Raw genomic sequence first — 112,486 nt, 5'->3', positions numbered from 1 at the left:
CTCCGGTCGCCGGCGCCACGGGGATGATCGCGGCGAACACGACGAGCCCGATGACGAGCCCCGCGAAGCCGGGTGCGGCCTTGCGATGGATCACGCCGAAGACGGTGAACACCAGCAGGAACGTGCCGAGGAACTCGGCCGTGAACGCCTGCCAGATCGGGATGTCGCCGTAGGCGGCGACGCCGAGGCCGAGTTCGCTCGCCTGCGGGCCGAGCGCGCCGACGATGGCGAACGCGCCGACGGTCGCGCCCAGCACCTGCGCGAGCACGTACCCGGGGACGTCGCGCCAGGCGAACTTGCCGGTCGCGGCGAGCGCGAGGGTCACGGCCGGGTTGATGTGGTTGCCGGAGATGTAGCCGAACACGTACACCGTCGCCACGACGATGGTGCCGAAGGCGAGCGAGATGAAGCCGAGGTCGGCGGGGGCGAAGGGCGCGTCGCCCCTCACGAGTGCGAACGCCGGCACTGAGCCGACGCCGACGAAGACGAGGAAGGCGGTACCGAGGAACTCGGCGGCGAGCCGCTGCCAAGTCCGGTTGTCATCCATGATCTGCGTTCTCCCTTGAACGAGGTTGGCCAGACATTCGATATTGTCGAATGGCTTTCGGTAATACTGAATGTTGGCCTGCTCGACCCGTCCTGTCAAGAACCAGCCAGAATGGGGATGCGCGATGGGCGCGACGAGGGAGGGGGAGTCGGTGATCCAGTCGATCGACCGGGCGGCGAAGATCCTCACCCTGTTGCAGGGCTCGAGGCGCATGGGCATCACGGAGCTCGCGGCCGCACTCGACCTGCCCCCGTCGACCGTGCACGGCATCGTGAAGTCGCTCCAGGCGCACGGACTCGTCGCCCAGCAGCCGAGCGGGAACCGCTACGTGCTCGGACCGGCGCTGCTGAAGCTGTCGAGCGTCTACCTCGACACGCTCGACGTGCGGGCGCGCTCGATGCGCTGGATGCACGAGCTCTCCAGCCGCACCGGCCTCGCGACCCGGCTCGGGGCGGAACTGTTCGGCGAGGTCATCGTCATCCACCACGACCGGCGCCCCGACGGCACCGAGCAGATGCCGGAGACCGGCCTGACGATCCCCAGCCACGCCTCCGCACTCGGGAAGGTGCTCCTCGCGTACGACGCCGCGCACGCGGCGGACGCGCTGTCCCGTCCGCTGGCCGCGCTGACCGCGGACACGGTGACCGACCCGGACCGCGTGCGGGAGGGGCTCGAGCAGGTGCGGCGTGACGCGCTCGGCTTCGAGAACGAGGAGGCCGTCATCGGCGAGTCATCCGTCGCCGCGCCGGTCTGCTCGGAGGACGGCGACGTGATCGCCGCGGTCGCGGTCGTCATGCCAGCGAGCGAGTGGCCGCCCTCGGACGCCGTCCTGGCGGAACTCCGTGACGCCGCGCGCAGCATCTCGCGGGACCTCGGCGCACCGGCGTGGCCGCCGCGCCCGCCCGCCACGGCGGGATGACGCGGCGCCCCGGGGTCAGTCGTGCTGCGGGAAGCCCAGGTTCAGGCCACCGTGGCTCGGGTCGAGCCAGCGCGACGTGATCGCCTTCTCCTGCGTGAAGAAGTCGAAGCCGCGCGGGCCGTACGCCTTGGCGTCGCCGAACAGCGAGTCCTTCCAGCCGCCGAACGAGTGGTAGGCCACGGGCACGGGGATCGGCACGTTGATGCCGACCATGCCGACCGTCACCTCGCGCTGGAAGCGCCGCGCGGCGCCGCCGTCGTTCGTGAAGATCGCCGTCCCGTTGCCGTAGCGCGACGCGTTGATGAGGTCGAGCCCCTCCTCGTAGCCGTCGACGCGCACGACCGAGAGCACCGGGCCGAAGATCTCGTCGCGGTACACGGCCGACGAGGTCGGCACCTTGTCGATGAGGGTCGGCCCCATCCAGAACCCGTCGGGCGCGCCGTCCACCTCGGGGTCGCGGCCGTCCACGACGACGGATGCCCCGTCCTCGCCGGCCACGTCGAGGTACCCCGCGACCTTGTCGCGGTGCTCGCGCGTGATGAGCGGCCCCATGTCGCACCCTCGGGTGCCGTCGCCGGTCGTGAGCCGGCCCATCCGCTCGCTGATCTTCTCGACGAGCTCGTCGGCGATCGCGTCGACCGCGACCACGGCGGAGATCGCCATGCAGCGCTCGCCCGCCGAGCCGAATCCCGCGTTCACGGCCGCATCGGCGGCGAGGTCGAGGTCGGCGTCGGGCAGCACCAGCATGTGGTTCTTCGCCCCGCCGAGGGCCTGCACGCGCTTGCCGTTCGCCGTGGCCGTCGCGTAGATGTACCGCGCGATCGGCGTCGAGCCGACGAACGAGATCGAGCGCACGGTGGGGTGCTCGAGCAGCGCGTCCACCGCGACCTTGTCGCCGTGGACCACGTTGAGCACGCCGTCGGGCAGCCCGGCCTCCTGGAAGAGGCGCGCGAGCCACACCGCCGCCGACGGGTCCTTCTCCGACGGCTTCAGCACGACCGTGTTGCCCGTCGCGATCGCGAGCGGGAAGAACCACAGCGGCACCATCGCCGGGAAGTTGAACGGGCTGATGATGCCCACGACGCCGAGCGGCTGGCGCAGCGAGTACACGTCGATGCCGGTCGAGACGTTCTCGGAGTACTCGCCCTTCGTGTATGCGGGCATGGCGCAGGCGAGCTCGACGACCTCGAGGCCGCGGGCGATCTCGCCGAGCGCGTCGGCCGTGACCTTGCCGTGCTCGGCGGTGAGGATCGCGGCGAGCTCGTCGGTCCGCGACGCGAGCAGCTCGCGGAAGCGGAACATGACCTGCTGGCGCTTGGCGATCGAGGCGTCGCGCCAGGCCGGGAAGGCGCGGGCCGCGGCCTCCACCGCGACGTCGACGTCCTCGGTCGAGGCGAAGCGCACCCGGCGCTGCACGACGCCGAGGGCGGGGTTGTAGACGGGCCCGGTGCGGTCGGAGTCGCCCGAGGCGGGCGCGCCGTCGATCCAGTGCTCGACGAGCTCGGCGGTCTCGGTGCCCTCGGCGCTGGGGGCGGTCTGGGTGTCGGTCATGGTCTCGTTCCTCTCGAATCGAGGTGTCCGGGTCGTTCGGGATGGGAGGCCGCGGCGCCCCGGACGGATGCCGCGGACTCGGTTCACACGGCGACGGTGCCGAGCACCTCGTCGTAGATCTCGGTCGCCTGCTCGACCTCCTCGGCGGTGACCACGCACGGCGGCACCACGTGGATGCGGTTCTCGGCGACGAACGGGAGCAGGCCGCGCTCGACGAGCGCGCCCTTGATGCGGCCGACCTCGGCGGCGGGCAGCGGCTCGCGCGTCTCGGGGTCGGCGACCAGGTCGAGCGCCCAGAAGACGCCCTCGCCCCGCACCTCGCCGATCACGGCGTGCTTCTCGGCGAGCTCGGTCAGCGCGGGGGCGATGGACTCGGCGCCCACACGGCGTGCGCGGTCGACGATGCCCTCGGACTCCATCGCGTCGAGCGCGCCGACGATCGACGCCATCGCGAGCGGGTGGCCGGAGTAGGTCAGCCCGCCCGGGAAGACGCGCTCGTCGAAGTCGGCGGCGATCTCGTCGGAGATCACGACGCCGCCGACGGGCACGTAGCCCGAGTTCACGCCCTTGGCGAAGCTGATGAGGTCGGGCTTCACGTCGTAGCCGTCGAACGCGAACCAGCGGCCGGTGCGGCCGAAGCCGCACATGACCTCGTCGAGGATGAGCACGATGCCGTGCCGATCGCACAGCTCGCGCACGCCGGCCAGGTACCCGGGCGGCGGCACGAGCACGCCGGCGGTGCCGGGCACCGTCTCGAGCAGCACCGCCGCGATGGAGGTCGGGCCCTCGGCCTCGATCACGCGCCGCAGGTGGCGCAGGGCCCGCTCCGACTCCTCCTCGGGCGTCGTCGCCCAGAACTCGGAGCGGTACAGGAAGGGGCCGAAGAAGTGGACGTGTCCGCGCGCGAACTCGTTCGGGATGCGGCGCCAGTCCCCCGTCGACACGATCGCCGCACCGGTGTTGCCGTGGTACGAGCGGTAGGTCGAGAGCACTTTGTCGCGGCCCGTGTGCAGGCGCGCCATCCGGATCGCGTTCTCGTTCGCGTCCGCGCCGCCGTTGGTGAAGAACACCTTCGACATGCCCTCGGGCGCCCGCGCCGTGATCCGCTTCGCGGCCTCGCCGCGCGCGAGGTTCACGGTCGGCGGGCCGATGGTGGCCAGCAGCTCCGCCTGCTCGCGGATCGCCGAGACGACCGCGGGGTGCTGGTGGCCGATGTTCACGTTGACGAGCTGGCTCGAGAAGTCGAGGTACTCGCGGCCCGCGTGGTCCCAGACCTTCGTGCCGCGCCCGCTCGCGACGACCAGCTGCGGCGGACTGCCCTGCGCCGACCAGGAGTGGAAGACGTGTTCGGCGTCGAGCTCGCGCGCGAGCGCGTCGAGGTCGGCGGTGAGGTTCTCGGTCATCAGCGTCGTCGCCTTTCGTGGGGTGGATGCCGCGGGGCCCGCCGTGCGGGGCCGGCCCCGCGGCATCCGTCTGCTAGTTGCCGCCCTCGTTGAGGGTGACCTCGATGGGTTCGTACGAGTCGCCGCTCAGGTCGACGCCGTCGGCCTCGAGGTTCGCGATGGCCTCGTCGACGTACTCGTTCGTGTAGGCCGTGTCCGGCGGGTCGGTCGTGATGACCTGCGCGCCGTCCTGGTTCTTCGTGGCGAGGGCCATCTCGACGGTCGCGTCCCACTGGTCCTCGTTGATGTGGCCGATGCCGCTCGTGGAGGGCCAGATGAGCTTGTTGATCTCGTTCGCCATCCAGAGCTGGTGGCTCGTGCCGAGCGTCGATCCGGCCTCGGTGACCGCGTCGGCCGCGGCCTGGGGGTCGTCGCGCTGGTCGATCCAGCCGAGGATGGCGCCCTGGATCAGCTTCACGGCCGTGTCGGCGTACTCCGGGTCGCTCTCGAGGCGCTCGGTGTTCGCCCAGATCGCGTCCTGCAGCATGGCCGTGCCGACCTCGTTCCAGTCGATGACCGAGAAGTCCTCGGGCTGGTAGAGCTCGCCCGTGTCGGGGTTCGTCGCCTCGAGCAGCTGCGCGTACTCGTTGTAGGTCATCGCCTGGGCGGCGTCGATCTCCTTGTTCAGCAGCGCGTTCATGTCGAAGTTCTGCTGCACGATCGTGTAGTCCGACGCGCCGGCCTCGGTGAGGCCCGCGAAGAGCTCCCACTCGTTGCCGAAGCCCCAGCTGCCGATCTGCTTGCCCGAGAGGTCCTCGGGGCCCTCGATGCCGCTGTCGGCCCACGAGACCTGCAGGGTCGCGGACCGCTCGAAGATCTGGGCGATGTCGGTGATGCCCGCGCCGGCCTCGATCGACGCGAGTGCCTTCGGCACCCAGGCGATCGCGAAGTCGACGTCGCCGGCGGCGAGCACGTCCTGCGGGACGATGTCGACCGCACCGGGGATGATCTCGACGTCGAGGCCGAGGTCCTCCCAGTAGCCGTTCGCCTTCGCCAGGTAGTACCCGCCGAACTGGGCCTGCGTCAGCCACTGCAGCTGCAGGGTGACCGGCGTGAGCTCGCCGTCGGCGCTGTCGCCGCCGTCGCCGGAGTCGCTGCTCCCACTGGAACAGCCGGCGAGCACGAGCGCGGTCGCGGCTGCTGCGGCCGCGCCCGCGAGGATCCTGTTGCGCTTCATGTGCATTCCTCTCTTGGTGGTGGTGCTCGTGGTGCGGGATCCGACCGGCGGTGCCGGTGGCGTGGGCCGGGCGTCGTCGGCCGGCGGGTCAGGTGGTCATCGGTGTCGCGAGGCGATCCTCTCGATCAGCGTGGTGAGTGCGAAGAAGACGAGGCCCAGCACGATGGCGCCGATCACGAACGCCCAGGCGCGGGCGTACGCGCTCGACGCGGCCGCGGTCGTGATCGCCGAGCCGAGGCCGGCGCGGGGCCCGCCGAAGTACTCGGCGACGAGCGCGGAGATCACCGCGAGCGACGAGGCGATCCGCAGGCCGGTGAAGAAGTGCGGCAGCGCCGACGGGATCGTGACGAACCGGGTCTGCTGGCCCGAGCTCGCAGCGTACGCGCGCATGAGGTCGCGGTGCACCGGTCGCACCTGCCGGAGGCCGCGGAGCGTGTTGAGGAAGATCGGCACGAACGCGGCGATCGAAGCGATGATGATGCGCGCGACCTCGGAGGTCGAGCCGAACATCGTGTAGAGCACGGGCGCGAGGGCGACGATGGGCACGACCGCCACGGCCGCCACGATCGGCGCGAGCATGCCGTCCACGGAGCGGAGCGACGAGGCGGCGATCGCCAGGAGCACGCCGATGACGGCGCCGATGACGAGGCCGATGAGCGCGTTCAGCCCGGTCGCGAGCGTCGCGGCGAGCACCTGCGGCGCGTACTGCACGAGCTGGTCGAGGATGGCGGACGGACTCGCGAGCACGAACGGCGGGATGCCGGCCGAGACGACGATGAGCTCGACGAGCAGGACGAGCACGACGAAGAGCGCGATGGGCGGGAGGACGAGCGCGGCGAACCGCGCGAGCGGGCCGCCGCCGGTGCGGCGGCGGCGGCGGGCCGCGGTCCCGCCACGGTCGTCCGGCGCCGGCGTGCCCGTTCCTCCGGAGACGGCGGCGGCGCCGTCGGCGCGCGGCGGCGTGGGCTGGGTGGCCACCGCCGAGTCGGGCAGGCCGCTCATCGCACGTCCACCCCCCTCGCCGAGCCCGTGGCGGGAGCGGCCTCGTGGCCGTGCAGCGCCTCGCGCACCGCGGTCACGCCGGCGAAGAACGCGGCGTCCTCGCGGAGGTCCTCGCCGCGGTCGGCCGCATCGCCGAGCCGGACGTCGACCTCGTCCGTGATGCGTCCGGGGCGTGGCGACATGACCACCACGCGGTCGGACAGGTAGACCGCCTCGGGGATCGAGTGCGTGACGAACACGACGGCGGCGCCGGTCTCGGCGCGGATCCGCAGGAGCTCGGTCTGCATGCGCTCGCGCGTCATCTCGTCGAGCGCGCCGAACGGCTCGTCCATGAGGAGCAGCCGGGGCTGCTCGGCGAGCGAGCGCGCGATCGCGACGCGCTGCTGCATGCCGCCGGAGAGCTGGTCGGGGTAGTGGCCCGCGAAGTCGGACAGGCCGACGAGCTCGAGCAGCTCGGCCACGCGGGTGCGACGCTGGGCCGAGCCGATGCCGTGCAGCTGCAGCGGAAGCTCGACGTTCGCCGCGACCGAGCGCCACGGCAGCAGGCCGGCCTGCTGGAACGCGATGCCGTACGCCTGGTCGATGCGGGCCTGCCGCGCCGTCTTGCCGAAGACGCGGATCACGCCCGCGGTGGGCTCGTCGAGGTCGGCGATGAGGCGGAGCAGCGTGGACTTGCCGCAGCCCGAGGGACCGATCAGCGAGACGAACTCGCCGGCGCGGACCGTGAGCTCGATGCCCGTGAGCGCGGTGACCTCGGCGCCCTTCGCCCCGGCGAAGATGCGCTCGACGCCGCGCGCGACGACGGCCTCGGTCGCGTCGGCGGTCGCGGACGGGGTCGCGGTCGCCGGCGAGGCCGCGGTGCCCGCGGCGGACGTCGACTCGGGGGCGGGCGTGCTCGGGGACGTGCTCATGCGACGGTCTCCTGTCGGCGGAACGGACTGAGGAAGGCGGCGAGGAGGGCGACGAAGCCGGCGGCGACGAGTCCGAGCAGGACCGCGCCGAGGATCGGCGCCCAGGGCTTGGCCGGGTCGCTCGACGCCGCGACGGCGGTCTCGAGGATGAGCCGGCCGATGCCGCCGGTGAAGCCGACCGAGATCTCGGCGACGACCGTGCCGACGACCGCGTTCGCGGCTGCGAGGCGCAGCGCGGGAACGAGGAACGGCACGCTCGCGGGCAGCCGGAGCCGGAGCAGCGTGGTCCACCAGCCGGCGGCGTAGCTGCGCATGAGGTCGAGGTGCGCGGCATCCGGGCTCTGGAGCCCCCGCAGCGCGCCGACGGCGACCGGGAAGAACGCGAGGTAGCTCGCGATGATCACGACCGACATCCAGCTCTCCCACGAGAACGCGCCGAACTCGAGGCGGGAGCCCCAGTTGCGGATGAGCGGGGCCAGCGCGATCAGCGGGACCGTCTGGCTGAGGATCACGAACGGGAGGACGGCGCGCTCGGCGATGCGGAAGCCCAGCATCAGCAGGGCGAGCACGAACCCGACGACGACGCCGACGAGCCAGCCGAGCGCGGCGACGCCGAGGCTCGTGAGGGCCGCGAGCAGCACCACCACGCCGAGCGGCAGCGCGCCGGAGGCGCGGGTCACGGGCTCCACGATGCGCGCGAGCATCTCCCAGACGTGCGGCATGGCCTGGTCGCTCGTGCGCGGGAGCAGCCTGATGCCGCTTCCGGTGACGCCCTCCTGCGCGCCGACGAGCCATCCGTCGGCCGGGCCGACCAGCTTGTACAGCTCCCACAGCGCGGCGAGCGCGACGATCCCGAGCACGCCCCACAGCACCGCCTGACGGCGTCGCGCGCTGCGCGCTGCGCCGGCCGCGCGTCCGGCGTCGCCGCCGCGTGCGCCGCGGCCGACCGTCGGGGTCGTCGTCGCCGTCATGCCTTCGCCGTCAGGTGCTCGGTCATGGCGGGGATCACGGTCTCGCCGTACACCCGCATCGTCTCCTCCTTGTTGTCGTGCTGGAGGTAGCCGGCGAACTGGTCCACGCCGAGCTCGGCGAGCCGCTTCAGCTTCTCGATGTGCTCCTCCGCGGTGCCGAGCACGCAGAACCGCTCGACGATCTCGTCGGGCACGAAGTCGACGTGGTCGTTGTCGGCCTTGCCGTGCGTGTTGTAGTCGTAGCCCTCGCGGCCCCGGATGTACTCGGTGAGCGCGTCGGGCACGCTGCCGTGCTCGCCGTACTTGGCCACGATGTCGGCGACGTGGTTGCCCACCATGCCGCCGAACCAGCGGGACTGCTCGAGCATGTGCGCGCGGTCCTCGCCGATGTAGAACGGCGCGGCCACGCAGAACTTGATCGACATCGGGTCGCGGCCGGCGGCCTCCGCGGCGTCCCGCACGGTCTTGATCATCCAGGCGGCGATGTCGACGTCGGCGAGCTGCAGGATGAAGCCGTCGCCGACCTCGCCCGTGAGCTTCAGGGCCATCGGGCCGTACGCGGCGACCCAGACCTCGAGCTCCGAGCCCACGGACCACGGGAAGCGCAGGGTCGAGCCCTTGTACTCCACCGAGCGCGAGTTCGCGAGTTCGCGGATGACGTGGATCGACTCGCGCAGCTCCTTCATCGTGACCGGCTTGCCGTTGGTGACGCGCACGGCCGAGTCGCCGCGGCCGATGCCGCAGACGGTGCGGTTGCCGTACATCTCGTTCAGCGTCGCGAAGGTCGACGCCGTGACGGTCCAGTCGCGGGTGGCGGGGTTGGTCACGAACGGACCGACCGTCACCCGACGGGTCTGCGCGAGGATCTGCGAGTGGATGACGTACGGCTCCTCCCACAGCAGGTGCGAGTCGAAGGTCCAGACGTGGCTGAACCCGAACTGCTCCGCGAGGGTGGCGAGGTGGACCGCACGCGAGGCGGGCGGATTGGTCTGGAGGACGACTCCGAAGTCCATGGCGGGGATCCTCTCGCTCAGATGAGGTACTGGCTCAGGCCGCGCTTGAGGTAGCGCCCGTCGCCCTTGGCGCCGACGTAGGCGTCGTCCTCGACGACGACCCTGCCTCGGCTCATGACCGTGTCGACCTTCCCGTCGATCTCGTAGCCCTCCCACGCGGAGTAGTCCATGTTCATGTGGTGGACCTTGTCGAGGCCGATCGAGGTGTGGCCGTTCGGGTCGTAGACGACGATGTCGGCGTCGGCGCCCGGCTGGATGACGCCCTTGGTGCCGTACAGGCCGAACATGCGGGCGGGCGTCGTGCTCGTGAGCTCGACCCAGCGCTCGAGCGTGATCTCGCCCGTCACGACCCCCTGGTACATGAGGTCCATGCGGTGCTCGATCGAGCCGATGCCGTTCGGGATCTTCCGGAAGTCGCCGAGGCCGAGCTCCTTCTGGTCCTTCATGCAGAACGGGCAGTGGTCGGTCGAGACCATCTGCAGGTCGTTCGTGCGCAGCGCCTGCCACATCGAGTCCTGGTGGCCCTCGGCGCGGGAGCGGAGCGGCGTGGAGCACACCCACTTCGCGCCCTCGAACGCGCCCCACTCGTCGCTCCGAGCGCCGAGCTGGTCCTCGAGCGAGAGGTAGAGGTACTGCGGGCAGGTCTCGCCGTAGACGTTCTGCCCCTTGTCGCGCGCCCAGGCGAGCTGCTCGACGGCCTGCTTGGCGGAGACGTGCACGACGTAGAGCGGCGCGCCGGTGAGCTTGGCGAGCATGATCGCGCGGTGCGTCGCCTCCTCCTCCATCTCCCACGCACGGGCGATGCCGTGGTAGTACGGATCGGTCTTGCCCTGGTCGACCAGCTGCTGGGCGAGCACGTCGATCGCGGGACCGTTCTCGGCGTGCATCATCGTGAGCATGCCGGTGTCGCGCGAGACCTGCATGGCCTTCAGGATCTGCGCGTCGTCGGAGTAGAAGACGCCCGGGTAGGCCATGAACAGCTTGAAGCTCGAGACGCCCTCGTCAGGCAGCTTCTTCATGGCCTCGATCGAGGCCTCGTTGACGTCGCCGACGATCTGGTGGAAGCCGTAGTCGATCGCGCAGTTCCCACCCGCCTTCTCGTGCCAGGCGGCCAGGCCGTCCTCGATGCGCTGGCCGTACGTCTGCACGGCGAAGTCGATGATCGAGGTGGTTCCGCCGTGGGCGGCGGCGATGGTGCCCGACTCGAACGTGTCGGACGCCTCGGTGCCGCCGAACGGCAGCTGCATGTGGGTGTGGGCGTCGATGCCGCCCGGGATCACGTACTTGCCGGTGGCGTCGACGACGCGGTCGACGGATGCCGCGACATCCGTGCCGAGCAGTTCGCTGCCGGGCTGCAGGACGGCGACGATCTTCTCGCCGTCGACGAGCACGTCGGCCGCGGACCGGCCGGTGGCGCTGACGACGGTGCCGCCGGAGATGAGGGTGGTGGCCATGCGCTTCGCTCCTTCGCGCTCGTCGGGTTACGGCTTCGGGATGGACGTGTACGACTCCGGCCGGCGGTCGCGGTAGAACTGCCAGGCGTTGCGGACGTTGCGGATCATGTCCATGTCGAGGTCGCGGACGACGACCTCCTCGTCGGTCTCCGAGCCGTAGTCGCCGACGATGTTGCCCTGCGGGTCGACGAACTGGCTCTTGCCGTAGAAGTTCACGGCGAGGTCGCCGTACTCGTTGTCCTCGAGGCCGACGCGGTTCGCGGCGCCGATGAAGTAGCCGTTCGCGGCGGCCGCAGCGGGCTGCTCGATCTCCCAGAGGCGGTTGGAGAGGCCCGGCTTGGTCGCGTTGGGGTTGAACACGATCTGGGCCCCGTTCAGGCCGAGCTCGCGCCATCCCTCCGGGAAGTGCCGGTCGTAGCAGATGTAGACGCCGATGGGGCCGACCGCGGTCTGGAAGACCGGGTACCCGAGGTTGCCGGGGCGGAAGTAGAACTTCTCCCAGAACTTGTCGAGGTTCGGGATGTGGTGCTTGCGGTACGAGCCGAGGATCGTGCCGTCGGCGTCGACGACGACCGCGGTGTTGTAGTAGACGCCGGGCTGCTCCTCCTCGTAGATGGGGAGCACCATGACCATCTCGAGCTCCTTGGCGAGCGCCGCGAAGCGCTGCACGATCGGGCCGTCGGCGGGCTCGGCGAAGTCGTAGTACTTCACGTCCTCGGTGATGCCGAAGTAGGGGCCGTAGAACAGCTCCTGGAAGCAGATCACCTGGGCGCCCTGCTCCTTCGCCTGGCGCGCGAACTGCTCGTGCTTGTCGAGCATCGACTCCTTGTCACCCGTCCACGTGGTCTGGGTGATGGCCGCTCGAACGATCGTCATGGTGCCTCCTGGGTCGGTCGGCGTCGTTGCCGTCCGCAGGCTGGCCTGGGCGCGTGCTGCGTGGTGCGCTAGTGCCTGCCGTGCGCGCGGGGACGCCGAGCAGTGGTGCCGAATGCCGCCGCGGGCCGGGGACCTGCGGAGGGTGCCGAACGGGGCTTGCGACCCGTTCTGTTATTCTTCGGCGTGAACATTTCCCTTTTGTTTCAGTCTGTGACGTGGTGGTTAAACATCCTGTCCCTTGCTTCGTGAGGAGGCAATGGTGCGATCAGGTATTCGAGTGGATGTCTCCGAGCTGACGACGCTCACCCCGTTCGCCGACACGACCCCCCGCGGCATCGCCGCGGACCTCGCACGCCTCGTGAACAGCGGCGAGCTCGAGGCCGGAGCGCGCCTGCCGACGGTGCGCGAACTCGCCGCCTCGCTCGGCGTCAGCCCCGCCACGATCAGCCAGGCCTGGCAGGCGCTCGCCAAGGCCGGCCTCATCGAATCCCGCGGCCGCGCGGGCAGCTTCGTCCGCCGCGACGCGGCGAGCGGCCCCGCGGTGCGGATGCGGGGGATGGCGCCGCCCGACGACCCCGTGCGACTCGACCTCTCGCGCGGCACCCCCGACCCGCTGCTGCTCCCGCCGCTCGGTCCCGCGCTCTCGCGGGTGTCGGCGCGCGCCGACGTCGGCAGCTACCAGGCCGAGCCCGTGATCCCGGCACTCGCCACCGTGCTGCGCGGCTCGTGGCCGAGCGAGGCCGAATCGATCGTCGTGGTCGACGGCGCCCTCGACGCGATCTCGCGCACGCTCGACCAGGTGGTTCGCTTCGGCGACCGCGTCGTCGTCGAGCACCCCGGCTTCCCGCCCTTCCTCGACCTGCTCGACCTGCTCGGCGCGGAGGCCGTGCCGGTCGCGATCGACGAGCACGGCCTCGTGCCCGACGGGCTCGCCGCCGCGCTGCGGCGCCGGCCGAGCGCCATCCTGCTGCAGCCGCGCGCCCAGAACCCGACCGGCGCATCGATGACGCCCGCCCGGGCGGCCGCGCTCGCCGAGGTGATCCGCAGCGCCTCCGACGAGCACGGGCTCGACCTCGTCGTCATCGAGGACGACCACTCGGGGCTGATCTCGACGGAGGGCGACGTCACGCTCGGCACGCACCTGCCCGACCGCGTCGTGCACGTGCGCAGCTTCTCGAAGTCGCACGGCCCCGACCTGCGGATCGCCGCCGTCGGCGGCCCGCGCGACCTCGTCGGCCGGATCATGGCCCGCCGGATGCTCGGGCCCGGCTGGACGTCGCGGATGCTGCAGTCGATCCTGCTCGACCTGCTCACCGACGGCGCCGCGATCGACGCGGTCGCCGAGGCCCGTCGGGCGTACTACACGCGCCAGCGCGCCCTCGGCGACGCACTGCGCGCGCGGGGGATCCCGGTCATGCACGCCGACGGGATCAACCTGTGGATGCCGGTGCTCTCGGAGCGGTCGACGCTCGTGCAGCTCGCGGCGGCCGGCGTCCGCGTGGCGGGCGGCACGCCGTTCCTGGCGGCGGCGCCGAACGGCACGCCCGTCGCGGGCGCACCCGGGGGGCGCGGGAACGGGCACGAGTTCGTGCGGGTGACGGTGGGCGCGGTGCGCGAGGACGCCGCGGCCGTGGCGGATGCCCTGGCGGTCGCGGGGCAGCACCTTGCGGCGGGCGGGTACTGAGCGGCGCATCAGCCACGCAGCCGGCCGGCCACCCGGCCACCCGGCCACCCGGCCACCCGGCCACCCGGCCACCCGGCCACCCGGCCACCCGGCGGATGGTCTCACTCGTCCTCCACAGGCACGATAGCCACCGAGCCATGCACAGGTGAAATGCCTGTTCACGAGCGATTTCATCACCCTTCCGATGTCGGTGGGTGCATGCAGGATCGAAGCATGGACGGACCCCTGGCAACGCTCGAGCGCGAGCTCGCCGAGCTGCGCGACGCCTGGCGCGGGTCGCTGCCGGCGTTGGGGTCGATCCATGGCGACGCACAGGCCGAACTCGAGCAGATGAGCGACGCGGGGGTCGTGCGAGTGGCCGACGCCCTCGCGACGGTGCGGCGCGGCGTCGATGCCCTGCTCGCTCGGGCGGCCGCCGAGGTCGCCCGGCGTTCCGGTCCGGAGTCCGGCGAGCTCGGCCTCGCGAAGGCGCAGGGGTTCCACAGCCCGGCACGGCTCGTCGCGGCGTCCACCGGTGGCTCCCGGGCGGAGGCCGCGCGGCTCATCGCAGTCGGTGCAGCGACCTCGGCACGTTCCGCCTTCTCCGGTGAGCGGGTGCCGGCGCGACGGCCGCACGTCGCCTCCGCGCTGGCAGGGGGCGCGATCAGCCTCGACGCGGCGTCCGCGATCACGACCATGCTCGATCGGGTGGCGGTGAGCGCCGATCCCGACCTCATCGCGGTCGCGGAGGCGGCGCTCACCGAACTCGGTGCGCGCGCTCCACTCGAGGTGCTCATCCGGGTCGTTCGCGAGGCCGAGGCGCGCCTCGATGCCGACGGCGTCGAGCCGCGCGAGGAGCACCTGCGCGAGCAGCGCTCGCTGACCATGCACGAGGACCGCCACGGCGTCGTCCACCTGCGCGCGCGACTCGACCCCGAGACGGCGGCACCGGTGAAGGCGGCGGTCGAGGCGCTCGTGGGCGACGCGCTCCGGCGACGTGACCCGCGAACCGGCGAGACGCGGCCGGTGGTCGACGACCGTCGGTCGATCCCGCAGTTGCAGGCCGACGCGCTCGCCGCGATCGCCCGTCACTCACTCGGCTGCGAGCACACCCTGACGCCGCTGGCGAAGACCACCGTCGTGGTGCGCGTCGAACTCGACACGCTCGTGACCGGCCTCGGCGATGCCCGCATCGACGGGCTGAACCAGCCGATCACCGCGGTCACCGCCCGACGCCTCGCGGCCGACGCGGAACTCATCCCCGCGGTGCTCGGCGGCCCCGGCCTTCCGCTCGACCTCGGTCGCTCCGCCCGCCTGTTCACGAAGGCGCAGCGCATCGCGCTCGGCGAGCGCGACGGCGGCTGCGCCGCGTGCGGGCAGAACGTCGGCTACGTCGAGGCGCACCACATCCGCTGGTGGGAACACGACGCCGGGCCGACCGATCTCTCCAACGGCGTGCTGCTCTGCAGCTTCTGCCACCACCTGATCCACCGCGAGGGGTGGGAGATCCGAACCGGGCCGCGCGAGGTCTGGTTCGTGCCGCCACCCCACGTCGATCCCGATCGCGTACCGAGGCTCGGCGGGAGAGCCCGGTTCGAGGCGCGGCTGGCCGAAGATGCGGCGTGAGCGCGCGGCAGGGCCCGGACACTGCGTTCTGCGCGAGCCCAGGCGAGTGCCCGGACGACAGGATGAGCGAACACGCGGGCGCTCGCCGCGACCCCGCTCAGGCGCGGGCCGTGCTCGGCGCCTTCGCGTAGTGGTCGGGCGTGATCGTGAGCTCCGCCTGGCCGGCGGTGATCGAACGCAGGTCGAGCACGTAGCGGGCGAGCTCCGACTCGGGCACATGGGCCACGACGCGGGCGCGGCCGTCGCTCGCGGCCTCGGTCGCGCTGACGCGGCCGCGGCGGCCGGAGAGGTCGGTGAGGACCGCGCCCTGCAGGTCGTTCGGCACCGTCACGGTCACGCTCGACACGGGCTCGAGCAGCACCGTTCCGGCCTCGGCGAGCGCGGCCTTCACTCCGATCGAAGCCGCGGTGCGGAAGGCCATGTCCGACGAGTCGACGGAGTGCGTCTTGCCGTCGGTGAGCTCCACGCGCACGTCGACGACCGGGTGCCCCTGCGGCCCGCCCGACGCCAGCGCATCGCGTGCGCCCTTCTCGACCGCGGTGATGTACTGGCGCGGCACCGCGCCGCCCGTGACCGAGTCCACGAACTCGAACCCGTCGCCCGGCGTCAGCGGCGAGACGATGAGCTGCACGACGGCGAACTGGCCGTGCCCGCCCGACTGCTTCTTGAGCTTGCCCTCGACCGACGCGGTGCCCGCGATGGTCTCCCGGTACGCGACCGGCGCCGGCCCGGTGTCGACGTGCACGCCGAACACCCGCGCGAGGCGCTCCACCGCGACGGCGACGTGCGTGTCGCCGAGCCCGCGCAGCACCGTCTGCTCGCCCGCGCGTTCGACCACGAGCGTCGGGTCCTCGGCCGTGAGCCGCGCGAGCGCGGCCGGCAGCTTCTCGTCGTCGGACTGCGACGCCGGCTCGAGTGCGACCGCGTAGACGGGCGCGCGCTCGGGCGTGGCGACGGGGCGCGCCGTGCCGGTCGCGCGAGACCAGAGCAGCGAGCCCGACGGGGAGCCGGTGAGCTTCGCGACCGCGCCGACCTCGCCCGCGGCGAGGGTGCCCGCGGTGAGGTGCTCGGACCCGCGCAGCCGGAAGAGGCCGTGGATGCGCTCGTCCGTGCCCGTCGTCGCGTTGCGCAGCTTGTCGCCGGTGCGGAGCGTGCCCGAGAGCACCTTCAGCATCGACACCTGCCCGACGAACGGGTCGGCGACCGTGCGGAACACGTGGACGAGCGTGTCGCCGCCCTCGTTCGGCGCGACCTCCAGCTCGCTGCCGCCCGTGCCCTCGCCGACGCGGATGCGTCCGTCGCGCTCGGTCGCGCACGGCGTCAGTTCGCACACGAGGTCGAGCACGCGGTCGACGCCCGCCTCGGTGAGTCCCGAGCACACGAGGACGGGCACGGCCTCACCCTCCGCCACCTCGCGCCGGAACGTCCGCTCGAGTTCCTCGGCCGACGGCTCGTCGCCCTCGAGGTACGCCTCGAGCTGCGCGTCGTCGTGCGAGACGATGTCCTCGGTCACCTCGACGTGCATCGCGTGTTCCTCGGCCTCCGCCTCGGGCGGCAGCGGCTCGTCATGGTGCCGGCCCTCGTCGTCGTAGACGTGCGCCTCCTCGCTGAGCACGTCGGCGATCGCCCGGAACGACGCCTCTTCGCCGAGGGGCAGCTCGAGCGCCCACAGGTGCTCCCCGAACGCCGCCCGCAACTGCGCGAGCACGCCGCGGAAGTCGGCGCGCGCCTTGTCCTCCTGGGTCACGACGACCACGCGCGGCACGCCGGCGGCGCCGGCCGCCTCCCACGCGGAGACCGTCCCCGCGACGACGCCGTCGACCGCGCTCACCGTGAGCAGGGCGACATCCGCCACGGCGAGCGCCGCGTCGACCGATCCGACGAAGTCCGGATGCCCCGGGGTGTCGGCGAGCGTCACCGTGTACGCGGTGCCGTCCGGCCCGGTCCACTCGAGGTGGGCGAGCGAGAGCCCGAGGCTCGTGTGGCGCGCGATCTCCTCGGGCTCGTGGTCGCAGACGGTGTTCCCCTGCTCGACCGAACCGGCTCTCGGGATGGCACCTGCGCGATGCAGCACCGCCTCCGCGAGCGTGGTCTTTCCCGATCCCGAAGCGCCCACGAGGGCGACGGTCCGGTGGGTCTGGGGCGATGCCGAGTTCATGGGGGCCTCCCGCGCCGGTGCGGTTCCGTCCGTCCATCGTCCCCCGCCGAGGCCCGGAGGTCCAGAGGACGGAGGTCCCGATCCGTCTCAGGCCGTCGGCACGCCCGCCGCGCTGCGACGTTCCGCGACGAGGGCGCGCGTCTCGGGTGCGATGCGCGCCCCGAGCTCCGCGATCAGCGCCTCGTCGTCGCCGGTCACGATGAACGTGTCGACGCCGTGCCGCGTCGCGAGGTCGGCGAGCACCTCCGGGTCCGCCTCGCGCGGCCCGACGTTGAGCAGGCGACGGATGTCGCGGGGTTCGCGTCCGGCGACGCGCGCCGCCTCGTCGATCACGGCGTGGCCGGCGTCGAGCGACGCCGGCCCGTGTTCCAGGCGCCCGAGCGACGGCAGCCAGCCGTCGGCGGCCCGCCCGACGAGCCGCAGCCCCTTCGGCTTCGTGACCCCGAGCCAGATCGGCATCGGCCGCTGCACGGGGGCCGGCCCGCGCTTCGCGCCGCGAATGGGGTAGTACGCGTGGTGCAGGAACACCCCGCCCTGGGCGTCGACGTCCTGCAGCTCGCGGATCACGACGATGGCCTCGCCGAGCGCACCCGCCTGCTCGGCCGGCGTGCGGTTCGGTGCACCCATCGCGACCGCGGCCGGCGCGAACCCGCCTGCGCCCAGCGCGAGCACCGCGCGACCGCCCGTGAGCAGGTCGAGGGATGCCGCGGCGCGGGCGAGCACGGCCGGCGGGCGCAGCAGCAGGTTGTGCACGTTCGCCGAGATCCGGATGCGGTTCGTGCGCGCGCCGACCCAGGTCATGAGGGTCCACGTGTCGAGGAACCGCGGCTGGTAGGGGTGGTCCTGGAACGTCGCGAATTCCAGCCCGGCCGCCTCGCTCGCGAGCGCGAGCGCGACCGGGCGCTGCGGGTCGAGCGCCGAGGGCGTGATGAAGGTACCGAACTCGATCGGGCGGCCGTAGTCGGGCATGCGGCCACGCTACGCCTCCGTCGGCGCCACGGCGCCCCTGCACGGCCGGCGGACGGCACCGATCGCCGGGTCGCGGTCGGGCCGACCCGGCGTGCCGGGCGTTGCACTGCGGTGGCGCAAAGGTTACTGTCTCGTCAGTAACCCGATGTCCGACACCTGTGGCACCGGGCGATCCGGCCGATGGAGCCGGGGGTGCAGCGCCACCCACACCGCCTCGAAGGAGAGGAAGCACGGATGAGCACCAACGCCCCACCCACGCCCCGCACCCGCATGAGGACCGCCGCCGCGGTCATCGGAGCGATCCTCGTCGCCGGGGCCGTCGCCGCCGGTCCCGCGCAGGCGGCACCGCCGCAGGAGGTCGACGCCCTGCACCCGGACTTCGGCCCGAACGTGACGATCTTCGACCCGTCGATGCCCCTCGCGGACATCGACGCCGAACTCGACGCCCTGGCCGACCAGCAGCGCGACGCCGAGATGAGCGAGGTGCGCCGCGCCGTGTACTTCATGCCCGGCGCCTACGGCGACGGCGAGCACCCCCTGCAGTTCGAGGTCGGCTACTACACCGAGGTCGCGGGCCTCGGCGCGTCGCCCTCCGACGTGACCGTCGAGGGGGCCATCGAGGTCTACAACCGGTGCCTCGGCAGCGGCGACGACCCGAACTGCATCGCGCTCGTGAACTTCTGGCGCACCCTGTCGAACCTCTCGCTCCACGTGAACGGCGCGAGCCAGGACGGATGCCGCGCGAGCGCGAACTTCTGGGCGGTCTCGCAGGCCGTCTCGATGCGCCGGCTCGACATCTCGGGCGCGAACCTCTCGCTCATGGACTACTGCACCGACGGGCCGCAGTACGCCAGCGGCGGCTTCATCGCCGACTCGCGACTGCCGTTCACGATCAACGGCTCCCAGCAGCAGTGGCTCACCCGCAACAGCGACGTCTCCGCGGGCTGGAGCAACGCGGTCTGGAACCAGGTGTTCGCCGGCACCGTCGGCGCACCCGACGACGCCGCGTTCCCGGACCCGCCCTACACGACGCTCGACACGACCCCCGTGAGCCGCGAGAAGCCGTACCTCTTCGTCGACGACGAGGGCGCGTTCAACGTGCGCGTGCCGTCGGCGGCGACCGACACCCGCGGCGTCTCGTGGGCCGAGGGCATGACGCCCGGGCGCACGGTGCCGATCGGCGACTTCTACCTCGCGAAGCCCGGCGATTCGGTGCAGCGGATCAACCAGGCGCTCGCGTCGGGCAAGAACCTGCTCCTGACGCCCGGCATCTACGACATCGACGCGACGATCAAGGTCAAGCGTGCCGACACGGTCGTGCTCGGCATGGGCCACGCCACGCTCACCGCCACCGGCGGCGCCGTGCCGATGGAGGTCGCCGACGTCCCGGGCGTCGTCGTCGCAGGCGTCACCTTCGACGCCGGCACCGAGCTCTCGCCGGCACTCCTGCGGGTCGGCAAGCCGAACGGCGACCACGGCGCGAACGCGCGCGCCGCGGCATCCGACCCGATCACGCTGAACGACGTCTACGTCCGCGTCGGCGGGCCCCACGTCGGCAGGGTCGACACGGCGATCGAGGTCAACGCCGACCACGTGCTCATCGACCACGCGTGGGTCTGGCGCGGCGACCACGGCGTCGAGGGCTTCACCGAGGGCGTGAACGGCGACACCGACCGCTGGAACACCAACACGGGTCGCAACGGCATCGTCGTGAACGGCGACCACGTGACCGCCACGGGCCTGTTCGTCGAGCACTTCCAGCGGTTCAACACGCTCTGGAACGGCGACGACGGCACGGTCGTGCTCTACCAGAACGAACTGCCGTACGACCCGCCCACGCAGGCCGACTGGACCCAGCCCGACGGCACGCTCGGCTACCCGGGCTACGTCGTCGCCGACGACGTGGACACGCACGCGCTGCACGGTGCCGGCGTGTACGTGTTCAACCAGAACGCGCCGTCGATCGTGACCGAGAACGGCTTCTCCGTTCCCGAGCGCGAGGGCGTGCGCCTCCACCACGTCATGACCGTGAACCTCAGCGCGGGCACGATCCTGCACGTGGTGAACGGCACGGGCGAGGCGGCCGACATGGACCACATCGGGGCGCCCCGGTTCATCGTCGACTACCCCGCCCCGTAGTCCGGCAGCGGACCGCCGCAGACCCCCGAGCGCCCGGCTCTCCCTTGCCGGGCGCTCGGGCATTCCCGGCGTCACGTCCGCACGGCACGGCACGCCACGGGCGACCGGCGGCCCGGCCCGACTCGAGACTCAGCCTTCAGCCGAACCCGGGTCGGTTCCGGCCCGCGGGGCCCCGCGGTCGCCGGTCCGGTCGCGCGCGTGCTCGAGCAGCGCGACGACCTCCTCGTCGCTCGTCTGCCGGAAGTCGGCGTAGGCCTGTCCGACGGCCATGAACCAGTCGGGCACCTCGACCGCGACGACCTCGTCCGCGGACGGCACACGGGCAGCGGCATCCTTCGGCGCGACCGGCACCGCGAGCACGACGCGCGCAGCGCCCCGCGCCCGGGCGACCCGGCACGCCGCCTCCGCGGTCGCGCCCGTCGCCAGCCCGTCGTCGACCACGAGCGCGGTGCGGCCGGCGAGCGGGACGGGTGGGCGTCCGCCGCGCAGCTGCACGACCCGACGGTCGAGCGTGGCCTGCTCGTGCCGCTCGACCTCGGCGAAGCGCGCGTCCGACACGCGGGCGCGCCGCACGAGGTCGTCGTCGACGACGCGCACGCCGCCCTCGCCGATCGCCCCCATCGCCACCTCGGTCTGCGTCGGCAGGCCGAGCTTCCGGACGACGATCACGTCGAGCGGCGCGTCCAACCCCTCGGCGACCGCCGCCGCGACCGGCACGCCACCGCGCGGCAGGCCGAGGACCACGACGTCGCGGTCGCGGAACCGCTCGAGGCGGCCGAGCAGCTCGGCCGCCGCGTCGACGCGGTTCCGGAACACGTCTCCAGCCTGATCGGCCCGCCGGCCGCCCGTGAGGCCCATGGTCCCGCCGACACCGGCTCGTCCGGTGTCGCACCGCACCCGCCGATCGCGCCCGGCCGGATGACCTTCGGCCCGATCGCAGCGGGAGGCGCGGCGCAGGCTGGCGGCAGCGGCGCTCCGGCGGAGACGGTCCGGCGGAGCGATCAGGGGAGGCGCACGATGCAGGCCTGGACGACGCGGGGCGACGGCGAGCTCGTCGACCGTCGGCTCACCGACCCCGAACCGGTCGGCGACGACCTCGTCGTCGAGGTCCTCGCGTGCGGCGTGTGCCGGACCGACCTGCACGTCATCGACGGCGAACTCGAGCCGCACCGCAGTCCCGTGGTGCCCGGCCACCAGGTCGTCGGTCGCGTGGCCGCGACGGGACCGGCCGTGCGCCGCACCGCGGTGGGCGACCTCGTCGGGATCGCCTGGCTGCGCTCGACCTGCGGTGCCTGCAGGTGGTGCCGCAGCGGCCGGGAGAACCTCTGCCCCGACGCCCGGTTCACCGGCTGGGACGCCGACGGCGGCTACGCGGACCTCGCGACCGTGTCCGAGGCGTTCGCGTACGCGCTGCCGCCCGACGCCGACCCGGTCGCCGTCGCACCCCTGCTCTGCGCCGGCATCATCGGCTACCGCGCGCTGCGCCGCGCGAACCTGCCGCCGGGCGGTCGCCTCGGCCTCTACGGCTTCGGCTCGTCGGCCCACCTGACGGCGCGACTCGCCATGGCGGCGGGCGCGACCGTCGACGCCATGACCCGCGGCGAGGCGAACCGGCGGCTCGCACGCGAGCTCGGGCTCGCGTCCGTCGGCGACGAGCGCGCGGCACCCCCGGAGCCGCTCGACGCGGCGATCGTCTTCGCGCCCGCAGGCGACCTCGTCCCCATCGCGCTGGAGGCGACCGTCCGCGGCGGCACGGTCGTGCTCGCCGGCATCCACATGACCGACGTGCCCGCGATGACGTACGCCGACCACCTGTTCCTCGAGCGCGACCTGCGGACGGTGACGGCGAACACCCGGGCCGACGGCGACGAGTTCCTCCGGCTCGCGCTGCGACTCGGCATCGCGCCGTCCGCGACGCCGTACGCGTTCGAGCGAGCACCGCAGGCGGTCGACGACCTGCGCGCCGGGCGCGCGTCCGGGTCGCTCGTGCTCGTGCGCGACGCCTGACGCCGGACCCCGCCGCCCGGGGACGCGGGACCCCGGCGCCGACTACCGTGGAACGGTGCAGATCACGGTGCTCGCAGGCGGGGTCGGGGGCGCGCGCTTCGCGCGCGGCGTGCGCGAGGAGGCCGCTCGGCGCTGGCCGGCCGATGCCGACGCGCCACCGGCGGCCGACGGCACCCCGGCGACCCGCGCCGACGTGACCGTCGTCGTCAACACCGGCGACGACCTCTGGCTGTCGGGCGTGCGGCTCATGCCCGACTTCGACTCGCTGCTGTACGCCCTCGCGGGCGTGAACGACGCCGAGCGCGGGTGGGGCCGGGCCGGCGAGTCGGAGCGCGTCGCGGCCGAGTTGCGCGAATGGGGCGTCGGCTGGCCGTGGTTCACGCTCGGCGACCTCGACCTGGGCACGCACCTCGCGCGCACGTCGTGGCTGCGCGAGGGCCTGGCGCCGTCGGACGTGGCCGAACGGCTCCAGCGCCGCTGGCGGCTCGGGGTCCGGCTGCTGCCCGCGACCGATGCCGAGGTCGACACGCACGTGCGGATCGACCCCGCGCATCCCGATGCCGGCGGTCGCGACGAGCTGCACTTCCAGGAGTGGTGGACGCGCTACCGCGCGTCGATCCCGGCGCTCGGGTTCGCCCAGCGGAACCTCGCCGAGGCCCGGCCGGCTCCCGGCGTCGGGGCGGCGATCGCCGACGCGGACGTCGTGCTCCTCGCCCCCTCGAACCCGGTCGTGTCGATCGGCACGATCCTCGGCGTGCCCGGCGTCCGCGAGGCCCTCGCGGAGACCGCGGCGCCGGTCGTCGGCGTCTCCCCCGTCATCGGCGGGCGCGTGGTGCGCGGCATGGCCGACGCGTGCCTCTCGGCGATCGGCGTCGAGACGGATGCCGCGGCCGTCGCGCGCCACTACGGCGCCCGCACCACGGGCGGCGTGCTCGACGGCTGGCTCGTCGACGAGGCCGATGCGAGCGCCGTGCCCGGCCTCGTCGCCGACGGGTTCGCCGCGGCATCCGTCCCGCTCTGGATGCGCGACCGCGAGACCTCCGCCGCACTGGCGGGCGCGGCGCTCGACCTCGCGGTCGGCGCCGCGCCCGCGGGGCGCGACTGACTCAGCGCTCGTTCTGCGGCACCGGGATCACCGGGCACTCGAAGTAGCGCGTGATGTCGCCGACGACGAGGTCGCCCGCGTCGGCGGCGGCCCAGAGCTCCGTTGCGGAGTCGAGCACGCCGTCGCCGTCGAGGTCGCCCGAGGCCAGTGCCGCGGCGTAGCCGTCGGGCAGGTGCACCTCGGTGATCGCCCAGCGTCCGCCGCGGAAGCCGGGGTCGCCGGGTGCGGCCGGGGTGACGTTCGCCTGGGTGCCCTCCGGGAAGGCGTAGAGCGGCTGGAACGAGTCGGCCGGCGCGCCCGTGCCCGAGAAGTCGGTCGGCGTGCCGACGGTGCGGTACAGCTCGCCGTCGGCCCAGAACGCGGGTCCGCTGACGCCCGCGGCGTTCGCCGCCGGTGCGCCGATCAGCACCCCGCCGGCGGCGAGGGCGAAGGTGGCGGCCGCGCCGAGCAGCGGGCGGATCCGGGTGGTGTGCATGAGGTTCCCCTTCCGTTCGACCGCCGGTCCGGCGGCCTTCCAGCAGTCAATGCCGGAGCGGTCGCGGCGGCGACGGGGCAGCGGTGACGGAGCGCTTACCGTTCCCTTACACGGGGCTTACGGCGGCGGCGCGGGGCGTCCGGCGCCGTCAGGGGATGTAGTCGACGAGTCCCTGCGGAGCGACGGCCGCACGGTAGCGCTCGACCAGCTCGCGCCATCCGAAGCCCTCGGTGTACTCGTGCTCGTAGACGGCCTCGGTGAAATGCCAGAGCAGGTAGGGATGGGCCCCGAGCGCGTACAGCGCGCCGAAGTCGCGCTCCGCGAATGCAGCCTGTTCGGCGTCGGTGAGGACCCGGTCGTCGGCCGGAGCTGCGGGCGTCCCACCGCCCGCGAGCCAGCGCTCGACGAACGCGGGCGGGTCGGCGACGTACTCGGCGACGGTCGCATCGCCGAGCTCGACCGCCCGGATGAACTTGTCGACCATGTACGCGCTCATCAGCGGGTGCTCCAGAGGAAGAACGGACTCGTTGAGAAGCGCGATTCCGGCACGTCGACGAAGTCGGCGGCGCGGCCGCCCATCGCCGCGAGCGCCGCGACCGCGTTCAGGTACTGGGAGGTCATGCTGCCGGCCGCCGTCAGCCGGTCGACGTCGCTGCACACGCGGATCGCGCCGTCGAGGTCGCCGTCGCGCATCCACGCCGTCGCCGCCGCGTCGAACCCGGGGTCCGGGGAGCCCGCGAAGGTGCGCGGCCCGCCGACGTCGTTGGCCATGTGGCCGGAGGTGAGGAGTCCGACCCGCGCGTCGACGTCCCACTCCTCGATCGCGCGGCGCACGTGCTCGCCCAGGGCGACGAACCGCCGCACCGACGGCACCGGCGGCATCGACGCGTTCGCGTGGATCGGCACGATCGGGAGATCCAGCTCGGGCCGGACGTACTGCAGCGGGATGACGAACGCGTGGTCGAGGCGCCACTCGAGGCTGACGGAGAAGTCGATCGCGTCGGGCTGCACGCTCCGCCCCGCGATCCGGTCGGCGAGCGCGCGGTGGCCCGTCACCTCGGCGTACTCCATGCCGAACGTGCGCACCTCGTTCTCCCACGTGCCGTGGTACGCCTCGGCCTTGCCGATCGCGAACGCCGGCGAGTTGTCGTAGAAGAACTGCCGCAGGTGGTCGGTGCCGATGACGACGAGCGCGTCGAGCTCGTGCGCCGCGACCGCCTCGCGGATGCGCGCGAAGTCCGCGGCGATCGGCCGGAGGTCGTCGGGTACGGGGTCGGTCATCGCCCGCCAGAGCAGCGGGTTGTGCGGCGTGACCGCGGCGAGTGCGAGCTCGGCCATCTGGGTCCTTTCCGGGCGGGTCGGTCCTGGTGCTCGGGAGTCCGTCAGATCCCGAACAGCCCGCGGGCGTTGTCGAGCAGGATCTTCCGTCGCGACTCCTCCTTGAAGGGGAGCTCGGCGAACTCGTCCATCCATCGGTCGGCGGTCATCACCGGCCAGTCCGAGCCGAAGAGGACGCGATCGGTGATCAGCGAGTCGGCGTACCGCACGACCTCGGGCGGCAGGTACTTCGGCGCCCATCCGGAGAGGTCGAGGTACACGTTCGACTTGTGCCAGACCATCGCGAGGTTCTCGAGGTGCCACGGCCAGGCCGGGTGCGCGCTGATGATCTTCAGCTCGGGGAACTCGGCGGCGACGTCGTCGAGGTACGGGATCGGCCGGGCGTTCTCGAGGCGGTAGCCGCCGCCGCCGGGCGTGCCGGCGCCGGCGCCGGGGAAGCCCGCGTGGAACATCACGACCAGCCCGAGCTCGGCGCAGGCCTCCCAGATCGGGAAGAAGCGTCGGTCGTTGGGCAGGAACCGCTGCCGCGACGGGTTGAGCTCGCCGACGCCCTTGATGCCGTACTCGGCGTGCATGCGCCGGATCTCCGCGATCGCGGCCTCGCCCTTCCACGGGTCGATCCCCGCGAAGGCCAGGAAGACGTCGGGATGGTCGGCCTGGGCCCGGCCGAGCAGGTCGTTCGGCGCGCCCTTGATCCCCGAGGTCGTCTCGGAGTCCGAGTTCACGATGACCGCCATCATCCGCCGGTCGCGGTAGCGGTCGGCCTGCTCGGCGAACGACACCACGGGCCGCTCGCGCCCGAAGTGCTTCGCCATCTGCTGGTGGCGGGCGCCCATCGCGGCGAGGAACTCCTCGGTCTGCGGGTGCGTGTGCACGTCGATGGCGACGAGGTCGTCGGGGCTGGTCATGCGCGGGTCCCTTCGGCGGCAGCGGATGCCGCGGTGACGGCGGGTGCCGTCGTGGCGGAGGTCGTGGGCGCGGCGCCCGCGGCGCCGACCAGGTCGGCGTTCGCCTCGCCGAGCTGCGGTGCGGCGCGCAGCCGCGGCCGGCCGCTCCGGCGGAAGCGGGTGCTCGGAACCGGGACGCGCAGCGGTGTGCCGTCGTGCCCGTCGATCTCCTCGACGAGGCCCATCGACGCGACCTGCGGATCGTCGAACAGGTCGGCGACGGTGTTGAGGGGACCGTGCGGGATGTCGCGCTCGACCAGTCGGTCGAGCCAGTGCTGTCGCGGCATCCGCGCCGTGGCGGCCTTCAGCTCGGCGTCCAGCGCGTCGTAGTTCGCCACACGGGCCTCGCGCGTCGCGAACCGCGGGTCCGCGGCGAGTTCGGGGCGCTCGAGCGCGTCGAGCAGGCCGGTCCAGAACTTCTCGGGCACCGACATGTGCACGACGAAGGCCCTGCCGTCGGCGCCGACGCAGGCGTAGGCCTGGGCACGCCGCGGCCGGGAGTCGGGGCCGGCCACCTGGCCGGTCTCGAGGTACGTCGAGGCGGCCTCGGTGAGGAAGTCGATGAGCGATCCGACCATCGAGACCTCGACGTGCTCGCCGCGGCCGTCGACGTCGCGTGCGTGGAGGGCGGCGAGCACGGCCTGTGCCGCCGACATCCCCGAGAGCAGGTCGGAGAAGGCCGGCCCGAGCGGGCGCAGCGTCTCGGCCGGCACGACCTGGCTGTACATCGCACCGACCGCCGAGATCACGGTGTCGTACGCGGGGCGGCGCGCGTACGGGCCGGCGGCGCCGAAGCCCGTGACGGAGCAGCTGATCAGCCGCGGGTTGAGCTCGCGCAGCACGTCCGGCCCGAACCCGAGCCGCTCGGCCACGCCGGGGCGGAAGTTCTCGATGAGCACGTCGGCGGTGCGCGCGAGGTCGAGCAGCGCCGACAGCCCCTCGTCGGTCTTGAGGTCGAGCACGACGGCGCGCTTGCCGCGGTTGTAGGCCGCGAACTGGGGGCTCATCGTGCCGTGCCCCTCCCAGCGGCGCATCGGGTCGCCCTCCGGCGACTCGACCTTCACCACCTCGGCGCCGAGGTCCGCCAGGACCTTGGCCGCGTAGGGCCCTGAGATGTACTGGCCGAGCTCGACGACGCGGATGCCGGCGAGGGGGCCGCCGGCCGGCGTCTCGTGGTCGCGGGTCATCGGGTCTGCTCCTCTCGGTGCTCGTCCCTGAGGTCGTCCGGCCGTGTGTCGAGCACGGTCCAGCCTCGCTGCACGAGCACGAGGTGGAGCGGCACGGCACGGCCGACCAGGGCGGTCACGGGGCATCGGCGGGCGGCCTCGCGCAGGAGCGTGACCGCGTCCTGCGGCGCCGCGTCGTCGTCGATGCGGACCTCGACGACGAACCAGAGCGGGTGGGCGGGAGCGCCCTCGACGAGGTGCTCGCCGCGCAGGTCGAGGCAGGTCCGCACCTGGGCCTCGAGCGAGCGGACCTCGACGTCGGCCGCCGACCAGGTCTTCGCGACCCAGCCGAGCATGCAGAAGGCGATCGAGCTCAGCAGGTATCGCATGGGGCTCGGCGCGGAGCCGTGCCCGCCGCGCTCGGCGGATTCGTCGGATCGGAACTCGTACCGCGAGCCGTACTGCTCGAACTCGGAGACGGCGGTCACGTCGCCCTCGAGCCGGGCCGCGACCCACGGCCGCATCCGGGCGGATGCCGCGTCGGCGCGCGTGCGCTGCGAGATGCGCTGCAGCGAGGCGCGCAGCCGCGGTCGGTCGATGAGGTCAGCGGACATCGATGATCACCTTTCCGGGCGTGGTCGTCGGGAACTCCCGATAGGCGCGTCGCACGTCGTCGAGCGGGTAGCGTGCGCCGATCCGCGGGTGCACCGCGCCGCTGCGGACGAGGTCGAGCGCCCGCCGGACGTGCGCGAGGTCGGCGCTCGCGACGCCGGCCAGCGACCGACGGCCGAGGTAGAACGCCCGGGCGTCGATCTCGAGTCGGGCGTCGACGGATGCCGCGCAGAACGCCGCGCGGCCGCCCCAGTCCAGCGCGGCGACGGCCTGCCCGAGCAGCCGGGCGCTGCCGCTGACGTCGACGACGGCGTCGAACCGCTCGTCCGCGGCGAGCCGGCCCGTGAGGTCGGCCTCGTCGCCGATGGTGAGCGCGCGCACGCCGCCGGGTGCGTCGGCGAGCGGATGCCGCGACGCGGCGGTCACGTCGGCGCCGAGGTGCGCGCCGTACTCCACCGCGGCGCGCCCCAGCGTGCCGCCGGCGCCCGTGACGAGGAGGCGGTCGCCCGGCCGGACGTCGGCGGCGTCGAAGACGTTGAGGACGATCGGGAGGCTGTGCACCGTGGCGGTCGCGGTCGCGGCGTCGAGCCCGTCCCGGTCGAACGCGACGGCGTCGGGCACGACGACGGTCTCGCCGGCGCCGCCGTCGCGATGGACGCCGACGACGGACTGGGCGGGGCACCGCGCCTCCCGCCCGCTGCGGCAGTCGGCGCAGCGGCCGCAGGGGATGTTGGGCTTCACGACCACGCGGCGCCCGATCCGGTCGGCATCGACGCCCGGACCGACGGCGACGATCGTGCCGGCGGGGTCGATCCCGAGCACGCGCGGGAGCTTCGCCGCCGCGCCGGGGCCGCGACCCGCGATGACGTTGAGGTCGAGCTGGTTGACGCCCACGGTCTCGACCCGGATCCGGACCTCGCCGGCCCCCGGCGCGGGCTCGTCGACCTGCGCGACGGTGAGACCGTCGAGGCCGTGGGCCTGGAGGAGAGCTGCGCGCACGGGATCCGCCTCGTCTTCCGTTCGGTCGCGGCATCCGTGCCGCTTTGGATACCGTATCCAAAATCAGCCGCAGGGTCCAGACCGCGTGCCTTTCATGGTCTCCCGAAGACGTCCGTCAGGAAACCATGGACAGGTGTGCACGTTTTGGATACGGTATCCACCAATTCGCGAGCGGCTCCGCTCCCCGGCGCGGCCGACCGCGAGTCCAACCCGCCAAGAATGGAGTGTCATGCGCAGATCCATCCCTCGTTCCGGCCTTGCCGCGGCGGCCGGCCTGGCAGTGTTCGCACTGCTGACCGGTTGCGCCGCCAGCGACCCCGGAGCGGAAGCAGAACCCGTCGACCTCGCCGACGGCGAGCCCGGCGAGGCCGAGGACACGGCCATCACGGTCGCGATCCCGTTCCCCGACGTGACCATGTACTCGATGTACGTGCTCGGCACCGACCTCGGCTACTACGAGGAGGAGGGGCTCACCGTCGAGGTGATCACCGCCGACAACGTGACGGCCGCCGTCGCCTCGGGGAGTGCCGACATCGGCGTCGAGTCGACCGGCACCGTGATCGAGGCGATCCGCGGCGGCGTCGACGTCGACCTGGTCTCCGGCCACTACTGCCGGCAGAACTTCGACTTCGCCGTGCAGCCCGACATCGACTCCGTCGAGGACCTCGACGGCACGTCGATCGTCCTCGCCGGCACGCCCGGCGACCCCGCCGAGTTCCAGCGCGCCCTCGTGCTCTCCGAGCAGGGCTGGGACCTCGACGGCGTGAACGTCGAGATCGTCTACCCTGGCCCCGGCTCGGAGTCGTGGACCGAGTTCTTCGTGAACGACCGGATCACCCTGCAGCCGTTCTACGGCGACGACCGGCCGGCGCTCGAGGAGCACGACGCGAAGTTCCCGGTGGAGGCGCTGCGGAACTGGGCGAACGACGTCATGGTCGCGGGCAGCGGCTACGTGCAGGAGAACCCGAACACGCTCGTGCGGTTCCTGCGGGCGACGCTGAAGGCGGTCGACTACATGACCGCCCCGGCGCCGGGCGAGTTCCCGGACAACGTCGGCGAGGTGCTCGACATCTACGAGGCGAACGACTTCGACGTCGACGCGCTCCGCGGATCCGACAGCCCCTGGGTGCTCGACGGCCACCTCGCGTGCCAGAACCTCTACTTCGACACCGAGGCCTGGGACACGACGGTCGAGACGCAGAGTCTCGAGCCGATCGAGTTCGACTCGTCGCAGCTCGTGTACCTCGAGAAGGCGCAGGCACTGCTCGGCCTCGACAACGCCGGCCCGGAGGAGCTCCCCTACCCCTGACCGGATCCCGCACCATCGACGGGCCCTCGCCGCAGCGCATGACGGCGGGGGCCCGTCGCGTGCCCGACGCACCCCGCCCGGGCGGACGTTTCGCTGAGGTCGCACGAACCGACGTGTCCCCCCGCGCCCGGCCGTCGATTCTGGCGACATCACGGGCGGTGTCGCGCGCGTGGTGCGCGGACGGAGCGGCCGGCCCCCGTCATCGCGCATGAAACGGGGGCCGGCGGTCTGTGGGGCGGGCGGATGCCGCGTCAGCCGCCCGGCGCGCGGGATGGCGCACCGGCCGGCCCCGAGGCATCCGCCCGTGACGGCACCGCCGCGATCGCCTCGATCTCGAACCGGTACTCGGGGCCGGCGAAGCCGGCGACCTGCACGAGCGTCGACACGGGGAAGTCGTGCGTGAAGTACCGCGCGCGGATCTCGCGCACGTCGTCGCGCACGAGCCGGAAGTCGTCTCGGACGAACACGTTCACCTTGACGACGTCGGCAGGGGTCGCGCCGGCGGCATCGAGCACCGCGGCGAGGTTGGCGAAGGCGAGCTCGACCTGCTCGCGGGTGTCGGCCGGCATGGTGCCGTCCGCCCGCATGCCGATGATGCCGCTGACGAACACGAGGTCGCCGCCGGAGACGCGGATGGCCTGGCTGAAGTCCGCCGTCGGCGGGTACACCCCGACGGGTTCGACGATCTGCTTGCGCATCGCGGCCCCTACGACGCCCCGACGATCCTGCGGTCGTCGTACCAGGGCGCGAGGCGCCGCCGCAGGGCGGAGATGAGCCAGAGCGTGAGGTTGGCGATGATCACCATGACGATGACCATGGCGATCGCCTCCGCCATCATGAACTGGTACGCCGCGAACTCGAGCAGGTGCCCGAGCCCGCCCGTGCCGCCGAGGAACTCGCCGAGCACCTCGCCCGTGAAGCCCAGCGCGGCACCGCGCTGGATGCCCGACAGGCTGTACGGCAGCGTCGCCGGGAAGATCACCTTCCAGCCGAGGTACACGCCGTTCACCCCGAAGACGCGACCCGCGTTCACGAGCGACGGGCTCACGGTGACGGCGCCCTCCATCGTGTTGAGGATGATCGGGAACACCGCGAGCAGGAACACGAGCGCGATCTTCGATTCGTTGCCGAGCCCCAGGATCAGGATGAAGAGCGGCGCGAGCGCCACCTTGGGTGTCGAGTACAGCAGCCACAGGAAGGGCGCCACGGTGAAGCGCAGCACGGGCGACCAGCCCACCGCGAGGCCGACGACCACGCCGACGACGATCGCGAGCGCGAGGCCGATCAGCAGGTTCCCCATGCTGTACGCGAACGCCTGCCAGAACTCCGGCTCGCCGAGGAGTCGAACGAACGCGGCGAGGATCTCGGTGGGCGGCGGCAGGAACACCGCGGGCACGAGCTGCAGCCAGCTCACCGCGGCCTCCCAGGCCAGCAGGACGGCGGCGACGACGCCGACGAGCAGCCACGCCCACCGGCCCTCGCCGGAGCGGACGACGCGGCGCGGACGGACGATGCGGTTCGTCCCGGTCGCAGAGGTGACGGTCATCGGCGTGCCTTCCTCGTCCACGGCGCGACCCAGCGCTCCACGAGGGTCACCACCTGCGTCATGCCGACGCTCCACACCACGACGAGCGCGATCGCCGCGAACGCCTGGTCGGTCTGGTACGTGTTGGCGGCGCGGATGATGACCGCGCCCATGCCCTGCGCCGAACCCGTGAGCTCGGCGACGACCATGCCGATCGTCGCGAGCACGACCGCCTGCCGGAGCCCCGCGAACAGGAACGGCACGGTCGACGGCAGGTACACCGAGCGGTAGAGCTGGAACCGCCCGGCGCCGAACACCGTGCCGGCCCGGATGATCGACGGGTTGGTCGTCCGCATGCCCGCCGCCACGTTCAGCAGGATCGGGAAGACCGCGCTGATCGCGACGAGGAAGATCACCGGACCGATGCCGAACCCGAACCACGCCTTCGCGAGCGGCTGGTACGCGATCGTCGGCGTCGCGTAGATCGTCCATGCGATCGGCCCGACCACCCGGTCGACGGGCAGCGACGTGCCCATCAGCAGGCCCAGCGGGATCCCGATCCCGACCGCGATCGCGAAGCCCGTGAGCCACGCCTGCAGCGACACGAGCGCGTTCGTCGCGAGGACGCCGCTCGACCACAGCTCGAGGAAGCCCTGCCAGATCGCCGACGGCGGCGGGAAGAAGACCGGGTTGATCCAGCCCAGCACGCCGACGACGAGCTGCCAGAGCGCGAGCATCACGACGACCTCGCCGGCGAGCACGAGCACCTTGCCGCGCGGACTCAGCCCGGCGAGCCAGGCGCCGACGCCCCCGCGGCCGAGGTTCGGCCCCGAGGCGAGGAAGGCGCTCACTTCGACACCGCCGCGGCGGTCGCCTCACCCTGCAGCGCGTCCCACAGGTGGTCGCGGAGCTCGAGGAAGCGGGGATCGCTCTGGATGCTGCGCTCCGAGCGCGGACGCTCCAGGCCGGTCTCGATGACCTCCTTGACCGCACCCGGGTGGCTCTTGAACACGACGATGCGATCGCCCAGCAGGATCGCCTCCTCGATCGAGTGCGTGATGAAGAGCACCGTCTTGCCGGTGGCGGCGATGAGCTTCTCGATCTCGGCGCGCATGACCTCGCGCGTGAGGGCGTCGACCGCGCCGAGCGGCTCGTCCATGAGCAGGATCCTCGGCTCGGCGACGATCGCGCGGGCGAGGCCCACGCGCTGCTGCATGCCGCCCGAGAGCTCGCGCGGATAGGCGTGCTCGAAGCCGCTGAGGCCGACGAGCTCGACCGCCTCCTGCACGCGGTCGCGCCATCCGCTGCCCTTGAGCCCCTTCTGCATCTCGAGCCCGAACCTCACGTTGTCGAACACCGTTCGCCACGGCAGCAGCGCGTAGTCCTGGAACACGACCGCCCGGTCGGGGCCGGGGCCCGTGACCGGTTCCCCGGCCACGAGCACCTTCCCCGCACTGGGCTTCACGAGCCCCGCGATCACGTTCATGAAGGTCGTCTTGCCGCAGCCCGATGGGCCGAGCACGGTCACGAACTCGCCCTCGCGGACGTCGAGGTCGACGCCCTCGATCGCCACGAGCTTCTCGCCGGTCCGGGCCACGTCGTAGCTGACGCCCAGGCCGCGCACCGAGATCAGGGACGGAGCGGATGCCTCATCCTCCGTCGGCTCGATGGTCGTCGTCATCGCAATACCCTCCTCCACGCTCACGGGGCACGCTCGCTCAGGTCAGCGCCGGCTCGGCGGCGCGCTCGCGCATCTTCGGCAGCACCTCGGTGCCGAGCAGCTCGATCTGCTCGAAGAAGCGGTCGAACTTGAACCGGAAGTCGAACACGAGGTGCTCGGTGCCGATGGCCTCGAACTTCCGGAGCTCCTCGACCGCCTCGTCGGGGTCGCCGACGATGAGCTGGCCCTCCAGGTCCTCGACCGTCTCGAACGTACCCGAGGGCGGCTTGACGGCGAACTTCGCCTTGTTCGCCCAGGCGAGCAGGCCCGGCACGTTGACGTGCTTCAGCGCCTCCTCGCGCGTCTCCTCGATGGAGGTCGGCGGGATCACCGACACCGTCGGCATCGGGCGGCCCGAGGCATCCGTGAGCTCGCGCATGTTGGCGATGCGCTTCTCCATGGTCGCCAGCGAGATGCGCCCCGGCATCCAGCCGTCGGCGTACTCGGCGGCCAGGCGCGCCGAGCGGGGCGTCGCGCCGCAGTACCAGAACGGCACGCGGCCGCCGACGGGCTTCGGCTCGATCGTGACGTTGTCGAACGAGAAGATCCCGTCGTCGTAGGTGACGTCGTTCTCGGTGAACACGCGCTTGAGGATCTCCGCGTTGGAGCGGACCGCCTCGACGCGGTCGAGGTCGCCCCAGCCGATCGCCTCGAACTCGTGGTCGAAGGTGCCGGCGCCGAAGCCGAGGATGAGCCGGGGCCCGACGAGCTGGGTGATCGTGCCGGCCATGAGCGCCGTGATGAGCGGGTGGCGGAACGGGATGAGCGACCCGGTGCCGAGCTCGAGCTTCTCGGTGACCGCGCCGATCGCGGTGAGCGTCGTGAGCGCGTCGTAGAAGGTGCGGTTCGGCTTCTCCATCTCGCCGTGGGGCTCGAAGACGAGGTGGTCGCGAACCCACACCGAGTCGAAGCCCATCCTCTCGGCGAGCTGCGAGCCCTCGAGCAGCTTCTCGCGGCTCGCCTCCTCGCCGAAGTGCGGCAGCAGCAGTCCGAATTTCATCGCCATGTCAGTTCCCTTCCGTTCCGGCCGCCTCGGCCGCGAGTTCGGCCGGCGCGGCCGCGAGCTTCCCGTATCCGGGCTCGCCGACGACGGCGCCGTCGGCGTAGACGTCCCGGCCGCGCACGATGGTGCGCTCGATCCGGGTGCTGATGGTGCGGCCGTCGTACGGCGTCCATCCGGTCTTCGAGAGCACGTCGTCGTTCGTGATCGTCCACTCGTGCTGCATGTCGGCGATCACGACGTCGGCGTCGGCGCCGACCTCGAGCGTGCCCTTGGTGCCGGCCAGGCCGAACTTCTCGGCGGGGATCCGGGCGACCATGTCGACCGCGCGCTCGAGCGTGAGCTCGCCGCGGTTGACGGCGTCGAGCATGAGCTCGTAGTAGTACTGGATCCCCGGCGTGCCGGTGTGGGCGCTCCACATCTCGGTCCAGCCGATCTCCTTCTCCTCGCGGGTGTGCGGGGCGTGGTCCGAGCTCGCGATGTCGATCGTGCCGTCGCGCATGCCCTCCCACACGGCCGCGCGGTTGTCGTCGGGCACCCAGTACGACAGGGCGTACGGCCCCAGCGTCTCGACGTCCTTCCACGTGGAGAGGAACGGCGCCCAGTGGTTGACCTCGCAGGTCACGTCGACGCCGGCCGCCTTGGCGCGGCGGACGGCCTCGATCGAGCGGCGCGTCTGGATGTGGGCGATGTGCACGGGGCATCCGGATGCCTCGGCGAGGCGCAGCACGACGTCGATCGCCGTGTCCCAGATGACGCCCTCGCGCTCGGCGTACGCCGACGCGTAGCCCTGCGGCGTGTTCTCGCCGCGCGCGAGGTAGCGACCCTCGATGTAGTCCATCAGCGCCTGGTCGTGCGGGTGCACGATGAAGCGCACGCCGGTGCCCGCGATCCGGTCCATGATCTCGAGCAGGTGCCCGTGGTCGTGGATGCCGGTCCCCGCCGGGTGGGGGTAGGTGCGGCCGGTGTCGACGACCATGTAGATCTTGAAGGCCCGGATGCCCATCTCGGCCATCGGCACGATCTCGTCGAACTTCGTCGGCGCCGGGTTGTGGTTCCAGTCGACGAGGGACGTCGACCCGTAGCGCTCGAAGACGTCGGTCAGCGTCTCGACGTCGACGGTCGGCGGGTTGAGGTTCGGCATCCCGAAGATCGTCGTGACGCCGCCGGCGGCGGCCTGGCGGGTCGTGGTGAGGATGTCGTCCTTGTGCTCGTACCCGGGCTCGCGGGTGTGCACGTGGACGTCGACCATGCCGGGCAGCACGAGCCGCCCGGTGGCATCGATCGTGCGGTCGGAGTCGACGGCGACGTCGGGGGCGACGAGGCCGGCGATCCGGCCGTCGTGCACGAGCAGGTCGGCGGTGGTGGGGCCGGACGGCGTCACGACGACGCCGCCGGCGATCCTGAGGTCGATGGTCACTGCGGTGCCTCCATGCGCTCGATGGCCTCGCCCTGGCCGGGCGAGCGGGTGGTGCGGACGTCGACGTCGCTCGGACGCACGTGGCGGTCGAGCCAGTCGACGATCAGCGGGGTGGTCTGCTCCCAGTAGCGGTCGTAGGCGGCGTAGTGGGTGGTGTGCCGCTGCATGACGAGCTGCTTGGGACCGCGCGCGGCCGCGTACAGCCGCTCCGCGTGGTCGGTGGGGGTGGTCGCGTCGCCCTCGACGCCGATGACGAGGAGGGGCGTGGTGAGCCGCGACGCCGCGTCGATCGGCCGGTAGGCGAGGATCTCGTCCGCGCACGAGAGCGGGATGGCGGAGGGGATGCGGTCGTCGACGTCGGCCTTGATCGTGGTCGCCCGACGCTCCGGCGTGGGCACCATGATCTCCTCGCGCGGGTGCACGAGCCGCCCCTCGCCGGTCGCGACGCGGACGCGGCGGTCCTCCTCGAGCCCGGCGAGGAAGGCGAGCCACTCGTGCTCCTGGCGCATGCGGTGCAGCCAGTCGGTGCCGTCGGCGACCGGGACCTGGCTCACGGCGGCGCGGATGCGCGGGTCGGCGTCGGCGAGGAGCACGGCGTTGCCGCCTCCGGTGCCGCCGGTGCCGAAGACGCCGATGGCGTCGGCCACGACGTCGTCGCGCGTCGTCAGGTACGTCACGGCGTTCACGAGGTCCTGGAGCTGGCGCGCGGGCGAGAGGATGCCGCGGTCGCCGCCGGAGTCGCCGAAGCCGCGGTAGTCGAACACGAGCACGCCGAAGCCGGCGGCGGTGAGCGCCTCGTGGTAGCGCACGTAGAGCCTGGCGTCCTTGAGCCCGAGCCACCCCGGGCCCTGCACGACGGCCCGGAACGGCCCGGGGCCGTCGGGGGTGCGCCAGAGCCCCGCGAGGCGGTCTCCCTCGCTGTAGAACTCGACCGGTGTCGTCTGCATGGATGCGACGTCCTTCCGTTGAACGCTGCGACGCGTTGTCGGGCGTATGCCTGCGCCCGTCCTAGGATCATGCCGGATCTTGGATCCAGAATCCAGTATTGATTTCACTCGACGCCGGTGGGAGGATGGCGACGACCGCCGGTTCGGATTGACCGGTCGGGCCGGCCCGGGATTGGGCCGCGAGTCGCCGACGCTCGTCGGATCACGCACACGCACACGTCCCGGAGGCCCCATGCCCACATTCCCCCGCAGCCCACGACGCACCCACGCGGCCGCACTCGTCGCCGCCGCGGCATCCGTCGCCCTCCTCGCCGGCTGCGCCGGCACCGCCACGGCCGACGGCGATGCCGACGCCGGCACCGACGCCGTCGGCACCGGGTTCCCGGTCACCGTCGACAACTGCGGCACCGAGGTCACCTTCGACGAGGCGCCCCAGCGCGTCGTGACCATCAAGTCGTCGACGCTCGAGCTGCTGCTCGCCCTGGGCCTCGGCGACCGCGTCGTCGGCGCCGCCTTCACCGACGGCCCCGCACCCGACCGCTACGCCGACGCCGCGGCCGGCGTCGAGGTGCTCTCCGACAAGGTGCCGTCGCAGGAGGCCGTGCTCGAGGCCGAGCCCGACCTCGTCTTCGCCGGCTGGGAGTCGAACCTCTCGGCCGAGGGCGCCGGCGAGCGCGACGGGCTCGAGCAACTCGGCGTGCACACCTACGTCGCCCCCGCCGCGTGCAAGGAGGAGGGCTACATGCCCGACCCGCTCACCTTCGACGGCGTCTTCGCCGACTTCGAGGAGGCCGGCGCGATCTTCGGCGTCCCGGACGCCGCGGCCGACCTCGTCGCCGAGCAGCGCGCCGCACTCGACGCGATCCAGCCGGACGACGAGGGCCTCACCGCGCTCTGGTACTCCTCGGGCGACGACCAGCCGTTCGTCGGCGCCGGCATCGGCGCACCCCAGATGATCATGGACGCCGCCGGCCTCACGAACGTCGCCGCGGACGTGCACGACACGTGGACCTCGCTCTCGTGGGAGGCCGTCGTCGACGCCGACCCCGACGTCATCGTGCTCGTCGACGCCGCATGGAACACCGCCGACTCGAAGATCGAGAAGCTCGAGGCGAACCCCGCCACGGCGGCGATGCCCGCCGTGCAGCAGCATCGCTACGTCATCGTCGACTTCCCGTCCACCGAGGCCGGCGTCCGCAACGTCGACGCGGTCGCCTCGATCGTGGAGCAGCTCGGAGCGCGCTGATGGCGACGCAGGCGGGCAGGGCGACGGATGCCGCGGTGCGGCCGTCCGTCGCCACTGCGCGCCCGTCGGACCCCGCCGGCGGGTCGCGCGCGCCGCGCCGCTCGGGCACCGTCACCACGGTCGGCGCGGCCGCCGCGCTCGTCGCGCTGCTCGCGGCATCCGTCGTGCTCGCCGTGACCATCGGGCCGGCCGGGCTCGCGCCCGGAGACGTGCTCGCCTCGGTGGCGGCGCACCTCGGGCTCGGCGAGCCGACCCTCGCGCCGCTCCGCGACGCGATCGTGTGGGAGCTGCGCATGCCGCGCGTGCTCACCGCCGGCGCCGTCGGCGCGGGCCTCGCGATCTGCGGCGTCGTGATGCAGGCGCTCACGCGCAACCCGCTCGCCGACCCGTACCTGCTCGGACTGTCGTCGGGCGCCTCGGTCGGCGCGGTCGTGGTGCTCGTGCTGGGGCTCGCCCTGGCCCTCCCGGTCGCGGCGTTCGCCGGCGCGCTGGCGGCCCTCGCGGCGACCCTGGGACTCGCCCGCGCCGCGGGCGGCCTCAGCCCGACCACGACCGTCCTCGCCGGGCTCGCGGTCTCGGCCGTGTTCGGCGCCGTCACGAGCCTCGTCATCTTCTGGAGCGCCACGACCGACAGCTACCGCGAGATCCTGAACTGGCTGCTCGGCTCGCTCTCGGGCGCCGACTGGCCCGCGGTCGCGCTCGCGGGCACCGCGCTCGCCCTCGTCGGCCTGCCGCTGCTCGCCACGGGGCGCACGCTCGACGCGTTCGCGTTCGGCGACACCGCGGCCGCGGCCCTCGGCGTGCACGTGCCGCGCACCCGCGCCCTGCTGCTCGTCGCGACGGCGCTGCTCACGGGCGCGCTCGTCGCGGTCAGCGGCGCCATCGGGTTCGTCGGGCTCATCCTGCCGCACGCCGTTCGGCTGGTCGTCGGTTCGCGCCACCGCGCGCTGCTGCCGCTGTCGGCGCTCGCGGGCGCCGTGTTCCTCATCTGGGTCGACACGGGCGCGCGCACGCTCTTCGACCCGCGCGAGCTGCCCGTCGGCATCCTCACCGCGCTCGTCGGCGGCCCCGTGTTCGCCGCGCTGCTCCTGCGCACGAGGAGGACGACGTGAACGGACCGGCGAAGCCCGGCGCGGGCCTGGAGGCGTCGCGCGTCTCGTTCGCGCGCGGCGACCGGCTGGTGGTCGACGGCGTCGACGTGACGGTGCCGCGCGGCGCCGTCGCGGCGCTCCTCGGCCCGAACGGCGCCGGCAAGTCGACCTTCCTGCACCTGGTCGCGGGCGTGGTGCCGCCGGAGGTGGCCGCGCTCACCCTCGACGGCGACGACCTCGTCGGCCTCCGCCGCCGCGAGCGCGCGCGTCGCATCGCGCTCGTCGAGCAGGACGCGCAGGTGCCCGACGCGCTCCGCGTCGACCACGTCGTCGGGCTCGGCCGCATCCCCCACCAGTCCGCCTGGGGCGGCGACTCCGCACGCGACCGCGACGTCGTCGCCCGCGCGCTGGCCGCCGCCGAGGCCGACCGCTTCGCGGCGCGCCGCTACGACGAGCTCTCCGGCGGCGAGCGCCAGCGGGTGAACCTCGCCCGCGCGCTCGCCCAGGAGCCCGAGCTGCTGCTCCTCGACGAGCCGACGAACCACCTCGACATCCGCGCGCAGCTCGCGACGCTCGGACTCCTGCGGCGCCTCGCGGCCGACGGGCTCAGCGTGCTGGCGGCCCTGCACGACCTCTCGCTCGCGGCGGCGTACGCCGACCACGTCGTGGTGCTCGCCGACGGCCGCGTGGCGGCGGCGGGCGACCCGGTCGACGTGCTCACGCCGCCGCTGATCCGCGCGGTCTGGGGCGTCGAGGCCACGGTGCTGCGGCATCCGTCGACGGGTCGCCCGCTCATCGCGTTCGCGCCGGCCGGCCCCGCGCCGGACGCGCCGACGGATGCCGCGGCCGACCCGGGCCGCCCGGTCGGCTCGGCGCCCGCGCCCGCCTGAGCGCGCCGACCGGCCGGCTCGGTGCCCGCCTCCTGTTCCGCTCCGCACGTCCCTGCCCCCGCCCCCCGCCCTCACCCCCGCGCCCTCACCCCCGCGCCGCCGACCCCCGCGCGACCGATCACTCGGGAGGAACTTCCGCCCCACCCTCGGCGTGTCGCGGACGGGCGCGCCGGGAATCGGCGGCATGCTCCTCCCGAACGCAGCGGGTCCGAGCCGAGCGCAGGGCCGACGGATGCCGCGCGGCGACGGGGTCCGAACCCGTCGACGCGGCAGGGAGCCCGGCGTAGCCTTGCCCGCATGACCGACGCGACCGGAGTGCGACGCGACCTGCTCGAGTCCATCGCCGACGAGTTCCTGCACAACGCCCGCAGCGGGCGGCGCCTGCTGGCCGTCGAGGGTGCGGACGATGCGCTCGCGACGCGGTTCGCCGCCGACCTCGCGGACGTGATCCGCGATCGTGGCCGCCACGTGCTCCACCGCCCTGTCGGCGACGTCTCCGAGCAGGAGCTCCGTGCCGGCACGGTCGAGCCGTTCCGTTCGGGCGACCTCCCCGGCGCCGAGGACCCCGACACGATCCTCGTCGTCGACGGTCGGCGGCTGCTGAACGAGGCCGTGATCGGGATCTGGCACTTCTCGGTCTGGACGCTCGTCGGCGACGAGCTGCCCCACTCGGGCGCGAACGTCATCGTGGACGCGACCGACGAGTCGGCGCCCACCCGGTTCTTCTACGACTACTGCCGCATCCCGCCGAGCATCGGCGAGCGCCGCGCCGCGGGCTGACCGACGGGTGCAGGATGGGGGCCATGAGCGATCGCGGCATCCCGGTGACCAGTGCGGCCGAACTCGAGGAGCTCCTCGGCGTCCCGACGGCGGCGGCCGTCGACAAGACGCGCGATCGGCTCGGAGAGATCGACCGGGAGTGGCTCGCCGCGGCATCCCTCGCCTTCGTCGCGACGGGCGACGAGCACGGCGAGCTCGACGTCTCGCCGAAGGGCGACCCGGCCGGGTTCGTGCACGTGCTCGACGACACCACGATCGCGATCCCCGAGCGGCCGGGCAACCGTCGCGCCGACGGCTTCCACAACGTGCTCCGCAACCCGCACGTCGGGCTCATCCTCGTCGTGCCGGGCCGCGGCGACACGCTCCGCATCAACGGGCGGGCGACGATCGTGCGCGATGCGCCGTTCCTCGGCGACATGGTCGTCAAGGGCCACCGGCCCGCGCTCGCGCTCGTCGTCGACATCGACGAGGTCTTCTTCCACTGCTCGAAGGCGTTCCTCCGGTCGCAGGCGTGGGCGCCCGACACCTGGCGCCCCGAGGCCGTGCGCCGGCGCGCGCTCATCGCCAAGGCGGTCGAGCGGCGCGACGAGGACCTCGAGGCGCTCGACGCGTACTACGGCCCGAGCTACGCCGACCGGATCTACGGCTGACGCGCGGATGGCGTCGCCGGCCCGACGACCCCGGCGATCGCGCCGCTACGAGAGGATGTCGCGCGTGGCCAGCCGCCAGCCGGCCAGTCCGCCGAACACGGCGATCCATCCCGCCTGCAGCAGCGCGTTGTCGCGGAACGAGTCCCAGGACGGCGGCGAGCGCAGGAGGTCGGCGAAGTCGAACCAGCGGTCCGTGAACAGCCACGGATGGATCCACTCGAGCTGCGGGATGGCGCCGACGATCTGCGCCACGACGGCGAGGATCGCGGTGGCGGCCATCGCGCCGACCGGCACGACCGTGAGCGTCGACGCGAACAGGCCGATCGCGGACAGGCCCAGCATCGACACGGCGACGTAGCCGCCGATCGCGAGCAGGCGCAGCAGGCCCTCGCCGACCGACACCTCGCCGCCCGAGAGCAGCGTGATCGGGCCGACCGGGAACAGCGCCCAGCCGACGACCGACCCGACGACGATCACGGTGAGCGCGGCCGCGAGGCAGAACGCGGCGGCGACGGCGTACTTCACGAGCAGCAGGCGGAGGCGCCCGGCCGGCGCGATCAGCAGGTACCGGAGCGTGCCGAGGCTCGCCTCGCCGGCGATCGTGTCGCCCGCGACCACCGAGACCGTGAGCGGCAGGAACAGCGGCGTCGCGACGACGAGCGCCGTGACCCCGACGAAGAGCCCGTTGCCGGCGACCTGGTCGAGGAACGCGGGGCCGCGCCCCGGGCCCGCCGGCCCGGCCAGGCGGATGGCGATCGCGATCAGGATCGGGATGAGCGCGAGCGCCGCCACCATCGCCCACGTGCGCCGGCGCCGGAACAGCGTCGCGAGCTCCGAGGCGAGCAGCGCGCGCAGTCCGCCCCCGCGCAGCGCCCGGCTGCCCCGGGCGGCGGGCGCGCCATCCGCTCGGGCCGTCGCCGCCCCTCCGGAGATCGCGGTCGACTCAGGCGACGACATCGAAGCCCTCCCCGGTGAGCTCGACGAACCGCTGCTCGAGGCTCGTACGACGCACCTCGAACCCGCGCACCCGCACGCCGTCGGCGACGAGCGCGGCGACGAGGGCCTCGGGTGCGGGCGGGTCGTCCCCGAGCGGCGCGGTCACGATCGCATCGTCGCCGCCCGCGGCGTGCTCCGCCGGGCGATCGGCGCCCGGCGTGGGGTCGGCGCCGGCATCGTCGGGCACGAGGCCGAGCCCCGCGAGCACCGCCCCGGCACGGTCGGGGTCGGGCGTGAGGACCTCGATGCTCGAGCGACCCGACCGCCGGAGGTCGTCGAGCGTGCCCTGCGCCACGAGCCGGCCGGCGCTCATCACGCCCACGTGCGTGCAGAGCTGCTCGACCTCGGCGAGGAGGTGGCTCGAGACGAACACGGTCGTGCCGTCGGCGGCGAACGAGCGAATGAGGCTGCGCACCTCGCGCGTCCCCTGCGGGTCGAGGCCGTTGGTCGGCTCGTCGAGCACGAGCAGGTCGCGCGGCATGAGCAGGGCGTTGGCGAGGCCGAGTCGCTGCTTCATGCCGAGCGAGTACGCGCCGGCCTTCTTCCGTGCCGCGTGCGAGAGGCCCACCCGGTCGAGCGCGGCCGCGACGCGTGCGCGTCGCGTCGCGGGCGCGGCGTGCCGGTCGGCGGCATCGAAGCGCGCGAGGTTGGCGGCCCCGGAGAGGAACGGGGCGAACGCCGGCCCCTCGACGAGCGCCCCCACGCGCGGCAGCACTCGGTCAAGACCGCGCGGCATGTCGGTGCCGAGCACCTGCGCCGAGCCGGCCGTGGCGCCGACCAGTCCGAGCAGCATGCGGATCGTGGTCGTCTTGCCCGACCCGTTCGGTCCGAGGAACCCGAAGACCGATCCGCTCGGCACGGCCAGGTCGATGCCGTCCACCGCCGTCTGCGCACGGAAGCGCTTGGTGAGGCCGTCCGTCCGGATCGCGAGGTCGGTCACCGGCGGCCCGTCAGCGACCCGAACCGGCGTACGCGAGCAGGGTGTCGACGGGCACCGAGCCGGCGAGCACGCGGCCGTCGTCGGTGAACAGCACGGAGAGCAGGGACGTCGCGAGCGCGCGTCCGCCGTCGACGGGCGTCGTCACCGCGTCGAGCGCGCCGACCTCGTCCTCGCTGAACGGCGGCTCGGTCGCGGGCGCCACGCCCGCCTCGTCGCCGGTCGCGCCCCGTCGCTCGGCCATCGACTGCGCGAGCGCGTCGGCGTCGAATTCGACGACCGTGGCCCAGCCCTCGCCGTGCACGACCGGGTGCGGCGCGTCGCCCGCGGCATCCGCTCCCTCGTCGGCGCGCGCCTGCGCGTCGGCGACCCACGCGTCGAGCTCCGCGACCGTCGGCAGCGGCAGCTCCTCCTCGGCGACCGTGAACGCGTCGCCCGGCTCGAACGCGAACACCGAGGCACCCGGTGCCGCGAACGACACGTCGGTGAACGCCGTCGAGAACGCCGGCTCGCCGGCGCCCCGGGCGGTGACGGATGCCGCGAGCGCGGCCCCGTTCTCGCCGTCGATCGCGATGCGGATCTCGCCGACGAGCGTCTCGTCGGTGTCGGGGCGGAGCACGAGCTCGTAGGCCTCGCGTCCCGCGACGCGCCCGTCGGTCCCGACCGAGACCTCGGTGGTCTCGTCGAGCCGATCGAGCGCGCGGTCGAGCAGCTGCTGGGGGGTGGGCAGCTGCTCGCCGTCGGGACGTCCGGCCTCCGCCTCGGCCGCCGCGTCGTCGGCGAGGCGCTCGAGCTCCTCCCGGAGGGCGGCGAGATCGGCCTCGTCGGGGGCGGCGAGCCGGGTCGCCGTGCGCGTCTCGGAGTCGACGAACCACGCCTCGCCCGGGTTCACGTACACGTTCCGCTCGGCGAGGGTGTCGAGCACCTGCAGCCGGGCGTGCTCGCCGTCGACGTACACCTTCGCGTCGAAGCTGCCGGTCGCGAGGTCGATGAGGTCGTCGACGCTCGCCGGAGTGCCGTCGGCGTCTGCGGCGTCGCCGCCGTCGCCGCCGGAGCCGGGTGCGCCCCCGGTGAGTCCGCCGAGGTCGGGGAGCCCGAGCTCGGACCGCTGCGCGATGGTGCCGGACAGCGCGTCGACCTCGCTCGCCTTCGCGAACGCGACGAGCTCGTCGGGCGTCTTGTCGGGCAGGTCGACCGCCGCGTTCGCCTGCATGGGCACGAGGATCGCGACCGCGATCGCGACCGGCACCCCGATGGCGGGGACGACGGTGCGGGCCCGTGCTCGGCTGGGCCCGTCGGCGCGTGGGCTCATGCCCTCAGGCTACGCCCGTCCGGGCCGCCCGGCCCCGGTCCGGAGCGAACTGACAGGCCGGCCGGCGGGGCCGGCGCGGCATCCGCCCCCTTCGCCTGCCACCCGCCCCTCTCGCCTGGGCCGCGCCGTCGGGAGGAAGTTCGTCCGCCCTCCCGGCGTGTCGGTCGCCGACGCGCCGCGCCACGGGCGGAAGTTCCTCCCGAGCGGGGCGGGAGCGCGGCGGAGCGGATGCCGCGGGGGCCGCCGGGCCGCCCGCGCTCAGGCGCCGGGCAGGGCCCGCAGCCGCGGCGCGAGGTCGCGCTCGAAGAGCTGCAGGAACCGGCGCTGGTCGTGGCCCGGCGCGTGGAACACGAGGTGGTCGAAGCCCCAGTCGACGTACTGGCCGATCTGCGCGACGACCTGGTCGGGGTCCGTGCCGACGATCCAGCGCTTCGCGATCTGCTCGATCGGCAGCGCGTCGGCGGCCCGCTCCATCTCGACGGGGTCGGTGATGTCGTGCTTCTGCTCCTTCGAGAGCGACAGCGGCGACCAGAACCGCGTGTTGTCGAGCGCGGCCTCCTCGGTCTCCTCGTACGAGAGCTTGATCTCGATCATGCGGTCGTACGCGTCGAACGAGCGGTCGTCGGAGCGCGCCGCGAGCCCGTCCTTCACGGCCGGCATGAGCTGGTCGACGTAGAGCTCGGCCCCCTTGCCCGACGTGCAGATGAACCCGTCGCCGGCGCGGCCGGCGTACTTCGCGACCGTCGGGCCGCCGGCGGCGATGTAGACCGGCACCGGGGAGTCGGGACGGTCGTAGATCGACGCGTCGTGCGTCGAGTAGTAGTCGCCCTCGAAGCTCACCTGGCCGTCCTGCGTCCACAGCGCCCGCATGAGGCGCACCGCCTCGCGGAGCCGGGCGAACCGCTCGCGGAACTCGGGCCAGTCCTGCTCGCCGGCACCGCGGAAGCCGGTCGCGATCTCGTTCAGCGCCTCGCCGGTGCCGAAGCCGGCGATGATGCGGCCCGGGTGCATGACGCCGAGCGAGGCGAACGCCTGCGCGAGCACGGCCGGGTTGTACCGGAACGTCGGGGTCATGACGCTCGTGCCGATGCGCACGTTCGACGTGCGCTCGCCGACCGCGGCCATCCAGGTGAGCGAGAACGGCGCGTGGCCGCCGGTGTGCCGCCAGGGCTGGAAGTGGTCGCTCGTCCACACCGACTCCATGCCGTGCGCCTCCGCGGCGACGGCGATCTCGACGAGCTCGCGCGGGTCGAACTGCTCGGCGCTGGCCTTGTATCCGAGGGTCAGGGTCACGATGCTGCCTTCCTGTCTGCGCCGTGCGGCGCGGTTGCGGCGCCCGTGGGCGCGGTCGATGGCTCGAGCGGATGCCACGGCGCGCGATCCTCGCGCCGACCGTCGGGGCCTCGGAGGCCGCGGACCACCGCGGCGGTGCGGTCGCCGACGCCGAGGGCGACGGCCTCGGCGAGCTCGCGGGCGGTGTCGACGTCGCGGCGGAGCGCCGGGGAGACGGTGCCGGGGTGCCCGGCGACGAGGTCGGCGAACCCGGCCGCGCGGTGCCGCGCGGCGGAGTCCGCGCCGAAGTGCGGCGCGAACGGCACGCCCGGGGACGCCGTCGCGAGCGTCGTGCCGGTGCCCTCGGCGTCCGGGACGAAGGCCATCGGATGCCGCGACGCGACCTCGAGCGCGGCGTCGAGTTGCTCCGGCCGCAGTCCCGGCACGTCGCCGAGCAGCACCGCGACCGCCTGGTGTCCCTCGCCCCGACCGCGGTCTGCCGTGCGGGCACTCGGAGCGGGTCGCGAGGCCGCCGCACCCGCATCTGCCGTCGTGACGGGCGCCGAACCGGTCGCATCGGAGCGGGCGACGGCGATGCCGTGCGCGATGGCGGCGGTCAGGCCCCGCGGGCCGAACTCCGGCACGACGTCGACGTCGGGAACCCCGCGCAGCGCCCGCTCGATCGCGGGCTCGTCCGACACGACCACGACTCGCCGGACCGAACGCGCGGTGCGCGCCGCGTCGATCGTGTCGAGTGCGAAGGCCCGCGCGAGCTCGGCGCGCTCGGCGGGCGAGAGCTCCGGGGCGAGCCGGGTCTTGGCGCCCGTGAGCGACTTCACGGGGACGACGACGGTCCAGGCGGTCATGTGCGCTGCCGATCGCGTCCGGAGCTGGTCAGCGCGGCGGCGAAGCCCTCGGAGAAGCCGATGGAGCGTCCGGCGGAGTAGCCCGCCGTGCGGCCGGCGGCCATGCCGTGGGCGATCGCCTCGTCGGTGCCCATGCGGAACAGGTCGCGCTCGGCGGGCCGGACGATCGCGGCGGCGCCGGGCAGGTCGAGGTCGCCGACGAGGCGGCCGAGGCCCGAGACGACGGCGACCGGGCAGCCCGAGGCCTTGCCCTTGACCAGGTCGCCGGCGGCGGCGAGCTCGTCGGCCGGGCAGGGCATCGTCACGGCGAGCGGCGCGCCCGCGGCATCCGTCGTCCCGCGGAGGTCGTCGATGACGCGGACGCCCGCCGCGCCGATCGCGACGTCGGTCTGGCCCTCCCGCCAGGGCCGGCCGTGCGTGTCGCTGAGCACGACGCCGATGCGCCGGCCGGTCGCGCGCCGTACGCCGTCGGCGATCCGTCGCGCCGAGGCGTCGGGGTCGACGGGGAGGAGCAGGACGGTACCCGGTTCGGTGTTGCTCGCGTCGACGCCCGCTGCGGCCGCGACCATCCCGTGGTGGTTCTCGACGATCCTCGTCACGCCGTGCTCGTGCACCCGGGTGGCGACGATGCGGGCGGTCTCCTGGGTGATCGCGCGCTCCCGGTCGATGGCGCGCACCACGCGCCCCTCGGACTTCGAGACCACCTTCGACGTCACGACCAGGATGTCGCCGTCGCGCAGGGTGCCCCGCGCCGCGGCCACGATCGCCTCGACGAGGTCGTCTCCGGGGGCGATCTCGCCGATGCCGGCGAGGGCGCGGACGCCGAACTCCAGCGCCTCGGTCATGCCCGGAGCCCCGGCAGGACGTCGCGGCCGAACACCTCGAGGAACTCCTCCTGGTTCCGGCCGACGTTGTGGAGGTAGATCCGATCGAACCCCAGGTCGAGGTGGCGCTGGATGTGCGCGCGGTGGTGGTCTGGGTCGGCGGAGACGAGCATGCGACCCTCGAAGTCCTCGGGCCGGACCGTGCGGGCGAGCTGCTCGAACTCGAACGGCGAACGCAGGTCGCTGCGGGAGAAGCGCATGCCTCCGATCGGCCACTCGGTGAGCGCGTTGCGCATCGCCTCCTCGTCGGTCGCCGCCCACGAGAGGTGCAGCTGCAGCACCCGCGGCATCCGCTCGGCGTCGCGTCCCGCCTCGCGGGCCCCCTCGCCGAAGCGGGCGAGCAGTGCGGCGAGCCGATCGACGGGGGCGCCGGTGGTGATGAGCCCGTCGGCGACCTTGCCCGCGCGACGCGCGGTCACGGGCCCGGCGGTGGCGACCAGCACCGGGGGCGCCTCGGGCGGCATCGTCCAGAGCCGCGTCGTCTCCATGCGGAAGTGCGGTCCGTGGTGGCGGACCTCGCGCCCGGCGATCGAGGCGGTGAAGAGCTTGCGGATGAGCTCGACCGCCTCGAACATCCGCGCGATCCGCTCGTGGGCCTCGGGCCAGTACTCGCCGACGACGTGCTCGTTCAGCGCCTCGCCGGACCCTATGCCGAGCCAGTGGCGGCCGGGGTACATCGAGGCGAGCGTGGCGCTCGCCTGGGCCACGACGGCCGGGTGCGTCCGGAAGGTCGGGGTCGTGACGCCGGGCCCGAGGTCGCCGCTGGTCCGCGCGCCGAGCGCGCCGAGCACGCTCCAGACGTGGCTCGCCTGGCCGAGGCTCGGCAGCCAGGGCTGGAAGTGGTCGGTCGCCATGACCCCTCGGAACCCGTGGCGTTCGGCGAGTTCCGCGTACGAGACCGCGTCGGATGGAGGGAACTGCTCCAGCATCGCGGCATAGCCGATGTGCACTGACACCCCTCCATCCTGACGCGTCGTCGCAGCAGTGTCATTCGGGCCGATCGGCCGCGAACGGCGGGTCCACCTCCCGCAGGACCATCATTTCGGATACTGGATCCAGAATGCAAGTCCAGATCCGCACCGCTCCGCCGGCGGCGTACCGGCTAGCTGCGTGCGCGGCGACGGCGGGTCGCGGCTGCTCCGCCCTCCGACGCCTCCGCCTCGAGCATTTCGAGGACGCCGTCCCGCACGACCTCGAGGTGGTGCCGCAGCAGCGCGACGGCCGGCTCGACCTCGCCCGCCGCGACGGCATCGGTCAGTTCGTCGTGGGAGTGCTGGTGCGTCCCGTCACCCACCAGTCGCCAGCCGAGCATGTACCGGCCCACCTTGAGGCGCAGCTCCTCGATGAGCTCCCACTGGATCGGTCGCCGCGCGGCGTCGTAGAGCTCGGCGTAGAACTCCGTCCGCGCGTCGACGAAGCCCGCGCCCTCCTGCTCCTCGTCGGCCGTTCGGCCGAGTCGGCGGAGCCTCGCCAGCCGCTCGTCGCCCATGTCGGACATCGACTGCCGCAGCGCCTCGGTCTCGAGGAGGATGCGGAGCTGGTAGACCTCGCGCGCCTGGTCGACCGAGAGCGACTTGACGACCGCGCCGCGCCGGTCGTGGAACTCGACGAGGCCGTCGGACTCGAGCTGGATGAGCGCCGACCGCACGGGCAGGCGCGACACGCCGATCAGCTCGGCGAGCGTCTCCTGGCGGAGCTTGTGTCCCGGTGGCAGCGTGCCGTCGAGGATCGCCTCCCGGATGATGTCGTACGCCATGACACCGACCGAGCGGTACCCCGCCGCGTGCCGCCCGGCGAGCCTGGCCAATGCCGACTCGGGATCCGCCGTCGTCCCCGGTGCGGCGACGTCGCCCCCGCTGCGCTCCTGTGCAGTCATGGATCCCGAATGTATCGGAACCGTCGCGCGAATCTGCATCTTGGATCCAGAAACCGCGAAATTCGTCGACCGGATCCGTCACTCCGTGCGCAGCGGCCCCTCGGCCTGCGCCTCGTCGAACCCCGCGCGGTAGCCGTCCTCGTACGCCTCCTCCGCGCCCTGCCGGAACATGTCCCGATCCGGCGGCCGGACGATCGACCGCGCGCCCGGCAGGTCGAGGTCCCCGACGAGCTGCCCGAGGCCGCGCACGACGGCGACCGGCACGCCCGCGGCCTTGCCCTTGACCAGCTCGGCCGCGCCCGCGAGCTCGTCGGCGACGCACGGCATCGTGACGGCGAGGGCCTTGCCCGAGGCATCCGCCCGCCCTCGCAGGTCCTCGAAGACGTGCACGCCCGCGGCGCCGATGGCGATGTCGGTCTGGCCCTCGCGCCACGGCCGGCCGAGCGTGTCCGAGACGATCACGCCCACCCGGGCGCCCGTCAGCGAGCGGATGCCGGTGGCCAGCGCCCTCGCGGAGGCGTCCGGGTCGACGGGCAGGAGCAGGACCGTGCCGTCGGGCGCGTTCGACGCGTCGACGCCCGCGGCCGCGCCGATGATCCCGAGCCGGTTCTCGACGATCCGCGTGACCGCGTCGCCCGTCTGACGCGTGGCGACGACCCGCACGGTCTCGTCGGTGATCGCCTGCTCGCGGTCCTCGGCCCGGACGACACGACCCTCGGCCTTGGAGATGATCTTCGAGGTGACGACGAGGATGTCGCCGTCGGCGAGCGGCTCGACGACCGCGCCCGCGACGAGCGCCGCGAGGTCGACCCCCTCGCCGATCTCCGGCAGGCCCTCGACGCCTTCGATGCTGTACCTCACGTCCACCCTCCGCTCGGCTCTCCTGCCATCTTGGCAGTCGCGCGGGGCGGTGTCGCGTCGGCGACGCCGTTCCCGTGCGCCGCGCGAGGCACTAGCATCCGGGCATGGCATCGCAGGGGGAGCCCGCCGCACGCCGCGCCGCGGAGCGCGACGAGACCGAGGCCGAACGGCAGGACCGCAAGTTCAACGACATCCTCCAGGAACTGCGGGTCGTGATGACCGGCACCCAGCTCATCTCGGGCTTCCTGCTCGCGGTCGCCTTCCAGCCGACGTTCCGCGATCTCCAGCCGCAGGAGGTCACGCTGTACCTCGTGCTCGTCGTGCTCGCCACCACGGCCACGATGCTCGGCCTCGCACCGGTGATCCTGCACCGCCAGCTGAGCGGCAGGAAGCAGAAGGACCGGGTCGTGCGGATCGCGAACTCCCTGCTCCTCGTGCTGCTCGTCGTCGTCTCCCTCGTCGCGGTCGGCGTCGCGATGCTCATCTTCGACGTCACCGTGTCGCAGCAGGCGGGCTGGGTCGCCGGCGGCCTCTCGCTCGTGCTCCTGCTCGCCTTCTGGACGGTCGTGCCGCGCATCGGGCGGCACGAACGGCGTCGCTCCGGACCTGATGGGGACGCCTGACGGGCGCCCGGCCGCGCGCCCGCCCGGGCGATCGCGATAACGATCCGGACACCGATCTCCGGCGGACCGCCGCCGCGCCAATATCATGTGGGCGCGTCCGACGCCGGACGCGCCCGCCGACCCGAACGGACCCTCCATGGACCCTCGCCCCATGGCCGGGCTGCGACGCACCGCCGTGCTCGCGACCACCCTGGCCCTCCTCACCGCCGGGATCAGCCCGGCGATCGCATCCGACGAGCCGACGCCACCCGACCTGCGGCCCGCGCCCGCGGTCGCCGACGCGCTGGTCGACGACGTCCCCGAGCAGCTGCGCGCCGGCGACGACAGCGCGGTCGCGTTCGCACAGCGCTCCCTCGAGGTGGGCGGGGCGCCCTCCGCCTCCGCCGAGGCGCTCGCGGTCGACGGCACCGCGTCGATCGGCGGCCGCATCACCTACTGGAGCGCCGGCAGCGGCGGCCGCAGCCTCGCCGGCGCGGCCGTCGAGGCATGGGCCGAGGCCGCCGACGGCACCGGGGCGTGGAACCTCGTCGCCGACGCCGTCACCGATGCGTCCGGCGCCTACGCCATCACGGGGCTGCCCGCCGGCTCCTACCTCGTGAACGTCTACGACCCGCGCGCCGGGACGCCCCTCATCCCCGAGTTCTACGAGGACGCGCAGTACACCGACCTCGCCACGCTCGTGACGGTCGCCGACGGGCAGGCCGCAACCGGCGTCGACGAGGAGCTCGAGCCGCTCATGAAGGGCCGGATCGCCGGGCAGGACCGCTTCGAGACCGCCGTCGCCGCCTCGCGCGCCGGCTTCGAGCCCGGCGTGCCGTGCGTCTGGATCGCCAACGGGCTCGCCTTCCCCGACGCGCTCAGCGCCGGCCCCGCCGCCGCACGCTGCGGCGGGCCCCTGCTGCTCGTGCCCGGCACCCGCGTCCCGTCCTCGGTGATCGCCGAGCTCAAGCGGCTGAAGCCCGCGAAGATCGTCGTCGCCGGCGGCACCGGCGCCGTGTCGTCGTCCGTGGAGACGACCCTGCGCTCCCTCGCCCCGAGCTTCACGCGCTATGCCGGCACCGACCGGTACGACACCTCGCGCAAGATCGTCGCCGGCGCGTTCGGCACGTCGCCCGCCGTGTGGGTCGCGTCGGGCGCGAACTTCCCCGACGCGCTCTCCGCGAGCGGCGCCGCCGCCGCGATCGGCATCCCGGTCCTCATCGTGCCGGGCACGCGGAGCGGCCTCGACAGCGCCGCCACGCGCGCGCTCACGTCGCTCGACGCGGACGTCGTCGCCATCGCCGGCGGCACCGGGGCGATCTCGTCGGGCATCCAGCGCGCCATCCAGGCGCTGCCCACCGGCCCGGAGGTCCACCGCTTCGGCGGAGCGGACCGGTACGCCACCGCGTACCTGATCGTCGACGCGGTCTGGGGCGGCGGCTGGTCGCCGTACGCCTTCTTCGCGAGCGGCCGGAACTTCCCGGACGCCCTCGCCGCGGCGCCGCTCGCCGGTTGGATCGGCGCCCCGCTGTACATCACGCCCGACTCGTGCACGAGCTCCGCCGTGCAGCAGCACGTCGCGTCGGTCGGGGTCGCCGAGGGGTACGTCATGGGCTACTACCAGCCCGTGTGGTACTCGGGCTGGACGCCGTTCCGCACCTGCTGACCCCGGCACCGGACCGACACGGGCGCGCCTCGGAACCGGGGCGCGCCCGCCGTCTCCACCGCGGGCCAACGACCGTCCGGCCGGGTCGGCGGGCGACCCTAGGCTGGACCGCATGCGCATCGCCACCTGGAACGTCAACTCCATCCGCACCCGGTACGGCCGCGTCGTCGACTGGATGGTGCGCGAGGACGTCGACGTGCTGGCGATGCAGGAGATCAAGTGCACGCCCGAGCAGTTCCCGCACGACGCGTTCGAGCAGGCGGGCTACGAGCTCGCGATCCACGGGCTCAACCAGTGGAACGGCGTGGCGATCGCGAGCCGGCTGCCCATCGCCGACGTCGCGACCGAGTTCCCCGGCATGCCCGGGTTCCTCAAGGGGCACGAGGGCCCCGACCTGCCGAAGGAGGCACGGGCGATCGGCGCGACCGTCGACGGGGTGCGGCTCTGGAGCCTGTACGTGCCGAACGGCCGGTCGCTCGGCGACCCGCACTACACCTACAAGCTCGACTGGCTCGCGGCCCTCACGGACCTCGCCCGCGACGAGACGACCGGCACGCCGGATCGCCCCTTCGCGCTCATGGGCGACTTCAACATCGCCCCCCTCGACGAGGACAACGGCGACCCGACCGTCATCGAGGGCGTGACGACGCACGTGTCGCCCGAGGAGCGTTCCGCGTTCCGGGCGCTCGAGGCGGCGGGCGTGCGCGACGTCGTCCGCCCGATCGTGCCGACCGGGTACACGTACTGGGACTACAAGCAGCTCCGGTTCCCGCGCAACGAGGGTCTCCGCATCGACTTCGTCCTCGGCTCCTCCGCGTTCGCCGACCTGGTGACGGATGCCTCGATCCACCGCAACGAGCGCAAGGGCGATGCCCCGAGCGACCACGTGCCGGTGCTCGTCGAGCTCGACCGCGGCGGTGACGCCGACGACGACCTGCCGATGATCTTCGGCTGACCCCGCGCTGCATGGCGCACGCAGCGGTCGGTGTGCAACCCCTCCCCGTCCATCCAGACACAGGGGCTACCCTTCGTGAGATGGACTCCCCCACGGAACAGGTCCCGCAGCAGGCGGCGACCGATCCGGTCCTCGGTTCGACCCTCGACGAGCGCTACCGGATCGAGGGCCTCATCGGGCGCGGCGGCATGGCCGCGGTCTACCGCGCCGACGACCTCGCACTCGGGCGTCGCGTGGCGGTCAAGGTCTTCACCCCCTCGACCGAGGGCATCGACGACGCCGACCGCCGACGCTCCGAGACGGCGCTCCTCGCGAGCCTGACCCACCCGTCGCTCGTCACCCTCTACGACGCCGCCAAGGATCCCGTGACGAAGCGCGAGTTCCTCGTCATGGAGCTCGTCGACGGCCGCGACCTGCGCGCGATGCTCGAGGAGGGGCCGATCCCCCGGCGGGACGCGGCCCGCATGCTCGCCGACCTCGCGGAGGGCCTCCACGTCATCCACGCTCGCGGCATCGTGCACCGCGACGTGAAGCCCGCGAACGTGCTGCTCGCGCCGGCGCACCTGCCGACCCGACGCTGGAACGCGAAGCTGGCCGACTTCGGCATCGCCCGGCTCCTCGACGAGTCGCGCCTCACCGCGACGGGCCGCATCATCGGCACGCCCGGGTACCTCAGCCCCGAGCAGGTTCGCGGCGAGGCGGTCGGCAGCAGCGCCGACATCTACTCCCTGGGACTCCTGGTGCTCGAGTCCCTCACGGGGCGACAGCCGTACCCGGGCCCCGCGCTCGAGTCGGCGAGCGCACGGCTCGTGCGCGACCCCGAGATCCCCGCCGACCTGCCGGACGAGTGGCGCGAGCTGCTCGCCACCATGACCGCACGCGATCCCGCCGAGCGTCCGACCGCCCTCGACGTCGCGCTCGCCACGGAGACGCTCGTCGCCGACCCGGACCCGACCGCAGCCGGGACGACGGGCACGACGACCGTCCTCACGCACCCGCCTGCCGCGGAGGGCGACACCCGGATCCTCCCCGCGACGCGCGTCGCGACGCCGCCGGCGTCCGACGACGATGCGACGGCCGCCACGCGCATCCTCACCGGGGTGACCGCAGCGACGCCCGGCGGCGAGGACGGATCGGGCCGGGACGCCGGCGCGCACACCGCGCCCGGCGGCGGGCGCCGCCTTCCTCGGGCGGTCGTGTTCGCCATCGGCGCGGTCCTCGCGCTCGTCGGCGCGGCCATCGTGGTCCCGATCAGCCTCGGCGCCCTCGCCGGCGGCGGCTCCGCGCCCGCGACGCCGACGCAGGCGCCCATGCCGAGCATCGAGGGCGACCTCGGCACCCACCTCGACCAGCTGGAGGAGGCGGTGTCGCCATGACCGCACGCCTGCGTCGCGGGCTCGCCGCGGCATCCGTCGCCGTCGCGCTCGCGGTCGGACTCGCCTCGTGCGCGACCGATCCCGGCATCTCCGACGAGCGCGCCACGGGCTACCGCACGCAGGTGGTCTCGATCGCCGAGTCCTCCGCCGCCGGCGACTACGCCGAGGCGCTCGGCCGGCTCGACGCGCTCGCCGACCAGGTCGACGCGGCGGTCGCGGACGGCACGCTCGACGCCGATCGGGCCGCCGAGATCACGGACGCGATCGCGCTGGTGCGGGCCGACCTGGAGGCGGCCATGGCCGCCGCCACGCCGGCGCCCGAGCCGGAACCCACCGAGGATGCCGGCGACGACGGGGACGCCCCGGGGAACAGCGGCGACAGCGGTAGCAACGGCAACAGCGGCTCGGGCAACGGCGACGACAAGCCGGGCAAGGGCAAGGGCCGCGACAAGGGCGACGACTGAGCCGGACCGGCAGCGACCCGGCGACCGCGCCGCGGTCGGCTCAGCCCCGACCGCGGAAGCGATCCATCGATCGGTAGATCCCGAAGCCGTCGCCGATGACGCGGTCGAACACGCGCGTCGGCAGCACCGCCCGCAGGATCCGCGAGAGCCGCACGCTCGCGGGCAGCTCGACGAGCGGACGTCCGTCGAGCATCGCGCGCCACACGCGCTCGACGACGAGCTCCGGCGCGAGCACGGGGGCGAGCAGCGGTCCGCGCGCACCCGCGAACATCCCGGTCGAGATGTACGACGGCGTCACGGTCGTGACGCGCACGTGCTCGTGGCCGGCCTGCTCGAGCTCGAGCCGCAGCGAATCGCTCCAGCCGTTGAGCGCGGCCTTCGAGGCGGCGTAGGCGGCCATCCTCGGGTTCGCGAGGGTGCCGGCCGCGCTGCCGACGTTCACGATCCGCGCCGGCCGGCCGGCGGCGATCATCGCGGGGAGGAACTCGCGGGTGACGTACATCGGGGCGAGCGCGTTGACGAGCATGGTCGGCCGCACGTCGTCGCCGCTGTCGGTCTCCCAGAAGTACGCGTTGCCGCGCACGATGCCCGCGTTGTTGACGAGCACGTCGGGGGCGCCGACGTCGCGGCGCACCTTGTGGGCGGCCTTGGCGATCGCGCCGAGCTCGGCGACGTCGACGACGTACGAGCGCACGACCGTGCGCCCGCCGGCCGCGCGACCGAGCTCGTCCGCAGTGCGCGCCAGGGCGCCCGCGTCGCGGTCCCACAGCACGACGGCCGCCGCACCCTCCACGACGGCGCGCTCCGCGTACATTCGGCCCATCCCCCCGGCCGCTCCGGTGATCAGGACGTTCGCGCCGTGCACGGTTCTGCTCATGCGCCTCATTCTGGCAACCCCGGCCGCGCCGCGCGCACCCGCCCCGGCCGCCGGCGTCACCGCATGGCGCGGTAGCGGGCCCGTTCCTCGGCCGGGAGGTGCTCGGTGGCGTACGAGAGCATGGTCCGCGGCATCCGGGCCGCGTTCGCCTCGAGGAAGGCCTCCAGCTCGCCCCGGTCGACCCGCGCCCCGAGCTCTCGGAGCATCCAGCCGGTCGCCGTGTGGACGAGGTCGTGCGGGTCCGACAGCAGGCGGGGCGCGAGGCGCAGCGTCGGTGCGCCGTCGCCCGCCTTGAGGAACGCGAACGTCGCCATGATGCCGACACGCCGCTGCCAGAGGTCGGGACTCGCGACGAGCTCGTCGAGGTCGTGCATCGCGGGCGCGCCGGGCGCGGCGACCGGATCGAGGAGCCAGGCCCCGAGGATCCGGTCGGCCGAGGCGTCGACGAGGTCCCAGTTGTCGACGCGCCCGCGCCGGACGGCGTCGAGGTAGAAGCTCGCGAGGCGAGCGCGTTCGGCGTCGTCCCGCGCGCGCCGGCGGCTCGCGCGGTCGAAGCGGCCGACCAGGATCACGAGCGCGCACAGCCGCACCTCGTGCACGGCGCTGGAGAGCAGTCGCCGGACGCCGTCGAGCGGGAGGCCGGCGAACCGCTTCGCCACCGACCGCACCTGCGGCACGGTGACGCCGAGGAAGGCGTCGCCCTCGCCGTACTCGCCGGGACCGGTCTTGAAGAAGCGGGCGGATGCCGCGGCGCGCGCCGGGTCGGCGAGCTCGGCGAGCGCCGCTCGCACCTGCTCGGGCGTGGCATCGGTGGTCGAGACCATGCCCGCATGATGGCATCCCCGGACGACGTCCGGCAGAATCCGGTCATGGCCGACACCGACGTGCGACTGGACCCGATGACCGACGACGAAGTGGCGGCGTGGCTCCCCGAGGCGATGGACCACTACGAGCAGTCCCGCCGCGAGGCGGGCGACACCGCCGAGCAGGCCGCGGCCGCGCGCCGCGCCTCCGAGGAGCGGTTCTTCCCCGACGGGCGGATCGTCGACGGCCAGCTGCTCCATGCGATCCGGGTCGGCGACGACGACGCCGGGTGGCTCTGGCTCGGACCGTGGGACGACCTCGGCGAGACGTGGTGGATCTGGGACCTCGGGGTGCGGCCCGAGTTCCGCCGTCGCGGGATCGCGCGCCGCGCGATGCGGATGGGCGAGGAGATCGCCCGGGAGCACGGCGCCACCCGGCTCATGCTCAACGTGTTCGGCTTCAACGACGGGGCGATCGCGCTCTACGAGTCCCTCGGGTACGACGTGGCGTCCCTGCACATGGCGAAGCCGCTCTGAGCGCGGGCGGCAGCGTCGTGTGACGCCGCGCGTCGAGCGGTGTTACCCCGTGCGTCGCGGCCGCGCGCACCGGAGGATCCGTTCCGGTTACCGTCGAGCATCCGCCCGACCTCGACCCGGAGCACGCCATGACCACCGCCACCACCGCCGCGATCGCGGGCGCCCCGCCGGCCGCCGTCGGCGACGCCGCACCCGCGGCGCCCGTCGCCCTCCGCGGCGTCGGTCGCGCGTTCGCGGCGCCCGACGGCGGCACGCGGGACGTCCTCCGCGGCGTCGACCTCGACATCGCCGCCGGCGAGATCGTCGCGATCCTCGGTCCGAGCGGATGCGGCAAGTCGACGCTGCTGCGGATCGTCGCGGGGCTCGACCACCCCACCTCCGGGGAGGCCGACATCGACGGGGAGCCCGTGCAGTCGTACGACGTGCGGTGCGCCGTCGGGTTCCAGGAGCCGCGACTGCTGCCCTGGCGCAGCCTCGAGCGGAACGTCGCCCTCGGGCTGCCGCGCGGCACGGCCCGGCGCGCGGGGCGCGCGCACGTGGCGCGGCTGCTCGAACTCGTCGGACTCGCCGAGTTCGCCGGCCACCGGCCGCACGAGGTCTCCGGCGGCATGGCGCAGCGCGCGTCGCTCGCGCGGGCCCTCGCCCGCAACCCGGAGGTCCTGCTCCTCGACGAGCCGTTCGGCGCCCTCGATGCGCTCACCCGGCTCCGGATGCAGGACCTGCTGCTCGACGTCCACGCCGCCGAGCCGACGACCGTGCTCCTCGTCACGCACGACGTCGACGAGGCGCTGCAGCTCGCCGACCGCATCGTGCTGCTCGGCAGCGACGGCGCGGCCCCCGGCGCCGACGTCCGCCAGACGGTGGTGGTCCCGGGCCACCGCCCGCGCGACCGTGGTTCGGCCGAGCTCGCCGAGCTGCGCGGCCGCCTCCTGGACGGCCTCGGCATCGATCGGCACGGCGCCGCCCGCGGCATCCAGGCCACCACGACCATCCCCCACTTCCCCTACTGACCGTCCGATCTGCGGCGGCGACGGCCCACAGCACCGGCGACCCCGCACGCACCGCATCACCACCGAGAAGGAGCCACCGTGTCCCGCACCACCCCCGTCCTCCGCACCGCGCTCGTCGCGGGCGCCGCCGCCGCGGCGCTCCTGCTGTCGGGCTGCGTCGCCGGCGAGAACCAGGCAGAAGCCGCGTCCTCGGGCGACTCGCTCGAGGGCCAGGTCCTGAACATCGACTTCGCGACCTACAACCCGCTCAGCCTCATCATCAAGGACCAGGGCTGGCTCGAGGCCGAGGGCCTCGAGGTCAACTGGGTGCAGTCGGCCGGCTCGAACAAGGCGAACGAGGCGCTCCGCGCCGGCGCGATCGACGTCGGCTCGACGGCCGGCTCGGCGGCGCTCCTCGCCCGCGCCAACGGCTCGCCGATCAAGACCATCGACATCTACTCGCAGCCCGAGTGGTCGGCGATCGTGGCCGGACCCGAAAGCGAGATCGACGAGGTGTCCGACCTCAAGGGCAAGACGGTCGCTGCGACGAAGGGCACCGACCCGTACTTCTTCCTCCTGCAGACGCTCGAGGCCGAGGGCCTCTCGCCCGACGACATCACGGTCGAGAACCTGCAGCACGCCGACGGCTGGGCCGCGCTGCAGAACGGCGCGGTCGACGCGTGGGCGGGCCTCGACCCGATCATGGCGGGCGCGGAGGAGGCCGGCGCCTCGCTGATCTACCGCAACGTGGGCTTCAACAGCTACGGCTTCCTCAACGCGACCGAGTCGTTCCTCGAGGAGCAGCCCGCGCTCGCGCAGCTCGTCGTGGACGCGTACGAGCACGCCCGCGCCTGGGCCGCCGAGCACCCCGACGAGACCGCGGCGATCCTCGCCGACGTCGCCGGCCTCGACGAGTCGATCGCGTCGAAGGTGATCCTCGAGCGCTCGAACCTCGACGTCGACCCGGCACCCGGCGACGCGCAGGTCGCGCTGCTCGGCAAGATCGGGCCCGTGTTCGTCGAGCTCGGCGACGTGGTGAGCCAGAAGCAGGTCGACGACGCGCTCGCGACCCTGATCGACGACGGCCTCGTCGCGCAGGCCGACCCCTCGCGCTTCGCGAAGTAGTCCGGAGGATCCCACCATGACGACGGATGCCGCGCCCCGCACGATCGCACGCCGGGGATCCGCGCGCGCCGCGGCATCCGTCGTCCGGCGGGTCCCGCGCCGCGACCGGCGCCCGGCGACCTCGCGCCGCTGGGTCCGGATCGCCGGCGGCGCGCTGATCCCGCTCGCCCTGCTCGCGGCCTGGCAGGTCGCCTCGACGTCGGGGGCCGTGCCGGTGTCGCAGCTGCCGAGCCCCGAGATGGTGTGGCTGGCGGCGATCGACCTCGCCGAGCGAGGGCTGCTCGGGCTGTACGTGGCCATCTCGACGCAGCGCGTGTTCCTCGGCTTCGCCTTCGGCGCGCTGTTCGGGCTGCTCGGCGGCGCCGTCGTCGGGCTCTCGCGACTCGGCGACGTGCTCCTCTCGCCGACGCTCGGCGCCGTGCGCGCCGTGCCGTCGCTCGCCTGGGTCCCGCTGCTGATCCTCTGGTTCGGGATCGGCGAGGACTCGAAGGTCATCCTCATCGCGATCGGCGCGTTCTTCCCCGTCTACACGATCGTGGCGGCCTCGCTCCGGCACGTCGACCGGCGGCTGCTCGAGGCCGGCCGCGCGTTCGGCCTGCGCGGTCCGGCCCTGTTCGCGACGGTCCAGCTGCCCGCCGTCGTGCCGTCGGTGATCGCGGCGCTGCGGCTCGCGCTCGCGCAGGCGTGGCTGTTCCTCGTCGCGGCCGAGCTCATCGCCTCGTCGATGGGACTCGGGTTCCTCCTCAGCGACTCGGGCAACACCGGACGCATCGACCGCATCTTCCTGGCCATCATCCTGCTCGCCGTCCTCGGCAAGCTGAGCGATGCCCTCGTCGGGCTGCTCGAGCGCTGGGCCGTGCGCCGCTGGGCGTGACCCGACGGCGGATGCCGCGGCGTCCGCTCCCGATCACTCGGCGAGCGGCACCACCTCGACCCGGTCGCCCGGACCGGCCAGCACGAGCACGCGCCGGCCGCTGACGCCCTGCAGGGCGCCGACGACCCGGTCGACGTCGGGCGGCGTCTCGCCCTCGGCGGGAACCCGCGGCCAGGCCGTCACCGGTGCCCCGGTCGCCTCGGAGACGGCGCGGACGAACGGCGAAGGATCACCGGGCGCGACGAGCACGACCCGGCCGATCGCGCGCCCCGTCGCGATGCCGGCCTCGGCGATGGCGACCCGGTCGCGTCGCCAGACGGCAAAGTGGTACGCGAAGACGAGCGCGGTCGCGACGAGGAGGCCGAGCGGGGCTCGGATCCGGTCGACGAGCGCCGCCCCCGTGACCGGGTCGAGCACGAACTCGAACAGCCGGTATCCCACGACCAGCAGTGCGACGATCGCGACGACCGCGCTCGCCCCGAACACGGCGACGAGGTACACGCGCCGGCCGACGTCGGCGGCCTCCGCGGGGTCGACCCGACGGGTCGGCCGCCATGCGAGCCACCAGGTCGGACCGCCGACCACGAGCGTGCTGATGCCGCCGAGCAGGAGCGTGCGGGTCCCGGTCGACGCGAGCGGGTCGGCGACGGCGGCGAGGACCGCGTTGACGACGACGCCGATGCCCGAGGCGGCGCCCGCCAGGCCGAGCCCGGCGACGACGAGGCGGCTCGCACGTCGCGTCGCCTCGGAGTGCGCGTCGGCGATGCGCGCGTGCAGCCGCCACACGAAGGCGCCGACGGCGGCCGCCGCGAGCGCCGTCCCGAGCGGCTCGAGGATGGCGGCCGTGCCGTCGGCGGGATCGAACGCGAGCCGCAGCCCGACGTCGAGCGCGGTCCCCGCTCCGGCGAGCGCGGCGGCGGCGCCGCCGAGGACGCCGACCACCACGAGGGCGACGGCGGCGAACGCGGTCGGGATGCGGCGCACCCCGTCGTGCACCCAGTGCCACCACCAGATCGCCCCGCCGATCACCGCCCACGTGAGTCCGTCGAGCGCGGCGTACCACCAGGGGTCGGGGACGAGGATGGCGAGGGTCGGCGTGCCGAACGCAGCGTCGAGCACCGCCCCGACGGCGACGACGACGCCGCCGGCGCCGACGACCAGCCCGTAGGCCGCACCGAGCACGAGGGGGACCGTGGCCAGGCGCGTGGGTCCCTTCGCGGGGTGCCGCAGCATCCATCGGTGCCACACCCAGACGAGGGCCCAGACGATCGCGACGGCGAGCGCCTCGGGCTCCCATCGCCCGTCGACGAGGCTCGTGACGGTGCCCGCGAGGGCGGACGTCGCGACGACCAGGGAGACCGTGCCCATCGCCGCGAGGTAGAGCCCCCACGCGACGGACCCGCGCTCGGCGGGATCGGCCATGCGGCGCCACGACGCCCACCAGAGCAGCGCTGCGAGCGGGCCGCCGATGAGCGTGAACGCGAGCTGGAGGGCGAGGTCGGCGGTGCCGGCCACCGCGAGGTCCCGGGCGGCCCCCAGGAGGCGCTCGACCAGGCCGGCGATCCCGATGGCGGCGATCGTGACGAGCACGAACAGGAGCACGAAGACGATCAGCCGCCGCACGGTCCCCTGGGCGCTGCCGGGCCCGGCGCCGCCCGGCGCGGCCGCCGTGCCGGTCGCCGCGCTCATCGGCCGACCGCCGTCGGGTCGCAGATCGTGAGCTGCCACGGCGCCGACTCGATGCGCCAGTCCCCGTCGACGAGGACCAGGTCGAAGACGCCGCGCTCGTCATACTCCGAGGCGCCGAACGGGCCGTCGCCGTACGTCGTGGTCACCAGCACGTCGACGTCGGCCGTGTCGTCGCGGAGCGTCGTGTCCACGAGCGTCACCCGCACCCCCTCGGCGCTCGAGGCCGGCAGGCGCACGCACGAGTCGACGACCTCCGGGTCGAGCAGGTCCATCGCCGCGGACTCGTCGCCGTCGATGACGGCGGCCGCGTAGCGCTGCACCACGCCCTCCGGCGTCGCCGCGTCGAGCGGTTCGGGCTCGCCGCGCGTGAAGACCACCACGAGGGCGACCACCACGAGGAGCCCGAGCACGGCGAGGATGACGATGAGCGTTCGGTCGGGTCTCGAGCGGGCGGCGTCGTCCATGCACGCATCATCCCGCTCCGGCGCCACCGGGGCGCGGACCAAGGTCACCCGGCGCGTCGCCCGCCCGCGCCTACCCGGGGCCGTGGCTCACCAGCGCTCCCGCGCCGGGCAGCGCACCCCTGAACTGGCCGGAGACGGTGGCGAGGGCGAACCCCCGCCCGCGCAGGCCCGCGATGACCGAGGGGACGGCCTCGATCGTGTCCGAGTGCGTGTCGTGCATGAGGATGATGCTGCCCGGCACCGCCTGCCCGACCGCCCGCTCGACGACGGCGTCGACCCCCGGGTCCTGCCAGTCGCGCGTGTCGACGTCCCATACGACGAACGGGAGGCGGATGAGGTCGCGGACGTGGCGGTTCGACGCGCCGTAGGGGGGTCGGATGCTCGTCGGCCGGACGCCCGTGGCCGACTCGATGGCGTCCTGCGTGCGCACCACCTCGTCGACGACCTCGTCGTCCTTCAGCTTCGTGAGGTCGGGATGACCCCAGGTGTGGTTCGCGACCTCGTGCCCGGCCGCGACCGCGCGCGCGGCGACGCCGGGGTTGCGCTGGACCGAGGCGCCCTGGAGGAAGAACGTCGCCGCCGCTCGGGTGCCGTCCAGCGTGTCGAGGAGGGTCGGAGTGAGCGAGGTCGGTCCGTCGTCGAACGTGATCGAGGCGCAGGGCAGGAGCGAGCAGTCCACCGGATCGCCGGCGGCGCCGACGTCCGGCGGCGCGTAGGGCTCACCCGACGAAGCCGCCGCGAGGACGGCGCGCCCCACGTCCGACAGGACGGGCTCGAGCAGTCGAGCGGGCACGTGCACCGACACCGGTCGCGCGCCCGGCGCCCCGGGCACGGCGAGGGTGACCACGACGCCCGCACCCGCACCGGTGACGACCGAGTCCGCGAGCAGCGCACGGGACGACTCGTGGTCGAGGCCGGCGAACGGGTCCTCGGTCGGGTCGATGCGGCCGGCGGCGCGCAGGCCCTCCGAGACGAGCGCGAGGACCCGGCGCGGTGCGCCGTCGGCGTAGAGGGCGGTCCCGTCGTGCACGCCGCCGGACGCGTCCGCGTACCAGACCTCCCGACGCACGTCCGCGGCGCCGCCCGGTCCGACGGCGGCGACGACCAGTCGCTCGCCGACGACGGGCCCGGACGCGACGACCACCGTGCAGCCGACGGTCAGCCGCACGGGCGAGGGCGCGAAGAGCGATCCGCCCCCGCACGGGGTCGCGACGCCCCCGGCGACGAGGTCGACGCCCGGCGACCAGGTCGTGCCGTGCTCCTCCGCGAAGGCGCGCAGCGCGTCGGCGACCCGGCCGGTCAGGGTGTCGCCCAGCGCGCTCGACCCCGGCGGCACGGCCCAGCGGGCGGCCGCCGCGAACCCGTCGGTGCGCATCGCCGCGAGCCGCGGCACGAGTCCCGTGGTCGTCCCCGCGGGCAGCGCGGGCGGTCCGGGCACGACGCGAGGACCTGGCAGGGCCTCCGCGGGCTCCGGCGATGCGGACGCGTCGGCGTCGGCAGGCGCCGGCGCGGACGACGAGGCGGGCGCACTCGCCCCGGGCGGCAGCGGGCCGCCGAGGGCCCGGTCGCAGCCCGTGAGCGCGAGGAGCACCAGCGCCACCACCCCCATGGTGGACGCCGCCCGCCCGCGCGGGCGCCGAGTGGCCGCCGCCCCCATGCGATCAGCGTACGCGCGCTCCCGGTCGCCGGGCGGGGCCGCGACGGCGGGCCGCGCGGCGCGGTCACGACGGGGCGAACGGGCGACCGGGAGGATCCCCGACCGCCCGCTCGTCGACGGGCACGGCCCGAGGGGCCGTGTGTTCCGGGCCGCTCAGCGCCCGTCCGCCGACACGGCTCCCGCGTCGGCCATCGATCGCGCCAGTGCCGACAGGCGCTGACCCTGCACGTCGGCCGCGGTGACGACGTCCGCGTCGGCACCTGCGCGTGCCTCCGCGACCGCCGACAGCCGAGCGCCCTGCGCCTCTGCGGCGCCGGTCCCCGAGATCGCCCGGGCGTACGCGGCGAGGCGATCCCCCTGCGCCTCCGCCGCGTCGACCGCGGTGCTCCCCCGGTCCGCGCGGAGCTCGGCCGATGCGGCCCGCGCCGAGTCGTCGACCGACCGACTGCCCTGCGATGCGCACGCCCCGAGCGATGCGGCCACGCAGACCGCCGACGCGACGACGATGACGTTCCTCCGGATTCCCATGACGGCCCCCTCCATCCGTTGCGAACGCCCGCGACGGTACGCTCGGCCGGCGGCGGCGGCATCCGGAGCGCATCCTCAGATTCCGCGGCGACCCCCTCAGATCGCGCGGCTCCACGTGCGTTCGCCCGATCGCAGGATGCGCGCGCGGTTCCCGCGATCGACGCAACATTCCCGCGCGGGACCGCAAGCAATCGCGCAGGCTGCGAACGTAGCCTTGGACTGCGCGCCATTCCGCGCGCCCACCCGCCGCGCCGATGCGGCCCGACCGATGGGAACGGAGGTTCCGATGTCACAGACCACCATGGAGACGATCGTTGGCGAACCCGAGGTTCTCGAGGACGAGGCCGGCATCGAGATCACGCCCGAGCTCATCGCGCTCGCCGACGGCGTCGAGGCCGACCCTGCCTGGCTGCGGCTGAAGGAGTCCGCGACCGCCCTGCAGTCGCTGCAGGTCAAGGACGGCTCCGTCCCGGAGGAGGCCGACCTCGAGCCGGCGGGCGAACTCGTCGACGCGATCGTGTCGTCGATCGCGGAGCTCGCGCCCCGGTTCCCGCACGAGGCCGCCTACCTCGACGCGCTGCAGGCCGACTTCCTCCGCTGGAAGGCCGAGGGCCTCGGCGTGCCCGACTTCCTCGACTCGCTCGTGGAGTTCCAGCCGCAGCTGCACCGCGTCGACGGGATCCGCCACCTCGTGGTCTTCCCCATGTACACGCAGAACGGCTCGTCCGAACGCCACGTCGAGGCGCTCGTCGTCGAGACGATCTGGCCGGAGTTCATCGCCCACCTCGAGGCCGGCGACTACGGCAACAAGCTCTTCGTGAGCCTGCGCCTGGTCGACTTCACCCCCGGCTACGACACCAACTCGGCGGTGCTGTTCCCCGAGACGGTCGCGATGCGCGAGATCCCCGCGTTCACGTGGGGCGCGATCTTCCAGGACCGGGAGGCCGCCCGGTACCGCCGGGTCGTGCGCGCGGCGTCGGAGATCACGAAGCTCGAGCTGCCGGACGACGCGGCGAGCCTGCTCGAGGACCAGGAGCTGGCCGAGCGCACGTTCGTGATGTGGGACATCATCCACGACCGCACGCACATGCGCGGCGATCTGCCGTTCGACCCGTTCATGATCAAGCAGCGGATGCCGTTCTTCCTGTATTCGCTCGAGGAGCTGCGCTGCGACCTGACCGCGTTCCGCGAGTCGGTGAAGATCGAGCGCGGGCTGCGCGCGCGGGCCGCGCAGGGCGAGGAGCTCGACGGGATCGACGCGCAGTTGCTCGAGCAGGCCAAGCTCGTGCAGTACGCCGTCATCTTCGACCGGATCTTCCGGTTCGCGATCACGGGTTCGCGCGTGCGCAACTACGACGGGCTCGGGGGCCAGCTGCTCTTCGCGTGGCTGCACCAGAAGCACGTGCTCGACTGGACGGACGTCAAGCTGACGTTCGACTGGGACGCCGTTCCGGACGCGGTGGTCGAGCTCGGCGACGCGATCGACGAGCTGTACTGGAAGTCGATCGACCGGCCGAAGACGTCGCACTGGCTCGCCGCGTACGAACTGGTCCGCGGCGTGCTCACCCCGAACCCGGCGTCCGTCTGGGCCGGGGGCCTGCCGCGCGAGGTGCTCGCCGGCCCGCCCAAGGGCTACACCGACCTGGTGATGGACGACGAGTTCCCGCTGTCGATGTTCTACGAGGCGCTCGACAAGAAGATGAAGCCGGTCATCGAGTCGACGGTGGGCATCACCGCCGCCGACGCCTGACACCGGCCCGCACCACCCGCGAGCCACCCCGAACGGCCGACCCGAGGCATCCGCCCGGTCCGTCGGGGTGGCTCGCGGCATGAGAGGATTCCCTACCGTGACCAACCTGCAGGACAAGGTCGTCGTCATCGCCGGCGCCACCAGTGCATCCGGCCGCGCCGTCGCGCGCGCCCTCGTCGACGCCGGCGCGAAGGTCGTCGTCGTCGGCACGCACCAGGGCCGGCTCGACGAGCTCGAGGTGGAACTGCCCGGCGTGGTCGGCGAGCGGGCCGACCTCACCGACGGCGACGACGTGCTCGAGCTCGCGATGCGCGTGCACGCGAGGCTCGGCGACGTCGACGGCATCGTGCACCTCGTCGGCGGCTGGCGCGGCGGCGGCGGCATCCCCGGCCAGACCGAGGAGGACTACCGCGTCCTCGAGCGCTCGTTCACCGCCCTGCGCTACGTCAGCCGCGTGTTCTGGGACGACCTGCTGGAGTCCGACTCGGGCCGCATCGCGATCGTCTCGTCGACGACGGTCGAGCGCCCGACCGCGGGGGGCGCCAACTACACGTCGATCAAGGCCGCGAGCGAGTCGTGGATGCGCTCGCTCGCCGACGGCTTCGCGAAGGCGGAGGCGCCCGCCGCCGCGGTGACGTTCCGCGTGAAGGCGCTCGCCGGCCTCGAGTCGCGCCTCGCGGACGAGGTCGTCGCGCTCTGGGCGACGGATGCCTCCGGCCCGGAGCTCAACGGCCGCGTGACGACGCTCGAGGGCTGATCCGGGCGGTCCCGGCTAGGGCCGCACGGAGGTGACCGCGTCGCCGGTCGGCTCGGCCGGCTGCCGCGACCCGTCGCGGTCGTCGCGGTCGTCGTCAGCGGGGTCGTCCGCGGCGCGCTCGGCGGCGTGCGCCTCGTCGGAGGCGTGCTCGTCGTACGCCTCGTCGTCGGCGTCGTGGTCGTGGTCGTGGTCGTCGACCACCGTCCCGACCGTCTCCACGCCGAGGCGCGGCGCGAACGCGCGGATGCTGCCCGTGACGGCGATGGTCGCGAGCGAGACCACCACGGCGACGATCCCGGCGACGAGCACGGCCGCCGCGACCACGATGCGCGACTGCCCGCCGTACACGTCCGCGGCCGTGGCATCCGGGCTGTTCAGGCTCGACACCAGCGCGTCGTTCTCGGCGATCGTCATCGCGATCCCGAGCACGAGCACCGCGACGGAGGCGACGAGCACGAGCGGCGGGATCACCAGCGCGGCGAGGGAGATGGAACGACGGGGTGCGGGCATGGGGACCTCGGATTCTCTCGGCGACGCGGGGCGTCGGTTCGGACCGGTCCGACGCTAGGCACCGATCCCATGCACCGGCTGTGGATCGGCGATGAGGCGGCCGAGTGCGCCCGAGCCACCGTCGCGCTCATCACCTGCGGCCATCGCGGCCCCGACCACGTCGTCTGCCCCATCGGTCCGGCCACGGCACCACGAGTTCTCCCACGTACACGACCTCGTGGCGGACCCGCTCGCCTGACCCGGGGGCCTGCGGGCCGGGTGACCCCGTCGTCAGCTCGCCGGCGGGGGCGTGGGATCCGTCGCGGGCGACCCGCCGGACTCCACCGCAGGCGTGACCTCGCGTGCGGTGTCCGCCGGGTCGTGCTCCGCCCGGCTGAGCAGCACGAACGGCGTCGCGAGGACCTGCACGCCCGCGGTCCACAGGAGCGAGACCCCGTAGCCGCCGAGGTCCGCGGCACGGCCGAGACCCGGCTGGATGGCGGCGCCGCCCGCGCTGCCGAGGAGCGAGTCGAACGACAGCACGGTCGCGCGCTGCTTCGACGGGATCATGTCGTTGAGGTACGAGCGGTGCACGGGATCGTCGATGGAGGAGGAGACGCCCCAGACGGCGATGAGCACGACGGCCACCCAGAACTCGGTGGTCAGCCCGAGGGCGACGAGCACCCCGGTGCTCGTGAGCGTGGCGAGCAGGATGACCGACGTCCGCTTGCGGAAGAGGCGTCGCACGAGCGGGGCGCACAGGCCGCCGACGATGCCCGCCCCGGACAGCAGCGCCGCCGCGAGGCCGGCGATCGAGTAGGCGCCCTCGTCGCCCCACAACTCGAGCAGGTACGGCTGCAGTGCGTAGAACGCGTAGAAGCCGACGGCCGTCGTGAACGGCGTCGCGAGCATGAGCCAGCGCACCGGCCGTCGGCCCAGCCCGTACTTCAGCGACGCGCGCAGCACCTCGCCGGTGGCCTTCACCGGCCCCACGCCGCGCTCGGGCTCGAACCCGAGGTCGCGCATGAGCGCGGCCGCGACGGCGAACATCACGACGAGGATGCCCGCCCGGATGAGGAAGGGCACGCCGAGGTCGGTCACCTGGGCGATGACGCCGCCGAGGATGGAGCCGCCGAGCATCGCGGCGCTGCCGACCACCATGGCCCGACCGAAGACGGTCTCGAGCGACCCCCCGTAGCCCGTGGCCTTCAGCGCGTCGACGAGCCAGGCGTCGACGGCGCCGGAGAAGAAGGTGAAGCCGAGGCCGAGCAGCACCGAGACGACCGCCCACGCCCAGAACGGCGACTCCCAGAGCCAGAGGAGCCAGTAGAGCACCGTCGTGACCGCGAGCGTGACCGTGCCGAGCAGGTACGACGCTCGCCGCCCGACGGTGTCGGCGACGACGCCGGTCGGGATCTCGAACAGGAACATGCCGAGGCTGAAGAACGCGTTGGCCGCGAAGGCCTCGAGGTTCGACAACCCGGCGTCGAGCAGGAAGAGCGTGTTGATGCCCCAGATGAAGCTGGCGGCGAGCGTGTTGCCGAGCGTCAGCGTGTAGAACGTGCCCTGGACGCGTCGGGCGGCACGGCCGTCGTCACCGCGGTCGGCGCCGGCCTCGGCGCCGGTCACGATGCGGAGCCCCCCAGTCCGGACACGGGGTCCATCATGCCCCCGCGCGGGCGTGTTCGCCAGCATTCGGCGTCATCCGCCGCGCACCCCCCGTTCGTGGCGCTTTTGCCGTCAGAAGTGAAAAGCCGCGCGTCAAGCAATTTCTTTTGCTTGACGGCCGCGAGACAAATGCCGTAGCCTCCGAAAAAGTTCGTGGAAGCCGACTCACGAGCAACGGTGCGAAGAGTGGCTCAGGTGACCTTCGCACCGGGTGCGGTCCATCCGCGCCGCGGGCCTCAGGCCCGACCCCCACAACGGTTCAGTGCAAGGGAGCATCATGGATGAACTGACGGAACAGGCCGAGCACGACGCCCGGATCCTCGGGACGCGACTCGGGCTCACGCGCCGGCAGCTGCTGGCCGCGACGACCGGCATGGCCGCCGCTGCGGCGGTGGGCCTCGCCGGCAGCCACACGCACGCCCACGCGGCCCCCGCGGCCACGGGCGGCAACGGGGTGCTCGTCCCGCCCGGCAAGCGGGGCATCATCCTGTACACGGTCCGCGACGCGGTCGGGCGCAACCCGCTCACGACCGACCTCCCGTCCGGCTTCAAGGAGGTCTTCGAGGAGCTGGCCCGCCAGGGCTACAAGCAGATCGAGTTCGCCGGCTACAACCAGAACTCGAACGCCGAGGGCGGCAACGTGAACAACGTCGCCGGTGCACAGCTGCTGCGCACCTGGCTCGACGACAACGGGCTCGAGGCCGAGGGCAACCACGGCTCCATTCCGAGCGTCGTGACCGATGCGACGCTGGCGCAGTTCGACGCGCAGTGCGAGATCGCGAACATCCTGGGCTTCGGCCACATCGGCACGGGCAACGACCCGACCCGGAGTTCGTACCTCTCCGACTGGGAGACGGCCGCCGAAGTCTGGAACACGTTCGGCGAGCGCGCCGCCTCGCACGGGCTGAAGCTGTACACCCACAACCACGACCAGGCGTACAGCTTCCTGCTCGACAGCGGCCCGCTCGACGCCGCCGGCAACCCGACCCGCTCGAGCGGCCTGCGCCGTCTCGAGTGGTTCCTGCAGAACACCGACCCGAACTACGTCTACCTGGAGATGGACATCTACTGGGCCCACGTCGCGCAGCACCGCTACCAGAGCTACACGGCTCCGGACGGCAGCGTCGTCGAGGACTGGTTCGACCCGGCCGGGCTCGTGTCGGAGCAGACCACGCGGTTCCCGCTCTTCCACGCGAAGGACGGCGCGCGCAACGACAGCGCGGCCGGCTGGTCGATCGTGCCGTTCGGCGCGGGCGACATCGACTTCACCACGTTCTTCCAGCGGATCGGGGCGAAGGGCTACCACAACGCGATGTACGAGCAGGACAACGCGTCGTCGGTGAACTCCGACGGCGTCAGCGCGCCCTCGCCGTCGCTGTCGCTCGAGAACTCGGCGTACTCGTACGGAAACCTGGCCGCGCTCCGCGGCTGACGCACCATCCGGCCGTTCCGCGGCCGGCGCACCATCCGGCCGCTCCGCGGCCGGCGCCGACCCCGGGCCGCGCGGGTGACCTAACCCCCCGCGCGGCCCGGCACCACATGGATCCCGCCGAACCTCCTTCCATTCGTTGACTGGAGCACATCCATGCATCTCACACGTTCACGCCTCGCGGCGCTCGTGGTCGGAGCCGCCGTCGCGGCATCCGTCATCGTCGCGGGGCCAGCGGTCGCCCACGACGGCGAAGACCACGGCGACGAGGTCTCCGCCACCACCTGGGCCAACTACGAGCGCGTCACGCTCTCGCGGGACGTCGGCGAGCCGATCGACCTCGCCGTCCTTCCCGACCTCCGCGTCCTGCACACGACCCGCAACGGGCAGGTCCGCCTCACGGACCCGGCGCAGGGCACGACCACCGTCGTCAACCAGCTCGACGTCTACTCCAACTCGGAGGACGGGCTGCAGACGATCACCCTCGACCCGGACTTCGAGGAGAACGGCTGGGTGTACCTCTACTACGCGCCGCGCGTCATGGAGGCGCCCTACCCCGAGACGACCCCGGTCGGCTCGGCGCCGCGCGAGCTCCCGGCAGGCGAAGACGCCTCGTACTGGGACATCTGGAAGGGCTACAACCAGCTCAGCCGGTTCCAGTGGGACGCCGAGTCGAACTCGCTCGACCTCGCGTCGGAGCAGGTCATCATCACGGTCGAGGTCCAGCGCGGGCAGTGCTGCCATGTCGCCGGCGACGTCGCCTTCGACAACGACGGCAACGTGCTGCTCTCGACGGGTGACAACACCCCGGCGAGCACGCCCGGCGCCAACGGCTACGCCCCGAACAACGACCGTCCCGGATGGAACCCCGGGTTCGACTCGCGTCGCGGCGCCGGCAACACCAACGACCTCCGCGGCGCGATCCTCCGGATCTCGGTCCAGGAGGACGGCAGCTACACGATCCCCGAGGGCAACCTGTTCGCGCCGGGCACGGCCGACACGCGTCCCGAGATCTTCGTGATGGGCCTGCGGAACCCGTTCCGCATGGACTACGACCCCGAGACCGGCGCGGTCACGTGGGGCGACTACGGCCCCGACGCCGGAACGGCGAACGAGCTGCGCGGGCCGATGGGCTACGTCGAGTGGCAGTCGACCACCGTGCCGATGAACGGCGGGTGGCCGTACTGCCACGGCCCGAACGCGAACTACAACGACTGGGACTTCGAGACCGCGACCCAGGGCGACTGGTTCGACTGCGAGGGGACGCTCCTCAACACGAGCGCCTACAACACGGGCCTCGACCAGCTGCCGACGGCCACCGCGCCGCAGATCTGGTACGGCGACCGCCCCGAGCACCAGCCCTGGCCGGAGTTCGGCTCGGGCGGCCAGGCGCCCATGGGCGGACCGACCTACCGCTACGACCACGACAACGAGTCGACCACGAAGTTCCCGTCCCACTGGGACGGCAAGACGTTCCTGGCCGAGTTCTCGCGCGACCGCATCTTCGCGTTCTCGCAGGACGACCCCGACGGTCCGGTGACCCGGATCGAGGACTTCCTCCCGAACGCGTCGCTGAACGCCGCGGGCATGCCGCCGTGGGACAACGTGATCGACTTCGAGTTCGGTCCGGACGGCTCGCTCTACGTGCTCGACTACGGCGACGGCTTCTTCCGACCGAACCCCGACTCGGGCCTGTACCGCGTGGACTACGTCGAGGGCACCAAGGGCCCGCGCGTCATCCTCGACGCCTCGCCCACCTCGGGCGACGGACCGCTCGAGGTCGACTTCGACGCCTCCGGCTCGACGCACCCCGACGGGCTCGGCCTGAGCTACGCGTGGGACTTCGAGGGCTCGGGCACGTTCGAGGAGGGTGACGCGACCGCATCGCACGCCTTCACCGAGGACGGCCAGTACCAGGCCCGCGTGCGGGTCACCGACGAGGGCGGTCGCGTGAGCCTCGCCTCGGTCACGATCACGGTGGGCAACACGGCGCCCGTGGTCGAGATCGTCACCCCGGCGAACGGCTCGTTCGCCGACTGGGGCGACGAGATCGAGTTCGAGGTCCGGGTGACCGACCCCGACGAGGAGATCGACTGCGAGCGCGTGCTGTGGAGCTACGGCCTCGGCCACGACAACACGCACACGCACCCGCTGTTCACCGGCAACGGCTGCACCGCGACGGTCGAGATGGCGCTCGAGGCCGGTCACGGCGAGACCGAGAACATCTACGCGCAGATCGGCGCCTCGTACACCGACCTGGGCACCGACACGGCGCCCGCGCTGACGGGCGACGCCGTCGTGCTGCTCAACCCGCGCGCGCTGCAGGCCGAGCACAACGACGCCCGCAGCGGTGAGCTGTCGATCGTCGACGACGAGTCGGCCGAGGGCTTCCGCCACCTGGCCGGCCTGGACGCCGGCGAGTGGATCGCCTACGACCCGGTGGAGTTCGGCGGCATCACGGGCGTGACCGTCCGCGCCGCCGGCGAGGGCGAGCTGTCCCTGCACTGGGGCGACGCCGAGGCCGAGTCGTTCGCGACCTTCGCGGTCGACTCCGACGGCTGGGCGGATGTCTCGGTGCCGCTCGTGACCGTGCCGGAGGGAACCGGTCGCGTGGTCGTGACCTCGACGGGCGGGGTCGTCCTCGACCAGTTCGTGTTCACGACGTCGACCGACGACATCCGGTCCCTGCTCGGTGCGCTCGTGGACGACGACCGGGTCACCCGCGGTGTCGAGGCCAGCTTCGGCGACGTGCTCGCCGAAGTGGACGCGGCCCTCGAGGCCGGTGACACGGCCGCGGCGATCGCCGGGCTGCAGTTCATCGCGGAGAAGACGCCGCAGCGGGTGCGCGCCGACGCGGACGCGGCGGCGCTCATCATCCGCGCGGTCGAGGCGGTGATCGCCGAGCTCGGGTAGCGGATCCGCGGTGGCGGGGCCCCGGCCCCGCCACCGCCCACCGACCGGTGCGGTCGGGACACGACCTTGGCGGGATCCGCCGATCGCACCGCGAACGGATCGGGCCGTGCACCTCGTGGGCACGGCCCGATCTCATGCCCGCCAGGTGCCGCGCGGTACGGCGTCGGTGCGGTTCGGTCGCCGGGCCGTTCGGCTCTGCCGCCGCCGGTTCCGGCGGCGCTAGCCTTCGCGCATGATCCGCTTCCTGATCAACATCGCGATCTCGCTCATCACGGCGGCCGTCGGCCTGCTCGTCACCTCCTGGATCCTGCCGGACTTCCACCTCGACGCGAGCGGCTTCATCGTGGCCGTGCTGGTGTTCACCATCGCGCAGGCGATCCTGGCGCCGTTCATCTTCAACGTGGCCCGGCAGTACGCCTCGGCGATCCTCGGCGGGATCGGCCTCGTGTCGACGTTCGTCGCGCTGCTCATCGCCTCGCTGTTCCCGAACGGCATCCGCGTCGACGGGATCGTGACGTGGATCCTCGCCACGCTCATCATGTGGATCATCACGGCCCTCGGCACCTGGCTGCTCGGGCTCTGGTGGCTGAAGGGCCGCGTGGAGGACCGGCGCGCCAAGGCCTGAGCGCCGTCCGGCACGCCGCCCGTCAGTGCATGTCGTCCCTGCCGGTCGCGTGCGTGGCGGAGCCGCTGCATCCGGCGTCCTGCCAGCGGTAGGCCGCGCCGGGGAGGGCGTCGCCGTCCAGCTGCGCGTCCCACGCCGCACGCTGCTCGGCATCGAGCGTCGAGGGCCGCTCCGGGCGGTACTGCGCCGGACCGTCGGGGTAGGTCCTCGCGCCCGGCGCCAGGTCCCACGGCATGAGGTACTCGAACCCCGCCTCCTCCATGCAGCGCTCGATCGCCTGCTGGAAGACGAACTGCGCCTGGCGGGGCGTCGGCGCGAGCGGATCCGGTTCGGGCACGTCGGCGGTGAGCACGGTCCCTGCCGCGGCCGCCTCCTCGAGTTCGTGCTCCGTCTCGCCCACGCAGCCGCGCTCGGTCCACGGGAGCGACCAGTCGTACCCGGTCGCGGACGCCTCGCCGTACAGCGCGGCCGTGAACGCGATCGACTCGTCGAATCCGAGCCCGCGGGGCTGCGAGTCCTGGTTCAGCCACCAGGCGGCCGGGTAGTAGGTGATGCCGCGCCCGGCCATGCACCGAGCGAGCGCCTGCTCGCGGATCATGTGCTCTTCGCGTTGCTCGAACGGGATGAAGGCCGGGTCCGCCGGGTCCAGCTCGGGGATCACCGTGAGCCACTCGAGGTGCGCGAGCGGCACGCCCGTCGGATCGATGCCGCCACGGAGGAGGGACGGATCGACCGGGCCGGAGGCGAGCTCCTCCGCGGGCGCGGCATCGCTCCCGGGCTCGACCGGGTCTGCGGCCTCGGCGTCGACGGCGTCCGGCTCGACCGGGTCGGCGACCGGCTGCGCCGTCGTCGGCGCGGCGACCGGCGGACGCGGGACGCCGGGCAGCTCGACGCCCGACGCTCCGGCGGCGAATGCGAGGACCGCTGCGGTGCCGATGACCGCGGCCACCCCCATGATCGGGACGGCCAGGCGTTGCGGGTTCATCGGGCGACCTCCGCCCGGTGACGTCGATCGAGCGGCGCCCACCAGAGGGCGAGCCCCGCGAAGCCGAGGACGCCCGCGACGGTGAGCGCGTCGACCACGGCTCCCGCCTGCACCGGCTGCGACCCGACGAACGAGCCGACCGTCGTGCTCGCGGTCGCGATGGCGACGGAGCCGTGCTGGAGCAGGAGGTAGGCCGCCACGGCGAGCACGAGGCTCCCGAGCCATCGTCGCCCCGGGGCGAGCGAGAGCACGGCCCCGGCCACGGCGAGCGCGAGCCCGACCGCCGTCGCCGCGACGAGGTCCCACGCCCCGAACCACGAGCCGCCCACGATGAGGGGCGCGGTCCGCCCGACGACCAGGACGCCCCACCCCACGAGCAGCGCGGCGGCGGCGTTCGCCGAGGCGGGCACCATGCGCGGGAACGTCCCGCGCGGGGCGGCGATCGCCACGCCGCGCAGCCGCGCCGCCCGCCACGCGAGGTCGGACGGCATGCCGCGCAGCCACCGGAGCAGGATCGATCGCGACGCTGCGGTCCCCGACGAGGCACGCTCCTCGTGGAGGTCGGAGCCGAGTTCGGCGACGCGGTCGACCGCCGCCTCCCGGGGCAGGTCGCGCGTGTACCAGCGCGCCCAGCCGAGCACGAGGCCGTCCAGCCGGTCGGCGGGCGTCCGGAACGTCGAGCCGTCGGCGTCGAGTCCCTCGATGCCCTCGAGCCCGGCCGCGGCCGGCGCGGTCAGGTCCCGGCTCATGCGAGGGCCGCCTTGGGCGCGGCGGCCTGCTCGGCACGGCGCGCCGCGAGCTCGGCACGGAGCGCGACCTCGCCGGCGCCCGTCACGCGGTACAGCCGTCGCCGCGGCCGCCCGTCCTCCTCGGCGATCGAGGCGTCCTCCCACCGCGACTCGAGCAGCCCGGCGTCGCTCAGCCGGCCGAGCGCCTTGTAGAGCGTGCCGTGCGCCGTGAGCGCCGCGGCATCCGCCCGCTCGGCGATGCGCTTGGCGAGTGCGAACCCGTAGACGTCGTCGCCCTCCGCCTGCAGTTCGATGCCCGCACCGAGGATGTCGACCTCGAGCGGGACCAGCCGTCCTTCACGTCTGCGTGCCATGCCGCAAGAATAGGAAGACATGTTCCTGTAGCGCAAGGGGGCCCTCCGTCGCGGCAGGACGCGATCGCGTCGGGCCGCTCCTGCGGTCGCCCTACGCGGTCGCCGCCGACTCCGGCGCGTACGCCAGCACCGGACCGGTGATCGACACCCGCACCTCCGACCCGCGGGGCACCAGCCCGGACGCGGTGACCCGCGCCTGCAGGCGCTGCCCGTCGGCGAGCGCGACGGCGAGCATCGCGTCGTGCCCCGTGTACTCGACGTCGGTGACGACCCCGTCCAGTTCGTCCGCGTCCGGGGCCGGCGCAGCGGATGGCGCATCCACGCGCCGCACGCGCACCTCCTCGGGGCGCACGAGCACGGTCACGGCGGCGCCGTCCTCCGGCACGAGGCCGGCGGCATCCGCCACCGGCGTCGCACGCAAGCGCCCGATCCCGGTCGCGACCTCGTCGCCGTGCAGCACGCCGGACAGGAAGACCGCGTCGCCGACGAAGCCGGCGACCCACGGCGTCGCCGGGGTGCGGTACACCTCCTCGGGCGTGCCGAGCTGCAGGACCTCGCCGCCGCGCATGACCGCGACGTGGTCGGCGATCGAGAGCGCCTCGGCCTGGTCGTGCGTGACGAGGATGCCGGTGACGCCCTCGGCGCGGAGCAGCTCGCGCACCGCGAGCCGAAGGTCGCCGCGGAGCATCGGATCGAGCGCCCCGAACGGCTCGTCGAGCAGCACCAGCTCCGGCCCGGACGCCAGGGCCCGCGCCAGCGCCACGCGCTGCGCCTGCCCGCCCGAGAGCTGCCCCGGCAGGCGCTCGGCGAGCGGCGCGAGGTCGACGAGCTCGAGGAGGCGGCGCACCTCCTCCGAGCGGGCGGCGCGGCGCGCGGCGCGCGAGGAGCCCCGCCCGGCCAGCATGCCGAAGGCGACGTTCTCGGCCACGGTGAGGTGCGGGAAGAGCGCCGCGTCCTGCGGCACCCAGCCGATCCGGCGCTTCTCGGGAGCGAGGTGGATGCCGTGCGTGGTCACCATCCGCTGGCCGATCCGCACCTCGCCCGACCGCGCGCGCAGGAGGCCGGCGATCGTCCGCAGCAGCGTCGTCTTGCCGCACCCGCTCGGCCCGACGATCGCGAGGAGCTCGCCGTGCGGCACCTCGACGCCGACGGCGTGCAGCACGGGTCCGCTCTCGTACCCGACCGTCAGGTCGCGGACCTCAAGCCGGCTCATGCGATCGCCTCCCGGGTCGCCTCACGTCCGGCGCGCGCGTCGGAGAGCAGGAACGCGGGCACCGCGGCGACCAGCAGCAGTGCGACCGCGTAGGGCGCGGCGGCGCCGTAGGCGGAGATGTCGGTGCGCTGCCACAGCTCGACCGCGAGCGTGTCCGTGCCCGTCGGGCGCAGCATGAGGGTCGCGGGCAGCTCCTTCATCGCCGAGACGGCGGCGAGGAGCGCGGCGGCGAAGATGCCGGGGCGCGCGAGCCGCGCGGTGACGGTCCACCAGGTGCGGGCGCGCGAGTTGCCGAGCGTCCGCGAGACGTCCTCGAGCGAGGTCGGCACCTGCGCGGTCGCGGAGCGGATCGAGCCGATGGCCTTCGGCATGAACAGCACGCCGTACGCGAACGCGAGCACGAGCGCGGTCTGGTACAGCGCGGGCATGACGCTCAGCGAGAAGAACACGAGCGAGAGTCCGACCACGATGCCCGGCAGTCCGAGCGCGAGGTAGCCCGCCGACTCCACGGCGCGCACCAGCCGACCGCGATGGCGGGCGGCGAGCACGCCGATCGGCAGCGCGAGCAGCACCGCGACGACGGCGCCGCCCGCCGAGAGCAGCACGGTGTTCGCGAGCGCCCGGCCGAGCTCGCCCGGGTCGAAGGCCTGGAGGGTCTCAGCGGTGAGCACGCGGGCGAGCAGCACCGCGACCGGCACCACGACGGCCACGGCGGGCACGAGCAGGAGCAGCGCGACGGCGGGCGCCGTCCACCGGCCGAGTCGCACCATCCGCCGGCGACCCACGGCGGGTGCGGCCTGGATGCGGCGTGCCGCGCGCCCCCGCGCGACCTGCTCGCCGAGGACCACGAGGAGCGCGAGGCTCACGAGGAGCACGGCCAGCACCGCCGCCTCGTCGCGGCTGAAGCTGGCCGAGTACGCCTGCTGGATCGCGGTCGTGAGCACCGGGAAGCGGAAGAGCGCCACGCCGCCGAAGTCGCTCAGCGTGTACAGGCACACGAGCAGGGCGCCGGCGAGCACCGCCGGGCGGATCTGCGGCCACGTCCCGAGCATGAACGATCCGAGCGGGCCGCGGCCCAGCGTGCGCGCGACGTCGTCGAGGCCGGTGCTGCCGATCCGGAGCGCGGCCGCGACGGGGAGCGTCACGTACGGCACCGAGACGAAGCTGAGCACGAGCCACGCGGCCCAGAAGCCCTTCATCGACGGCTGCCAGGCGAGCCAGCCGTACGCGGCGAGGTACGACGGCATGGCCAGCGGCAGGGCGGCAAGCACCGCCCACATGCCGCGCCAGCGCAGGCGTGCCCGCGCGAGCAGGAAGGCGCTCGGTACGCCGAGCACGACCGCCGTGAGGGTGACGGATGCCGCGAGCAGCACCGAGTTGCCGACCAGCAGCGGGATGCGCGGCCGATCGAAGACCGCGGCGAGCTCGGCCGGGTCGGCGGAGAGCACCCGGACCACGAGGTGGATCACGGGGATCGCGGCGAGCGCGACGGCGACCAGGGACGCCGCGACGAGCCCCCACGGGCGGCGGGGGCTCGGCGTCGCGACTCGGTCGGTCATCTCGTGGTCCAGCGTAGGCGGGCGGGATGCGGCTCCGTCCGTCGGCGGCGTCGCGGCATCCGTTCGCCTCGGGCGCCTAGATCAGGCCGTTGTCCGCGAGCAGGCGCTGCGACTCGCCGACCGAGTCGAGGTCGCTGAGGTCGAGGCCCGGGTTCACGAGGGACTCGATCGCGGGCAGGCCCTCGGGCGCATCGACACCGGGCAGCAGCGGGTACTCGAAGGTCTCCTCGACGAAGTAGCGCTGGGCCTGCTCCGAGACCAGGAACTCGACGAACGCGCGGGCGGCCGCGTCGTCCTCGGCGCCCTGCATGATCGCGGCACCGGTGACGTTCACGATGCCGCCGGGGTCTCCCGGCAGGAACTTCAGCTGTGCCCGCATGTTCTCGGCGCCGACCTCGGCGGCCTGCCGGAACCAGTAGTAGTGGTTGATGAGGCCGAGCTGCACCTGCCCCGAGTTCACGAGGTCGAGCGAGGCGAGGTTGTTCTCGGTGAGCTCGGGGTCGTTGCCGGCCATGCCGGCGACCCACTCGGCCGCGGCGTCCTCGCCCTCGAGCACGCGGAGCGCGGTGATGAACGACTGGAAGCTCGCGTTGCCCGGCGCGAAGGCGACCTCGCCGCGCCACTCGTCGGCGGTGAGGTCGTCGACGGTGTCGGGCACGTCCTCCTCGGCGAGCTGCTCGCCGTCGTAGGCGATCACGCGGGCACGGCCGGTGACGCCGATCCACGAGTCGTCCTGCGAGGTGAAGCCGTCCGGGATCAGGTCGGCGAGGTCGGCGGGGATCGGCGCGACGAGTCCGGCGTCGGCGAGCGCGCCGAGGGCCCCCGCGTCCTGCGAGAGGAAGACCTCGGCCGGCGTGCGGTCGCCCTCCTCGAGCACGAGCGCGGCGAGCTCGGGCGTGGCGGCGTAGCGCGCCTCGACGCGGATGCCCGACTCCTCCTCGAACTGCTCGATCAGCGGCCCCACGAGGGATTCGGCGCGGCCGACGTAGACGGTGAGCGTCTCCTCGTCGTCGGCGGGGGCGGTGCATCCGGTCAGGGCGAGGGCGGCGGCGGTGAGGCCGCCGGCGAGGGCGAGTCCGCGGCGTGCGCGCATGGGCGTGCTGGCTCCATCGTCGGTGGGAAAGGTGAGCGCCCGTCGAATGCGGGCAAGGTTAGCTTAGCCTCACCTGCGTCGATGGGCCGATTCGCGCCCGCGGTCCCGTCACGCCGGCGGCCGTCAGTCGAGCTCGCGCACGGCCGCGGTGCGGGCGCTCGGCGCGTCCCCCGTGTTGACGGTGCCGACGGGCTCGATGAGCAGGGCCTGGACCTCGTCGTCGGCCCGCGGGCAGTGCTCGACGCCGCGCGGCACGACGTAGACGTCGCCCGGGCCGAGCTCGACGTCGCCCTCACGCAGCTGGATCACGAGGCGTCCGGAGAGCACGAGGAACAGCTCGTCGGTGTCGGGGTGGGAGTGCCAGGTGAACTCGCCGAGCGCCTTGAAGACCTTCACGTCGACGTCGTTCATCGTCGCGAGGCGGCGCGGCGACCAGTGCTCGCCGAAGGAGTCGAGGGCACGGTGGAGGTTTCGCACGTCGTCCTGCATGCATCCATCCTGCGCTTGACGCCGACCGCCGGTCGACCTATGGTAAGCAGATCATTAATTAAGGAGTTGCTTACATGGTCACGGCGACGGACGAGCTCAGCCTCGTCTTCCACGCGCTCGCCGACCCCACGCGCCGCGCGATCCTCTCGCGCCTGCACCGTGGGCCGACGACCGTGGGCGACCTCGCCGAGCCGTTCGCGATGAGCCGCCCCGCGATCTCGCAGCACCTCCGGGTGCTCGATCGCGCGGGACTCATCGAGCGCACCGCCACGGCGCAGTGGCGCACGTGCACCCTGCGCACCGAGCCGCTCGACGACGCGTCCGACTGGGTCGAACGCCTCCGCGGCGAATGGAACGAGCGCTTCGACCTGCTCGACGAGCACCTCCGACGGATGAAGGGGGAGCACCCATGACCGATCGCACGCACGACGCGGAGTTCACCATCACGCGCACCTTCGACGCCCCGCGCGACCTCGTCTGGCGCGCCTGGACCGAGTCGGCCGACGCCGCGGCGTGGTGGCATCCGCGCGGCATCGAGATCAAGGAGGGCAGCGTCGCGATCGACGTGCGCCCCGGCGGGCGCTACGCCTACACGATGGTGAACCCGGCCGACGGCAGCGAGTACCCCACGGCGGGCGTCTACCGCGAGGTCGATCCGCCCCGTCGGCTCGTCTTCACCTGGGCCTCCCCGGGAGACCCCGACGACCTCGCACCCGTCGTCACGGTCGAACTCGCCGAACTCGGCGACGAGCGCACCGAGATGCGCTTCCACGTCCGCGGCGTCGCCGGGCGACCGGGCGACGAGGACGTGTACGACGGCTGGGACTCCGCCTTCGACGTGCTCGGCGAGCACCTGATGGCCGCGACGCCCTGAGCGCTGCGGCCGTCCGACGAGGGGCGCGTCAGCCCGCGTCGTGCAGCCGGATGACGGATGCCGCGGGCCGACGGTCCGCGGCATCGTCTCCGGCGGTGCACGCCCCGAGGCCGAGCACGCCGCCGACGCACAGGACGAATCCGACCAGGTAGGGCGCCATCGTTCGATCGATCACGCGGCCACGCTGCCCTGAGTCCGGGGTCGCCGTCAACGGGTTGCGCTGGAGCCCACTCGTCGTCCGGTCGGCGGACGTCTGGGAGAATCGTCCGGTGACCCCAGCGTTCCAGCCCCTGCACGACGCCGCCTTCCGCGGCTTCGCCTCCGACAACTACTCGGGCGTGCACCCCGAGGTCCTCGCCGCGATCGCGGCGGCCAACGGCGGGCACCAGGTCGCCTACGGCGACGACGACTACACCGGCCACCTGCACGAGGTGTTCGCGCGCCACTTCGGCGACCCCGTCGAGGTGTTCCCCGTCTTCAACGGCACCGGGGCGAACGTCACCGCCCTGCAGTCGATGCTTCCCCGATGGGGCGCCGTCGTCTCGGCGTCGACCGCGCACATCAACGTCGACGAGGGCGGCGCGCCCGAGCGCGTCGGGGGCATCAAGCTGCTCACCGTGCCGACCGAGGACGGCAAGCTGACCCCCGACCTCGTCGACCGCGAGGCGTGGGGCTGGGGCGACGAGCACCGGGCGCAGCCGCTCGCCGTGTCGATCACGCAGACCACGGAGCTCGGCACCGCCTACTCCGTCGACGAGATCCGCGCCCTCGCCGACCACGCGCACGAGCGGGGGATGACGCTGCACATGGACGGCGCGCGCATCTCGAACGCCGCGGCCTCGCTCGGCGTGCCCCTCCGGGCGTTCACCCGCGACGCGGGCGTCGACGTGCTGAGCTTCGGCGGCACGAAGAACGGCGCACTGCTCGGCGAGGCGATCGTGGTGCTGAACCCCGCGGCATCCGAGGGACTGAAGTACCTGCGCAAGCTGAACATGCAGCTCTCGTCGAAGATGCGGTTCGTCTCGGCCCAGCTCATCGCGCTCCTCGACGGCGACCTGTTCCTGCGCAACGCCTCGCACTCCAACGCGATGGCGCGACGCCTGCGCGATGCGCTCGACGCCGGCATCGCGGCCGGCGAACTCCCGGGCCTCTCGTTCACGCAGGCGACGCAGTCGAACGGCGTGTTCGCGGTGCTCCCCGCCGGCGTCGCCGACCGCCTGCGCGAGCGCGGCTTCAAGTTCTACGACTGGGATGCCGCGCGGAACGAGGTCCGCTGGATGTGCTCGTTCGACACGACCGAGGACGACATCGACGCCTTCGTGGCGGGCATCCGCGACGAGCTGGCGCGCGCGACCGCCTGAGCCCGCCCGACGCCGGAGCGGCACCACGACGAACGCCCCGCATCCCCTCCTGCCAAGGGGTCGCGGGGCGTTCGTCGTCGATGGCGACGCGGCGCGCGCCGCTACGCGCCGATCAGCGCCGCCAGCTCGGCGAGCACCGAGCCGTCGATCGCGTTGGCGTCGCCGAGCACCACGACGCGGTTCGGGTCGAGCCGCCGCAGCTCGTCCGAGATGTCGGACGTGATCGACGAGCGCTTGACCGTCAGCAGCGGGGAGCCCGAGGCGCCGGCCAGCGCTGCGGCTGCGGTGGCAGAGGCCGTGTCGGACCCGTTGACGACGAACACGGTGCCCGCCCCCGACGGCCAGCCGGTCGACGAGACGGCGGCCGTCGTGCCGAAGCGACCGGGGCCGGCGATCCGCGTCACGGCGCCGTCGGTGGAACCGGCGAGCTCGTCGAGCACGGCGTCCGTGACGGTCGCCGCATCGCCGACCACGACCAGACCCGCGGGGGCGAGCCGCTCGAGTTCGACCGCGGTCGCCGAGGGCACCGCGTCGTCGGCGACGGCGAGGATCGGCGCATCGGACGCGGCCGCGAGCGCGGACGCGGCGAGGGCCGACGGCCGGTCCGAGACGTCGACGAGGTAGGCGACGTCGACCCCGGCCTGCCAGCGCGAGGCCGAGACCGCTGCGGCGAGCGCGAACGGTCCCTCCGCGTCGATGCGCGAGACGTCGCCCGCGGCGAACCCGGCGAGCTCGTCGACGACCGCGTCGGCGACCAGCGCGTCGCCGCCGACCACGACGATGCGCTGCGGGGCGAGGCGCCCGAGTTCGTCGGCCGTCTCGACCGGCACCGACCGGTGCTTGACGGCCAGCAGCGGCGCGCCGGACGCGCCGGCGAGCGCGGCACCCGCGACCGCCGAGGTCTCGTCGACCCCGTTGACGATGATCGCCGTCTCGACGCCCGGCGCCCAGGACGACGCCGAGCCCGCCGCGAACGACGCGAACCGGCCGTCGCCCGGCACGCGCGTCACGGTCGGCGCGGGCTCGGAGACCTGGACCGGGTCGCTCGCTCGGATGGCCGGGGCGTACCCGTCCTTCGAGCCGGTGACCTCGACCGAGATCCCGGCCCGGGCGTCCGCAGCGGTGAGCTCGTACACGGGCTCGGTCGCCCCGGCGACCGGGACGCCGTCGCGGAACCACTGGAACGCGAGCTCGACGGGCGCGGGCTGCCAGTCGCCCGGCGCGACCGCGAGCGGGGAGCCGACGAGCGGGTCGCCGGTGATCGTCGGCGTGGGCGCGGACTCGAGGTCGAGCAGCGGCTCGCACGAGCCCGGGTCGGCGAACGAGTGCGTCCACCGCGCCGTGCCGGTGGTGCCCCAGCCGTCCTCGAACATGGCGGTCACCGTGAACGTCGCCTCGCCGTACGGCAGCCACGGCTCGCCGTCGAACGCGTCGCCGAAGCCGCCGTAGCCGATGCCGCCGGGCGTCCACGACCACCAGCCGTGGTCGAAGTCCTCGAGCAGCAGGTGCGCCGGGGCGTCGCACGTCGCGTCGGTGAAGACGGGTGCCGGCACGTCGACGGTCTGGAACACCGCGTCGGTCTCGACCGTGAAGTCGAGGTCGGCGAATCCGGGCTCGTAGGGCGCGGCGTCCAGCCCCTCGGGCCACGTCGAGGCCACGGAGCCGTCGCGATCCAGCACGATCGCGCGGTCGTTGAGCGTCGAGTAGCGCACATCCAGCAGCTCGGCGTCACCCGGCGCCCAGCTCGCACCCTCGAACAGGATGTCGGCGACGCCCGACGTCGCCGGGTCGCCGGTCCATATCATCGACTGCATGCGCCCCATGCCGTCCTCGTAGACGAACGAGATCCACCGGATCGGCGCGTCGACCTCCCACGCCACCGCGGCGGTGTCGATGCCGTCGCGGACCACGTCTCCCGACAGCCGCGTCACGGAGGTCAGGGCCGGCACGGCCCCCAGGTCGAGGTCGGACTCGACGGTCACCGCGAGCGACGACAGCTGGTCGATCGGCACGGCGACGTCCTGCAGGCCGGCGGGCTCCTTCCAGAGCACCGAGCCGTCGGCGTCGAACGACATCATGCGCGAGTGCCACTCGTAGTCGAGGCCGTCGAAGACGGCGGCCCCGCCGGCCCAGCTGGTCGTGTCGACGGTCGCGGTCGCCACCCCCTCGGTCGAGGCGGCCGATCCGGTGCCCTGCCACACGGACCACTCGACCGGGTGCCGCTCGCCGAGGTCGTCGCGGAACCAGAAGCGCACGAGGTCCACGGGCACGTCGAACGACCACGCGACCTGCACCTCATCGCCCTCGGCGACGACGTCGCCCGAGACCAGCCGCGCCTCGGCCAGCACGGGGGGCACGGTCAGGTCGAGGTCGGAGTCCATCTCGAACGGCGCGAACGACATGGCCCCGGCCGCCGAGGGGATCTCGCCGACCTCGCCCCAGCTCCACAGGACCTCGCCGTTCGCGTCGAGCGCGACGGTCGACGAGACGTCGCCTCCGGACGCCCAGGAGTACTCGAGTCGATCGAGCTCGACGACGCCCGCCGGCCATTCGGCCGCGTCGACGTAGGTGGTCGCCCGGCCGGAGTCGGCAGGACCCCAGGTCGAGCTCCAGAGGTGGTGCTCGGCACCCAGCGCGTCGCGCACGACCACGACCACCGAGTCGACCGCGGCGTCGAACGCCCAGTCGACGGCGACCTCGTCGCCGTCGACGACCACGTCGGGCGACGTGCGCACGAGCGAGGTCAGATGCGGCGTGGCGCCCGCTGCGAAGTCGGACTCGACCGAGAAGCCGAGCCCGGCGAGCCCGCCCTCGGGGAGCGTCGCGTCGGCGAGCCCCTCCGGCTGCTTGTAGGTGGTGACGCCGTACTCGTCGATCGAGAGGTATCCGCCGGACCACGAGTAGTCGAGGCCCCCGAACACGACGTCGCCGCCGGCCCAGGCGGGCGTGTCGACCCGCATCGTGGCCACGCCGGAGGTCGAGGGACCGGTGCCCTGGTCCCAGGAGTACCACTCGATGCGGTGGGCGCGGCCGACGCCGTCGCGCAGCGTGAACGCGACCTGGTCCACCGCGCGGTCGAACTCCCACGCGATCTCGACCACGTCGCCGTCCACGAGCGTGTCGCCCGAGGTCCGCGTGGCCGACCGCAGGGCGGGCGGCGTCGAGAGGTCGAGGTCGGACTCGACGTCGAAGCCCGTGACGCGCATGGCGTCGACGGGGGCGGGCACCGGGGCCAGCCCGTCGCTGCTCCAGCGGACCTCGCCGGCGGCATCGAGCTCGACGAAGTGCCAGTCGCCGCCCGCGGTCCACGAGTAGTTGATGCCGTCGAACGCCATCGGCCCGCCCGGCCACGTCGACGTGTCGACGACCGCCACCGAGCGCCCGGTGAGGGCGGGCACCCACGCCTCGGCGTACAGGAACTGCTGCCCGCCGAGGGCGTCGCGGAGGTTCACGGTCACCGACTCGACCGGCGCGTCGAATTCCCAGGCCACGACGACCTGGTCGCCGTGGGCGACGACGTCGGGCGAGGTGCGTTCGAGGGAGACGAGGTTCGGCGCGACCTCCTCGGCGAAGGCGGCCGAGGGCTGCCAGATCGAGAGGGCGGCGAGCAGGGCGACGAGCAGGGCGACGAGCGACCGCGGTCGCCGCCCGGAGGGGTTCGGGTCCAAGGGGCAGGGTTCCTGTCTGTGAAGGGCACTCGCAGCATAGGTCGCACGCGGTCGGCACGGGCGTGCTGTCCACATCCCCCGTTCGGGGCACGATGCCGCGAACCGCGTGCTGCGCCCCCGGCACGCCGTCCGGAATATCCACAGGCTCCATGCGTTGTAATGCACCGGGACGACGGTGTCCCGGCATCATCGGAACCACTCGGAAGGCACCGTCATCATGACCCTCGTCGACACCACGTCACGCCACGCCCCCACCGACGCCCCGCTCATCGCGCCCCTCGTGGAGCGCTGGAGCCCGCGCGCCTACGACCCCACGGCCGAGCTCTCGGACGACACGATCCGCACGCTCCTCGAGGCCGCCCGCTGGGCGCCGTCGGCCAACAACGTGCAGCCCTGGCGCTTCATCGTCGCCCGCCGCGGCACGCCGGCCTTCGCCGCGATCCACGACGCCCTCATGGGCTTCAACCAGGCCTGGGCGGACTCCGCCGCCGCGCTCATCGTGAACGTCGCCGAGACCGTCGACGAGGCCGGCGCCCCCCGCCGCTGGGCGACGTACGACCTCGGCCAGGCGGTCGCCTACATGTCGCTGCAGGCCCAGCACGACGGACTGCACACGCACCAGATGGGCGGCTTCGACGCCGCCCGGCTCGCCCAGGCGTTCGGCCTCGGCGCGGGCCTCGAGGTGGTCTCGGTCAGCGCGGTCGGCAAGCTCGGCGACGCCGCGACCCTGCCCGAGCCGCTCCGCGAGCGCGAGGTCGCCCCGCGCAGCCGCAAGCCGCTCGACGAGCTGCTCATCGCGGCGGCCTGAGCCTCGGCTCCTCGGGGACGGGGCGGAGGTCGCGACCCGCGGCATCCGCCCCGTTCGCGTCGTCCCGGAATCCTCCCGAGACGACCGTGACGAGCCGCGCGAGGTCGGCCTGCCGGTGCACGCCCGTCTTCTCGAAGACGTGCTGGAGGTGCACGCGCAGCGTCGACAGCGACACGCCGAGCCCCTCGGCCACGCGATCGAGTCCGCCGCCGGCGTGCTCCGCGGTCACGGCGGCGGCGACGATCGCCTCGGCCGGCGTGAGGCCGAACACCGCGCGCAGCACGTCGGGCGGGACGCCGCGCCCCTCGACCGGGTCGGTCACGACGACGAGCGCCGCCCAGTCGGGACCGGCGGCGGCGACGCCGAACGGGATGACGTGCACGTAGCACGGCAGGCCGTCGGCGCGGTGGGCCCGCATCCGCCCGCCGAGCCGCGTGCCGGAGTCGTCGCACCGAGCCGCCCTGCGGAGCAGGCGCCGGAGCCCGTCCTGCTCCGCTGAGACCGGGAGCAGCAGGCGCCCGCACCGGTCGACGTGCACTCCGGTGCCGCGGCCGAGGAGATCGGCGGCGGCGGCGTTCGCGTGCGCCACGCGTCCGTCGGCGTCGACGGCGAGCACGGCGGCGCCGAGCAGGTCGATCGTGGCGATCGCGCCGGCGCGCCATCCCGCCCCCGCCTCGCGGTCGAGCCGCCGCTCGACGGCCACGGCGCGCTCGAGATGCGGAAGGAACGGGCGCAGCACGTCCGCGGGATCCTCCGAGCGCTCGCTCCGCGGCCCGCTCCCCGCGATCACGACCCACGTCAGTATCGCGCCGGAGCGGTCGACGACCCCGCAGACGCAGTGCTCCAGCCCGTTCGGCCGAGCCCAGTCCGCGAAGAACTCGCTGCGGCGCTTCTCCGCGGCGGTGACGACGTCGTCGCCGTCGATGGCGACGCGTCCCGTCGTCGCCCGCATCGCCCGGACGACGGGGTCGATGCGGGCGTAGCGTTCGCCGTACGCCTGCAGCGCGGCCTCGTCGAGCGCGATGTTCGCCGGCGTGAAGCGTCCCTCGGCGGGACCGGAGACGAGCACTGCGGCGACGTCGCCGCCGACCACCGAGGCCAGGCCCCGCATGGCGTCGGTCCACGCGCCGGGCACCGTGGCGCCGGCGTAGATGCGGTCGACGACGTCCGCGTACTGTTCGGGATCCACGGTCCAGGCCCTCCCTGCCTGAAGGTGAGCACCGCTCATGATATGCCCGATCGGATGTTCATACGATGCGCTTGACACGACGCGCCGGTTGACTCTCGGACGTGTCCGGGCGACCCGCGGACACGCCCATGAGAGATCGGAGCACCCATGAGGTACGCACGTATCGCGGCCGCCGCAGCGGCCTCCGCCGCACTCGTCTTGGCCGGCGCGCCGGCGCAGGCCGCACCGAACCCGCCGTTCCACGAGAACTGGAGCGAGCAGGAATCGCACATCGAGCAGGACGCCCACCCGGACTTCTGCCCGGACATCGAGGACGACATCCTCTTCGAGGCCGACCTCTCCGGTACGTTCACGGCGGTCTGGCGCGGGGGCGAGCTCGCCTACGCGACCGCCACGTTCAACGTCACGGAGTCCTACACGAACCTGGCCACCGGGAAGAGCTTCACCGGCCACGTCCACGGCGTGGACCACGACCTGGACGTCGTGGACAACGGCGACGGCACGCTCACGGTCACGACCACCACGCAGCAGTCCGTCCGGTACGTGACCGACGACGGCCGCACCGCGTTCGTCGATGCCGGCCACTTCGAGTACCGCTTGCTCATCGACCACAACGGCACCCCGGGCGACCCGTCCGACGACGAGGTCATCGACTTCCTCGGCGAGGACGCCGCGCACGGCCACTTCGACACGCAGGGCCGCGACTTCTGCGAGGACCTGGAGATGTTCACGAGCTGAGCCGCGCTTCCGCCGCTCCCACGACGTCCCGGCCGGGCGCGGCCGCCGCGGCACCCCGACGCCGCGGCGCCCGAACGGGAGGAACTTCCGGACGACACGCCGTCTGCGCGACGCCGGCTCGCCGCACGGCAACCGGAAGTTCCTCCCGAACTCCGCGGGCGCGGGGCTCGCGCCGCCGACCCGGCCTACGGCCGGAGCAGCACCTTGACCGCCCGACGCCCGTCCATCGCGGCGTACGCCTCGGCGGCGTCGGCGAGCGGGAGCTCGAGGTCGAAGACGAGGCCCGGGCGGATGGCGCCGGAGCGCACGTCGGGCAACAGCTCCTCGATGTAGCCGCGCACCGGCGCGACGCCCCCGTTGACGCCGACGTTCCGGTTGAACATCGGGCGCACCGGCAGCTCGGGGCCGCCGTTCGGCGCGCCCACGTACCCGACCATCCCGCCGGGCCGTGTCGACCGCAGCGCCTGGTCCATCGACTCCTTCGTGCCGACGCACTCGAGCACCCGGTCGGCGCCGATGCCGCCCGTGAGCTCCTTCACCCGCGCGACGCCCTCGTCGCCGCGCTCCTCGACGATGTGCGTGGCGCCGAACTCGCGCGCCAGCGCCTGCCGGTCGGCGTGCCGCGACATCGCGATGACCGTGGTCGCGCCGAGGCGCTTCGCCGCGATGATCGCGCACAGCCCGACGGCGCCGTCGCCGACGACGGCGACCGAGTCGCCGGGGCCCACGCCCGCCGACACGGCGGCGTGGTGACCCGTGCCCATGACGTCGCTGAGGGTGAGCAGGCCGGGGATCTCGTCGTCGGCCACGGGACCCGGCACGACCACGAGGGTGCCGTCGGCGAGGGGCACGCGCACGCGCTCGCCCTGGCCGCCGTCGGCCGTGCCGCCGACCTTGTCGTCGCCGCCCCACCAGCTGCCGGCGAGGCAGGAGGTGCTGACGCCGTTGCGGCAGTTGGCGCACGTGCCGTCGCACACGTAGAACGGCGCGATCACGAAGTCGCCCGCCTGCACCTTCGCGACCTCCGGCCCGACCGACTCCACGACGCCGACGAACTCGTGGCCGATCCGGTGCGGCGCGTGCGTGGGCGTCACGCCGCGGTACGGCCACAGGTCCGATCCGCACACGCAGGCGGCGACGACGCGGACGATCGCGTCCCCGCCGGTCGAGAGTTCGGGGTCGGGGACCTCCTCGACGCGGATGTCACGGGCGGCGTGGATGACGGTGGCGAGCATGCGTCCGAGCCTACGCGCCGGGCCCGGCGGTACGGTGCGCCGGGGGCCCCGCCTCGATCCCCGTCGATTGCGTGCGGACGCCGAGCATCGCTGCCAGAATCGGCGCGTGCGAACCGCACAGCGTCAGTCCGGTGCGCGAGTCGCCCGCCTCGCGGTGATCGCCGTCGCCGTGGTCGCCGCGATCGCCGAGATTCCTGCCGCCGCAGGGGTCTGGGACGAGACGGCCGACCTGCTGCTCACGCTCGCCGAACTGCTCGTCGGCGTCTCGTATGCCGGCGTCGCGCTCCTGGCTCCAGCCGGCCTCCAGGTCCGTGCCGCGGCCGCGGCGACGGCGGCCCTCTGGGTGATCGGGGCCTTCGTGCCCGGTGCGTCGACCGCTCACCAAGCCGGTCTGGCGTGGCTGTTCGTCGCCGCGACCGGCGGACTGCGCGCGCCATGGGCGATCGCCGCGCTCGTCGCGCTCGGGGTCGGGCTCGTCACCGGCGCACTGCCCCTGCCGGCGACGGTCGCGACGTTCGCGGCGATCGCGGCGTGGTCGCCCCTGCGAGGCGGTCCGAGGAGTCCGCACGGCGTCCGCGTGGCGACGACGTTCGCCTCGGGTGTGGTGGCCGTCGCGCTGGCCGCGGCGTGGGCGGCGCAGGCCAGGGTCGACGGGATCGATCCGCGCGCGGCGCTGGTGGCGTACGCGGGAGCCCTGGTCATCGCGGCGATGTCGATCGCAGCAGCGGCCTGGTCGGAGCGCCGACGCATCGCCCGACTTCGCGAGGCGGCGGCGTCGGCGGGTGACGCGACGGGGCTCGACGGCCTCGAGCCCGTGCTGCGCGCCCTTCTCCACGACGAGCGTCTCCGACTCGCGCTCCCGTCCGAGATCCCCGCGGCGGAGTCGACGAAGCGCGACGAACCGGCGGGCGGCACCGCGGAGACCGAGGTCGTGGACGAGTCCGGCGCCGCGATCGCCCGGATCGTGCATCGCAGGGACGCCCTCGGCGAACCGGCGCTGAGGGATGCCGTGGCCGATGCCGTGCGCCTCGCCAGCGACCACGACCGCCTCCAGTCGCAGCTGGAGTCGCAGCGGAGGGAGGTCGCTCGGACGCGCGCCGACCTCTTCGAGGCCGCGCAGGCCGGGAGGCTCGCGGTGGCCGCGAAGGTGGACCACGAGGTCCTCACACCCCTCCGCCGGGGTTTCCTGCTCCTCGCGGACCTCCGGCGGTCGGATCCGTCGCCCGACGGCGCCGAGGTGCGCTCCGACCCGCTCGCGATCGCACTGGGCGAAGCGCGTCTCGCCGAGCGCGACCTGATCGGCGTGATCGACGCCGCTCGCGCGCGCGACCTCGGGAACGGGCGTCTCGCCGCCGAGTTGCGCGCGCTCACCCGGACCGGTGCCCCGACCGTCGAGGTCGCGGCCGATCCGGAGGCGACCGCGGATGCCGCGACGGAGACCGCGCTCTACTTCATCGCGTCCGAGGCCGTCTCGAACGCGATGAAGCACGCGAGGGCCGACCGTATCGAGCTCCGGCTGGAGCGCTCCGGCGATGCACTCCGGTTGGAGGTCGCCGACGACGGTCTCGGGGGCGTCGACGCGGGCGGCCTGCCCGCCGTCCGACGCCGTGTCGAGACCCTCGCCGGCCGGCTCCGCATCGAGAGTCCGCCCGGCGAGGGCACGAGGGTCATCGCGGTGGTTCCGCGTCCCCGATCCGCTTCCACGGCTCGATGACCAGGAGCCCGTTGATGGGCGTCCTCCCCTCGAAGTCGCCGAACACCAGCGTGTCACCGACGGCGCGCCACGAGGCGTTGACGTCGGGGCCCGGGTAGCAGTCCGTCGGACAGGCGACGTACCGCGAGTGCACGTCCCCGTCGTAGACGAACGTCACGATCCCCTCGCCGTTCGGCACGAGCCGCCCGGCTTCGAGGACCTGTTCGGCGGGCAGGTGGCTGTGGCCGCAGTCGTTCGCCGGATCGGAGATCACCTGGCACCGGATGGCGTAGGTGCCGTCGAGCACGTCGAGCGTCCACGTGCCGGGATATCCGGGCCCGGCGGTCAGCCCGGCGTCGCGGACCTCGTCCTCCGTCACCTCCACGCGGTAGCGCCCATCCGGCGGGACGGCGGCATCGGAGGGCTCGGCCCCCGTCGCCGGCGGCGTCGCCTCGTCGCATCCGTCCGGAACGTCCGGCACGTCGACGTCGGGGTGCTGCGCCGCCGCCGCCATGACCGCTTCGAGCAGTGGGGCCTCGGCCGGATCGCTGGCGAGTTCGTCGATGACCGGCGCCGCGAGGTCGCGCAGCGCTGCGATCGAGGCGTCGCCCGCACGAACGAACCGCACGCCGTTCCCGCAGAGCTCCTCGGCTGCCGCCGACTCGTCGTAGTCGCCGGAGAGCGACGCTTCGACGGCAGCCTGCGCCGCCGCGTCGATCCACGCCCGCTGCTCATCGGTGAGCGACCGGCGCCGCTCGGAGTTCATGGAGAGCACCAGCATCTTCGGCCAGAGCACGACGTCGGCCGCGACCCAGGGCGCCTCCGCGTTCATCCCGTTGTACCAGAACTGCCGGACGTCGATCTCCACGCCGTCGAGCTCGCCGTGGCGCAGCTTGTCCGACCATTCGACCCCCGCCGTGACCGCGCGCCCACCGAGCGATTCGACGGTGTGCGCCTGCACCGGCGAGTTGAACGCCCGGAAGCGCACGTCGGCCCAGTCGGACGGGTCGAGGAGGGGTGCGTCCGCGGCGAACGGGCGCCGGAGCGGCCCGATCAGCAGGCCCAGCGACACCATCCCCGCCGCCTCGAGCCGATCCCGGATGAGCGCGGGCGCGTCCCCCTGGATCAGCGCGCGCTCGGCGTCGTAGCTCGTCAGCCGCATCGGCGCCTCGACCGACCGGAGGCCGTCGATGCCCGCGGCGGCGAACGCCCGGGTCGCCGGCCAGGCGAGGTCGACGTCGCCGTCGACGACGGCTCGGATCAGGTCCGACTCGGCCTCGGGGGCACCGTCGCCGTACGCGGCCTCGAGGCTGACCTCGATCGCACCGCCGCTCTCGGTCTCGAGCGCGTCCATGAAGGCCGTGACGCCGATGAGCTGACCCGTCGGGTCGGGGTCGCCGTCGATCGTCGCCATCTTCAGCGTCAGCGTCGACGACCCGGTCCGATCCGCTCCCGATGCGCAGCCCGCGCCGAACACCACGGCGCACATCGCGGCGAGCGCGACCCCCCTCGTGATCCGCATGATGACCCCTCCCCGATTCTGGTCCACGTCCGACGAGTCTCGCCAGCGGTTCGGGGGGCCGCGACCGTGCCGACCCGGCATCGTCTCCGGGGAAACACGGCATCGGCCGCGCGGCCGGATCGCTACGATCGCACCATGGCCGCACGGTCACGGGTGCGGGAGCCCGCGGAGGGACCCACGGAGATCCCGCGCGGCGTCGCGAGCCACCTGCCGGCCCCGACTGCGTCCGGGGTGATCGCGGCGATGGCGGCGAGCGCCGTGGCCGTCCTCGTGGCGGCCGGGGTGGTGCTGCACGCGGCGCGATCCGATCGGATGCTCGCACCCGAGCCGGTCGTCGCCTGGGCGGAGTCGGCCGCACTCGTGCTCCTCGTCGCCGGCGCGTGGCTCTCCGTGCGGCGCGCGCCACTCGCCGTGGGGTGCGGGGTCGCTGCGGTCGGGATCGGCGTGCCCGTGCTGGCCGGAGCGCAGGTCGCACCGGGCGACGCCACGACCGTGGGCATCGGGCTCGCGCCGCTCATGGTCGGGGCGGCGGCGGTCGTGGCGGTGGAGTACGCCGAAGTCGGGACGCGATCCGCCCGGACGGTCCTGTGGGTGCTCGCCGCGGCGGCTGGGGCGCTCATCGTCCTGACGGTTGACCCGATCGACGAGGCCGCGTGCCTTCGTCGGTGCCCCGACACGGTCGCACCGATGTCCGGATCGATCGGTTCGGCCGTCGCCGTCGCGTCCGCTTCCGGAGTCTCGGTCGCCTGCCTCGTGATCGCGCTCGCCATCATGATCCGCGAGCACGGCGTCCGCCGCACGGCCGCGCGGGCGGCTCTGGCCGCGGGGGCGCTCATGGCGCTCGCCCAGTCGCTCCGGGCCGCATCCTGGGAGCACATCGACGCCTGGCCGTGGGGCGCAGCGGCGATCGCAGCGGGCGCCGCGCTGCTCGGCACGACGGTGGTCATGGAACGCCTCGTTCGGGTCCGCGCGACCGCGGACGTCAGGAGGCTGGCGGATCGGCTTCGCGACCCCGGGGCCGGGCGAGCAGTGTTCCCTGCGCTCGACGACGCCGGATGGGTCGACCCCGAGGGCGAGCCCGTGGCGGAGGTCTCCGGATTCCGCACCGAGCTCACCGACGAGCGGGGAGTGATCGCGAGGCTCGCCCTCGGCCGTCGCGCCCGCACCCTTCCGGCGTCGGAGCTCGATCCCGCCGACCTCCTCGCCATCCGGAACGCGCGGATGACGGCATCCGCCATCGCCCGGGTGCGCTGGCTCGAGGAGTCGCGGCGCCTCGTGCTCGCCTCGGCGGCACTCGAACGCGAGCGCGTGGAACACGACCTCCACGACGGGGCGCAGCAACGACTCGTGAGCGCGCTGCTCTTCCTCGCGGTCGCGCGTCGGGAGCTCGGCGACTCCGCCGACCTGACCGAGGCCGAGTCGCAGATCAGGATCGCGCTCGAGCACCTGCGCGAGCTCTCGCACGGCACTCGACGGCACGATGAAGCGGAAGGCCGGAGCACATGACGCAGGAGCACGGACCGCACGACCTCAGGATCGTCCTCGCCGACGATGCGCCGCTCATCCGCCGCGGCATCGCGCTGCTGCTCGAGGGATCGGGCGCGGAGGTCGCCGGCGAGGCCGACGACGCCGAGGGCCTGCTCCGACTCGTCGAGCGCCGCAGGCCCGACATCGCGGTCGTGGACATCCGGATGCCCCCGACGTTCACGGACGAGGGCGTCGTGGCGGCGCGGAACATCCGCGAACGTCACCCCGCCACGTCCGTCGTCCTGCTCAGCCAGCACATGGACGTCGCGACCGCCGCCGCGGTCCTCGCGGAACCGTCCGGCGGGGTCGCCTACCTGCTCAAGGAACGCGTCTCCGACATCGGCGTGCTCATCGACGCCATGCACCGCGTCCGAAGGGGAGAGGTCGTGCTCGACCCGACGCTCGTGGCCGCGCTCATGCGTCCGAGCGACGACTCGCCGATCGAACGACTCACGCCGCGCGAGCGCGAGGTGCTCGCCTCCATGGCGGAGGGGCGCTCGAACGCCGGGATCGCACGCGAGCTGTTCATCAGCGAGCGCACCGTCGAGTCGATCTCGGCGTCGGTGTTCCAGAAGCTCGGACTCGAGCCGTCGAGCGACCAGAACCGACGGGTGCGCGCCGTCCTCGCCTACCTCGACCGGTGAGCGACGGGGCACCGAGCTGCCGCGCCGCGCACGCGACGTCGTCACACGTGCGGAACGAACTCCTGCCACGCGCGTCGCTTCTTCCGCCGGGGGTCGTCGACGACGCGATCCACCGCGTCGAACACCAGCGTGCGGCGTCGGCGCTCGTCGTACCGCGGCCAGTCGTCGCCGGGCGCACCGGATGCCGCGAAGCCGGCCCAGTGCGCCTGCATCCGCCGCCCGACCGTCCGGAACATGCGCCGGCCGCCGAGCAGCGTGAGCCCCGCGCCGACCGGGGTGTCGAACTTCTCGAACAGCGCGAAGAGCTCGAGCCCGTGCGTCGCGTCGAGGCCGAGCAGCCGCGCTGCGCGCGGCGCGGCGTCGAACCGGTAGCACCACGTCGGGGCCCACCGGGAGTGCCGCTCGGCGACCTTCACGGTCGGGAACCAGAACGTGAAGTCGCCCGCGAAGTCGGCCGCGGCGCGACGCTCGGGCAGCCCCGGGTAGCGCGCCTTGATCGCCTTCCGCGCGCGCTTGGGCGTGTTCGCGAAGATCGCGCGGATGCGCGGCTTCGTGGTGGGCAGGATGTCGATGCGCCCCTCGAACAGCGACCCCTCCCGGTCGTTGGTGCCCACGATGAGCGGCACGCGGTGCGCGAGCCCGTCGCGGACGGCGTCGAGCGGCCGGTACGGGAGGAACTCCCCGTCGATCACCGGGGCGAGCGCGATGGTGCCGGGATGCTCGTCCGGCGTCCGGACGGTGAGCTCGGTCGTCGCGTCGGCGAGGCGCATCGGATCCGCGGCGCGGAGCATCGCCGCGGCATCCTCCGGCGCCTCGCTCTCGAGGTCGTCGTCGTCGACGAGCCTGGCGAGGATCCGCACGTACTCCGCCGCCCAGCGCTGCGCGACCTCGGGCGGATAGACGGCGTTCGCCGGCGAGCTCTGCGCGATCGCGCTCGAGAACAGGCCCTCGGCGGCGGGCACCGCGAGCAGGGTCGTCACGGAGTTGCCGCCCGACGACTCGCCGAACAGGGTCACCCGATCCGGGTCGCCGCCGAAGGCCCGGATGTTCCGCCGGACCCACTCGAGCGCGGCGACCTGGTCGCGCAGTCCGAGGTTCACCTCGAACGGATGCTCCGGGCGCGAGTAGGCGCGCAGGTCCAGCCAGCCGAGCGCCCCGAGACGGTAGTCGATGCCGACGTAGACGACGCCGTGCTCTCGCACGAGGCGCTCGCCCTGGCGCGGGTACTCCGCCGACGAGCCGACGCTGTAGGCGCCGCCGTGCACGAACACCATGACCGGACGGAGGCCGCCGCCGTGATCGACGTCGGGCGCGGTGACGTTCAGGCGCAGGCAGTCCTCGCTCCGGGCGAGGTGCTCGGCGGCGCCGAGGAACTGTCCCCGACGATGCTGGGGCGCCACGGGGCCGAAGGCCGCCGCATCGCGGATGCCGCCCCAGGCCTCCGGCGCGCGCGGGGCGCGGTACCGCAGGGCGCCCGCCGGCGCCGACGCGTAGGGGATGCCCCGCCACTGCCGCGTCCCCCGGCGGTGTCGACCGCGCACCGCCCCGGCATCGGTCTCGACCACGAGCGGGTCGGTCGTCCGCGTCACCTCGCGCATGCCGCGAACCTATGCGGCACGGGTGAACCGCGGGTGGCCGACCAGACCGAGCGGCGGGTGTCGGCGGCATCGGGCAGACTGCACTGGTGACCGGCATGAAGGGCTTCTGGAACGCGCTCCCGACCGAGGGGCGGTGGCTGCTCTCCACGGTCGCCATCCAGACGCTCGGCCGCGGGCTCACGCTGCCGTTCACGATCATCTACCTGCACGAGGTGCGGGGGTTCGACCTCGCCCTGTCCGGCACGCTCATGGGCGTGATCGCCGTCACCGCACTGCTCGTCACGGCGCCGGGCGGCACCCTCATCGACCGGTACGGCGCGCGCGCGGTGCTGCTCGTCGGCCTGACCACGATGATCGCGGGCTGCGCGCTGCTCGCGTACGCCACCCACCCCGCGGTCGCGGCGGTCGCGCTCGTGCTGATGGGCGTGAACTTCGGCGTCTCGTGGCCCGGGTTCAACGCGCTCGTCGCGAGCGTCGTCGACGGCGAGCTGCGACAGCAGTACTTCGGCGTGAACTTCGCCCTCGTCAACCTCGGGATCGGGGTCGGCGGCATCATCGGCGGCTTCTACGTCGACGTGAGCGACCCGGCCACCTTCACCGTGATCTTCCTGGCCGACGCCGCGAGCGCGCTCATCCCGATGGCGCTGCTGCTCGGCCCGCTGCGCCACGTGCGCACGAACGGCGGGAGCGACGACGACGAGTCGGCGCCAACGGCGAGCTACCGCTCGATCCTCCGCCGCCCCGTCATCCTCTGGCTCACGCTCATCACGTTCGTCGCGATGTTCATCGGCTACGGCCAGATGGAGGCGGGGTTCCCGGCCTTCGCCCGGCAGGTCTCGGAGGTCTCGACGCGCGTCGTGGGGTTCTCGTTCGCGGTCAACACGGCCGTGATCGTGCTCCTGCAGTTCACCGTGCTCAAGCTCATCGCCGGCCACCGGCGCACCCGGGTGATGCAGGTGATGACGCTCGTGTGGGCGGCGTCGTGGCTGATCCTCGGCGCGACGGGCCTCCTGCCCGGCTCGATCACCGCGGCGATCGGCGTCCTCGCATTCATGGGCGTCTTCGCCTTCGGCGAGACGATGCTGCAGCCCACGATTCCCGCGATGTACAACGACCTGGCGAGCGACCGCAACCGGGGCCGGGTGAACGCGGTGAACGCCGCCGCCTTCCAGGGCGGCGCGATCACGGGGCCGATCGTGGCGGGCCTCCTCCTCGACCAGGGCTGGCATGCCGGCTACATCGCGACGATGGTCGTCGGATGCGGCGTGATCGCCGTGCTCGCGATCGCGCTCGAGCGCCGCCTCCCCGCCGCGGCGAACGGGGTGCCGGAGCCCGCCGCCGTCGAGTAGGCGGCGCGGCGGCACGGCATGGTCGACGGCGGGGTCCGCGCCGCCGGCCGGAAGCCGAGGTACCACGGATGCCGCGTCCCGATCGACGGCCATACCGTCGTCGCGGGTTTCGGGAGCCGCCGGACCCCGCGGTACGGAACCGCGCACGTGATCGGGGGATCGCATGGAACTCAGGACCGCCATCGCAGCCATCGCCGTCATCCTCGGGGTCGCCGTCGTCGCACCCGCACCGGCATTCGCCGCCGGTGCACCCGAGGTCGACCACTTCGTCGAGACGGAGAGCCATATCGAGCAGGAAGCGCACGGCCCGGACTGGTGCGGCGGGACGGTGCCGTTCGAGGTGCGCTGGGATCGGCGGACCGAGGGGTCCTTCGTCGGCCACGCACGAGGCGACGCACTCTGGTACGGCCTCGCGAGCTTCCGATCCGTCGAGGTGTACACGAACGTGGAGAACGGGAAGACCTACACCTCCGAGTTCCGGGGTGGCGACCGCGACAGCTCGGTCGTCGACAACGGCGACGGCACGCTCACCATCACCGTCCGCGTGACCGGGAGCACGCAGTACACGGGTCCGGACGGCCGAAAGGTGTACCTGGACGCCGGCGCCTTCACCGTGTCCTTCCTGATCGACCACAACGGCACGCCCGGCGACCCGTCCGACGACCTCGATGTCGAGGACGGCTTCCTCGGCGTGGACGGGCCATACGGTCGGTTCGACACGTGGGATCGCGACCTCTGCGCGGACATCCTGGAACTTCTGACCTGAAGCCGCTCGACCAGGGCGCCGCGGGTGCGCATTCCCGCGGCGCCCTGCTCGCGCTACTCCTCCACGATCTCCGCGTCGATCACGTCGTGGTCACCGCCCTCGGGCATGTCGCCCGGCTCGGGCGCCCGCGTCACCGTGAGGTGGTCGCCGTCGGGCGCGAGGCCCACCACGACGGTGTCGCCGTCGCGGATCTCGCCGGCCAGGAGCGACCGGGCCAGCCGGTCGGCCACCTCGGTCTGGATGAGCCGGCGCAGCGGCCGCGCACCGTACAGCGGGTCGTAGCCGCGCTCCGACAGCCACGTCCGTGCGTCGGGCGTGACGCCGAGCTCCAGCCGGCGCTCGTGCAGCCGGGCCGTGAGCCGGTCGATCTGGAGGTTCACGATCTCGCCGAGCTCCTCCTCGCTGAGCGTGGAGAACACGACGAGGTCGTCGAGCCGGTTCACGAACTCCGGCTTGAACGACTGCCGGACCGCGGCCATCACCGCGCCCTCCTTCTCCTCCCACGAGAGGGTGGGGTCGATGAGGAACTGCGAGCCGAGGTTGGAGGTGAGCACGAGGATCACGTTGCGGAAGTCGACGGTGCGGCCCTGGCCATCCGTCAGCCGGCCGTCGTCCAGCACCTGGAGCAGCACGTCGAACACCTCGGGGTGCGCCTTCTCGACCTCGTCGAGGAGGATCACCGAGTACGGCCGGCGCCGCACGGCCTCGGTGAGCTGGCCGCCCTGCTCGTAGCCGATGTAGCCGGGGGGAGCGCCGACGAGCCGTGAGACGGAGTGCTTCTCGCCGTACTCCGACATGTCGATGCGCACCATGGCGTGCTCGTCGTCGAAGAGCACCGAGGCGAGGGCCTTCGCGAGCTCGGTCTTGCCGACCCCCGTGGGACCGAGGAACAGGAACGAGCCGGTGGGCCGATCGGGGTCGCTGACGCCCGCGCGGGCGCGGCGCACCGCATCGGCGACGGCCGCGACGGCGGGACGCTGGCCGATGACGCGGCGGCCGAGTTCCTGCTCGAGCTGGAGCAGCTTCTCGGTCTCACCCTGCATCAGGCGGCCGACGGGGATGCCGGTCCACTGGGCGATCACCGCGGCGATGTCCTCCTCGGTGACCTGCTCGTTCACCATGCGCGGCTCGTCGGGCGCCTCCTCGGCGCGCTCGGCGGCGTCGAGGTCGCGCTGCAGCTCGGCGATGGTCTCGTACTCGAGCTTCGACGCGGTGGCGTAGTCGGCCTCGCGCATCGCGCGGTCGCGGCGGGTCATGGCGTCGTCGAGCTGCTTCTTGAGCTCGCCGACGCGGTTGAGCGACATCCGCTCGCGCGACCAGCGCTCCTCGAGGCCGGCGAGGTCGCGCTCCTTCTCGACGAGTCGCTCGCGCAGCCGCTCGAGCCGCTCCTTCGAGGCGTCGTCCTTCTCCTTCTTCAGGGCGAGCTCCTCGAGCCGCATCCGGTCGACCTCGCGCTTGAGCTGGTCGATCTCGACCGGGCTCGAGTCGATCTCCATCTTGAGGCGCGACATCGCCTCGTCGATGAGGTCGATCGCCTTGTCGGGCAGCTGGCGCGCGGAGATGTACCGGTTCGAGAGCGCCGCCGCGGCGACGAGCGCCGCGTCGGTGATGGTCACGCCGTGGTGGGCCTCGTACCGGCCCTTGAGGCCGCGGAGGATGGCGACCGTGTCCTCGACGCTCGGCTCACCGACGAAGACCTGCTGGAAGCGTCGCTCGAGCGCGGCGTCCTTCTCGATGTACTCGCGGTACTCGTCAAGCGTCGTGGCGCCGATGAGCCGCAGCTCGCCGCGGGCCAGCATCGGCTTCAGCATGTTGGACGCCGCGACGGACCCCTCGCCGCCACCCGCGCCCATGAGCAGGTGGAGCTCGTCGACGAACGTGATGATGCGCCCCTCGGCGTCGTTGATCTCCTTGAGCACCGCCTTCAGGCGCTCCTCGAACTGGCCGCGGTACATGGCGCCCGCGACGAGCGCCGAGATGTCGAGCGCGACGAGCTGCTTGTCCTTCAGCGAGTCGGCGACGTCGCCGGCCACGATGCGCTGGGCCAGCCCCTCGACGACGGCCGTCTTGCCGACGCCGGGCTCGCCGATGAGCACGGGGTTGTTCTTGGTGCGGCGGGTGAGCACCTGGCTGACGCGCCGGATCTCGGCGTCGCGGCCGATCACGGGGTCGAGCTTGCCCTGCTTCGCGATCTCGGTGAGGTTGACGCCGTACTGTTCGAGCGCCGACTTCTGCTCCTCCTGCGAGCTCGGCGCGCCCTGCATGTTGGCCACGGATATCCCTTCTTCAAACTTGAGCCTACTAGACTCAACTTTCCCGAAGGGGCTCGTATTCCGGATGTCGCGATCCCGCGCCGTCGCGAGCCGGCGCACCCGTCTGCTCCCCCGACCCTCACGCTAGACCGCCGCCCCGCCGCTGTCGACGCGCCGGCACCCCGCACCATCCGCTCTTCTCAGGAGGAATCCGCGGATCGGCGCGTTGCTCAGGAGGACACGCCGCCCGGGACGGCGACCCGCCGGATAACTCCTGAGAAGAGCGGGACGACAACGGGAATGGCGGGCGGCGGGCGCGCGTTAGCGTGGAGCGACGGACCCGAACGAGGAGGAACGGATGCCGCTGCAGGGCGACTACGCACCCAGCACGTCGAAGTGGGCGCGCGACCAGGCCGAGACCTACGAGGCGACGGGAGGTCGCGAGGCGAACTCGCTGCGCGGCAAGCCCGTCATCGTGCTCACCACGGTCGGCGCGAAGAGCGGGAAGCTGCGCAAGACCGCGCTGATGCGCGTCGAGCACGAGGGCGAGTACGCCGTCGTCGCGTCGCAGGGCGGCGACCCGAAGCACCCCGCCTGGTACTTCAACCTGAAGGAGGAGCCGCGCGTCGAGCTCCAGGACCGCGAGGTCAAGCGGGACTACGTGGCGCGCGAGGTCACCGGCGCCGAGAAGGACCTGTGGTGGGGCCGCGCGACCGACGTCTGGCCCGACTACGACAACTACCAGTCGAAGACCGACCGCGCGATCCCGATCCTGGTGCTCTCGCCGCTCGACGCCGCGCAGGGCTGACCCGGCGTCCGCGGCATCCCTCGACGACGACGGATGCCGCGGGCGTCACAGCCACTGCATCGTGAACGCCCGGGCGAGCACGCGCCGGAATCCCGGCAGCCCGAGCACGCGCACCGCGGCGTTGCGGGTGCGCAGGCGGATGCCGGTGGCGGGCGCGCCCATCCGCATGTTGAACGCGGCCTGCCGCACCGCCCGGTGCGCGGCCGCGCGACGCGCGCGGTCGTAGGCGGCGAACACGTCGATGGGCCCGGCCGCGGCGATCGCGCCGGCCAGCTCGCGGTCCAGGTGCACCGCGTCGCTCCAGCCGAGGTTCATGCCCTGCCCGCCGATGGGGCTGATCTCGTGCGCCGCGTCCCCGACGAGCGCGATCCGTCCGGCGGCGACCGGGTGGGCGATGTGCTGCGCCGCCTCGAAGGCCGTCGGGGCCGAGGCGGCATCGGCGTCGAAGGAGGCGCCCGTCCGCGCCTCGACGACCGTGGCGACCGCGGCGACGTCGAGCTCGGGCGGCTCGCGCCGCACGCGCGCGACCCAGCGCCGCCGGCCGCCGGGCATCGGGAACGACTCCACGACGCCGGCGGACTCGAAGTGCAGCAGCGCCGTCTCGGGCGCGCCCGTGTCGTCGCGCGTGTCGCACATCACGTAGGTCGCCCGATCGCGATGCGGGCGCCAGTCCGCGCCGATGAGCTCGCGGATGCCGCTGCGCACGCCGTCGGCCCCGACCGCGTACCGCGCGGCCACGGCGACCGGGCCGTCGCCGTCGGTGCCGTGCACCACGACGTGCGTGCCGCGGTCGCTGATGGCGACGACCTCGACGCCGCGCCGGAGCGTCACCGTCCGGGCCGAGCCGAGCCGTTCCTCGAGCAGCGCCTCGACCTCGCGCTGCGGCAGCGAGTGCACGCGGCCCGACTTCGGGAACCGCAGCGACCCGAGCGTGCGCCCGTCGCAGGTCACCCGCCCGTCGCGGATCACCACCGCGCGGCGGCGGACCTCGTCGCCGACCCCGGCCGCGGCGAGCGCGCGCAGGCCGGGCGGGTGGATGCCGATCGCCCGCGACGACGTGCCCGGCGGGGCCGGCTCGGGGCGTCGCTCGAGCACGATCGCGCGCAGTCCGCGGCGAGCGAGCAGGCATCCCAGCAGCAGCCCGACGGCGCCTGCGCCGACGACCGCGACGTCGTGCATGGCCGGACCCGCCGCCGACTCGGCGGCGGGCTCGGCGACGGGCTCGTCAGTCATCCGGGATCTCGCTGCCCCAGACCAGCTCGAGCCGCGACGGGAACCCGCGCTTCACGCGCCACCCGCGCGGGACGGCGCCGGCGAGCTCGGGCGCCGTGTGGCTGCGCCGGATCGACGTGAGTCCGTCGCGCCGGATGAACGAACCGGCGAAGACGTTCCACGCGAACGGGAGTGTCGCAGCCCAGAACGCGAGGTACGCGCCCCGGCCGCGCTCGATGTCGCCGTGCACGCCGATGCCCCCTGGAGCGACCAGCCGCTCGGTGTCGGCGAGCAGGGCTCCGAGCTCCGCCGCGGTGAGGTGGTGCAGCACGTGGTTCGACCAGACGACGTCGAACGTCTCGCCCTCGGCGACGAGGTCGGCGGAGTTCCCCGCCCGGGCGTGGAAGCGCGGATCCGAGAACCGGGACGCGGCGCGCACCGCGCGCTCGTCGGGGTCGATCGCGACGACCTCCAGCCGGAGCCCGTCGCGCCGGGCGAGCTGCAGGATGCGCCACGGCAGGTCGCCGCCGCCGGCCCCGATGTCGAGCATCCGCGCCGCATGCGTCGTCGCGAGGCGCGGCCGCACCCACTCCTCGTAAACGGCCGCCGGGCGCGACACGATCCGGTTGACGAGGCCGAACCTCCGGTAGGTGCGATCGAGCGCGTCCGGGTCGGCCCCCGGATCGTCCATCAGCTCCCGCACGCGTGCATCACGATGGTCCAGCGTGGCCATCGCCTGCAGCAGTCCGGGTCCACCGTCGTCGGTCACCGGCATCCGTCATCCCTTCACCGTCATCAGGGCGGACTCCACCGTCAGCCCCGGTCCGAACGCCATCGCCGCGACGCGGTCGCCGTCGGCGGACTGCGCACGGTCGAGGATGTTGCGCAGCACGAACAGCACGGTCGCACTCGACATGTTGCCGAAGTCGCGCAGGGTCTCGCGTGCGGGTTCGAGCTGCGCCTCGGTGAGCGCCAGCCTCGACTCGACCTTGTCGAGGATGCTGCGCCCGCCCGGGTGGATCGCCCAATGCGCGACGCGGTCGCCGGCGGCATCCGTCGCGAGCGCCTCGGCGAGGTCGTCGTCGGGGGCGAACAGCGGCTCGAGCGCGCCCGTGATGTGGTCGTCGATGATCGCGGGCACCGCGTTCGAGAGCACCATCTCGAAGCCGTGGTCGCCGATCTTCCACGCCATGTCGCCCTCCCCGACCGGGGTGATGCGGGTCTCGAAGCGGTCGAGCGCGAAGGCGCGCTCACCGGGCTCCAGCGGTCGCCGCGTGACGATGCCGGCGCCGGCGCCGTCGGCGAACAGCGACGACGCGACGATCGTGTCCGGGTCGTTCGATGAGCGCAGGTGCAGCGTGCAGAGCTCGACGCTCACGACCAGCACGACGGCGTCGGGGTCGGCGTCGCAGAACTGGGCAGCCGTGCGCAGCGCCGGCATCGAGGCGTAGCAGCCCATGAAGCCGAGGTGGTACCGCTGCACCGCCGGCCCGAGGCCGAGGTCCCGGACGAGCATGTAGTCGGGGCCCGGGGCGTAGAAGCCGGTGCACGACACCGTCACGACGTGCGTGACGTCCGCGGCCCCGATGCCGGGGGTCGCGTCGATGGCGCGCCGACCCGCCTCGAGGTAGAGCCGGGTCGCCTCGACGGCGTAGATCTCATTGCGCGCCTTGGTGCCGGGCAGCAGCAGGTCGCCGGTGGCCTGGTCGAAGAAGACCGGCTCCTCGTCGCGCGGCTGCAGGGTGAGCTCCTCGAGCACCGTGTAGCGCCGGTCGATGCCGGAGACGTCGAACGAGGTCGTGATGATCCGCTGCGCGAGCCGGTTCAGGCCGGGCTGGGCGGCGAACACGTCTCGGACGGCGGGCTGCGGGAGTTCGGTGTCGGGGACGGCGGTGGAGAGGCCGCGCAGGTGCACTGCGGCGCTCATGCCGTCGGCCTCGGTTCGGATCGTCGATGCGGCATGGGAGCCCCCTTCCCCGCATGCAGACTATCCGGCCGCACCCTCCCGATCCAGAGGTTCCGCCGGCGGCTCCGTCCCGTCGGTCGTGTCCGCGTCGGCCGGTGCCGCCGGGTCGTCGGGCGACGATCCGGCGGCCGCGTTGCCCGAGAGCCAGCGCAGCCATGGATCGCCGCCGAGCAGCGCCTCTCGCGCGGCGAGGGTGAGCGGGATGGACAGGATGGCGCCGAGCGGTCCGATCACGAACGTCCAGAACACGACCGACACGAAGCTGAGGGTCAGCGAGAGGTCGACGGCGTCGCTCACGAACTTCGGCTGGACGAGCACCTGCAGCACCACGTTCACCACCGAGTACACGGCGATCACGACGAGCAGCAGCGGCAGGCCGCCGATCACGAACGCCAGGACGGCCGGCGGCACGAGGCCGAGCACGAACCCGATGTTGGGGATGAAGTTCGTGACGAAGGCCAGGATCGCCCACACCGCGGGGATCGGGATGCCGAGTGCCCAGAGCGCGAGACCGTCGATCACGGCGACGATCGCGCCGAACGTGGCGTTGACGACGTAGTAGCGGCGGATGCCGGAGTTCAGCGCCCGGATCCGGTCCAGCCGCGGCCGGACCGCCGGGCCGAAGACCCGCTCGGCCCGGCGGTAGCGCGCCGCGTCCGCCGCCATGAAGATCACGTACGCGAGCACGAAGAACGCGGCGGTGAGGAAGGCCAGGAGCCACCCGCCGAGACCCTGGGCGGCGCCGAGCAGCACCGATGGATCGAGCGCGCGCTGGGTCGCCTCGGCCACCTGGTCGCCGAGGCCGATCCTGACGAGCCAGGCGCCGACGGATGCCACGGCCGCCTGCAACTCGTCGACGACGTCGACCACGAGGTCGGCGAACTCGGCGCCGGCGAACACGAGCAGCGCCGCCAGCACCGCGAGGATGAGGTACGCGACGGAGATGACGACGGTCGTCGCGGCCCAGGGCGGCCACCCGCGGCGCTCGAGCGGATGCCGGATCGGGTGGACGATCACGACCAGCACCAGGGCCAGCGCGAGCGGGGCCACGAGGTCGCGCGCGAACCACAGGGCGCCCAGCACGAGCAGGGCGGCGATCACGACGAGCGCACCTCGCGCGGTCGGACCCGAGGGGACGGGACGCGACCCCGCACCCACGTCACCTGCCGTCGGCGTCGCGCTCCCTCCCTCGCTCACGGCAGCACGATGTCGAAGGACGGGTCGCCCCGCTGCAGCACCGAGAGGAGCCGGTCGAGCACGCCGGCGTCGCCGTCGATCGCGATCCCCGGGTTCTCCCGGTCGCCGGCGACCAGGGCGAGGAGGCGCGGCTTGCTCAGGGTGAGGGTCATCTGCGCGGTGTCGGGGTCCGCCGGCTTCGCCACGTACACGAAGACCCCGTTGCGCAGCGTCACGCGGTACGAGCGGCCGAGGTCGTCGAGCGTGAGGTCGAACGCGAGCTCGAGGTCCCACGCGCCCGGCCCGTCGATCGAGATGGCGACCGAGTCGAGCAGCTGCTCGGGCGTCAGCTGGGCGAGGATCTCGGGCGCCGCCGTCGCGGTGGGCGTGCCGAAGTTCTCGCCGCGGAGCTCGGTGGCGCCGGAGAGGAAGAAGTTGCGCCAGGTGCCGTTCTCGGCGCCGTAGGCGAGCTGCTCGAGCGTGTCCGCGTACAGTGCGCGCGCGGCGGCGTGGTCGCGGTCGGCGAACACGGCGTGGTCGAGCAGGGTCGCCGCCCACCGGAAGTCGCCCTCGTCGTACGCCTGCCGGGCGAGCTCGACGACGCGGTCGATGCCGCCGATCGCGGCGACGTACCGTTCGGCGAGCGGCTGCGGCGGGTGCGGCCAGAGCCGCGCGGGGTTGCCGTCGAACCAGCCCAGGTAGCGCTGGGAGATCGCCTTCACGTTGTGGCTCACGGACCCGTAGTACCCGCGCGCGTGCCAGGCGTTCTCGAGGGCCGGCGGGAGCTCGATCGCCTCGGCGATCTCGGCACCCGTCATCCCCTGGTTCAGCATCCGCAGGGTCTGGTCGTGGAGGTAGGCGTACAGGTCGCGCTGCAGCCCGAGGTACTCGCGGATCCGGTCGGCGCCCCAGGTCGGCCAGTGGTGCGAGGCGAACACGACGTCGACCCGGTCGCCGAACCGCTCGATCGCCTCCGTGAGGTACCGTGACCAGACGTGCGGATCGCGGACGAGCGCGCCGCGCAGCGTGAGCAGGTTGTGCAGCGTGTGGGTCGCGTTCTCGGCCATGCAGAGCGCCCGCTTCTGCGGGAACAGGAAGTGCATCTCGGCCGGCGCCTCGGTGCCGGGCGCCATCTGGAACTCGATCTCGACGCCGTCGACGACGTGCGTCTCGCCGGTGCTGCGGATCTCGAGCGTCGGCACCACGATGCCGGGATGGCCCGTCGAGGTCGACTGCCCGAGGCCGGCGCCGACGGCGCCGCGCGGGCCGCGTTCGAGCGCGGCGCCGTACATGTAGCCGGCCCGTCGGCTCATCGCCGTCCCCGCGTAGACGTTCTCGGCCACGGCCTCGCCGACGATGCCGACGGGGGCGATGACCTGCACGCCGCCGGGACCGACCTGCTCGGGGTCGACGATGCCGAGCACGCCGCCGAAGTGGTCGATGTGGCTGTGGGTGAAGATCACGGCGACGACCGGGCGGTCGCCCCGGTGCGCGCGGTAGAGCTCCATCGCCGCCGAGGCGGTCTCCTTCGAGATGAGCGGGTCGATGACGATCACGCCGGTGTCGCCCTCGACGAAGCTGACGTTCGAGAGGTCGATGCCGCGGGCCTGGTAGATACCGTCGCCGATCTCGTAGAGCCCGTGCTTCGACACGAGCCGCGACTGCCGCCAGAGGCTCGGGTTGACGGTGTCGGGCGCGTCCCCCTCGACGAAGTCGAACTCGGCGGCGTCCCAGACCACCGTCCCGTCGGCGCCCTGCACCTGCGGGGATTCGAGCGTGCCGAGGTAACCCCGGTCGGCGTCCTCGAAGTCGGCGGTGTCGTCGAACGGGAGCCGCCCGGCGAGCTCGCGCTGCTGGGCGCGGATCGTCTCCGTCGCCTCGTTCTGGTCCATGTGGTCCTCCCCTGGTGTCCGGCGGCCCCGCGGCGGCGCCGCTAGAAGTTCCCGATGCCCTTGCCGATCAGCACGACGCCGATGACGAGCAGCAGCACGGCCATGACGGTCGCGTTGTTGTGCACGAGCCACGCGCGCAGCCGCTCGAGCGGGGCCGCCATCCGCTCGGACGCGACGAGGTAGGCGATCACCGGCACGGCGACGGATGCCGCGGCGACCAGCGTGAAGACGAGCAGCACGATCGCCGACTCGCCGACGGCGAGCCCGGCGGCGCCGATCGCGAGCCCGGCGCCCGCACCGAGCAGCAGGTTCTTCGGGTTCACGGCCGCGAGCAGGAACCCGAGCCCGAAGGCGCGACCCGCGGTCATCGCGTCGATGCCCGCCATCCACTTCGGCAGCGGCGGCTCCACCCCCGGCGCCGGCCGGCTCCGCCACTGCCGCAGCGAGAGCAGCAGCAGGCCGGCGCCGAGCACCAGCCGCATGACGGCGGTGACCGGCTTCGAGGCATCCTCGTCGCCCTCGGGCAGCGCGGAGGAGAGCAGCGTGAACACCGTCGCCGCGACGGCGATGCCGAGCACCCAGCCGACGAGGAAGCCGACGCTGGTCGCCCTCGCCTTCGGCGAGAGCAGCATCAGGATCGCCGCGATGATCGGGATCGGGCTGATGGCGATGCCCACCGCGAGCGGCAGGGTGTCGCCGATGGCGCTGCCCATGTCGGTCCTCCTCGTCCTCGAGTGCGGTCAGATGCGGATCGGGAAGGTGGCCATGATCACGGCCCCGACGCCCGTGATGACCAGCGCGAGGCCGAGCAGCACGCGGCCGACCCATGGCGCGATGTCGCGCTGCGACATCGCGGTCAGGAACAGCACGAGCGCGAACAGCACGGTCAGCAGCGAGTAGTTGTCGCCGCGCTGGTTGTTCTCGAGCGCCTCGGCGAACTTCGCGTCGGCGCGGGCCGTGAGCTCCTCGGCCTCGACCGTGCCCGCCGGCACGTACTCCTCACGTCCGAACGGCCCGGCCTCGACCATGCCGTCGGCCACCCACGCCTCGAACGCGACGTCGAACTCGGGCGTGAAGCGGTCCCGGATGTACTCGGCGAGCTCGTCGTCGCCCGATCCCACGGCCTGCACGTAGGCCGAGTAGATGGTGAGGTCGAACGTCCGCGCGGAGCGCGCCTCGCCCTCGGCGTTCGCCGCCTGGATGCGCGCGCTCGACGCCTGGCTGAAGGCGATCGACATCTCGCCGCCCCACTTGGACGCCTGGAACCCGCACCACGCCGTCAGCACGGCGACGACGGAGAGCAGGAAGACGCCGACGATCTCGGACGCGCGCTTCCACCGCTCGGGGTGACGCGTGCCCGACTCCGACATCCCGTTCCCGTCAGCCGAGCAGCTTGGCCTTGGCGGCCGCGAACTCCGCGTCGGAGAGGATGCCCTGCTCCTTCAGCGTCGCCAGCTTCTGCAGTTCGGCGACGACGTCGACCCCGCCGGCCGCGGGCGCCGCGGGCGGCGGCGGCGGCGCGGCCTGCTGCATCGCCGCCTGCTGCGCGGCGGCCTGCTGCGCCTGGTACTGCTCCGCCTCCCACTGCTGCTGGGCCGCGGCGTCCTGCTCGGCCTGCTGGTCGGCGTACCGGTTCTGCTGGCGCCGGGCGACTCGGCCGCTGACCGCGGTCGCGGTGCCGGCGACGACGGCGGTGCGCGCCGCCATCCCGATCAGGCCCGGGCGTCCCATCCTCCGGATCGGCATCTGCCTGCCCCCTATCCCTCGTCGCTCGCCTCGGCGAGCACCTCGTTGACGACCGTCGCGGGGATGCGCTCGACCTGGAGCACCTCGCCGCCGGCCGCGTTGAACGCCGAGGCGATCTGCTTCGCCCACAGCAGCTCGATCGCCATGATGGCGCCGGACGTGCCCGGCGGGATGCTCTCCGCGAGTTCGTCGATGTCCTCGTCGCCGATGATCCCCGAGGCCTCGAGCTCCACGACGGCGAACCCCGCCTCGTCGCGGAACTCCTCGTACTCGCGGACCGTCACCTCGCCGTCGCCGTCGCGCGACACGATCAGCAGGTCCAGCAGCCGGATCTCGTCGCCGACCATGAGCTCGCCGAGCGCTGCGGTCGTGCCCGGGTCGAGGCGATCCCCCTCGAAGCTCACGACGTAGACGTCGACCGGACCGTATTCGAATGCAGCCATCGTTCCCCCCTGCTGAGAACACTATGGGCGCCCACGACCGAGCGCCAGACCCGATTCCACCGTGCTCGGCGGCGCGCCGGGATGCCGAAGGTCCTCCCGCTCGACACGCCCTCGGCGCTAGGGTGACGCTCGGGGGTGCTCTCCGGCCTCCCCGCTCATCGGATGGAAAGGCTCACCCCCGTGGACTTCGCGAGCAACTTCTGGAACTTCGTCTGGATCTTCTTCTGGAGCTTCGCCTTCATCGCCTACCTGTTCGCGCTGTTCGCGATCATCGGCGACCTGTTCCGCGACCACCAGCTCAACGGCTGGTGGAAGGCGGTCTGGATCCTGTTCCTGATCTTCGTCCCGTTCCTCACCGCGCTCGTGTACCTCATCGCGCGGGGCGCCGGCATGGCGGAGCGTTCCGCCTCCGCCGCCGCGGACGCGCAGGCCGCGACCGACGCCTACATCCGGCAGACCGCGGGCGCCGCGAGCCCCTCCGACGAGATCGCCAAGGCCAAGGCGCTGCACGAGGCCGGCACCATCAACGACCAGGAGTACGAGGCCCTGAAGGCCAAGGCCCTCTCGGGCTCCTGACGCCGACGACACGAGGGGCCGGGCACCGTCGGGTGCCCGGCCCCTCGTCGCGTCCGCGGCGGGATCAGGCGGTCACGGCGACCACGCGCCGGGCCCCGACGGAACCGCTGTTGCGG

106 protein-coding genes (2 of these 106 only partly in view) are annotated in these 112,486 nt (G+C 73.3%); 38 read left to right on the top strand and 68 right to left on the bottom strand.

Features of this window, described 5'->3' with window-relative positions; genetic code table 11:
• A protein-coding gene (locus ABD230_RS08955; protein WP_344371962.1) for an MIP/aquaporin family protein crosses the window boundary here: on the bottom strand, positions 1-547 show its 5' portion. Its footprint begins 209 nt before the window's first position; 547 of the gene's 756 nt are visible here — the first part of the coding sequence; its start codon is at positions 545-547; its stop codon lies off the left edge, out of view.
• Positions 548-671: 124 nt separating this feature from the next.
• Between ABD230_RS08955 and ABD230_RS08950 the strand changes: the two genes are divergently transcribed.
• Positions 672-1,466: an IclR family transcriptional regulator gene (locus tag ABD230_RS08950; protein ID WP_344371957.1), complete on the top strand. Its 795-nt coding sequence runs from the start codon at positions 672-674 to the stop codon at positions 1,464-1,466.
• A 15-nt stretch (positions 1,467-1,481) separates the two neighbouring features.
• Here ABD230_RS08950 and ABD230_RS08945 read toward each other — a convergent pair whose 3' ends face one another.
• The 9 genes from ABD230_RS08945 to ABD230_RS08905 form a co-directional block, all read right to left on the bottom strand.
• Complete coding sequence (locus tag ABD230_RS08945) at positions 1,482-3,017, bottom strand: CoA-acylating methylmalonate-semialdehyde dehydrogenase (protein WP_344371953.1); 1,536 nt, start codon at positions 3,015-3,017, stop codon at positions 1,482-1,484.
• Positions 3,018-3,100: 83 nt separating this feature from the next.
• On the bottom strand, positions 3,101-4,420 hold the full coding sequence (locus ABD230_RS08940; protein WP_344371950.1) for an aspartate aminotransferase family protein: 1,320 nt from the start codon (positions 4,418-4,420) through the stop codon (positions 3,101-3,103).
• Between the two features lie 73 nt (positions 4,421-4,493).
• Positions 4,494-5,636, bottom strand: a complete 1,143-nt coding sequence (locus ABD230_RS08935; RefSeq protein ID WP_344371947.1) for an ABC transporter substrate-binding protein — start codon at positions 5,634-5,636, stop codon at positions 4,494-4,496.
• Between the two features lie 96 nt (positions 5,637-5,732).
• Positions 5,733-6,638 (bottom strand): ABC transporter permease, encoded by a 906-nt coding sequence (locus tag ABD230_RS08930; protein ID WP_344371944.1) that lies wholly within the window; start codon positions 6,636-6,638, stop codon positions 5,733-5,735.
• A complete protein-coding gene (locus tag ABD230_RS08925; protein ID WP_344371941.1) occupies positions 6,635-7,549 on the bottom strand; it encodes an ABC transporter ATP-binding protein in 915 nt (304 codons plus the stop codon). Before ABD230_RS08925 ends, ABD230_RS08930 begins: the two co-directional genes overlap by 4 nt.
• Positions 7,546-8,520, bottom strand: coding sequence for an ABC transporter permease (locus ABD230_RS08920; RefSeq protein ID WP_344371939.1), 975 nt, complete (start codon positions 8,518-8,520; stop codon positions 7,546-7,548). Before ABD230_RS08920 ends, ABD230_RS08925 begins: the two co-directional genes overlap by 4 nt.
• Positions 8,517-9,533, bottom strand: a complete 1,017-nt coding sequence (locus ABD230_RS08915; protein ID WP_344371936.1) for a TIGR03842 family LLM class F420-dependent oxidoreductase — start codon at positions 9,531-9,533, stop codon at positions 8,517-8,519. The genes ABD230_RS08920 and ABD230_RS08915 overlap by 4 nt, the downstream gene beginning before the upstream one ends.
• A 17-nt stretch (positions 9,534-9,550) precedes the next feature.
• Complete coding sequence (gene hydA, locus ABD230_RS08910; RefSeq protein ID WP_344371933.1) at positions 9,551-10,987, bottom strand: dihydropyrimidinase; 1,437 nt, start codon at positions 10,985-10,987, stop codon at positions 9,551-9,553.
• A 27-nt stretch (positions 10,988-11,014) separates the two neighbouring features.
• Positions 11,015-11,863 carry a nitrilase-related carbon-nitrogen hydrolase gene (locus ABD230_RS08905; protein WP_344371930.1) on the bottom strand — a complete coding sequence of 283 codons (849 nt, stop codon included), beginning with the start codon at positions 11,861-11,863 and terminating at the stop codon, positions 11,015-11,017.
• A gap of 277 nt (positions 11,864-12,140) precedes the next feature.
• Here ABD230_RS08905 and ABD230_RS08900 point away from each other — a divergent pair, with 277 nt between their 5' ends.
• Together ABD230_RS08900 and ABD230_RS08895 are read left to right on the top strand one after the other, a co-directional pair.
• The gene (locus ABD230_RS08900) at positions 12,141-13,547 is read left to right on the top strand and encodes an aminotransferase-like domain-containing protein (RefSeq protein WP_344371927.1); all 1,407 of its coding nucleotides are present in this window, start codon (positions 12,141-12,143) and stop codon (positions 13,545-13,547) included.
• A 213-nt stretch (positions 13,548-13,760) separates the two neighbouring features.
• Positions 13,761-15,152 (top strand): HNH endonuclease signature motif containing protein, encoded by a 1,392-nt coding sequence (locus tag ABD230_RS08895; protein ID WP_344371923.1) that lies wholly within the window; start codon positions 13,761-13,763, stop codon positions 15,150-15,152.
• A gap of 97 nt (positions 15,153-15,249) precedes the next feature.
• Here the strand turns inward: ABD230_RS08895 and ABD230_RS08890 are convergent, their stop codons facing one another.
• Together ABD230_RS08890 and ABD230_RS08885 are read right to left on the bottom strand one after the other, a co-directional pair.
• Entirely contained in the window at positions 15,250-17,310 is a 2,061-nt protein-coding gene (locus ABD230_RS08890; RefSeq protein WP_344371920.1) for an elongation factor G, read from the bottom strand.
• Between the two features lie 87 nt (positions 17,311-17,397).
• Entirely contained in the window at positions 17,398-18,279 is an 882-nt protein-coding gene (locus ABD230_RS08885) for an LLM class flavin-dependent oxidoreductase (protein WP_344371918.1), read from the bottom strand.
• 234 nt (positions 18,280-18,513) lie between these two features.
• Between ABD230_RS08885 and ABD230_RS08880 the strand changes: the two genes are divergently transcribed.
• Positions 18,514-20,418 (top strand): adenylyl cyclase, encoded by a 1,905-nt coding sequence (locus tag ABD230_RS08880; RefSeq protein ID WP_344371916.1) that lies wholly within the window; start codon positions 18,514-18,516, stop codon positions 20,416-20,418.
• Positions 20,419-20,547: 129 nt separating this feature from the next.
• On the opposite strand, the gene ABD230_RS08875 is transcribed toward ABD230_RS08880, so the two are convergent.
• Positions 20,548-21,234 carry a phosphoribosyltransferase gene (locus ABD230_RS08875; protein ID WP_344371912.1) on the bottom strand — a complete coding sequence of 229 codons (687 nt, stop codon included), beginning with the start codon at positions 21,232-21,234 and terminating at the stop codon, positions 20,548-20,550.
• A 201-nt stretch (positions 21,235-21,435) separates the two neighbouring features.
• On the opposite strand from ABD230_RS08875, the gene ABD230_RS08870 reads away from it, so the two are divergent.
• Together ABD230_RS08870 and cofD are read left to right on the top strand one after the other, a co-directional pair.
• Positions 21,436-22,425 carry a zinc-dependent alcohol dehydrogenase family protein gene (locus ABD230_RS08870; RefSeq protein WP_344371909.1) on the top strand — a complete coding sequence of 330 codons (990 nt, stop codon included), beginning with the start codon at positions 21,436-21,438 and terminating at the stop codon, positions 22,423-22,425.
• A 55-nt stretch (positions 22,426-22,480) separates the two neighbouring features.
• Entirely contained in the window at positions 22,481-23,530 is a 1,050-nt protein-coding gene (gene cofD, locus ABD230_RS08865; protein ID WP_344371906.1) for a 2-phospho-L-lactate transferase, read from the top strand.
• 1 nt (position 23,531) lies between these two features.
• Here the strand turns inward: cofD and ABD230_RS08860 are convergent, their stop codons facing one another.
• From ABD230_RS08860 to ABD230_RS08830, 7 genes are all read right to left on the bottom strand, one after another.
• Positions 23,532-24,005, bottom strand: coding sequence for a hypothetical protein (locus tag ABD230_RS08860; protein WP_344371903.1), 474 nt, complete (start codon positions 24,003-24,005; stop codon positions 23,532-23,534).
• A 148-nt stretch (positions 24,006-24,153) separates the two neighbouring features.
• A complete protein-coding gene (locus tag ABD230_RS08855; protein WP_344371901.1) occupies positions 24,154-24,501 on the bottom strand; it encodes a hypothetical protein in 348 nt (115 codons plus the stop codon).
• Entirely contained in the window at positions 24,501-25,343 is an 843-nt protein-coding gene (locus ABD230_RS08850; RefSeq protein ID WP_344371899.1) for a DODA-type extradiol aromatic ring-opening family dioxygenase, read from the bottom strand. Before ABD230_RS08850 ends, ABD230_RS08855 begins: the two co-directional genes overlap by 1 nt.
• Positions 25,344-25,387: 44 nt before the next feature.
• A complete protein-coding gene (locus tag ABD230_RS08845; protein WP_344371897.1) occupies positions 25,388-26,251 on the bottom strand; it encodes an amidohydrolase family protein in 864 nt (287 codons plus the stop codon).
• Complete coding sequence (locus tag ABD230_RS08840; protein ID WP_344371895.1) at positions 26,248-27,477, bottom strand: CaiB/BaiF CoA transferase family protein; 1,230 nt, start codon at positions 27,475-27,477, stop codon at positions 26,248-26,250. The genes ABD230_RS08845 and ABD230_RS08840 overlap by 4 nt, the downstream gene beginning before the upstream one ends.
• Positions 27,474-28,070 carry an OsmC family protein gene (locus ABD230_RS08835; protein ID WP_344371892.1) on the bottom strand — a complete coding sequence of 199 codons (597 nt, stop codon included), beginning with the start codon at positions 28,068-28,070 and terminating at the stop codon, positions 27,474-27,476. Before ABD230_RS08835 ends, ABD230_RS08840 begins: the two co-directional genes overlap by 4 nt.
• Positions 28,060-29,067 carry an alcohol dehydrogenase catalytic domain-containing protein gene (locus ABD230_RS08830; protein WP_344371891.1) on the bottom strand — a complete coding sequence of 336 codons (1,008 nt, stop codon included), beginning with the start codon at positions 29,065-29,067 and terminating at the stop codon, positions 28,060-28,062. The genes ABD230_RS08835 and ABD230_RS08830 overlap by 11 nt, the downstream gene beginning before the upstream one ends.
• A 229-nt stretch (positions 29,068-29,296) precedes the next feature.
• Here ABD230_RS08830 and ABD230_RS08825 point away from each other — a divergent pair, with 229 nt between their 5' ends.
• On the top strand, positions 29,297-30,376 hold the full coding sequence (locus ABD230_RS08825) for an ABC transporter substrate-binding protein (RefSeq protein WP_344371890.1): 1,080 nt from the start codon (positions 29,297-29,299) through the stop codon (positions 30,374-30,376).
• Between the two features lie 251 nt (positions 30,377-30,627).
• Here the strand turns inward: ABD230_RS08825 and ABD230_RS08820 are convergent, their stop codons facing one another.
• The 7 genes from ABD230_RS08820 to ABD230_RS08790 are packed head-to-tail and all read right to left on the bottom strand — an operon-like array spanning position 30,628 to position 36,988.
• A complete protein-coding gene (locus ABD230_RS08820) occupies positions 30,628-31,074 on the bottom strand; it encodes a RidA family protein (protein WP_344371888.1) in 447 nt (148 codons plus the stop codon).
• 8 nt (positions 31,075-31,082) lie between these two features.
• Positions 31,083-31,922, bottom strand: coding sequence for an ABC transporter permease (locus tag ABD230_RS08815; protein WP_344371885.1), 840 nt, complete (start codon positions 31,920-31,922; stop codon positions 31,083-31,085).
• On the bottom strand, positions 31,919-32,752 hold the full coding sequence (locus ABD230_RS08810) for an ABC transporter permease (protein WP_344371883.1): 834 nt from the start codon (positions 32,750-32,752) through the stop codon (positions 31,919-31,921). The genes ABD230_RS08815 and ABD230_RS08810 overlap by 4 nt, the downstream gene beginning before the upstream one ends.
• Positions 32,749-33,582 carry an ABC transporter ATP-binding protein gene (locus ABD230_RS08805; protein ID WP_344371881.1) on the bottom strand — a complete coding sequence of 278 codons (834 nt, stop codon included), beginning with the start codon at positions 33,580-33,582 and terminating at the stop codon, positions 32,749-32,751. Before ABD230_RS08805 ends, ABD230_RS08810 begins: the two co-directional genes overlap by 4 nt.
• 37 nt (positions 33,583-33,619) lie before the next feature.
• Positions 33,620-34,627: an LLM class flavin-dependent oxidoreductase gene (locus ABD230_RS08800; protein ID WP_344371878.1), complete on the bottom strand. Its 1,008-nt coding sequence runs from the start codon at positions 34,625-34,627 to the stop codon at positions 33,620-33,622.
• 1 nt (position 34,628) lies between these two features.
• Positions 34,629-36,041 carry a dihydroorotase gene (locus ABD230_RS08795; protein WP_344371874.1) on the bottom strand — a complete coding sequence of 471 codons (1,413 nt, stop codon included), beginning with the start codon at positions 36,039-36,041 and terminating at the stop codon, positions 34,629-34,631.
• The gene (locus tag ABD230_RS08790) at positions 36,038-36,988 is read right to left on the bottom strand and encodes an alpha/beta hydrolase (protein ID WP_344371872.1); all 951 of its coding nucleotides are present in this window, start codon (positions 36,986-36,988) and stop codon (positions 36,038-36,040) included. Before ABD230_RS08790 ends, ABD230_RS08795 begins: the two co-directional genes overlap by 4 nt.
• 232 nt (positions 36,989-37,220) lie before the next feature.
• On the opposite strand from ABD230_RS08790, the gene ABD230_RS08785 reads away from it, so the two are divergent.
• The 5 genes from ABD230_RS08785 (at position 37,221) to ABD230_RS08765 (ending at position 41,645) form a co-directional block, all read left to right on the top strand.
• Entirely contained in the window at positions 37,221-38,234 is a 1,014-nt protein-coding gene (locus ABD230_RS08785) for a putative F420-0 ABC transporter substrate-binding protein (RefSeq protein WP_344371870.1), read from the top strand.
• Complete coding sequence (locus tag ABD230_RS08780; protein ID WP_344371868.1) at positions 38,234-39,346, top strand: putative F420-0 ABC transporter permease subunit; 1,113 nt, start codon at positions 38,234-38,236, stop codon at positions 39,344-39,346. The genes ABD230_RS08785 and ABD230_RS08780 overlap by 1 nt, the downstream gene beginning before the upstream one ends.
• Positions 39,343-40,215, top strand: a complete 873-nt coding sequence (locus ABD230_RS08775; protein ID WP_344371864.1) for an ABC transporter ATP-binding protein — start codon at positions 39,343-39,345, stop codon at positions 40,213-40,215. Before ABD230_RS08780 ends, ABD230_RS08775 begins: the two co-directional genes overlap by 4 nt.
• A gap of 297 nt (positions 40,216-40,512) precedes the next feature.
• Entirely contained in the window at positions 40,513-40,995 is a 483-nt protein-coding gene (locus ABD230_RS08770; protein ID WP_344371861.1) for a nucleoside/nucleotide kinase family protein, read from the top strand.
• Between the two features lie 23 nt (positions 40,996-41,018).
• On the top strand, positions 41,019-41,645 hold the full coding sequence (locus tag ABD230_RS08765) for an MSMEG_1061 family FMN-dependent PPOX-type flavoprotein (protein ID WP_344371859.1): 627 nt from the start codon (positions 41,019-41,021) through the stop codon (positions 41,643-41,645).
• 45 nt (positions 41,646-41,690) lie between these two features.
• Here ABD230_RS08765 and ABD230_RS08760 read toward each other — a convergent pair whose 3' ends face one another.
• The 9 genes from ABD230_RS08760 to cofE (ABD230_RS08720) form a co-directional block, all read right to left on the bottom strand.
• On the bottom strand, positions 41,691-42,602 hold the full coding sequence (locus ABD230_RS08760; protein ID WP_344371857.1) for an ABC transporter permease: 912 nt from the start codon (positions 42,600-42,602) through the stop codon (positions 41,691-41,693).
• A complete protein-coding gene (locus ABD230_RS08755; protein ID WP_344371854.1) occupies positions 42,589-43,581 on the bottom strand; it encodes an ABC transporter ATP-binding protein in 993 nt (330 codons plus the stop codon). The genes ABD230_RS08760 and ABD230_RS08755 overlap by 14 nt, the downstream gene beginning before the upstream one ends.
• 10 nt (positions 43,582-43,591) lie before the next feature.
• Positions 43,592-44,890, bottom strand: a complete 1,299-nt coding sequence (locus tag ABD230_RS08750) for a LolA family protein (protein ID WP_344371852.1) — start codon at positions 44,888-44,890, stop codon at positions 43,592-43,594.
• Between the two features lie 258 nt (positions 44,891-45,148).
• Entirely contained in the window at positions 45,149-46,183 is a 1,035-nt protein-coding gene (gene fgd, locus ABD230_RS08745; protein ID WP_344371850.1) for a glucose-6-phosphate dehydrogenase (coenzyme-F420), read from the bottom strand.
• Positions 46,180-47,028 (bottom strand): CofC family guanylyltransferase, encoded by an 849-nt coding sequence (locus ABD230_RS08740; RefSeq protein WP_344371847.1) that lies wholly within the window; start codon positions 47,026-47,028, stop codon positions 46,180-46,182. The genes fgd and ABD230_RS08740 overlap by 4 nt, the downstream gene beginning before the upstream one ends.
• The gene (gene cofE / locus ABD230_RS08735) at positions 47,025-47,873 is read right to left on the bottom strand and encodes a coenzyme F420-0:L-glutamate ligase (RefSeq protein ID WP_344371844.1); all 849 of its coding nucleotides are present in this window, start codon (positions 47,871-47,873) and stop codon (positions 47,025-47,027) included. Before cofE (ABD230_RS08735) ends, ABD230_RS08740 begins: the two co-directional genes overlap by 4 nt.
• Positions 47,870-48,841, bottom strand: coding sequence for a TIGR03557 family F420-dependent LLM class oxidoreductase (locus ABD230_RS08730; protein WP_425546219.1), 972 nt, complete (start codon positions 48,839-48,841; stop codon positions 47,870-47,872). The genes cofE (ABD230_RS08735) and ABD230_RS08730 overlap by 4 nt, the downstream gene beginning before the upstream one ends.
• 173 nt (positions 48,842-49,014) lie before the next feature.
• A complete protein-coding gene (locus ABD230_RS08725; protein WP_344371838.1) occupies positions 49,015-49,788 on the bottom strand; it encodes a GntR family transcriptional regulator in 774 nt (257 codons plus the stop codon).
• A gap of 78 nt (positions 49,789-49,866) precedes the next feature.
• Positions 49,867-50,649: a coenzyme F420-0:L-glutamate ligase gene (cofE, locus tag ABD230_RS08720; RefSeq protein WP_344371835.1), complete on the bottom strand. Its 783-nt coding sequence runs from the start codon at positions 50,647-50,649 to the stop codon at positions 49,867-49,869.
• Positions 50,650-50,753: 104 nt separating this feature from the next.
• Between cofE (ABD230_RS08720) and ABD230_RS08715 the strand changes: the two genes are divergently transcribed.
• The 5 genes from ABD230_RS08715 (at position 50,754) to ABD230_RS08695 (ending at position 55,712) form a co-directional block, all read left to right on the top strand.
• On the top strand, positions 50,754-51,272 hold the full coding sequence (locus ABD230_RS08715) for a DUF6328 family protein (protein WP_344371833.1): 519 nt from the start codon (positions 50,754-50,756) through the stop codon (positions 51,270-51,272).
• Between the two features lie 136 nt (positions 51,273-51,408).
• Complete coding sequence (locus tag ABD230_RS08710; protein WP_344371830.1) at positions 51,409-52,917, top strand: cell wall-binding repeat-containing protein; 1,509 nt, start codon at positions 51,409-51,411, stop codon at positions 52,915-52,917.
• 112 nt (positions 52,918-53,029) lie between these two features.
• Complete coding sequence (locus tag ABD230_RS08705; protein ID WP_344371827.1) at positions 53,030-53,872, top strand: exodeoxyribonuclease III; 843 nt, start codon at positions 53,030-53,032, stop codon at positions 53,870-53,872.
• Positions 53,873-53,952: 80 nt separating this feature from the next.
• Positions 53,953-55,248: a serine/threonine-protein kinase gene (locus ABD230_RS08700; protein WP_344371824.1), complete on the top strand. Its 1,296-nt coding sequence runs from the start codon at positions 53,953-53,955 to the stop codon at positions 55,246-55,248.
• Positions 55,245-55,712 carry a hypothetical protein gene (locus ABD230_RS08695; protein WP_344371822.1) on the top strand — a complete coding sequence of 156 codons (468 nt, stop codon included), beginning with the start codon at positions 55,245-55,247 and terminating at the stop codon, positions 55,710-55,712. The genes ABD230_RS08700 and ABD230_RS08695 overlap by 4 nt, the downstream gene beginning before the upstream one ends.
• Positions 55,713-55,752: 40 nt before the next feature.
• Here the strand turns inward: ABD230_RS08695 and ABD230_RS08690 are convergent, their stop codons facing one another.
• Entirely contained in the window at positions 55,753-56,589 is an 837-nt protein-coding gene (locus ABD230_RS08690; protein ID WP_344371820.1) for an SDR family NAD(P)-dependent oxidoreductase, read from the bottom strand.
• Between the two features lie 56 nt (positions 56,590-56,645).
• Entirely contained in the window at positions 56,646-57,413 is a 768-nt protein-coding gene (locus ABD230_RS08685) for a DNA alkylation repair protein (RefSeq protein ID WP_344371816.1), read from the bottom strand.
• A 45-nt stretch (positions 57,414-57,458) separates the two neighbouring features.
• Here ABD230_RS08685 and ABD230_RS08680 point away from each other — a divergent pair, with 45 nt between their 5' ends.
• The 4 genes from ABD230_RS08680 to ABD230_RS08665 all read left to right on the top strand — a co-directional run bounded on the left by ABD230_RS08680 (position 57,459) and on the right by ABD230_RS08665 (position 60,917).
• A complete protein-coding gene (locus ABD230_RS08680) occupies positions 57,459-57,929 on the top strand; it encodes a GNAT family N-acetyltransferase (RefSeq protein WP_344371813.1) in 471 nt (156 codons plus the stop codon).
• Positions 57,930-58,057: 128 nt separating this feature from the next.
• Positions 58,058-58,939, top strand: coding sequence for an ABC transporter ATP-binding protein (locus ABD230_RS08675; RefSeq protein WP_344371811.1), 882 nt, complete (start codon positions 58,058-58,060; stop codon positions 58,937-58,939).
• A gap of 78 nt (positions 58,940-59,017) precedes the next feature.
• Positions 59,018-60,043 carry an aliphatic sulfonate ABC transporter substrate-binding protein gene (locus ABD230_RS08670; RefSeq protein ID WP_344371809.1) on the top strand — a complete coding sequence of 342 codons (1,026 nt, stop codon included), beginning with the start codon at positions 59,018-59,020 and terminating at the stop codon, positions 60,041-60,043.
• Between the two features lie 16 nt (positions 60,044-60,059).
• Positions 60,060-60,917, top strand: coding sequence for an ABC transporter permease (locus ABD230_RS08665; RefSeq protein WP_344371807.1), 858 nt, complete (start codon positions 60,060-60,062; stop codon positions 60,915-60,917).
• A gap of 33 nt (positions 60,918-60,950) precedes the next feature.
• Here ABD230_RS08665 and ABD230_RS08660 read toward each other — a convergent pair whose 3' ends face one another.
• From ABD230_RS08660 to ABD230_RS08645, 4 genes are all read right to left on the bottom strand, one after another.
• Positions 60,951-62,606 carry a DUF5671 domain-containing protein gene (locus ABD230_RS08660; RefSeq protein WP_344371804.1) on the bottom strand — a complete coding sequence of 552 codons (1,656 nt, stop codon included), beginning with the start codon at positions 62,604-62,606 and terminating at the stop codon, positions 60,951-60,953.
• A complete protein-coding gene (locus tag ABD230_RS08655; protein ID WP_344371802.1) occupies positions 62,603-63,070 on the bottom strand; it encodes an LpqB family beta-propeller domain-containing protein in 468 nt (155 codons plus the stop codon). The genes ABD230_RS08660 and ABD230_RS08655 overlap by 4 nt, the downstream gene beginning before the upstream one ends.
• A 70-nt stretch (positions 63,071-63,140) precedes the next feature.
• The gene (locus ABD230_RS08650) at positions 63,141-64,670 is read right to left on the bottom strand and encodes a polysaccharide deacetylase family protein (RefSeq protein ID WP_344371799.1); all 1,530 of its coding nucleotides are present in this window, start codon (positions 64,668-64,670) and stop codon (positions 63,141-63,143) included.
• A 210-nt stretch (positions 64,671-64,880) separates the two neighbouring features.
• A complete protein-coding gene (locus tag ABD230_RS08645) occupies positions 64,881-65,255 on the bottom strand; it encodes a hypothetical protein (protein WP_344371796.1) in 375 nt (124 codons plus the stop codon).
• 286 nt (positions 65,256-65,541) lie between these two features.
• On the opposite strand from ABD230_RS08645, the gene ABD230_RS08640 reads away from it, so the two are divergent.
• Both ABD230_RS08640 and ABD230_RS08635 read left to right on the top strand, forming a co-directional pair.
• Entirely contained in the window at positions 65,542-67,005 is a 1,464-nt protein-coding gene (locus tag ABD230_RS08640) for a DUF6421 family protein (RefSeq protein WP_344371794.1), read from the top strand.
• Positions 67,006-67,102: 97 nt separating this feature from the next.
• Complete coding sequence (locus ABD230_RS08635) at positions 67,103-67,762, top strand: SDR family NAD(P)-dependent oxidoreductase (protein WP_344371791.1); 660 nt, start codon at positions 67,103-67,105, stop codon at positions 67,760-67,762.
• A 15-nt stretch (positions 67,763-67,777) separates the two neighbouring features.
• Here the strand turns inward: ABD230_RS08635 and ABD230_RS08630 are convergent, their stop codons facing one another.
• Both ABD230_RS08630 and ABD230_RS08625 read right to left on the bottom strand, forming a co-directional pair.
• Entirely contained in the window at positions 67,778-68,272 is a 495-nt protein-coding gene (locus ABD230_RS08630) for a hypothetical protein (protein ID WP_344371789.1), read from the bottom strand.
• A gap of 270 nt (positions 68,273-68,542) precedes the next feature.
• Positions 68,543-69,880, bottom strand: a complete 1,338-nt coding sequence (locus tag ABD230_RS08625) for an MFS transporter (RefSeq protein WP_344371787.1) — start codon at positions 69,878-69,880, stop codon at positions 68,543-68,545.
• A 316-nt stretch (positions 69,881-70,196) separates the two neighbouring features.
• Between ABD230_RS08625 and ABD230_RS08620 the strand changes: the two genes are divergently transcribed.
• The 3 genes from ABD230_RS08620 to ABD230_RS08610 all read left to right on the top strand — a co-directional run bounded on the left by ABD230_RS08620 (position 70,197) and on the right by ABD230_RS08610 (position 74,886).
• Positions 70,197-71,351: a sugar phosphate isomerase/epimerase family protein gene (locus tag ABD230_RS08620; RefSeq protein ID WP_344371785.1), complete on the top strand. Its 1,155-nt coding sequence runs from the start codon at positions 70,197-70,199 to the stop codon at positions 71,349-71,351.
• A 153-nt stretch (positions 71,352-71,504) separates the two neighbouring features.
• Entirely contained in the window at positions 71,505-74,261 is a 2,757-nt protein-coding gene (locus tag ABD230_RS08615) for a PQQ-dependent sugar dehydrogenase (RefSeq protein ID WP_344371783.1), read from the top strand.
• 232 nt (positions 74,262-74,493) lie between these two features.
• Positions 74,494-74,886 (top strand): phage holin family protein, encoded by a 393-nt coding sequence (locus tag ABD230_RS08610; RefSeq protein ID WP_344371781.1) that lies wholly within the window; start codon positions 74,494-74,496, stop codon positions 74,884-74,886.
• A 22-nt stretch (positions 74,887-74,908) separates the two neighbouring features.
• Here the strand turns inward: ABD230_RS08610 and ABD230_RS08605 are convergent, their stop codons facing one another.
• The 7 genes from ABD230_RS08605 to ABD230_RS08575 form a co-directional block, all read right to left on the bottom strand.
• Positions 74,909-75,871, bottom strand: a complete 963-nt coding sequence (locus ABD230_RS08605; protein ID WP_344371780.1) for a hypothetical protein — start codon at positions 75,869-75,871, stop codon at positions 74,909-74,911.
• Positions 75,868-76,620, bottom strand: a complete 753-nt coding sequence (locus tag ABD230_RS08600; RefSeq protein WP_344371778.1) for a hypothetical protein — start codon at positions 76,618-76,620, stop codon at positions 75,868-75,870. Before ABD230_RS08600 ends, ABD230_RS08605 begins: the two co-directional genes overlap by 4 nt.
• Positions 76,617-76,973, bottom strand: a complete 357-nt coding sequence (locus ABD230_RS08595; protein WP_344371776.1) for a PadR family transcriptional regulator — start codon at positions 76,971-76,973, stop codon at positions 76,617-76,619. The genes ABD230_RS08600 and ABD230_RS08595 overlap by 4 nt, the downstream gene beginning before the upstream one ends.
• 91 nt (positions 76,974-77,064) lie before the next feature.
• Positions 77,065-78,186 (bottom strand): ABC transporter ATP-binding protein, encoded by a 1,122-nt coding sequence (locus ABD230_RS08590; protein WP_344371773.1) that lies wholly within the window; start codon positions 78,184-78,186, stop codon positions 77,065-77,067.
• A complete protein-coding gene (locus ABD230_RS08585) occupies positions 78,183-79,745 on the bottom strand; it encodes an ABC transporter permease (protein WP_344371769.1) in 1,563 nt (520 codons plus the stop codon). The genes ABD230_RS08590 and ABD230_RS08585 overlap by 4 nt, the downstream gene beginning before the upstream one ends.
• 76 nt (positions 79,746-79,821) lie before the next feature.
• The gene (locus ABD230_RS08580; RefSeq protein ID WP_344371767.1) at positions 79,822-80,838 is read right to left on the bottom strand and encodes an extracellular solute-binding protein; all 1,017 of its coding nucleotides are present in this window, start codon (positions 80,836-80,838) and stop codon (positions 79,822-79,824) included.
• A 123-nt stretch (positions 80,839-80,961) separates the two neighbouring features.
• Positions 80,962-81,327 carry a cupin domain-containing protein gene (locus ABD230_RS08575; protein ID WP_344371765.1) on the bottom strand — a complete coding sequence of 122 codons (366 nt, stop codon included), beginning with the start codon at positions 81,325-81,327 and terminating at the stop codon, positions 80,962-80,964.
• A gap of 74 nt (positions 81,328-81,401) precedes the next feature.
• Here ABD230_RS08575 and ABD230_RS08570 point away from each other — a divergent pair, with 74 nt between their 5' ends.
• On the top strand, positions 81,402-81,740 hold the full coding sequence (locus ABD230_RS08570; RefSeq protein WP_344371763.1) for an ArsR/SmtB family transcription factor: 339 nt from the start codon (positions 81,402-81,404) through the stop codon (positions 81,738-81,740).
• Positions 81,737-82,201 (top strand): SRPBCC family protein, encoded by a 465-nt coding sequence (locus tag ABD230_RS08565; protein WP_344371761.1) that lies wholly within the window; start codon positions 81,737-81,739, stop codon positions 82,199-82,201. Before ABD230_RS08570 ends, ABD230_RS08565 begins: the two co-directional genes overlap by 4 nt.
• A gap of 28 nt (positions 82,202-82,229) precedes the next feature.
• Here ABD230_RS08565 and ABD230_RS08560 read toward each other — a convergent pair whose 3' ends face one another.
• Complete coding sequence (locus ABD230_RS08560; protein WP_344371759.1) at positions 82,230-82,376, bottom strand: hypothetical protein; 147 nt, start codon at positions 82,374-82,376, stop codon at positions 82,230-82,232.
• Between the two features lie 94 nt (positions 82,377-82,470).
• Between ABD230_RS08560 and ABD230_RS08555 the strand changes: the two genes are divergently transcribed.
• Entirely contained in the window at positions 82,471-83,562 is a 1,092-nt protein-coding gene (locus ABD230_RS08555) for a threonine aldolase family protein (protein WP_344371757.1), read from the top strand.
• Positions 83,563-83,663: 101 nt separating this feature from the next.
• Here ABD230_RS08555 and ABD230_RS08550 read toward each other — a convergent pair whose 3' ends face one another.
• Positions 83,664-87,230: a cell wall-binding repeat-containing protein gene (locus ABD230_RS08550; RefSeq protein ID WP_344371754.1), complete on the bottom strand. Its 3,567-nt coding sequence runs from the start codon at positions 87,228-87,230 to the stop codon at positions 83,664-83,666.
• Between the two features lie 217 nt (positions 87,231-87,447).
• On the opposite strand from ABD230_RS08550, the gene ABD230_RS08545 reads away from it, so the two are divergent.
• On the top strand, positions 87,448-88,038 hold the full coding sequence (locus ABD230_RS08545; protein WP_344371752.1) for a nitroreductase family protein: 591 nt from the start codon (positions 87,448-87,450) through the stop codon (positions 88,036-88,038).
• Here the strand turns inward: ABD230_RS08545 and ABD230_RS08540 are convergent.
• Positions 88,022-89,227 carry a helix-turn-helix transcriptional regulator gene (locus tag ABD230_RS08540; protein ID WP_344371749.1) on the bottom strand — a complete coding sequence of 402 codons (1,206 nt, stop codon included), beginning with the start codon at positions 89,225-89,227 and terminating at the stop codon, positions 88,022-88,024. The genes ABD230_RS08545 and ABD230_RS08540 overlap by 17 nt on opposite strands.
• A gap of 147 nt (positions 89,228-89,374) precedes the next feature.
• On the opposite strand from ABD230_RS08540, the gene ABD230_RS08535 reads away from it, so the two are divergent.
• Positions 89,375-89,965: a hypothetical protein gene (locus ABD230_RS08535; protein ID WP_344371746.1), complete on the top strand. Its 591-nt coding sequence runs from the start codon at positions 89,375-89,377 to the stop codon at positions 89,963-89,965.
• A 185-nt stretch (positions 89,966-90,150) separates the two neighbouring features.
• On the opposite strand, the gene ABD230_RS08530 is transcribed toward ABD230_RS08535, so the two are convergent.
• On the bottom strand, positions 90,151-91,200 hold the full coding sequence (locus ABD230_RS08530) for a zinc-dependent alcohol dehydrogenase family protein (protein WP_344371744.1): 1,050 nt from the start codon (positions 91,198-91,200) through the stop codon (positions 90,151-90,153).
• Between the two features lie 106 nt (positions 91,201-91,306).
• Between ABD230_RS08530 and ABD230_RS08525 the strand changes: the two genes are divergently transcribed.
• Positions 91,307-92,914 carry a sensor histidine kinase gene (locus ABD230_RS08525; RefSeq protein ID WP_344371742.1) on the top strand — a complete coding sequence of 536 codons (1,608 nt, stop codon included), beginning with the start codon at positions 91,307-91,309 and terminating at the stop codon, positions 92,912-92,914.
• On the opposite strand, the gene ABD230_RS08520 is transcribed toward ABD230_RS08525, so the two are convergent.
• Positions 92,868-94,415 carry a TRAP transporter substrate-binding protein gene (locus ABD230_RS08520; RefSeq protein WP_344371740.1) on the bottom strand — a complete coding sequence of 516 codons (1,548 nt, stop codon included), beginning with the start codon at positions 94,413-94,415 and terminating at the stop codon, positions 92,868-92,870. The genes ABD230_RS08525 and ABD230_RS08520 overlap by 47 nt on opposite strands.
• A gap of 135 nt (positions 94,416-94,550) precedes the next feature.
• Between ABD230_RS08520 and ABD230_RS08515 the strand changes: the two genes are divergently transcribed.
• Together ABD230_RS08515 and ABD230_RS08510 are read left to right on the top strand one after the other, a co-directional pair.
• Positions 94,551-95,921 (top strand): histidine kinase, encoded by a 1,371-nt coding sequence (locus ABD230_RS08515; protein WP_344371737.1) that lies wholly within the window; start codon positions 94,551-94,553, stop codon positions 95,919-95,921.
• Positions 95,918-96,586 carry a response regulator gene (locus ABD230_RS08510; protein WP_344371735.1) on the top strand — a complete coding sequence of 223 codons (669 nt, stop codon included), beginning with the start codon at positions 95,918-95,920 and terminating at the stop codon, positions 96,584-96,586. Before ABD230_RS08515 ends, ABD230_RS08510 begins: the two co-directional genes overlap by 4 nt.
• 41 nt (positions 96,587-96,627) lie before the next feature.
• Here ABD230_RS08510 and ABD230_RS08505 read toward each other — a convergent pair whose 3' ends face one another.
• Positions 96,628-98,184 carry a carboxylesterase/lipase family protein gene (locus ABD230_RS08505; RefSeq protein ID WP_344371733.1) on the bottom strand — a complete coding sequence of 519 codons (1,557 nt, stop codon included), beginning with the start codon at positions 98,182-98,184 and terminating at the stop codon, positions 96,628-96,630.
• Between the two features lie 95 nt (positions 98,185-98,279).
• Between ABD230_RS08505 and ABD230_RS08500 the strand changes: the two genes are divergently transcribed.
• Both ABD230_RS08500 and ABD230_RS08495 read left to right on the top strand, forming a co-directional pair.
• A complete protein-coding gene (locus ABD230_RS08500) occupies positions 98,280-99,533 on the top strand; it encodes an MFS transporter (protein ID WP_344373278.1) in 1,254 nt (417 codons plus the stop codon).
• Between the two features lie 163 nt (positions 99,534-99,696).
• Entirely contained in the window at positions 99,697-100,299 is a 603-nt protein-coding gene (locus ABD230_RS08495) for a hypothetical protein (RefSeq protein ID WP_344371731.1), read from the top strand.
• A gap of 53 nt (positions 100,300-100,352) precedes the next feature.
• Here ABD230_RS08495 and ABD230_RS08490 read toward each other — a convergent pair whose 3' ends face one another.
• Positions 100,353-102,572, bottom strand: a complete 2,220-nt coding sequence (locus ABD230_RS08490; protein ID WP_425546207.1) for an ATP-dependent Clp protease ATP-binding subunit — start codon at positions 102,570-102,572, stop codon at positions 100,353-100,355.
• 337 nt (positions 102,573-102,909) lie between these two features.
• Between ABD230_RS08490 and ABD230_RS08485 the strand changes: the two genes are divergently transcribed.
• Entirely contained in the window at positions 102,910-103,359 is a 450-nt protein-coding gene (locus ABD230_RS08485; protein ID WP_344371728.1) for a nitroreductase family deazaflavin-dependent oxidoreductase, read from the top strand.
• 45 nt (positions 103,360-103,404) lie between these two features.
• Here the strand turns inward: ABD230_RS08485 and ABD230_RS08480 are convergent, their stop codons facing one another.
• The 9 genes from ABD230_RS08480 to ABD230_RS08440 form a co-directional block, all read right to left on the bottom strand.
• Positions 103,405-104,592, bottom strand: coding sequence for an FAD-dependent oxidoreductase (locus ABD230_RS08480; RefSeq protein WP_344371725.1), 1,188 nt, complete (start codon positions 104,590-104,592; stop codon positions 103,405-103,407).
• Positions 104,585-105,346 carry a methyltransferase gene (locus ABD230_RS08475; protein WP_344371723.1) on the bottom strand — a complete coding sequence of 254 codons (762 nt, stop codon included), beginning with the start codon at positions 105,344-105,346 and terminating at the stop codon, positions 104,585-104,587. The genes ABD230_RS08480 and ABD230_RS08475 overlap by 8 nt, the downstream gene beginning before the upstream one ends.
• Before the next feature lie 3 nt (positions 105,347-105,349).
• Positions 105,350-106,498: a type III polyketide synthase gene (locus ABD230_RS08470; protein ID WP_344371721.1), complete on the bottom strand. Its 1,149-nt coding sequence runs from the start codon at positions 106,496-106,498 to the stop codon at positions 105,350-105,352.
• Positions 106,499-106,558: 60 nt separating this feature from the next.
• Positions 106,559-107,638, bottom strand: a complete 1,080-nt coding sequence (locus tag ABD230_RS08465) for an AI-2E family transporter (protein WP_344371718.1) — start codon at positions 107,636-107,638, stop codon at positions 106,559-106,561.
• 92 nt (positions 107,639-107,730) lie between these two features.
• Positions 107,731-109,605, bottom strand: coding sequence for an alkyl/aryl-sulfatase (locus ABD230_RS08460; protein ID WP_344371716.1), 1,875 nt, complete (start codon positions 109,603-109,605; stop codon positions 107,731-107,733).
• Positions 109,606-109,646: 41 nt separating this feature from the next.
• Positions 109,647-110,318 (bottom strand): GAP family protein, encoded by a 672-nt coding sequence (locus ABD230_RS08455; RefSeq protein ID WP_344371715.1) that lies wholly within the window; start codon positions 110,316-110,318, stop codon positions 109,647-109,649.
• 27 nt (positions 110,319-110,345) lie between these two features.
• Positions 110,346-110,975 carry a hypothetical protein gene (locus ABD230_RS08450; protein WP_344371712.1) on the bottom strand — a complete coding sequence of 210 codons (630 nt, stop codon included), beginning with the start codon at positions 110,973-110,975 and terminating at the stop codon, positions 110,346-110,348.
• Positions 110,976-110,985: 10 nt separating this feature from the next.
• Complete coding sequence (locus tag ABD230_RS08445; RefSeq protein WP_344371710.1) at positions 110,986-111,351, bottom strand: SHOCT domain-containing protein; 366 nt, start codon at positions 111,349-111,351, stop codon at positions 110,986-110,988.
• An 11-nt stretch (positions 111,352-111,362) separates the two neighbouring features.
• Positions 111,363-111,794, bottom strand: a complete 432-nt coding sequence (locus ABD230_RS08440; RefSeq protein ID WP_344371708.1) for a DUF6325 family protein — start codon at positions 111,792-111,794, stop codon at positions 111,363-111,365.
• Between the two features lie 180 nt (positions 111,795-111,974).
• On the opposite strand from ABD230_RS08440, the gene ABD230_RS08435 reads away from it, so the two are divergent.
• Positions 111,975-112,370: an SHOCT domain-containing protein gene (locus ABD230_RS08435; protein WP_344371706.1), complete on the top strand. Its 396-nt coding sequence runs from the start codon at positions 111,975-111,977 to the stop codon at positions 112,368-112,370.
• 64 nt (positions 112,371-112,434) lie between these two features.
• On the opposite strand, the gene ABD230_RS08430 is transcribed toward ABD230_RS08435, so the two are convergent.
• On the bottom strand, positions 112,435-112,486 hold the end of the coding sequence (locus ABD230_RS08430; RefSeq protein ID WP_344371704.1) for a hypothetical protein. 1,076 nt of this gene lie beyond the right edge of the window; only the last 52 of its 1,128 coding nucleotides appear in the window; the start codon falls outside the window, past its right edge; the stop codon is at positions 112,435-112,437.

The sequence above is a fragment of the Agromyces tropicus genome, assembly GCF_039531345.1.
Taxonomy (GTDB): Bacteria; Actinomycetota; Actinomycetes; order Actinomycetales; family Microbacteriaceae; genus Agromyces; species Agromyces tropicus.
Note: the sequence above shows the minus strand (reverse complement) of the source record. Positions and strands in the feature narration are given on the sequence as shown.

What these genes read in the sequence shown, in the direction of transcription:
- ABD230_RS08950 (WP_344371957.1), top strand. Translation starts at nt 672, where the DNA reads ATGGGCGCGACGAGGGAGGGGGAGTCGGTGATCCAGTCGATCGACCGG.
- ABD230_RS08945 (WP_344371953.1), bottom strand. Translation starts at nt 3,017, where the DNA reads ATGACCGACACCCAGACCGCCCCCAGCGCCGAGGGCACCGAGACCGCC.
- ABD230_RS08940 (WP_344371950.1), bottom strand. Translation starts at nt 4,420, where the DNA reads ATGACCGAGAACCTCACCGCCGACCTCGACGCGCTCGCGCGCGAGCTC.
- ABD230_RS08935 (WP_344371947.1), bottom strand. Translation starts at nt 5,636, where the DNA reads ATGAAGCGCAACAGGATCCTCGCGGGCGCGGCCGCAGCAGCCGCGACC.
- ABD230_RS08930 (WP_344371944.1), bottom strand. Translation starts at nt 6,638, where the DNA reads ATGAGCGGCCTGCCCGACTCGGCGGTGGCCACCCAGCCCACGCCGCCG.
- ABD230_RS08925 (WP_344371941.1), bottom strand. Translation starts at nt 7,549, where the DNA reads ATGAGCACGTCCCCGAGCACGCCCGCCCCCGAGTCGACGTCCGCCGCG.
- ABD230_RS08920 (WP_344371939.1), bottom strand. Translation starts at nt 8,520, where the DNA reads ATGACGGCGACGACGACCCCGACGGTCGGCCGCGGCGCACGCGGCGGC.
- ABD230_RS08915 (WP_344371936.1), bottom strand. Translation starts at nt 9,533, where the DNA reads ATGGACTTCGGAGTCGTCCTCCAGACCAATCCGCCCGCCTCGCGTGCG.
- hydA (WP_344371933.1), bottom strand. Translation starts at nt 10,987, where the DNA reads ATGGCCACCACCCTCATCTCCGGCGGCACCGTCGTCAGCGCCACCGGC.
- ABD230_RS08905 (WP_344371930.1), bottom strand. Translation starts at nt 11,863, where the DNA reads ATGACGATCGTTCGAGCGGCCATCACCCAGACCACGTGGACGGGTGAC.
- ABD230_RS08895 (WP_344371923.1), top strand. Translation starts at nt 13,761, where the DNA reads ATGGACGGACCCCTGGCAACGCTCGAGCGCGAGCTCGCCGAGCTGCGC.
- ABD230_RS08890 (WP_344371920.1), bottom strand. Translation starts at nt 17,310, where the DNA reads ATGAACTCGGCATCGCCCCAGACCCACCGGACCGTCGCCCTCGTGGGC.
- ABD230_RS08885 (WP_344371918.1), bottom strand. Translation starts at nt 18,279, where the DNA reads ATGCCCGACTACGGCCGCCCGATCGAGTTCGGTACCTTCATCACGCCC.
- ABD230_RS08880 (WP_344371916.1), top strand. Translation starts at nt 18,514, where the DNA reads ATGAGCACCAACGCCCCACCCACGCCCCGCACCCGCATGAGGACCGCC.
- ABD230_RS08870 (WP_344371909.1), top strand. Translation starts at nt 21,436, where the DNA reads ATGCAGGCCTGGACGACGCGGGGCGACGGCGAGCTCGTCGACCGTCGG.
- ABD230_RS08860 (WP_344371903.1), bottom strand. Translation starts at nt 24,005, where the DNA reads ATGCACACCACCCGGATCCGCCCGCTGCTCGGCGCGGCCGCCACCTTC.
- ABD230_RS08855 (WP_344371901.1), bottom strand. Translation starts at nt 24,501, where the DNA reads ATGAGCGCGTACATGGTCGACAAGTTCATCCGGGCGGTCGAGCTCGGC.
- ABD230_RS08850 (WP_344371899.1), bottom strand. Translation starts at nt 25,343, where the DNA reads ATGGCCGAGCTCGCACTCGCCGCGGTCACGCCGCACAACCCGCTGCTC.
- ABD230_RS08845 (WP_344371897.1), bottom strand. Translation starts at nt 26,251, where the DNA reads ATGACCAGCCCCGACGACCTCGTCGCCATCGACGTGCACACGCACCCG.
- ABD230_RS08840 (WP_344371895.1), bottom strand. Translation starts at nt 27,477, where the DNA reads ATGACCCGCGACCACGAGACGCCGGCCGGCGGCCCCCTCGCCGGCATC.
- ABD230_RS08835 (WP_344371892.1), bottom strand. Translation starts at nt 28,070, where the DNA reads ATGTCCGCTGACCTCATCGACCGACCGCGGCTGCGCGCCTCGCTGCAG.
- ABD230_RS08825 (WP_344371890.1), top strand. Translation starts at nt 29,297, where the DNA reads ATGCGCAGATCCATCCCTCGTTCCGGCCTTGCCGCGGCGGCCGGCCTG.
- ABD230_RS08820 (WP_344371888.1), bottom strand. Translation starts at nt 31,074, where the DNA reads ATGCGCAAGCAGATCGTCGAACCCGTCGGGGTGTACCCGCCGACGGCG.
- ABD230_RS08815 (WP_344371885.1), bottom strand. Translation starts at nt 31,922, where the DNA reads ATGACCGTCACCTCTGCGACCGGGACGAACCGCATCGTCCGTCCGCGC.
- ABD230_RS08805 (WP_344371881.1), bottom strand. Translation starts at nt 33,582, where the DNA reads ATGACGACGACCATCGAGCCGACGGAGGATGAGGCATCCGCTCCGTCC.
- ABD230_RS08800 (WP_344371878.1), bottom strand. Translation starts at nt 34,627, where the DNA reads ATGGCGATGAAATTCGGACTGCTGCTGCCGCACTTCGGCGAGGAGGCG.
- ABD230_RS08790 (WP_344371872.1), bottom strand. Translation starts at nt 36,988, where the DNA reads ATGCAGACGACACCGGTCGAGTTCTACAGCGAGGGAGACCGCCTCGCG.
- ABD230_RS08785 (WP_344371870.1), top strand. Translation starts at nt 37,221, where the DNA reads ATGCCCACATTCCCCCGCAGCCCACGACGCACCCACGCGGCCGCACTC.
- ABD230_RS08780 (WP_344371868.1), top strand. Translation starts at nt 38,234, where the DNA reads ATGGCGACGCAGGCGGGCAGGGCGACGGATGCCGCGGTGCGGCCGTCC.
- ABD230_RS08770 (WP_344371861.1), top strand. Translation starts at nt 40,513, where the DNA reads ATGACCGACGCGACCGGAGTGCGACGCGACCTGCTCGAGTCCATCGCC.
- ABD230_RS08765 (WP_344371859.1), top strand. Translation starts at nt 41,019, where the DNA reads ATGAGCGATCGCGGCATCCCGGTGACCAGTGCGGCCGAACTCGAGGAG.
- ABD230_RS08760 (WP_344371857.1), bottom strand. Translation starts at nt 42,602, where the DNA reads ATGTCGTCGCCTGAGTCGACCGCGATCTCCGGAGGGGCGGCGACGGCC.
- ABD230_RS08750 (WP_344371852.1), bottom strand. Translation starts at nt 44,890, where the DNA reads ATGAGCCCACGCGCCGACGGGCCCAGCCGAGCACGGGCCCGCACCGTC.
- ABD230_RS08740 (WP_344371847.1), bottom strand. Translation starts at nt 47,028, where the DNA reads ATGACCGCCTGGACCGTCGTCGTCCCCGTGAAGTCGCTCACGGGCGCC.
- cofE (WP_344371844.1), bottom strand. Translation starts at nt 47,873, where the DNA reads ATGACCGAGGCGCTGGAGTTCGGCGTCCGCGCCCTCGCCGGCATCGGC.
- ABD230_RS08730 (WP_425546219.1), bottom strand. Translation starts at nt 48,841, where the DNA reads ATGCTGGAGCAGTTCCCTCCATCCGACGCGGTCTCGTACGCGGAACTC.
- ABD230_RS08725 (WP_344371838.1), bottom strand. Translation starts at nt 49,788, where the DNA reads ATGACTGCACAGGAGCGCAGCGGGGGCGACGTCGCCGCACCGGGGACG.
- ABD230_RS08715 (WP_344371833.1), top strand. Translation starts at nt 50,754, where the DNA reads ATGGCATCGCAGGGGGAGCCCGCCGCACGCCGCGCCGCGGAGCGCGAC.
- ABD230_RS08710 (WP_344371830.1), top strand. Translation starts at nt 51,409, where the DNA reads ATGGACCCTCGCCCCATGGCCGGGCTGCGACGCACCGCCGTGCTCGCG.
- ABD230_RS08705 (WP_344371827.1), top strand. Translation starts at nt 53,030, where the DNA reads ATGCGCATCGCCACCTGGAACGTCAACTCCATCCGCACCCGGTACGGC.
- ABD230_RS08700 (WP_344371824.1), top strand. Translation starts at nt 53,953, where the DNA reads ATGGACTCCCCCACGGAACAGGTCCCGCAGCAGGCGGCGACCGATCCG.
- ABD230_RS08695 (WP_344371822.1), top strand. Translation starts at nt 55,245, where the DNA reads ATGACCGCACGCCTGCGTCGCGGGCTCGCCGCGGCATCCGTCGCCGTC.
- ABD230_RS08690 (WP_344371820.1), bottom strand. Translation starts at nt 56,589, where the DNA reads ATGAGCAGAACCGTGCACGGCGCGAACGTCCTGATCACCGGAGCGGCC.
- ABD230_RS08685 (WP_344371816.1), bottom strand. Translation starts at nt 57,413, where the DNA reads ATGGTCTCGACCACCGATGCCACGCCCGAGCAGGTGCGAGCGGCGCTC.
- ABD230_RS08680 (WP_344371813.1), top strand. Translation starts at nt 57,459, where the DNA reads ATGGCCGACACCGACGTGCGACTGGACCCGATGACCGACGACGAAGTG.
- ABD230_RS08675 (WP_344371811.1), top strand. Translation starts at nt 58,058, where the DNA reads ATGACCACCGCCACCACCGCCGCGATCGCGGGCGCCCCGCCGGCCGCC.
- ABD230_RS08665 (WP_344371807.1), top strand. Translation starts at nt 60,060, where the DNA reads ATGACGACGGATGCCGCGCCCCGCACGATCGCACGCCGGGGATCCGCG.
- ABD230_RS08660 (WP_344371804.1), bottom strand. Translation starts at nt 62,606, where the DNA reads ATGAGCGCGGCGACCGGCACGGCGGCCGCGCCGGGCGGCGCCGGGCCC.
- ABD230_RS08655 (WP_344371802.1), bottom strand. Translation starts at nt 63,070, where the DNA reads ATGGACGACGCCGCCCGCTCGAGACCCGACCGAACGCTCATCGTCATC.
- ABD230_RS08645 (WP_344371796.1), bottom strand. Translation starts at nt 65,255, where the DNA reads ATGGGAATCCGGAGGAACGTCATCGTCGTCGCGTCGGCGGTCTGCGTG.
- ABD230_RS08640 (WP_344371794.1), top strand. Translation starts at nt 65,542, where the DNA reads ATGTCACAGACCACCATGGAGACGATCGTTGGCGAACCCGAGGTTCTC.
- ABD230_RS08630 (WP_344371789.1), bottom strand. Translation starts at nt 68,272, where the DNA reads ATGCCCGCACCCCGTCGTTCCATCTCCCTCGCCGCGCTGGTGATCCCG.
- ABD230_RS08620 (WP_344371785.1), top strand. Translation starts at nt 70,197, where the DNA reads ATGGATGAACTGACGGAACAGGCCGAGCACGACGCCCGGATCCTCGGG.
- ABD230_RS08615 (WP_344371783.1), top strand. Translation starts at nt 71,505, where the DNA reads ATGCATCTCACACGTTCACGCCTCGCGGCGCTCGTGGTCGGAGCCGCC.
- ABD230_RS08610 (WP_344371781.1), top strand. Translation starts at nt 74,494, where the DNA reads ATGATCCGCTTCCTGATCAACATCGCGATCTCGCTCATCACGGCGGCC.
- ABD230_RS08605 (WP_344371780.1), bottom strand. Translation starts at nt 75,871, where the DNA reads ATGAACCCGCAACGCCTGGCCGTCCCGATCATGGGGGTGGCCGCGGTC.
- ABD230_RS08600 (WP_344371778.1), bottom strand. Translation starts at nt 76,620, where the DNA reads ATGAGCCGGGACCTGACCGCGCCGGCCGCGGCCGGGCTCGAGGGCATC.
- ABD230_RS08595 (WP_344371776.1), bottom strand. Translation starts at nt 76,973, where the DNA reads ATGGCACGCAGACGTGAAGGACGGCTGGTCCCGCTCGAGGTCGACATC.
- ABD230_RS08590 (WP_344371773.1), bottom strand. Translation starts at nt 78,186, where the DNA reads ATGAGCCGGCTTGAGGTCCGCGACCTGACGGTCGGGTACGAGAGCGGA.
- ABD230_RS08585 (WP_344371769.1), bottom strand. Translation starts at nt 79,745, where the DNA reads ATGACCGACCGAGTCGCGACGCCGAGCCCCCGCCGCCCGTGGGGGCTC.
- ABD230_RS08580 (WP_344371767.1), bottom strand. Translation starts at nt 80,838, where the DNA reads ATGCGCGCACGCCGCGGACTCGCCCTCGCCGGCGGCCTCACCGCCGCC.
- ABD230_RS08575 (WP_344371765.1), bottom strand. Translation starts at nt 81,327, where the DNA reads ATGCAGGACGACGTGCGAAACCTCCACCGTGCCCTCGACTCCTTCGGC.
- ABD230_RS08570 (WP_344371763.1), top strand. Translation starts at nt 81,402, where the DNA reads ATGGTCACGGCGACGGACGAGCTCAGCCTCGTCTTCCACGCGCTCGCC.
- ABD230_RS08565 (WP_344371761.1), top strand. Translation starts at nt 81,737, where the DNA reads ATGACCGATCGCACGCACGACGCGGAGTTCACCATCACGCGCACCTTC.
- ABD230_RS08545 (WP_344371752.1), top strand. Translation starts at nt 87,448, where the DNA reads ATGACCCTCGTCGACACCACGTCACGCCACGCCCCCACCGACGCCCCG.
- ABD230_RS08535 (WP_344371746.1), top strand. Translation starts at nt 89,375, where the DNA reads ATGAGGTACGCACGTATCGCGGCCGCCGCAGCGGCCTCCGCCGCACTC.
- ABD230_RS08530 (WP_344371744.1), bottom strand. Translation starts at nt 91,200, where the DNA reads ATGCTCGCCACCGTCATCCACGCCGCCCGTGACATCCGCGTCGAGGAG.
- ABD230_RS08520 (WP_344371740.1), bottom strand. Translation starts at nt 94,415, where the DNA reads ATGCGGATCACGAGGGGGGTCGCGCTCGCCGCGATGTGCGCCGTGGTG.
- ABD230_RS08515 (WP_344371737.1), top strand. Translation starts at nt 94,551, where the DNA reads ATGGCCGCACGGTCACGGGTGCGGGAGCCCGCGGAGGGACCCACGGAG.
- ABD230_RS08510 (WP_344371735.1), top strand. Translation starts at nt 95,918, where the DNA reads ATGACGCAGGAGCACGGACCGCACGACCTCAGGATCGTCCTCGCCGAC.
- ABD230_RS08505 (WP_344371733.1), bottom strand. Translation starts at nt 98,184, where the DNA reads ATGCGCGAGGTGACGCGGACGACCGACCCGCTCGTGGTCGAGACCGAT.
- ABD230_RS08500 (WP_344373278.1), top strand. Translation starts at nt 98,280, where the DNA reads ATGAAGGGCTTCTGGAACGCGCTCCCGACCGAGGGGCGGTGGCTGCTC.
- ABD230_RS08495 (WP_344371731.1), top strand. Translation starts at nt 99,697, where the DNA reads ATGGAACTCAGGACCGCCATCGCAGCCATCGCCGTCATCCTCGGGGTC.
- ABD230_RS08485 (WP_344371728.1), top strand. Translation starts at nt 102,910, where the DNA reads ATGCCGCTGCAGGGCGACTACGCACCCAGCACGTCGAAGTGGGCGCGC.
- ABD230_RS08480 (WP_344371725.1), bottom strand. Translation starts at nt 104,592, where the DNA reads ATGACTGACGAGCCCGTCGCCGAGCCCGCCGCCGAGTCGGCGGCGGGT.
- ABD230_RS08475 (WP_344371723.1), bottom strand. Translation starts at nt 105,346, where the DNA reads ATGCCGGTGACCGACGACGGTGGACCCGGACTGCTGCAGGCGATGGCC.
- ABD230_RS08470 (WP_344371721.1), bottom strand. Translation starts at nt 106,498, where the DNA reads ATGAGCGCCGCAGTGCACCTGCGCGGCCTCTCCACCGCCGTCCCCGAC.
- ABD230_RS08460 (WP_344371716.1), bottom strand. Translation starts at nt 109,605, where the DNA reads ATGGACCAGAACGAGGCGACGGAGACGATCCGCGCCCAGCAGCGCGAG.
- ABD230_RS08455 (WP_344371715.1), bottom strand. Translation starts at nt 110,318, where the DNA reads ATGGGCAGCGCCATCGGCGACACCCTGCCGCTCGCGGTGGGCATCGCC.
- ABD230_RS08450 (WP_344371712.1), bottom strand. Translation starts at nt 110,975, where the DNA reads ATGTCGGAGTCGGGCACGCGTCACCCCGAGCGGTGGAAGCGCGCGTCC.
- ABD230_RS08445 (WP_344371710.1), bottom strand. Translation starts at nt 111,351, where the DNA reads ATGCCGATCCGGAGGATGGGACGCCCGGGCCTGATCGGGATGGCGGCG.
- ABD230_RS08440 (WP_344371708.1), bottom strand. Translation starts at nt 111,794, where the DNA reads ATGGCTGCATTCGAATACGGTCCGGTCGACGTCTACGTCGTGAGCTTC.